The sequence below is a fragment of the Megalodesulfovibrio gigas DSM 1382 = ATCC 19364 genome (genome assembly GCF_000468495.1).
GTDB classification, from domain to species: domain Bacteria; phylum Desulfobacterota; class Desulfovibrionia; order Desulfovibrionales; family Desulfovibrionaceae; genus Megalodesulfovibrio; species Megalodesulfovibrio gigas.
This window is the reverse complement of sequence record NC_022444.1, coordinates 844,238-959,580: the sequence shown is the minus strand read 5'-3', so window position 1 is coordinate 959,580 and position 115,343 is coordinate 844,238. Positions and strand designations below refer to the sequence as shown.

At 65.9% G+C, this 115,343-nt stretch carries 101 protein-coding genes (2 of these 101 running past the window's edge); 45 read left to right on the top strand and 56 right to left on the bottom strand.

The window, feature by feature from the left end:
* The 3 genes from DGI_RS04210 to sfsA form a co-directional block, all read right to left on the bottom strand.
* A protein-coding gene (locus DGI_RS04210) for a YggS family pyridoxal phosphate-dependent enzyme (RefSeq protein WP_021759470.1) crosses the window boundary here: on the bottom strand, positions 1-698 show its 5' portion. It extends 25 nt beyond the left edge of the window; only the first 698 of its 723 coding nucleotides appear in the window; its start codon is at positions 696-698; its stop codon lies beyond the left edge, outside the window.
* Between the two features lie 79 nt (positions 699-777).
* Positions 778-1,704 (bottom strand): GTPase Era, encoded by a 927-nt coding sequence (era, locus tag DGI_RS04205; protein ID WP_021759469.1) that lies wholly within the window; start codon positions 1,702-1,704, stop codon positions 778-780.
* 3 nt (positions 1,705-1,707) lie between these two features.
* On the bottom strand, positions 1,708-2,481 hold the full coding sequence (sfsA, locus tag DGI_RS04200; RefSeq protein WP_021759468.1) for a DNA/RNA nuclease SfsA: 774 nt from the start codon (positions 2,479-2,481) through the stop codon (positions 1,708-1,710).
* 78 nt (positions 2,482-2,559) lie between these two features.
* Here sfsA and DGI_RS04195 point away from each other — a divergent pair, with 78 nt between their 5' ends.
* Genes DGI_RS04195 through DGI_RS04180 form a run of 4 tightly spaced genes read left to right on the top strand, consistent with a single transcriptional unit; the run spans position 2,560 to position 9,663 of the window.
* Positions 2,560-3,735, top strand: coding sequence for a pyridoxal phosphate-dependent aminotransferase (locus tag DGI_RS04195; RefSeq protein WP_021759467.1), 1,176 nt, complete (start codon positions 2,560-2,562; stop codon positions 3,733-3,735).
* A gap of 6 nt (positions 3,736-3,741) precedes the next feature.
* Positions 3,742-5,304 (top strand): sensor histidine kinase, encoded by a 1,563-nt coding sequence (locus DGI_RS04190; protein WP_081696664.1) that lies wholly within the window; start codon positions 3,742-3,744, stop codon positions 5,302-5,304.
* Between the two features lie 27 nt (positions 5,305-5,331).
* Positions 5,332-6,708 (top strand): sigma-54-dependent transcriptional regulator, encoded by a 1,377-nt coding sequence (locus DGI_RS04185; protein ID WP_021759465.1) that lies wholly within the window; start codon positions 5,332-5,334, stop codon positions 6,706-6,708.
* A 9-nt stretch (positions 6,709-6,717) separates the two neighbouring features.
* Positions 6,718-9,663 (top strand): DEAD/DEAH box helicase, encoded by a 2,946-nt coding sequence (locus DGI_RS04180; protein ID WP_407656288.1) that lies wholly within the window; start codon positions 6,718-6,720, stop codon positions 9,661-9,663.
* A gap of 133 nt (positions 9,664-9,796) precedes the next feature.
* Here DGI_RS04180 and aroE read toward each other — a convergent pair whose 3' ends face one another.
* The 6 genes from aroE to queA form a co-directional block, all read right to left on the bottom strand.
* Complete coding sequence (gene aroE / locus DGI_RS04175) at positions 9,797-10,648, bottom strand: shikimate dehydrogenase (protein WP_021759463.1); 852 nt, start codon at positions 10,646-10,648, stop codon at positions 9,797-9,799.
* 195 nt (positions 10,649-10,843) lie between these two features.
* Positions 10,844-11,407 carry a 2-oxoacid:acceptor oxidoreductase family protein gene (locus DGI_RS04170; RefSeq protein ID WP_021759462.1) on the bottom strand — a complete coding sequence of 188 codons (564 nt, stop codon included), beginning with the start codon at positions 11,405-11,407 and terminating at the stop codon, positions 10,844-10,846.
* A complete protein-coding gene (locus tag DGI_RS04165) occupies positions 11,407-12,219 on the bottom strand; it encodes a thiamine pyrophosphate-dependent enzyme (protein WP_021759460.1) in 813 nt (270 codons plus the stop codon). Before DGI_RS04165 ends, DGI_RS04170 begins: the two co-directional genes overlap by 1 nt.
* Positions 12,220-12,242: 23 nt before the next feature.
* On the bottom strand, positions 12,243-13,304 hold the full coding sequence (locus tag DGI_RS04160) for a 3-methyl-2-oxobutanoate dehydrogenase subunit VorB (protein ID WP_021759458.1): 1,062 nt from the start codon (positions 13,302-13,304) through the stop codon (positions 12,243-12,245).
* The gene (locus DGI_RS04155) at positions 13,301-13,546 is read right to left on the bottom strand and encodes a 4Fe-4S dicluster domain-containing protein (protein WP_021759457.1); all 246 of its coding nucleotides are present in this window, start codon (positions 13,544-13,546) and stop codon (positions 13,301-13,303) included. Before DGI_RS04155 ends, DGI_RS04160 begins: the two co-directional genes overlap by 4 nt.
* Positions 13,547-13,648: 102 nt before the next feature.
* Positions 13,649-14,791 (bottom strand): tRNA preQ1(34) S-adenosylmethionine ribosyltransferase-isomerase QueA, encoded by a 1,143-nt coding sequence (gene queA / locus DGI_RS04150; protein WP_021759456.1) that lies wholly within the window; start codon positions 14,789-14,791, stop codon positions 13,649-13,651.
* Between the two features lie 240 nt (positions 14,792-15,031).
* Here queA and DGI_RS04145 point away from each other — a divergent pair, with 240 nt between their 5' ends.
* The 6 genes from DGI_RS04145 to DGI_RS04120 all read left to right on the top strand — a co-directional run bounded on the left by DGI_RS04145 (position 15,032) and on the right by DGI_RS04120 (position 19,882).
* On the top strand, positions 15,032-15,520 hold the full coding sequence (locus DGI_RS04145; protein ID WP_021759455.1) for a hypothetical protein: 489 nt from the start codon (positions 15,032-15,034) through the stop codon (positions 15,518-15,520).
* Positions 15,521-15,526: 6 nt separating this feature from the next.
* Entirely contained in the window at positions 15,527-16,762 is a 1,236-nt protein-coding gene (coaBC, locus tag DGI_RS04140; RefSeq protein ID WP_021759454.1) for a bifunctional phosphopantothenoylcysteine decarboxylase/phosphopantothenate--cysteine ligase CoaBC, read from the top strand.
* An 8-nt stretch (positions 16,763-16,770) separates the two neighbouring features.
* Positions 16,771-17,556 (top strand): hypothetical protein, encoded by a 786-nt coding sequence (locus DGI_RS18265; protein ID WP_021759453.1) that lies wholly within the window; start codon positions 16,771-16,773, stop codon positions 17,554-17,556.
* Between the two features lie 106 nt (positions 17,557-17,662).
* Positions 17,663-18,670, top strand: a complete 1,008-nt coding sequence (locus DGI_RS04130) for an NAD-dependent epimerase (RefSeq protein ID WP_021759452.1) — start codon at positions 17,663-17,665, stop codon at positions 18,668-18,670.
* 85 nt (positions 18,671-18,755) lie between these two features.
* Positions 18,756-19,046, top strand: a complete 291-nt coding sequence (locus tag DGI_RS04125; RefSeq protein WP_021759451.1) for a GAK system XXXCH domain-containing protein — start codon at positions 18,756-18,758, stop codon at positions 19,044-19,046.
* Positions 19,047-19,114: 68 nt separating this feature from the next.
* Positions 19,115-19,882 (top strand): ParA family protein, encoded by a 768-nt coding sequence (locus DGI_RS04120; protein WP_021759450.1) that lies wholly within the window; start codon positions 19,115-19,117, stop codon positions 19,880-19,882.
* 60 nt (positions 19,883-19,942) lie between these two features.
* On the opposite strand, the gene DGI_RS04115 is transcribed toward DGI_RS04120, so the two are convergent.
* Positions 19,943-20,356: a hypothetical protein gene (locus tag DGI_RS04115; protein ID WP_144284109.1), complete on the bottom strand. Its 414-nt coding sequence runs from the start codon at positions 20,354-20,356 to the stop codon at positions 19,943-19,945.
* Between the two features lie 75 nt (positions 20,357-20,431).
* On the opposite strand from DGI_RS04115, the gene DGI_RS04110 reads away from it, so the two are divergent.
* From DGI_RS04110 to DGI_RS04080, 7 genes are all read left to right on the top strand, one after another.
* Positions 20,432-21,373, top strand: coding sequence for a ParB/RepB/Spo0J family partition protein (locus tag DGI_RS04110; protein WP_021759448.1), 942 nt, complete (start codon positions 20,432-20,434; stop codon positions 21,371-21,373).
* On the top strand, positions 21,370-22,413 hold the full coding sequence (gene rfaE1 / locus DGI_RS04105; protein WP_021759447.1) for a D-glycero-beta-D-manno-heptose-7-phosphate kinase: 1,044 nt from the start codon (positions 21,370-21,372) through the stop codon (positions 22,411-22,413). Before DGI_RS04110 ends, rfaE1 begins: the two co-directional genes overlap by 4 nt.
* A 126-nt stretch (positions 22,414-22,539) precedes the next feature.
* A complete protein-coding gene (locus tag DGI_RS04100; protein WP_021759446.1) occupies positions 22,540-23,292 on the top strand; it encodes an MlaE family ABC transporter permease in 753 nt (250 codons plus the stop codon).
* Positions 23,293-23,296: 4 nt separating this feature from the next.
* Positions 23,297-24,076, top strand: a complete 780-nt coding sequence (locus tag DGI_RS04095; RefSeq protein WP_021759445.1) for an ABC transporter ATP-binding protein — start codon at positions 23,297-23,299, stop codon at positions 24,074-24,076.
* 53 nt (positions 24,077-24,129) lie between these two features.
* Positions 24,130-25,062, top strand: a complete 933-nt coding sequence (locus DGI_RS04090) for an MlaD family protein (protein ID WP_021759444.1) — start codon at positions 24,130-24,132, stop codon at positions 25,060-25,062.
* Positions 25,059-25,694: an ABC-type transport auxiliary lipoprotein family protein gene (locus tag DGI_RS04085; RefSeq protein WP_021759443.1), complete on the top strand. Its 636-nt coding sequence runs from the start codon at positions 25,059-25,061 to the stop codon at positions 25,692-25,694. The genes DGI_RS04090 and DGI_RS04085 overlap by 4 nt, the downstream gene beginning before the upstream one ends.
* Positions 25,687-26,097: a DnaJ family domain-containing protein gene (locus DGI_RS04080; RefSeq protein WP_034606749.1), complete on the top strand. Its 411-nt coding sequence runs from the start codon at positions 25,687-25,689 to the stop codon at positions 26,095-26,097. The genes DGI_RS04085 and DGI_RS04080 overlap by 8 nt, the downstream gene beginning before the upstream one ends.
* Before the next feature lie 24 nt (positions 26,098-26,121).
* Here the strand turns inward: DGI_RS04080 and DGI_RS04075 are convergent, their stop codons facing one another.
* From DGI_RS04075 to DGI_RS03985, 19 genes are all read right to left on the bottom strand, one after another.
* Positions 26,122-27,450 (bottom strand): transcription antitermination factor NusB, encoded by a 1,329-nt coding sequence (locus DGI_RS04075; RefSeq protein WP_021759441.1) that lies wholly within the window; start codon positions 27,448-27,450, stop codon positions 26,122-26,124.
* A complete protein-coding gene (locus DGI_RS04070) occupies positions 27,450-28,265 on the bottom strand; it encodes a DUF116 domain-containing protein (protein ID WP_021759440.1) in 816 nt (271 codons plus the stop codon). Before DGI_RS04070 ends, DGI_RS04075 begins: the two co-directional genes overlap by 1 nt.
* A gap of 74 nt (positions 28,266-28,339) precedes the next feature.
* On the bottom strand, positions 28,340-29,335 hold the full coding sequence (gene fmt / locus DGI_RS04065; RefSeq protein WP_021759439.1) for a methionyl-tRNA formyltransferase: 996 nt from the start codon (positions 29,333-29,335) through the stop codon (positions 28,340-28,342).
* A gap of 18 nt (positions 29,336-29,353) precedes the next feature.
* The gene (gene def / locus DGI_RS04060) at positions 29,354-29,896 is read right to left on the bottom strand and encodes a peptide deformylase (protein WP_021759438.1); all 543 of its coding nucleotides are present in this window, start codon (positions 29,894-29,896) and stop codon (positions 29,354-29,356) included.
* A gap of 193 nt (positions 29,897-30,089) precedes the next feature.
* Entirely contained in the window at positions 30,090-31,931 is a 1,842-nt protein-coding gene (aspS, locus tag DGI_RS04055; protein ID WP_021759437.1) for an aspartate--tRNA ligase, read from the bottom strand.
* Positions 31,932-31,945: 14 nt separating this feature from the next.
* Positions 31,946-33,199, bottom strand: a complete 1,254-nt coding sequence (gene hisS / locus DGI_RS04050) for a histidine--tRNA ligase (protein WP_021759436.1) — start codon at positions 33,197-33,199, stop codon at positions 31,946-31,948.
* 63 nt (positions 33,200-33,262) lie between these two features.
* Entirely contained in the window at positions 33,263-34,072 is an 810-nt protein-coding gene (locus tag DGI_RS04045; RefSeq protein WP_021759435.1) for a class I SAM-dependent methyltransferase, read from the bottom strand.
* A gap of 141 nt (positions 34,073-34,213) precedes the next feature.
* Positions 34,214-35,881, bottom strand: a complete 1,668-nt coding sequence (gene ilvD, locus DGI_RS04040) for a dihydroxy-acid dehydratase (protein WP_021759434.1) — start codon at positions 35,879-35,881, stop codon at positions 34,214-34,216.
* Between the two features lie 22 nt (positions 35,882-35,903).
* Complete coding sequence (locus DGI_RS04035) at positions 35,904-36,806, bottom strand: cell division protein FtsX (RefSeq protein ID WP_021759433.1); 903 nt, start codon at positions 36,804-36,806, stop codon at positions 35,904-35,906.
* A 24-nt stretch (positions 36,807-36,830) separates the two neighbouring features.
* Entirely contained in the window at positions 36,831-37,517 is a 687-nt protein-coding gene (locus DGI_RS04030) for a cell division ATP-binding protein FtsE (RefSeq protein ID WP_027192765.1), read from the bottom strand.
* A gap of 306 nt (positions 37,518-37,823) precedes the next feature.
* Positions 37,824-40,097 (bottom strand): vitamin B12-dependent ribonucleotide reductase, encoded by a 2,274-nt coding sequence (locus tag DGI_RS04025; RefSeq protein WP_021759431.1) that lies wholly within the window; start codon positions 40,095-40,097, stop codon positions 37,824-37,826.
* Positions 40,098-40,251: 154 nt separating this feature from the next.
* Positions 40,252-41,496: an MFS transporter gene (locus DGI_RS04020; RefSeq protein ID WP_021759430.1), complete on the bottom strand. Its 1,245-nt coding sequence runs from the start codon at positions 41,494-41,496 to the stop codon at positions 40,252-40,254.
* 109 nt (positions 41,497-41,605) lie between these two features.
* Positions 41,606-42,433 carry a pseudouridine synthase family protein gene (locus tag DGI_RS04015; RefSeq protein ID WP_021759429.1) on the bottom strand — a complete coding sequence of 276 codons (828 nt, stop codon included), beginning with the start codon at positions 42,431-42,433 and terminating at the stop codon, positions 41,606-41,608.
* A gap of 82 nt (positions 42,434-42,515) precedes the next feature.
* Positions 42,516-42,902, bottom strand: coding sequence for a hypothetical protein (locus DGI_RS04010; protein WP_021759428.1), 387 nt, complete (start codon positions 42,900-42,902; stop codon positions 42,516-42,518).
* A 41-nt stretch (positions 42,903-42,943) separates the two neighbouring features.
* The gene (locus DGI_RS04005) at positions 42,944-43,546 is read right to left on the bottom strand and encodes a hypothetical protein (RefSeq protein WP_021759426.1); all 603 of its coding nucleotides are present in this window, start codon (positions 43,544-43,546) and stop codon (positions 42,944-42,946) included.
* An 86-nt stretch (positions 43,547-43,632) separates the two neighbouring features.
* Positions 43,633-45,240: a glycosyltransferase family 9 protein gene (locus tag DGI_RS04000; protein WP_021759424.1), complete on the bottom strand. Its 1,608-nt coding sequence runs from the start codon at positions 45,238-45,240 to the stop codon at positions 43,633-43,635.
* A 19-nt stretch (positions 45,241-45,259) separates the two neighbouring features.
* Positions 45,260-45,898, bottom strand: coding sequence for an ABC transporter ATP-binding protein (locus DGI_RS03995; protein ID WP_235619896.1), 639 nt, complete (start codon positions 45,896-45,898; stop codon positions 45,260-45,262).
* Positions 45,899-45,917: 19 nt separating this feature from the next.
* Positions 45,918-46,727, bottom strand: coding sequence for an ABC transporter permease (locus tag DGI_RS03990; protein WP_021759420.1), 810 nt, complete (start codon positions 46,725-46,727; stop codon positions 45,918-45,920).
* Complete coding sequence (locus DGI_RS03985) at positions 46,724-47,983, bottom strand: hypothetical protein (RefSeq protein ID WP_144284107.1); 1,260 nt, start codon at positions 47,981-47,983, stop codon at positions 46,724-46,726. Before DGI_RS03985 ends, DGI_RS03990 begins: the two co-directional genes overlap by 4 nt.
* A 356-nt stretch (positions 47,984-48,339) precedes the next feature.
* Between DGI_RS03985 and DGI_RS03980 the strand changes: the two genes are divergently transcribed.
* From DGI_RS03980 to DGI_RS03965, 4 genes are read left to right on the top strand one after another with little or no spacing between them, the layout of a single operon-like run.
* Positions 48,340-49,848 (top strand): TolC family protein, encoded by a 1,509-nt coding sequence (locus DGI_RS03980; protein ID WP_158407285.1) that lies wholly within the window; start codon positions 48,340-48,342, stop codon positions 49,846-49,848.
* A complete protein-coding gene (locus DGI_RS03975; protein WP_081696667.1) occupies positions 49,845-52,091 on the top strand; it encodes an efflux RND transporter periplasmic adaptor subunit in 2,247 nt (748 codons plus the stop codon). Before DGI_RS03980 ends, DGI_RS03975 begins: the two co-directional genes overlap by 4 nt.
* Positions 52,092-52,102: 11 nt before the next feature.
* The gene (locus tag DGI_RS03970; RefSeq protein WP_027192769.1) at positions 52,103-55,987 is read left to right on the top strand and encodes an efflux RND transporter permease subunit; all 3,885 of its coding nucleotides are present in this window, start codon (positions 52,103-52,105) and stop codon (positions 55,985-55,987) included.
* Between the two features lie 26 nt (positions 55,988-56,013).
* A complete protein-coding gene (locus tag DGI_RS03965; RefSeq protein ID WP_034606754.1) occupies positions 56,014-56,298 on the top strand; it encodes an EF-hand domain-containing protein in 285 nt (94 codons plus the stop codon).
* A 101-nt stretch (positions 56,299-56,399) separates the two neighbouring features.
* Here the strand turns inward: DGI_RS03965 and DGI_RS03960 are convergent, their stop codons facing one another.
* The 4 genes from DGI_RS03960 to DGI_RS03945 all read right to left on the bottom strand — a co-directional run bounded on the left by DGI_RS03960 (position 56,400) and on the right by DGI_RS03945 (position 62,074).
* Positions 56,400-57,167 (bottom strand): fumarate reductase iron-sulfur subunit, encoded by a 768-nt coding sequence (locus tag DGI_RS03960; RefSeq protein WP_021759414.1) that lies wholly within the window; start codon positions 57,165-57,167, stop codon positions 56,400-56,402.
* A 12-nt stretch (positions 57,168-57,179) separates the two neighbouring features.
* The gene (locus DGI_RS03955) at positions 57,180-59,027 is read right to left on the bottom strand and encodes a fumarate reductase flavoprotein subunit (protein ID WP_021759413.1); all 1,848 of its coding nucleotides are present in this window, start codon (positions 59,025-59,027) and stop codon (positions 57,180-57,182) included.
* A gap of 10 nt (positions 59,028-59,037) precedes the next feature.
* Positions 59,038-59,736: a succinate dehydrogenase/fumarate reductase cytochrome b subunit gene (locus DGI_RS03950; protein WP_081696668.1), complete on the bottom strand. Its 699-nt coding sequence runs from the start codon at positions 59,734-59,736 to the stop codon at positions 59,038-59,040.
* Between the two features lie 130 nt (positions 59,737-59,866).
* Positions 59,867-62,074 carry a C13 family peptidase gene (locus DGI_RS03945; RefSeq protein WP_021759411.1) on the bottom strand — a complete coding sequence of 736 codons (2,208 nt, stop codon included), beginning with the start codon at positions 62,072-62,074 and terminating at the stop codon, positions 59,867-59,869.
* Positions 62,075-62,300: 226 nt separating this feature from the next.
* Between DGI_RS03945 and DGI_RS03940 the strand changes: the two genes are divergently transcribed.
* Positions 62,301-62,774: a hypothetical protein gene (locus DGI_RS03940; protein ID WP_144284106.1), complete on the top strand. Its 474-nt coding sequence runs from the start codon at positions 62,301-62,303 to the stop codon at positions 62,772-62,774.
* A 107-nt stretch (positions 62,775-62,881) separates the two neighbouring features.
* Here DGI_RS03940 and DGI_RS16880 read toward each other — a convergent pair whose 3' ends face one another.
* The 6 genes from DGI_RS16880 to DGI_RS03910 all read right to left on the bottom strand — a co-directional run bounded on the left by DGI_RS16880 (position 62,882) and on the right by DGI_RS03910 (position 68,642).
* Entirely contained in the window at positions 62,882-63,907 is a 1,026-nt protein-coding gene (locus DGI_RS16880; protein WP_021759409.1) for a sensor domain-containing diguanylate cyclase, read from the bottom strand.
* A complete protein-coding gene (locus DGI_RS03930; RefSeq protein ID WP_021759408.1) occupies positions 63,904-64,209 on the bottom strand; it encodes an Hpt domain-containing protein in 306 nt (101 codons plus the stop codon). Before DGI_RS03930 ends, DGI_RS16880 begins: the two co-directional genes overlap by 4 nt.
* A gap of 10 nt (positions 64,210-64,219) precedes the next feature.
* Complete coding sequence (locus DGI_RS03925; protein ID WP_021759407.1) at positions 64,220-64,876, bottom strand: putative CheC, inhibitor of MCP methylation; 657 nt, start codon at positions 64,874-64,876, stop codon at positions 64,220-64,222.
* Entirely contained in the window at positions 64,863-65,255 is a 393-nt protein-coding gene (locus tag DGI_RS03920) for a response regulator (RefSeq protein WP_021759406.1), read from the bottom strand. The genes DGI_RS03925 and DGI_RS03920 overlap by 14 nt, the downstream gene beginning before the upstream one ends.
* 88 nt (positions 65,256-65,343) lie before the next feature.
* Positions 65,344-66,165, bottom strand: a complete 822-nt coding sequence (locus DGI_RS03915; protein WP_021759405.1) for an HAD-IIA family hydrolase — start codon at positions 66,163-66,165, stop codon at positions 65,344-65,346.
* Between the two features lie 26 nt (positions 66,166-66,191).
* On the bottom strand, positions 66,192-68,642 hold the full coding sequence (locus tag DGI_RS03910) for an Orn/Lys/Arg family decarboxylase (RefSeq protein WP_202961832.1): 2,451 nt from the start codon (positions 68,640-68,642) through the stop codon (positions 66,192-66,194).
* A gap of 378 nt (positions 68,643-69,020) precedes the next feature.
* Here DGI_RS03910 and DGI_RS03905 point away from each other — a divergent pair, with 378 nt between their 5' ends.
* The 11 genes from DGI_RS03905 (at position 69,021) to DGI_RS03855 (ending at position 82,693) form a co-directional block, all read left to right on the top strand.
* Positions 69,021-73,997, top strand: coding sequence for a response regulator (locus DGI_RS03905; protein WP_021759403.1), 4,977 nt, complete (start codon positions 69,021-69,023; stop codon positions 73,995-73,997).
* Positions 73,994-75,133, top strand: a complete 1,140-nt coding sequence (locus DGI_RS03900) for a response regulator (protein WP_021759402.1) — start codon at positions 73,994-73,996, stop codon at positions 75,131-75,133. Before DGI_RS03905 ends, DGI_RS03900 begins: the two co-directional genes overlap by 4 nt.
* A 13-nt stretch (positions 75,134-75,146) precedes the next feature.
* Positions 75,147-76,265, top strand: coding sequence for a hybrid sensor histidine kinase/response regulator (locus tag DGI_RS03895; protein WP_021759401.1), 1,119 nt, complete (start codon positions 75,147-75,149; stop codon positions 76,263-76,265).
* A gap of 43 nt (positions 76,266-76,308) precedes the next feature.
* Positions 76,309-77,160 (top strand): ribonuclease H-like domain-containing protein, encoded by an 852-nt coding sequence (locus DGI_RS03890; RefSeq protein WP_021759400.1) that lies wholly within the window; start codon positions 76,309-76,311, stop codon positions 77,158-77,160.
* A gap of 96 nt (positions 77,161-77,256) precedes the next feature.
* The gene (locus DGI_RS03885; RefSeq protein WP_021759399.1) at positions 77,257-77,781 is read left to right on the top strand and encodes a nitroreductase family protein; all 525 of its coding nucleotides are present in this window, start codon (positions 77,257-77,259) and stop codon (positions 77,779-77,781) included.
* Positions 77,782-77,827: 46 nt separating this feature from the next.
* Positions 77,828-78,472 (top strand): MBL fold metallo-hydrolase, encoded by a 645-nt coding sequence (locus DGI_RS03880; protein ID WP_021759398.1) that lies wholly within the window; start codon positions 77,828-77,830, stop codon positions 78,470-78,472.
* A 54-nt stretch (positions 78,473-78,526) separates the two neighbouring features.
* On the top strand, positions 78,527-78,718 hold the full coding sequence (locus DGI_RS03875; protein WP_021759397.1) for a hypothetical protein: 192 nt from the start codon (positions 78,527-78,529) through the stop codon (positions 78,716-78,718).
* A 9-nt stretch (positions 78,719-78,727) separates the two neighbouring features.
* Positions 78,728-79,324: a flavodoxin family protein gene (locus tag DGI_RS03870; protein ID WP_021759396.1), complete on the top strand. Its 597-nt coding sequence runs from the start codon at positions 78,728-78,730 to the stop codon at positions 79,322-79,324.
* 5 nt (positions 79,325-79,329) lie between these two features.
* Entirely contained in the window at positions 79,330-80,088 is a 759-nt protein-coding gene (locus tag DGI_RS03865; RefSeq protein WP_027192774.1) for a ComF family protein, read from the top strand.
* 46 nt (positions 80,089-80,134) lie between these two features.
* Positions 80,135-81,076, top strand: a complete 942-nt coding sequence (locus tag DGI_RS03860) for a lytic murein transglycosylase (RefSeq protein WP_051286175.1) — start codon at positions 80,135-80,137, stop codon at positions 81,074-81,076.
* A gap of 15 nt (positions 81,077-81,091) precedes the next feature.
* Entirely contained in the window at positions 81,092-82,693 is a 1,602-nt protein-coding gene (locus DGI_RS03855; RefSeq protein WP_021759393.1) for a hypothetical protein, read from the top strand.
* A 10-nt stretch (positions 82,694-82,703) separates the two neighbouring features.
* On the opposite strand, the gene DGI_RS03850 is transcribed toward DGI_RS03855, so the two are convergent.
* From DGI_RS03850 to DGI_RS03825, 6 genes are all read right to left on the bottom strand, one after another.
* A complete protein-coding gene (locus tag DGI_RS03850) occupies positions 82,704-84,482 on the bottom strand; it encodes a DUF4153 domain-containing protein (RefSeq protein WP_021759392.1) in 1,779 nt (592 codons plus the stop codon).
* A 5-nt stretch (positions 84,483-84,487) separates the two neighbouring features.
* Complete coding sequence (locus tag DGI_RS16875) at positions 84,488-86,053, bottom strand: DUF4139 domain-containing protein (protein ID WP_051286177.1); 1,566 nt, start codon at positions 86,051-86,053, stop codon at positions 84,488-84,490.
* A 97-nt stretch (positions 86,054-86,150) separates the two neighbouring features.
* Positions 86,151-86,516 (bottom strand): cupin domain-containing protein, encoded by a 366-nt coding sequence (locus DGI_RS03840; protein WP_021759389.1) that lies wholly within the window; start codon positions 86,514-86,516, stop codon positions 86,151-86,153.
* A gap of 159 nt (positions 86,517-86,675) precedes the next feature.
* Positions 86,676-87,965: a PAS domain-containing protein gene (locus DGI_RS03835; RefSeq protein WP_021759387.1), complete on the bottom strand. Its 1,290-nt coding sequence runs from the start codon at positions 87,963-87,965 to the stop codon at positions 86,676-86,678.
* A gap of 11 nt (positions 87,966-87,976) precedes the next feature.
* On the bottom strand, positions 87,977-89,233 hold the full coding sequence (locus DGI_RS03830) for an HDOD domain-containing protein (RefSeq protein ID WP_021759385.1): 1,257 nt from the start codon (positions 89,231-89,233) through the stop codon (positions 87,977-87,979).
* Positions 89,234-89,536: 303 nt separating this feature from the next.
* Positions 89,537-89,923 (bottom strand): hypothetical protein, encoded by a 387-nt coding sequence (locus DGI_RS03825; protein ID WP_027192776.1) that lies wholly within the window; start codon positions 89,921-89,923, stop codon positions 89,537-89,539.
* A gap of 176 nt (positions 89,924-90,099) precedes the next feature.
* On the opposite strand from DGI_RS03825, the gene DGI_RS03820 reads away from it, so the two are divergent.
* From DGI_RS03820 to DGI_RS03800, 5 genes are all read left to right on the top strand, one after another.
* Entirely contained in the window at positions 90,100-91,944 is a 1,845-nt protein-coding gene (locus DGI_RS03820; protein WP_027192777.1) for an ATP-binding protein, read from the top strand.
* A 180-nt stretch (positions 91,945-92,124) separates the two neighbouring features.
* On the top strand, positions 92,125-92,547 hold the full coding sequence (locus DGI_RS03815; protein ID WP_034606758.1) for a YbjN domain-containing protein: 423 nt from the start codon (positions 92,125-92,127) through the stop codon (positions 92,545-92,547).
* Positions 92,548-92,582: 35 nt separating this feature from the next.
* A complete protein-coding gene (locus DGI_RS03810) occupies positions 92,583-93,317 on the top strand; it encodes a PspA/IM30 family protein (protein ID WP_021759379.1) in 735 nt (244 codons plus the stop codon).
* A gap of 93 nt (positions 93,318-93,410) precedes the next feature.
* Entirely contained in the window at positions 93,411-93,983 is a 573-nt protein-coding gene (locus DGI_RS03805) for a DUF4178 domain-containing protein (RefSeq protein ID WP_021759378.1), read from the top strand.
* A gap of 226 nt (positions 93,984-94,209) precedes the next feature.
* Entirely contained in the window at positions 94,210-94,890 is a 681-nt protein-coding gene (locus tag DGI_RS03800) for a queuosine precursor transporter (RefSeq protein ID WP_021759377.1), read from the top strand.
* Positions 94,891-95,022: 132 nt separating this feature from the next.
* On the opposite strand, the gene DGI_RS03795 is transcribed toward DGI_RS03800, so the two are convergent.
* The 3 genes from DGI_RS03795 to DGI_RS16870 are packed head-to-tail and all read right to left on the bottom strand — an operon-like array spanning position 95,023 to position 98,204.
* Entirely contained in the window at positions 95,023-96,630 is a 1,608-nt protein-coding gene (locus DGI_RS03795; protein WP_158407284.1) for a polyamine aminopropyltransferase, read from the bottom strand.
* On the bottom strand, positions 96,621-97,472 hold the full coding sequence (locus tag DGI_RS03790) for a DUF350 domain-containing protein (RefSeq protein WP_027192779.1): 852 nt from the start codon (positions 97,470-97,472) through the stop codon (positions 96,621-96,623). Before DGI_RS03790 ends, DGI_RS03795 begins: the two co-directional genes overlap by 10 nt.
* A gap of 9 nt (positions 97,473-97,481) precedes the next feature.
* Complete coding sequence (locus DGI_RS16870; RefSeq protein ID WP_027192780.1) at positions 97,482-98,204, bottom strand: hypothetical protein; 723 nt, start codon at positions 98,202-98,204, stop codon at positions 97,482-97,484.
* Positions 98,205-98,516: 312 nt separating this feature from the next.
* Here DGI_RS16870 and DGI_RS03780 point away from each other — a divergent pair, with 312 nt between their 5' ends.
* The 5 genes from DGI_RS03780 (at position 98,517) to DGI_RS03760 (ending at position 105,148) form a co-directional block, all read left to right on the top strand.
* Positions 98,517-100,700 carry a glutamine synthetase III family protein gene (locus DGI_RS03780; RefSeq protein ID WP_021759373.1) on the top strand — a complete coding sequence of 728 codons (2,184 nt, stop codon included), beginning with the start codon at positions 98,517-98,519 and terminating at the stop codon, positions 100,698-100,700.
* Between the two features lie 153 nt (positions 100,701-100,853).
* Positions 100,854-102,038 (top strand): glycosyltransferase family 4 protein, encoded by a 1,185-nt coding sequence (locus tag DGI_RS03775; RefSeq protein WP_456152270.1) that lies wholly within the window; start codon positions 100,854-100,856, stop codon positions 102,036-102,038.
* A complete protein-coding gene (locus DGI_RS03770) occupies positions 102,035-103,186 on the top strand; it encodes a glycosyltransferase family 4 protein (RefSeq protein ID WP_021759371.1) in 1,152 nt (383 codons plus the stop codon). The genes DGI_RS03775 and DGI_RS03770 overlap by 4 nt, the downstream gene beginning before the upstream one ends.
* A gap of 37 nt (positions 103,187-103,223) precedes the next feature.
* Positions 103,224-104,168: an AraC family transcriptional regulator gene (locus DGI_RS03765; RefSeq protein ID WP_021759370.1), complete on the top strand. Its 945-nt coding sequence runs from the start codon at positions 103,224-103,226 to the stop codon at positions 104,166-104,168.
* A gap of 29 nt (positions 104,169-104,197) precedes the next feature.
* Positions 104,198-105,148 carry a DMT family transporter gene (locus DGI_RS03760; RefSeq protein ID WP_021759369.1) on the top strand — a complete coding sequence of 317 codons (951 nt, stop codon included), beginning with the start codon at positions 104,198-104,200 and terminating at the stop codon, positions 105,146-105,148.
* Between the two features lie 41 nt (positions 105,149-105,189).
* On the opposite strand, the gene DGI_RS03755 is transcribed toward DGI_RS03760, so the two are convergent.
* Positions 105,190-105,798: a DNA-3-methyladenine glycosylase I gene (locus DGI_RS03755; RefSeq protein WP_407656287.1), complete on the bottom strand. Its 609-nt coding sequence runs from the start codon at positions 105,796-105,798 to the stop codon at positions 105,190-105,192.
* 106 nt (positions 105,799-105,904) lie between these two features.
* Here DGI_RS03755 and DGI_RS03750 point away from each other — a divergent pair, with 106 nt between their 5' ends.
* Positions 105,905-106,150 (top strand): Nif11-like leader peptide family natural product precursor, encoded by a 246-nt coding sequence (locus DGI_RS03750; protein WP_021759367.1) that lies wholly within the window; start codon positions 105,905-105,907, stop codon positions 106,148-106,150.
* A 180-nt stretch (positions 106,151-106,330) separates the two neighbouring features.
* Here DGI_RS03750 and DGI_RS03745 read toward each other — a convergent pair whose 3' ends face one another.
* From DGI_RS03745 to DGI_RS03735, 3 genes are all read right to left on the bottom strand, one after another.
* Positions 106,331-108,715, bottom strand: coding sequence for a GGDEF domain-containing protein (locus DGI_RS03745; protein WP_021759366.1), 2,385 nt, complete (start codon positions 108,713-108,715; stop codon positions 106,331-106,333).
* A gap of 78 nt (positions 108,716-108,793) precedes the next feature.
* Complete coding sequence (locus DGI_RS03740) at positions 108,794-111,052, bottom strand: putative bifunctional diguanylate cyclase/phosphodiesterase (protein ID WP_021759365.1); 2,259 nt, start codon at positions 111,050-111,052, stop codon at positions 108,794-108,796.
* 117 nt (positions 111,053-111,169) lie between these two features.
* Positions 111,170-111,754 (bottom strand): LOG family protein, encoded by a 585-nt coding sequence (locus DGI_RS03735; RefSeq protein WP_027192781.1) that lies wholly within the window; start codon positions 111,752-111,754, stop codon positions 111,170-111,172.
* A 93-nt stretch (positions 111,755-111,847) separates the two neighbouring features.
* On the opposite strand from DGI_RS03735, the gene DGI_RS03730 reads away from it, so the two are divergent.
* Positions 111,848-112,555 (top strand): M48 family metallopeptidase, encoded by a 708-nt coding sequence (locus DGI_RS03730; protein ID WP_021759363.1) that lies wholly within the window; start codon positions 111,848-111,850, stop codon positions 112,553-112,555.
* Here the strand turns inward: DGI_RS03730 and DGI_RS19390 are convergent.
* The 4 genes in view from DGI_RS19390 to DGI_RS18670 are tightly spaced (at most 35 nt apart) and all read right to left on the bottom strand, a layout consistent with a single transcriptional unit that may run on beyond the window.
* Positions 112,512-112,859 (bottom strand): DUF4911 domain-containing protein, encoded by a 348-nt coding sequence (locus DGI_RS19390; protein ID WP_021759362.1) that lies wholly within the window; start codon positions 112,857-112,859, stop codon positions 112,512-112,514. The two genes, DGI_RS03730 and DGI_RS19390, sit on opposite strands and share 44 nt — an antisense overlap.
* 35 nt (positions 112,860-112,894) lie before the next feature.
* On the bottom strand, positions 112,895-113,971 hold the full coding sequence (locus tag DGI_RS03720; protein ID WP_021759361.1) for a M24 family metallopeptidase: 1,077 nt from the start codon (positions 113,969-113,971) through the stop codon (positions 112,895-112,897).
* Position 113,972: 1 nt separating this feature from the next.
* Positions 113,973-115,322, bottom strand: coding sequence for a protoporphyrinogen/coproporphyrinogen oxidase (locus DGI_RS03715; protein ID WP_021759360.1), 1,350 nt, complete (start codon positions 115,320-115,322; stop codon positions 113,973-113,975).
* Positions 115,313-115,343 carry the end of a glycosyl transferase gene (locus DGI_RS18670; RefSeq protein ID WP_021759359.1) on the bottom strand. Its footprint extends 863 nt past the window's final position, so the window shows 31 of its 894 coding nt (coding positions 864-894); its start codon lies off the right edge, out of view — the gene reads right to left on this strand; its stop codon occupies positions 115,313-115,315. Before DGI_RS18670 ends, DGI_RS03715 begins: the two co-directional genes overlap by 10 nt.

The following is a 115,343-nucleotide window of genomic DNA, read 5'->3' as shown; positions in this document are numbered from 1 at the left end:
TCCCCGAAAATTGCCGTGCCAATGCGCACCAGGGTGGCCCCCTCGGCCACTGCCTGCATGAAATCGTGGCTCATGCCCATGGAAAGATGCGGCAGGTGCCGGCCCAGCGTCTGCTGCAGCCGGTCCCGCAAGGTGGCCAGTTGGGCGAAAAACGGCCGCACCGCCTCGGGATCCTCCAGCCATGGCGGCAGGCACATCAGGCCATCCAGCCGGATGCCGCCATGGGAGGGGGCCTCCAGCTGCACCACCTGCCGGGCCAGGGCTTCCAGATTCTCCGGGGGGACGCCGTGTTTTTGCGCCTCGCATCCCACGTTTACCTGCAGCAGAATGGGTTGCACCGTGCATTGTTCCTGCGCGTGTTTATGCAATAAGGTTGCCACCTTCAGCGAATCCACGGCATGGATGAGCGCGGCCCTGCCGGCCAGCTCCCTGGCCTTGCGGCTCTGGATGTGGCCGATGAAGTGCCACTGGACGGGCAAGTGCGCCAGGGCGGCCTGCTTTTCCAGGCATTCCTGCACGTAACTTTCGCCAAACACCGTGCACCCTGCCGCGGCCGCGGCGGCCACGGCGGCGGCAGGGTGGAATTTGGACACCGCCACCAAGGCAACCCCGGCCGGATCTCTTCCGGCAGCATGGCAGGCGGCGTCAAGTTCCTGGCGAATACGCGCAACATTGTCAGCAATATAGTCGTATGACATGACTGTCCCAGGTGCGGCAGCGAACAGTCGGATCGGCGAGCGCTTCTGGCCACAGTCCGACAGCATGCGCCGTGCAGCGCTACAGTTGATACCCGAGCTCCCGCAGCATGGCCGGGTTTTCGGTCCAGTCTTCCTTCACCTTCACAAACAGTTCCAGATGCACCTTGGCTTCCAGCAACTCCTGGATCTCTTCGCGCGCCAGCACGCCAATCTGTTTGAGCGTCTGCCCCTGCTTGCCGATGACCATGCCCTTGTGCGCCTCGCGGGTCAGGTAGATCACGGCGCTGATGCGGGTGAAGCCGGTTTCGGGATCCTCTTCCCATTGTTCAATATCCACGGCCACGCCGTAGGGCACCTCCTGGCGCAGCTGCAGGAAGAGCTTTTCCCGGACAATCTCCGCCGCCAGAAACCGCACCTGGGCCGTGGAAATCTGATCGTCCGGGAACAGGGGCTCGGATTCCGGCAACGCCGCCGCGATGCGCGCCACCAGGCGGTCCAGATTGTCCTTGCGCAGGGCAGACACCGGGATGATTTCGGCCTCCGGGAACAGCTCCGCGGCCTCCTGCAGCAGCGGCAGCAGCAGGCCCTTGTCCTTCACCTGGTCCACCTTGTTCAGCACCACCAACAGCGGCAGCCCCGAGGCGAGGAGCGGTCCCTTGATGTTGGCCACCTGCGCGGCCACGCTGCCGGCCTTCTGGGCCTTGGCGGCGTCCAGGCAGGCCACGGCCACGTCGGCTTCGTGCAGGCTCTGCCAGGCGGCCTGCAGCAGGGCTTTGTTCAGCCGGCCTCTGCGCTGGTGGATGCCCGGCGTATCAAAAAAAACAATCTGCAACCCAGGCACGGTGTGGATGCCGGTGATCTGCGTGCGCGTGGTCTGGGGTTTGGGGGTGACGATGGCCAGCTTTTCGCCGATGATGGCATTAAGCAGGGTGGACTTGCCCACATTGGGCGGCCCGATGAGGGCGGCCATGCCGGCGCGATGGGGGGTTGCTGCTGCGTGTTCCATCCCCTATTTCTGCCCCGAAGCCGGCCGTTGCGCAAGGGGGAGACGGCCTGCCAGGCCCATGCCGGCCGGAGAAACCGACACCCGCAGGGGCCAGACCTCCACCCCGGCCTCCAGGGCGCGCCAGAAGGTTGCGGCAAAAGCAGGGTCAATATAGTCCGCCGGACCAAAACAGCGCCCGTCCGGCCGCTGGATGCAGCAGCACACGGCGGCGCGTTCGCCCCGGGCCACACGCTCCATGAGCACCTCCAGATGCCCCCGGCCGCGCACGGTCACGGCGTCGGGAAAGGCGGCCACCTCGTCTTCCACCAGGGTCACATTTTTGGCCTCCACCCACAAGGGCGGCGCCTGCGGCCCCATGAGCAGGGCGTCGATGCGGCTTTCACCGCAGGGAGCCTCGGGCCGCAGCAGGGTATAGCCGTGCAGCCCGACCAGGGCCTGCAGCACGCCGGCGTGAAAGGCCTTGGCGAGCAGGCGGTTGGGGGTCAGGGTGTTCACGCCCACCCAGTCCTCCCGGCCGGGAGTCAGCTCGATCATTTCCAGGGTCCACGGCAGCTTGCGCTTGGGCGAAGGCGCAGGGGAGATCACCGCCCGCCGCCCCTCGCGGACCAGTCCGACCATGCTGCCGGAGTTGTTGGTGTGCACCCAGAAGGCGTCGTCGCCATCCTGCACGAGCACCAGGAACCGCTTTTCCCGACGCAGCAGGGAGACAATGCGCGAGCCGGACGGCAGGGGAAGGAGCGGAATCGCGTGAACCGGGCGAACCGTGCGGTTGGACATTTACGATGCCTTGCTTTTTGATTATTGTTGTCCGGGCCATTGGATTTTCACCCCACCTTCCACACAAGGATCGATCCCATGCGTCTCGCAGAGCGTCTTCAGGTCGTCAAGCCGTCCGCCACGTTGGCAGTCAGCGCCAAGGCCATGGAGCTCAAGGCCCAGGGCAAGAAGATCATCAGCCTCTCCGTGGGCGAGCCGGACTTCAACACCCCGGCCCATGTGCGCGAGGCCGCCAAGGCCGCCATCGACCAGAACTTCACCCGCTACACCCAGGTGGCCGGCATCCCCGAACTGCGCGCCGCCGTGGGCGCCTACTACAAGAAATTTTATGATGTGGATGTGGCCGGCAAGCAGGTGGTGGTCACCAACGGCGGCAAGCAGGCGTTGTACAACTATTTTCAGTGTGTGCTCAATCCGGGCGACGAAGTGCTCATCCCTGCGCCGTACTGGGTGAGCTATCCGGACATGGTGGCCCTGGCCGGCGGCGTGCCGGTGATTGTGGACACCCTGGCCGAGCACGGTTACAAGATCAACCCTGCGGACATCATGCGCGCCGCCACGGCCAAAACGCGCTGCCTGGTGCTCAATTCGCCCTCCAACCCCACCGGCGCCACCTACACCCAGGCGGAATTGGACTTGCTGGTGGAAACGTGCCTCGACAAGGGCATTCTGGTCATTTCCGATGAAATTTACGACCAGCTTGTCTATGCGCCCAACACGCCGGCCTCCTGCGCCAAGTGGTTTGCCAGCCATCCGGAACACATCGCCATCACCAACGGTCTGGCCAAGAGCTTTGCCATGACCGGCTGGCGCATGGGCTGGCTGGTGGCCCACACCCCGCTCATCGATGCCATGGACATGGTGCAGAGCCAGTCCACTTCCAACGTCTGCTCCATCGTGCAGAAGGCCGCCCTGGCCGCCCTCACCGGCCCCTGGGACGAGGTGGAAGCCATGCGCGCCGCCTTTGAACAGCGCCGCAACATGGTCATGGACATCATCGGCGGCTGGAAGGGCGTGGTCTGCCCCAGCCCGGCCGGCGCATTCTATGCCTTCCCGGACGTGTCCCGCTATTACGATCACCGCTCGCCGGATTCCGTCTCCCTGTGCAACCGGTTGATGGAAGAAGCCGGCGTGGCCCTGGTGCCGGGCGAGGCCTTTGGCGCACCGCGCTGCGTGCGGCTTTCCTTTGCCCTGGACGAAGCCACCCTGCGCACGGCCCTGGCGGCCATGGCCCAGGGGCTGGGCGTGGCGTAACACCGCATGTCCGACCGCGATCTCTCCTCCGAGCGTGCACACGGCGCGGCTTCCGGCTCCGGGAGCCGCGCCACTGCTTCGGCGTCCGGCGCATCTGGCGCATCCGCCACATCCGGCGTATCCGGTGTATCCGGGCAGCCGGCGGGCCATTCGGATTTGCCGTCCAGCTCCTACAGCACGGCCAAGTATCTTTCCTGGGGGTCCCTGGCGCTGACCTTTCTGGCCGGGCTGGCGTTGTCCATCGTCATCGCCAACCAGGCCCGGCAGACCCTGCTGGCCAAGCAGCAGGAATTCGGCCTGCTGCTGGCCCAGAATCTCAACCATCAGATTTACCGTCGCTTTATCCTGCCCACCCTGGTGGGCTTTGGCCGCGTGGAACTGCGCGACGCCACCCAGTACGAGCGGCTGGAAAGCGTCATCAATTCCACCATCCACGGGCTGAACATGCTGGAGCTGCGCATCTATGATCTGGATGGCGTCATCTCCTACAGCACCGAGGCCGAGCATGTGGGCCGCCAGGATCTCATGACCCAGGACGTGCGCCGCGTGGCCGATCGCGGGGAGCCCATCTTCGCCGTGGGCAAGCGCGAGGACGTGCCCATCTGGTCCGAATGGATCATGCCGCCGAAGCCGGGGCAGGTGGTGATGAAAATGACCTACCCCCTGCGCGTGGCCACGGACCTGGGCGACGACGTGCACAACGGCACCCTGGTGGGCGTGCTGGAAATCTACCAGGACATTGCCGGCGTCTACAAGACGGTCATCCGGTTTCAGTGGATCATCATCCTCAATTCCTTGGGTATTTCCCTGCTGCTGTTCCTGGTCCTGCTCATGCTCATTCGCCGGGTGGACAAGATCAGCGCCCAGCGCCTGCAGGAAACGCAGCGCCTGGAGCGCCAGTTGCACCAGAACGAGAAGCTGGCCAGCATGGGCCGCATGGTGGCTTCCATTGCTCACGAGATTCGCAATCCCCTGGGCATCATCCGCAGTTCCGCGGAACTGCTCCTCAAGAAGCAGGGGGACGAGAACAGCCTGCACGGCCGCATCCTCAAGGCCATTTTTGACGAATCCCGCCGCCTGTCGCAGATTGTCAGCGATTTTCTGGATTACGCCCGGCCCAAGGCCCCCCGCCAGGAGCCCGTGGAGCTGGCCACCGTGCTTGACCAGGTGCTTGTTTTTCTGGAACATGAATGCCGCAAGTGCGAGGTGCAGGTGGAACGCCAGGTGGAGCGGGGCCTGATGCTTTCCGGCGACAAGGATTTGCTGTACCGTGCGTTCTACAATATCGTGTCCAACGGCCTGCAGGCCATGGCCGGGCCGGGAACCCTCTTTGTGCAGGCCTCCCGGCGCGGCGAGACCCTGGAAACCGTGATCCGCGACACCGGCCCCGGCATTGATGCCGCCATCGCGGACAAGCTGCTGGACCCGTTCTTCACCACCAAGGACCATGGCACCGGGCTGGGCCTGGCCATCACCAACGGCATCATTCAAAGCCACGGCGGCGAGCTGCGGCTGGAGAACGCGCCCGAAGGCGGCGCTCGCGCCGTGGTGCTTTTGCCGGCCGCGTAATCCGCGCCGCGCCATCAGGGACGTTGCATGTCTACGAATATTCTCTGCCTGGACGACGAGCCGAACTACCTGCTCATCCTGGAAGCCATGCTTTCGGACGCCGGCTATTCCGTCACGGCCCTCTCGGACCCGGAAACCGCCCTGGCCTACCTGGATGAAAGCGATGTGGACGTGATCATCACGGACATGAAAATGCCCCGGATGACCGGCCAGGACGTGCTGGAACACGTCAAAAAAAACCATCCGCACATCCCGGTGATGATCATGACCGCCTTCGGCTCCATCGAAGGCGCGGTGGAGGCCATGAAGATCGGGGCCTTCGACTACATCACCAAGCCCTTTTCCAACGAGGAGCTGCTGCTTTCCGCCTCCAAAGCCATGAAGATGAGCGCCACGCAGCGCCAGTTCCGCATCCTGCAGGAATCCATGGAGGAGCGCTACGGCCTGCACCAGATTATCGGCCGCTCCAAACCCATGCGCGATGTGCTGGCCATGGTGGACCGCGCCGCGCCCTCGCGCTCCACGGTGCTCATTACCGGCGAGTCGGGCACGGGCAAGGAACTGGTGGCCAAGGCCATCCATTTCGCATCCCCCAGGCAAAAAAATCCTTTTATTTCTGTCAACTGCATGGCGCTGAACCCCGGCGTGCTGGAAAGCGAGCTCTTTGGCCACGAGAAGGGCTCCTTCACCGGGGCCGTGGCCCGCAAGCGCGGCCGCTTTGAGCTGGCCGATTCGGGCACGTTGTTTCTGGACGAGATCGGCGAGCTGTCGCCGGAAACGCAGGTCAAGCTGTTGCGGGTGCTCCAGGAGCGGATCTTCGAACGCGTGGGCGGCGCCGAGTCCATCGAGGTGGACATCCGCATCGTGACCGCCACCAATCGCGATCTGCTGGAATGCGTCAAGGAAGGCACCTTTCGGGAAGACTTGTACTACCGGCTCAACGTGGTGCACATCCAGCTGCCGCCCCTGCGGGAACGGCGGGAGGACATCCCCCTGCTGGTGGCGCACTTCATCAACAAGTATGCAGAACTGAACAAGATGCCCGTCAAGGCCATTGCGCCGGAGGCCATGGATTACCTCTGCGCCTACGAGTGGCCCGGCAACATCCGCCAGTTGGAGAACGTGGTGGAGCGCTGCATGGTGCTGGCGCCGGGGGAGGCCATCGGCGTGGAGGATCTGCCCCCCGAAATCAAGGACGAGGAAAGCCAGTTCAAGAGCGCCGTGGATCTGCTGCCCGCCCGACTGGATCTGGCCGATACCCTGGAGAAAATCGAGGCCGCCCTGGTCCGCCGGGCGCTCATCCGCAACGACTTTGTGCAGACCAAGGCCTCCGAGGCCCTGGGCATCTCCAAGAGCCTGATGCAGTACAAGTTGAAGAAATACAAGATATCCACGGGGATGTAGCCGTACTCCATGCCTGAGGACGTTTCATCGGCGCACATGCATTCCCCGGAAGGCGGGCAGTTCCCGGATTCATCCGCCGGCGTGCGGGACTATGTGGAAAAGCTCAAGGCCTCGCCGCGGCTGGGGCCGCAGGTGGTCTGCCACAAGGTGTTTCCCGAGCAGGACGCCCGCACCGCCCCCACGGTGCGGCCCTGGCCCCGGGCCGTGCAGGGTGTGCTGGACCGCGCCGGCGTGGAGGCCCTGTACAGTCATCAGGCCCTGGCCACGGATCTGCTGCGCATGGGCCGGCATGTGGTGGTGGCCACGCCCACGGCCTCGGGCAAGACGTACACCTACAACCTGCCCGTGCTCGAAGCCTGCCTGACCGATCCCGACGCCCGCGCCCTGTACCTGTTCCCCCTCAAGGCCCTGGCCCAGGATCAGCTCAAGACCTTCCACAGCCTGACCGGGCACTGGCCCGGCGATGCCCGGCCCTCGGCAGCCATCTACGACGGCGATACCTCTGCCCATTTCCGCAAGAAAATCCGCGACGATCCGCCCCAGGTGCTGCTCTCCAATCCGGAGATGCTGCACCTTTCCCTGCTGCCATACCACGAAAAATGGGCCGCCTTCCTGGCCTCCCTCAAGTATGTGGTGGTGGACGAGGTGCACACCTACCGCGGGGTGATGGGCTCGCACATGGCCCAGGTGTTCCGCCGCCTGCGCCGGGTGTGCAGCCGGTTCGGGGCAGACCCGGCCTTCTGCTTCTGCTCGGCCACGGTGGCGAATCCCGTGGAGCTGGCCACACAGCTGACCGGCATTGCGCCGGCGGCCGTGCTGGAATCCGGCGCGCCCCAGGGCCGGCGGCATGTGCTGTTCCTGAACCCGCTGGAAGGCGCGTCCCAGGCGGTCATCCAGCTGCTGCAGGCGGCCCTGCACCGCGGCCTGCGGACCATCGTCTATTCCCAGTCCCGCAAGATGACGGAACTGTTGAGCCTCTGGGTGCAGCAACGCGCCGGCCGCTTCAAGGGCCGCATCAGCGCGTACCGGGCCGGTTTTCTGGCGGAAGAGCGGCGGGATATCGAAGCCCGCATGGCCTCGGGCGAACTGCTGGCGGTCATCTCCACCTCGGCCCTGGAACTGGGCATCGACATCGGCGGGCTGGATTGCTGCATCCTGGCCGGCTATCCCGGCACGGTGATGCAGACCTTGCAGCGCGGCGGCCGCGTGGGCCGGGCGCAGCAGGAAAGCGTGGTGGTGCTGGTGGCCCAGGAAGACGCCCTGGATCAGTATTTCATGCGCCATCCCGAAGCTTTTTTCTCCCGACCGCCGGAAGCCGCGGTGCTGAACCCGTACAACCCGGTCATTCTGGCCCGACATCTGGAGTGCGCAGCCACGGAACTGCCCCTGGCCGACGACGAGTCCTGGCTGGCCGATGCCGAGGTCCGGCAGGAAGTGCGACGCATGGAGCAGGCCGGCACGCTGCTGCGCTCCAAGGACGGCTCCAGGCTGCATTCCCCGCGCAAGAACCCCCACCGCGAGATCGATCTGCGCGGCTCCGGCGGCACGTACACCATCGAACTGGCCGAGGCCGGCACGGTCATCGGGCATGTGGACGAGCACCGCGCCTTCAAGGAGACGCACCAGGGCGCGATCTATCTGCATCGCGGCCAGAGCTTCGTGGTCACGCGCCTGGACGTCGCCGCCCGACAGATTGTGGTCGTCCCCCAGAAGACGGACTACTTCACCCGGGCCCGCGGCAACAAGACCACGGAGATTCTGCAGGTGCACGGCCAAGCCGCCGTCTTTGGCACGCGCGTGTTCCTGGGCCGGCTCAAGGTGACGGAGACCATCACCGGCTACGAAAAACGCAGCGTGCACGGCCAGAAGCTGCTGACCATCGTGCCCCTGGAGCTGCCGCCCCTGCTGTTTGAGACGGAAGGCTTGTGGATCGAAATCCCCCTGACCTTGCAGGAGGATGCGGAAAAGCATTTTCTGCACTTCATGGGCGGCATCCATGCCCTGGAGCATGCGGCCATCGGCATGCTGCCGCTGCTGGTGATGACCGACCGCAACGACCTTGGCGGCATCTCCACGCCCATGCATCCCCAGGTGGGCCTGCCGGCGGTGTTCATCTACGATGCCGCGCCCGGCGGGGTGGGGCTCTCGCGTCAGGCCTTCGCCCAGGCCGAGGCCCTGTTCACCCGCACCCTGGAGGCCATGGCCGGCTGTCCCTGCGAGACGGGCTGCCCCTCCTGCGTGCATTCGCCCAAGTGCGGCTCCGGCAACCGGCCCATCGACAAAGCCGCCGCCGTCTTCCTGCTGCAACGGCTCATCCAGGGGCCGCCGCCGGCCGAGTCCCCCGGGCCGAGCCTGCCCGCCGCGTCCGCCGTCCCCGAACCGAACAAGGAGTCTCCCATGCCCACCGTTGCATCCGCCCCGGGCCGCTACGGCGTGCTGGACGTGGAAACCCGCCGCGCCGCAGACGAGGTGGGCGGCTGGAAGCACATCGCCAAAATGGGCGTGTCCGTGGCCGTGCTGTATGACAGCCTGGACGAGCAGTTTCACAGCTACACCCAGGACGACCTGCCCGAACTCTTTGAGCGGCTGCAGGCGCTGGATCTGGTGATCGGCTACAATCTCAAGCGGTTCGATTACACGGTGCTGCAGCCCTTCGCCTCCTACAGCCTGCAGACCCTGCCCACCCTGGATATGCTGGAGGCCGTGCAGCAGCGCCTGGGCTACCGCCTGAAGCTGGACACCCTGGCCCAGGCCACCCTGGGCACGGAAAAGGCCGCCGACGGCCTGCAGGCCCTGGCGTGGTGGAAGGAAGACCGGCTGGATCTCATCGAGGAATACTGCATCAAGGACGTGGCCATCACCCGCGACTTGTACCTTCACGGCCGCGAACACGGCTATCTGCTGTTCACCAACAAGGCCGGGCAGGTGGTGCGGGTGCCCGTACGCTGGGCGTGAACGCAGGGCAATGTACTTTTGAAAAGAACTCTCGGGGGAAGAACCTTTCTAAAGANAGGGAAGAACCTTTTGCAAAAGGTTTCCCTTCTCGCAATATCCTTTTTCAAGCGTAAAATGCGCGCTTCTTTGCGCGTCATCCCCGTTCGCGCAGGGCTTCCAGGAGCAGCAGGCGGGCAGGATCCCAGGGGAAGGTTGCGCCGGTCCAGCGGGTGAACTGGCACTGGCCTTGCCCGAGGAACATGCCCAGCCCTTCCAGAGCCTGGGCGCCGGCAGCCCGGGCGTCGATGAGAAAGCGTGTGCGCAGGGGATTGTAGACCAGATCATACGCTGCGGTCACGCGGGTCCAGGCGTCCTCGGGCCAGGGGGACTGGTCCTTGCGCGCGCCGTGCATGCCCAGGGGCGTGGCATTGACCACCAGCGCCGCGCCGAAGTCCGTGCGCGCTTCCCAGGGGATTTGTTGCACGTGAAACACCTCGGCCAGGGCCTGGGCACGGTCTGCGCTGCGATTGGCGATGCCGATGCGAGTCACGCCCAGGGCCTTCAGCCCGGCCAGCGCGGCCCGGGCTGCGCCGCCGGCGCCCAGCACCAGGGCGGAATCGAACACCGGCAGCCCGCGCAGGGGGGTGAGGAAGCCTTCCACGTCGGTATTGTCGCCGCAGAGGCGGTCGTCCTGCCAGTAGATGGTATTCACCGCACCCACCTGGCGGGCAAAGGGCGTGATTTCGTCCAGCAGGTCTATGACCGCCTCCTTGTGGGGGATGGTCACGGACAGGCCATGGATGGGCAGGGTGCGCACGGCGTCCAGCATCCGGCCCAGCTGCTCGGGCGGCAGCTCCCAGCGGCAATACACGCCGGAGACGCCGGCTTCCTGCAGTGCCCAGTTGTGCAGCACCGGGCTCAGGGTGTGGCCCAGGGGCTGCCCGATGATGCCCAGCAATAGCGCCGGCGAATCCGGCAAGGGCTTGGGGAAGCGCTGCAGTTCCATGGCGGCGAGTGTTGCGTCCTTGCACTAACGGGTTATGAACCATGCACCTGCGCTGTGGCTCCGTGAGTCCGCCTGCATGCGTGGCAATGCGAAATCACCGTCACAAGTCTTTGGAAAGGGGGTTCGGGGGAAGAACNAAGAACCTTTCTTCAGAAAGGGTTTCCCCCGAGAACTCCTTTCAAAGATACCGTCACACTAGACGGCGGCCATGGCCGCGTCTGCGGTTTCCCAGCCCTTGGCCAGGGCGTTGGCGTTGGCCGGGATGAGCTTGGCGTAATGCGCGGCAATGACGCTGGGCAGCGCATTCTGAACGGTTTCCAGGGGGATGGCGTCCGTGGCGCGCAGCCATGCGCCCAGGGCCACCATGTTGGCCATGCGCACGTTGCCCAGTGCATCGGCGATTTCGTTGGCCGCCACAGGCACGATCTTCAGCCGGGGGGCGTCGCCCAGGGCGGGATCCACCAGGGAGGAGTTCACCACCACCACGCCGCCGTCCTGCACCGTGGGCTGGAACTTGTGCAGCGAGGGCAGGTTCATGATGATGCAGCTCAGGGGCCGCTTGATGATGGGCGAGCCGATGGGCTCATCGGAAATGACCACGGTGCAGTTGGCTGTGCCGCCGCGCATTTCCGGGCCGTACACGGGAATGTACGTGACGTTGTAGCCGGCTTCCATGCCGGCGTAGGCCAGCAGGTTGCCGATGAGCATCACGCCCTGGCCGCCGAAGCCGGCAATGACGGCGTCGAGATACAGAGCCATTAGGATTCACCTCCCGGCACGCTGCAGGCGGGATCGTTGGCGTCGTCCTTGAAGACCCCCAGGGGGAAATAAGGGATGAGTTCCTTTTCCACGCGTTCGTTGGCCTGCAGGGGCGTCATGCGCCAGTTGGTGGGACAGGCGGACAACAATTCCACAAAGCCGAAGCCGCGGCCGTCGAGCTGGCATTGGAAGGCGGCCTTGATGGCCTTTTTGGCCTCCACGATGCGCTTGAGGGAGGTGGTGGCCGCGCGGGCGCTGTAGGCCACGCCGCCCAGGCCAGCCATGATTTCCGCCATCTTGAGCGGCAGGCCTTCGGTGGAGGCGCAGCGGCCGCCGGGGCTGGTGGTGGTCTTCTGGCCGGGCAGGGTGGTGGGGGCCATCTGGCCGCCGGTCATGCCGTAGACCGTGTTGTTGATGAAGACGATGGCCAGCTTTTCGCCGCGGTTGGCGCAGTGCATGGACTCGGCCAGACCGATGGAGGCAAGGTCGCCATCACCCTGGTAGGTGAAGACGAAGGCATCCGGCCGGGCGCGCTTGACGCCTGTGGCCACGGCGGCAGCGCGGCCGTGGGGGGCCTCCACCGTATCCAAATGCATGTAATTGTAGATGAAGACGGAACACCCGATGGACGAGACGCAGATGGTGCGTTCCACCTGGCCCAGCTCTTCCAGGACTTCGGCCACCAGCCGATGGGCGATGCCGTGGTGGCAGCCAGGGCAGTAGTGCATGGGCCTGTCCGCGAGCACCTGGGGCAGGCCGGCCACTTCGGTGTAGCCCTCTTGCTGGAGGGCGGCGAGATCGATGGTCGTCATGGTCGCTCCCTGTGGAATGCGCCTCAGGCCTTGGCCGCAAGGGCGTCCAGGATGGGCTGGATGAAGTCGTCCGGGTTGGGCAGATTGCCGGGCAAATGGCCGTGGAAGGCCACCTCGGCCTTGCCGGCCAGGGCCAGGCGCACATCTTCCACCATCTGGCCGCAGTTCTGCTCGATGGTCAGGAAGCGACGGCCGGGTACGGCCAGGGCCTGCAACTGGGGCGTGGGGAAGGGGAAGAGCGTCACCGGGCGGGCCACGCCCACCTTGTACCCCTGCTTGCGCAGTTGGCTGGCGGCGCTGCGGGCGATGCGGCCGATGGTGCCGAAGGCCACGATGACCAGATCGGCATCGTCCACGTCCACGGTTTCCAGCCGGGCCAGGGCCTGCATGTCGCGGTAGCGGGCCTGGAGCTTGGCGTTGTGGCCGGCCAGGGCGCCATCTTCCAGGAACAGGGACTTCAGCAGCCGCTCGGGGCGGCCCTTGGCGCCTTCCAGCCGCCAGTCCTTGCCGGCGTCGGCATTGACCTCGGGCGTCCAGGTGGTCACGGGTTCTTTCATCTGACCAAGGATGGCGTCGCCCAGGATCATGACCGGCACGCGCCAGGCGTAGGCCACGTCAAAGGCTTCGATCATGTGATCATAGGCTTCCTGGCAGGTGGCCGGGCCGAGGACATAGCAGCGATAGTCGCCATGCCCGCCGCCCTTGACGGCCTGAAAATAGTCGCCCTGGGAGGAGCCGATGTCCCCCAGGCCGGGACCGCCGCGGACCATGTTCACAATGACGCCCGGCAGCTCCGAGCCGGCCATGTACGAGATGGCCTCCTGCATGAGCGACACGCCCGGGCTGGAGGAGGACGTGAACGCCCGCACGCCGCAGGCCGCCGCGCCCAGCAGCATGTTGGCTGCGCCCACCTCGCTTTCCGCCTGCACAAACTGCCCGCCCGCCTTGACCATTTCCGAGGACATCAGCTCGGGAATGTCGTTCTGCGGCGTGATGGGATACCCGAAATAGCAGCGGCAGCCGGCGGCCAAAGCACCGTACACCACGGCCTCGTTGCCTTTGAGAAACTTGCGAGGCGCACTCATGCCTGTTCTCCCTTCGCGCCCTTGGGCTTGGAGGATTTCTTGCGGAAGACCCGGATGGCAAAGTCCGGACAAATGCGCGCACAGGCGGCGCAGGCGGTGCAGTCGTCCTGGTGCACCACTTCCACCACCTTGTACCCCTGTTGGTTGAACCGCCCGGACTGCGCCAACACCTCCTTGGGGCAGGCGACGGTGCACAACAGGCAGCCCTTGCAGCGCTCCTCGTTGATCAGCACGTGATGCATGGATTTTTCCTGTTGGGGTTACCGGAGATACGAACGGCCGGTGCGGCCGCGGACAATCCCTGTACACCAAAACGCCACAAAGGCAAAGCCGGGCGCCGATTGTTACAAAATACACATGGCATCGCCATAGGAGTAGAACCGGTATCCTTCCTGCAATGCCTGCCCGTAGGCATGATGCATGAATGTCGTGCCTGCCACGGCGCACACCAGCATGAACAGGGTGGACTTGGGCAGGTGGAAGTTGGTGACCAGATGATCCACCACATGCAGCGACTCACCGGGATACAGGAAAATGTCTGTCCAGCCGGCATGGGCCTGCACCCGGCCGCAGGCGCGGTGCACGCCTTCCAGGATGCGGCAGCTGGTGGTGCCGATGGCCACCACCGGCCGGCCGGCCTGTTTGGCGGTGGCAATCGTTGTGGCGGCGTCTTCGGACAGTTCCACATACTCCGAGTGCATCACGTGTTCCAGGATATTGGCCGTGCGCACGGGGCTGAAGGTGCCGTATCCCACGTGCAGGGTGGCCTCCACCCAGTCCATGCCCCGGGCCAGGCAGGCGGCCCTGATGGCCGGCGTCAGATGCAGGCCGGCCGTGGGCGCGGCCACGCTGCCGGTCTTGTCGGCCCGGGCGTAGATGGTCTGGTAGCGTTCGGCATCCTCGGCCTCGGGCTCGCGCTCCAGGTAGGGGGGCAGGGGCAACTGCCCGATACGGTTGAGGATGCCGTGCAAATCTCCCTGCCAGCGCAGGACGATGTCGGCCATGCCGAAATCCTGTTCCTGCTGCATGACGGCGTGCAGATCCTCGGCAAAGAGGATGCGCTGTCCCGGTCTGGGCCGCTTGGCCGCCCGCAGCAGGGCCGAGGCCGGCGCTTCCTGCCAGTTTCCGGGAGTTGCCCGGGACGCGGGTTGGGCAGCGCGTTCCAGGAGGGGGAGGGGAGTAAGCAGCAGGCATTCCACGCGGCCGCCGGTTTCCTTGTGGCCGAAGAGCCGGGCCGGCGCCACTCGGCTGTTGTTCACCACCAGCACGGCGTCTGCCGGCAGCAGGGCCGGCAGGTCGGCCACGGTGCGGTGCTCCAGGCGGCCTGCATTGCGGTGGCACACCAGCAGGCGGGCCTGCTCGCGCTGCTGGGCCGGCCGGCGGGCAATGGCGGACTCCGGCAGGGTGAAGTCGTATGTCTCCAGCCGATGCGCTTCAGTTGCTGCAGTGGCGGCGTGTGTGGGAAAAAGCTCAACGGTGCTGCGCATTGTGTCTCGGGGTTTTCTCTGTGTGTTGGCGGCAGATTCCTAACCGAATTGTTATCCAAAATACAGCTTGGATTTTCTTTGAATTTTGTTTAGAGAATTTGCCTGTAATATGTATCATACAGCAGTGCGCCAGCGTTCTGCGAAGGGATTTTTCGCATTAGGTTGCCCACATGCCTGCCGCTGGCAGGTGTGCTGCGGTTCGCCGCGCTGCTGGGAGACACTGCAGTAGAAGGGAGCACCATGAAGACTTGCCTGATGGGACTTGTGTTGAGCGTGGCCATTATTGCGGGGGGCTGTTCGCTCCTGGAGAAGTCGGAATCCACGAGCCCTGCCGGAAGCTCGGCCCCGCCGCCGCCACCCATGGACAACTACTATGATTTCAATGATGTGGCCGTGCCGCAGGAAATGAATCTGCAGCTTTCGGACAGCTTTATCCTCGAAACGCCTTCTGCGCGCACCGGTGTGATGACCTTCACCGGCAAGGTGGACGCCAATTCCCTGCGCAACTATTATGCCCACACCATGACCAAAGATGGATGGACCTTGAAAAGCGCCATCAAGAGCAACAAATCCATACTGCTCTTCGAAAAGCCAGGCAAGTACGCCGTGGTCATCATCACTGACGGCACCTTGAGGACACGCCTGGAAATCTGGGTCACGCCCGAGGCCGGCGCCATCGGGGAAACCGGGTTCACGCCCACCGGCCAGGGTTCGGCCCTGACCTACTGAGGCGCCATGTTTTCCCACTTCATGCCCCCCGTGTTTCTCGGCAAGCGACTGCATCTTGGCATGAGCGGCAGCATTGCCGCGTACAAGCTGCTGGACACGTTGCGCGCCTGGAGACGGTGCGACGTGGCCGTCACCGTCACGCTGACCCAGGCGGCGACGCGGTTCGTCACGCCGCTGTCCCTGCAGGCGCTGGGCGCAGGTGCGGTGTTCACTTCCTTGTTCGACGATCCCGCCGCGCCGGACGATTTCGGGCACCTGCACCCGTTGCATCATGCACACGCCATGGTCGTGGCTCCGGCCAGCGCCACCACCCTGGCGCGTCTGGCGCACGGGCTGGCGGATGAGATCCTTTCCTGCCAGGCCCTGGCGTTTCAGGGGCCGCTGGTGCTGGCGCCGGCTATGAATCCCGCCATGTGGAGCGCGCCCGCCACCCAGGCCAACTGGCAGCTCCTCAAGGATCGCGGGCATATTTGCATTGAACCCGACGATGGCGGCACGGCCTGCGGCGATGACGGGCGCGGCCGGCTGTGCCGGGTGGAGCACGTGTTTCTGCATGGACTCAAGGCCCTGGCTCCGCAGGATCTGGCCGGCGTCACCGTGCTGGTGACGCTGGGGCCGACGCGGGAGTTTTTTGATCCGGCCCGTTTCTGGAGCAATCCCTCCACAGGCCTGATGGGCGCGAGCCTTGTCACGGCGGCGTGGTTGCGCGGGGCCACGGTGCATGCCGTCTGCGGGCCGGGCGTGCCGGATCTGCCGCCAGGGGTGCAGCGGCACGACGTGGTTTCCGCCGTGGAAATGCATGCGGCGGCCATGGCTCTGTTCGAACAGGCGCAGCTGACCATCTGCTCGGCGGCGGTGGCCGATTTTGCGCCCGAGCCGTACGGGGCCAGCAAGTTCAAGAAGGACGCGTCCGACGAGCCGTTCACCGTCTCCTTTGTCCGCAATCCGGACATCCTGGCCACCATGGGTCAGGAAAAAGCCCTGGGTCAGTTGCTGGTGGGATTTGCCGCGGAAACCGACAACCTGGAGCTGCATGCCCAGGCCAAGCTTGCCCGCAAGAATGCCGACATGCTGGTGGCCAACCGCATCGGGGCGCCAGGGTCCGGATTTGCATCCGCCACCAATGCCGTCTATGTAGTGGATCGGCAGGGCAGGGCAGAGCAGTGGCCCGGACTGCCCAAACCTGAGGTGGCCTGGAGGCTGTTGGATTGGTTGCTCCCGGAGTTGCAGCGCAGCGCATAGCAGACGGCGTGTTGGGCCACCTGTGGCTTGAGGCCGGACTGCGGCATATTTTGCTGGATGCACCGGCGGCTGTGGCCGAAGCGGGGGCGTCGGTGCCGTCGCGCCCAGACCAGTCGCGCCCAGACCAGTCGCGCCCAGACCAGCCGCCGGTGCCGGAACGTGCGCGCCCGCAGGCCTCGGCTCCTTCTTTGCCTTCTCCTTCGGCGTCTCCCGCCGCCGCACCACCTCGCCAGCCAGCCACGCCACCAGTCGCGCCACCAGCCACGCCGCCAGTCGCCGCCGCATCGCAACCGCCTGCTGCCGCCGCCGGGGGGCTGTTCCCGCCGCCCTGGGACACCTGCTGGCGCACGGTGATGGCTCGACGCACCGAGGCGTCGTCGCCGCCGTTCATGATCTGGACCTATTTCCACCTCGGGCAGGACATGCTCCAGCCGCCACACCCTGGCCGCCGTCAGACGCTGCGGCAGCTCCTGCAGGCCCTGCAATGGCCTGCGGGGTCGGTGGCGTTCTGGCCCATGGCGGTGCCCGTGGCCGGCCGCTACAGTGTGGATATCCGGTTTTTCTGGCGCGGCATGCGCGCCCTGGGCACCAAGACCGTCTGCTGTTTTGGCAGTGCCTGCCGGGCCGTGCTGACGCAGGAACTGGGCGTGCTTCTGCCGGCAGACCAGCATGTGCTGCATTACCGCACGGGCAAGCTCCTGTTTTTGCCTGAATTAGAGGACGCGGAGCACGGCCGCGAGGCCGCCGTGTCCACCATGTGCGCCATGCTGCGCGAGCATGGCCCGGCCTGGTAAGGCCTGCGTACCGGGGAGCGCTGCCGAAACCGCTCACTTGACGCCGCGGCACGCCTTGCATAGTGCTGATTGACTTCAGCAACGCGCAATGTTCGAGGGCGGCACCATGCGGATTTGCATCACCGGGGCGGCGGGCTTCATCGGCTATCACCTGAGCGAGTATTACGCATCTCGCGGCATCGCGGTTGTCGGCGTGGATAATCTCAACGATTATTACGATGTCCGTCTCAAGCAGGCCCGGCTCGACCAGCTGGCCCGGCATGCGTCGTTCACGTTTTGCAAGCTGGATCTTGCGGACAAGGCGGCCGTGCAGGCGTTGTTCGCGGAGCATCGCTTCACACATGTGATGAATCTGGCTGCCCAGGCCGGGGTGCGGTACAGTCTGATCAACCCGGATGCATACATCGCGTCCAACATTGTCGGGTTTCATCATCTGCTGGAATGCTGCCGGACGTTTCCCGTGGAACATCTGGTGTACGCCTCGTCCAGTTCCGTATACGGCCTGAACACGCGCATGCCCTTCAGCGTGCATGACAATGTGGACCACCCCGTCAGTCTGTATGCGGCGTCCAAGAAATCCAACGAGCTGATGGCCCATGCGTACAGCCATCTGTACGCCATCCCCACCACGGGGCTGCGTTTTTTCACGGTGTACGGTCCCTGGGGCCGGCCGGACATGGCCCTGTTCCTGTTCACCAAAGCCATGCTTGCCGGCGAGCCCATCAAGGTGTTCAACCAGGGAAACATGCAGCGTGATTTTACGTATATTGATGACATCATCGAAGGCGTGGTCCGGGTGCTGGCTGCGCCGCCTGCAGCGAATCCCCAGTGGAACGGCGAGGATCCGGATCCCGGATCCAGCCCTGCGCCGTATCGCATCTTCAACATCGGCAACAACAACAGCGTGCGGCTGATGGATTTCATCCAGGTGCTGGAACAGGCCCTGGGTCTGGAGGCACGCAAAGAATTCCTGCCCATGCAGCCCGGGGATGTGCCCGCCACGTTTGCCGACATCGACGCGCTGCAAACCGCCGTGGGATTCAGGCCCTGCACCCCGCTTGAGGTGGGCATCCCCCGGTTCGTGGCGTGGTACACCGGCCATTACGGCCGGTAGCGCCGATCTTCCCCTTTACAGCATCCAGACCCTTGCAGTAGAGGGAAACAACCCAGCACACACTCTCTCATATGGAGATGGATCGATGCAGTTCAAGGCATTGAAGCAGGAAATGGAGGCCTGTTTTGCCCGGATCAAGGCGACCACTGCAGGTGGTGAGTTGCCTTCCAAGGACGACATACACATCTTTGTGCGGTACACGCAAAAGATGCAGGCCTTGGCCGAGGACGACTGGATGGAAGAATGCCTGGATTTCGTGCACATGGTGGAGGAGCTTGCCCACGCCGTGAAAAAGAACCAGGTCTCGGATGCCATCATGCTGGTGGAATCCCTGGATGAAACCCGCAGCAATTGCCACATGACATTTTCCAAATAGCGCCAGCAATGCGTTGCGTTTCCCGTGAAACGCGCGTCGATTCATTTCTCCACGAAGGCAGGTAGTCCGTGGCCAGAGTTATTGTTGTCGCAAATCAGAAGGGTGGGGTCGGCAAGACGACAACATCCGTCAATTTGGCCGCCTCCCTGGCTGTCATGGAACGCAAGGTGCTCGTGGTGGATTGTGACCCGCAAGCCAATGCCACCAGCGGCCTGGGGGTGACGGTACTGCCGGACGCCCACACCCTGTACTCCGTGTTTTTTGAACCCGACCGCGCCACCCTCGCCATCCACGAAACCAGTTCGCCCTTTGTATGGTGCGTGCCGTCCAGCAAGGATCTTGTGGGGGCGGAAATCGAGCTCATCGACAAGATGGGCCGGGAATACTACCTCAAAGACCTGGTGAAGCGGTATGAGGAGGCCTTCGATTTCATCATCATCGATTGTCCTCCCTCCCTGGGATTGCTCACCCTCAACGCCTTGTGCGCCGCCCGCGAACTGCTGATCCCCCTGCAGTGCGAGTATTTTGCGCTGGAAGGCATCGTCAATCTGCTGCAGACATATGAACAGGTGAAGGCCCGGCTCAACCCGGCCCTGGAAATCGTCGGCGTGCTGCTGACCATGTATGATTCTCGCAATCGCCTGTCGCGTCAGGTGAAAAACGAGGTGCGCAAGTGCTTTCCGGACAAGCTGTTCCAGACCATTGTGCCGCGCAATGTCCGGCTGTCCGAGGCGCCCAGCTACGGCAAGACCATCCTGTCCTATGACATCAAGTCCAAGGGGGCGGAAGCGTACCTGGGCCTGGCCAAGGAAGTGGCGCGCCGTCGTCCGGAATAACTCCATTTCCACTTCAGTCGTCCAGCATGAGTGAAGTGGAAATGGAACGCGGGCCTTGGCTCAGGTGGAGGAGCGCCGCACGGTGAAGGGCTTGCACTCGAACTTGTATTTGTCTTTGAAATGACGCTTCAAAACGCGCGCCTGGCACTGCTGGCATTCAAAATTCACCAGTCCGGAAAACGCGGCCGCCTTGAGCGTGAATTTGCGCGGCTCGTCCGTCAGCCAGTCCTCGCTGCGTGCCCCGCAGTGGTCGCATACGACCACACGGTCCGGCGGGTAGGCAAAATCCCAGTATTGCAGCAAGGCTTCCCAGTCTGCCATCGGCTCGGGCGCTTCCTCGGCGGCAGGGGTGGTCAGGGCGTCGATCATCGGCAGCACATCGCGCATGATGCGCTCCCAGATGTCCTGCCGAATCACGGTGCCGTAGGCATCGTGTTTGGCATCGCGCAGGGTCAGAACGGGCGGCATTTCCATGGGGGTCTCCTGTCGGTGTGTCGTTGAATTTTTATGAAATACGTGGTGAAGTCACTCTGTCAAGGAGAAGTGAATATGGCAGCCATGCAACGAGGACTTGGCAAGGGCCTGGATGCGTTGCTTCGCGGCGCGGCGGACGCCTCCGGCGATGTGGAGGTGCGTCAGCTTCCCCTGGACTCCATCGCCCCAAATCCCAATCAACCCCGCCGGGAATTTCCTGAGGCGTCGTTGCAGGAACTGGCCGAATCCATCGCCGCCCAGGGCGTCATCCAGCCCGTGCTGGTGCGCCGGGCGCCGGGCGGATCCGAAAAGTCCTATGAACTGGTGGCCGGGGAGCGCCGGCTGCGCGCCTCCCTGCTGGCCGGCAAGACGCACATCCCCGCCCAGGTGCGCCAGATTGACGACACCACCAGCCTCGTCATCGCCATCATCGAGAACCTGCAGCGCGAGGATTTGAATCCCCTGGACGAAGCCCAGGGCCTGCAGCAACTGCAGACGCGTCTGGCCCTGAGTCAGGAAGCCCTGGCCCGGCAGGTGGGCAAGAGCCGGCCCGCCGTGGCCAATGCCCTGCGCCTGCTGCAGTTGCCCCAGGCCATTCAGGAGCAGGTGCGCAGCGGCGGCGTTTCTGCCGGGCATGCCCGCGCCCTGCTGGGCATTGCCGATGTCCAGGCGCAGCAGACGCTGCTGGAGCGCATCCTGCACGAAGAACTCTCGGTGCGCGAGGTGGAGGCGCTGGCAGCCTGGTGGAAGGAGCACGGCGCTTGGCCGGACGCGATGGAAGCCGCCGCCCCCCTGCGGCCTGCCCGGCGCACGCCCTCCAAGACCACCGGGCAGCGCGATGTCCTGCTGACGGCGTTGCAATCCCGGCTTAAGCAGACCTTTCCCTGCAAGGTAGCCGTTCGGGGCAGCGCCGACAAGGGGCAGATCGTGTTGAGCTATGCCTCGATGGATGAATTGCAGGCCCTGACGCACAAGCTCGGCTTGTCCGAGGCCCCCAGCCAGGAGGAAGCCCTATGACCGGTGCGCTGCAGCGGCGATTGTCCGCCATGGTGGGAAAGATGGCCGGCACCCGGGTGCTGGTGGTGGGCGACAGCATGCTGGATCATTATCTGGTGGGCTCCGTGAACCGCATCTCGCCGGAAGCGCCCGTGCCGGTGATGCGCGTGGCCTCCGAGCATCTGATGCTGGGCGGCGCGGGCAACGTGGCCACCAACATCCTGCGCATGGGCGGGCGGCCGTATCTCATCAGCGTGAGCGGCGAAGACGACAACGCCCAGAACCTGGACATGCTGATTCGTCATGAGCAGGTGGAGGCCACCATCATCCGCAGTGAGGACCGGCCCACCACCATCAAGACGCGGGTGATCGCCCAGAATCAGCAGATGTTGCGCATCGACAAGGAGCACGACGCCGCGGTGGATGCCACGGTGGTGGATCTGCTCATGGAAAGCCTGGAGGAGATGCTGCCACAGCACGAGGTGGTGGTGCTTTCCGATTACGGCAAGGGCGTCATCAACGCCCGGTTTCTGGAGCGGTTCCGGGCGCTGTGCAAGGCCCAGCCCACCCCGCCCAAGGTGCTGGTGGACCCAAAAATCAAGAATTTCCCGCTCTATCAGCATGCCTACTGCATCACCCCCAACACCAGCGAGGCGCGCCAGGCCTCGGGCATGCTGGAATTCTCCTCCCGGCACGATATCCTCATGGGCGGGTTGGCCATCTTTAAGAAGTGCAAGTGCGAACACCTGCTCATCACCCTGGGACCCAACGGCATGGCCTTGTTTGAGGCTCCCGGTCAGGTGGTGCATATTCCCACCGTGGCCAAACGGGTGTACGACGTTACCGGAGCCGGCGACACGGTGATTGCCGTGCTGGCCCTGGCCCTGGCTGGCGGGGTTGGCTTGCGGGACGCCGCCGTGCTGGCCAATTATGCGGCCGGTGTGGTGGTGGGCGAGGTGGGCGCGGCGGCGTGTTCGCCCGACGAACTGCGCAAGGCCATCGCGCTGCTGCCGGAGCCCGAGGTGCAGCCCTGGCTCTCGGAAGAACCACTCCGTACCTGAGGCGATCCGACGGCGTGTTTCACGGGAAACAAGACGTGGTCAAACAAACAGAGGGGGATGCGATGGGGCTGCACGGGTGGGACCACGCCGGTGTGCCGCTGGCATCGAGTGTTGGAGAAGCGCGCCATGCCTGGTGAGTTCGCCACGCTCGTCTGGCTCATCAACTCCCTGTACGCCTGCGCCCTGGGGCGGCAGCGAAAACCCAAGCCTTTCTATCGCTGGCAGACCTGGCGGCACATGGTGGCCGTGGGGACGGGATCGGTGCCCATTGTCTCGGTCATTGCCGCGTGTGTGGGCATCATCCTGGCGTTGCAGTCCGCCGCGCAGTTGGAGAAGTTCGGGGCCATCAGCTATGTGGCCAATCTGGTGGGCGTCATCATCGTCACCGAACTCGGGCCACTGCTGACGGCCGTCATCGCCACGGGCCGTTCTGGGGCCTCCTTTACCGCAGAAATCGCCACCATGAAGATCTCCGAGGAAATCGACGCCCTGCACGTCATGGGCATCGATCCGGTGCGGTTTCTGGTCTGGCCCAAGCTGCTGGCCATGATGGTCATGATGCCGCTGCTCACCATCTGGGCGGACTTCGTGGGCATTCTGTGCGCCGGCATTTTTTCGGATCTCGCCCTGGGCCTGCGCGCGGCGGACTACTTCAACCAGACGGCCAACTTTCTCACGCTGCAGGATTTCTTTTCCGGCGTGGTCAAGAGCATGGGCTTTGGCCTCACCATCACCATTGTCTGCTGCTGGCAGGGGTTCATGGCCTTTGCCGGTGCGGCGGATGTGGGCATGCGCACCACCCGGTCCGTGGTCCAGTCCATCTTTATCATCATCCTGCTGGACCTCTACTTCACCGCCCTCAACTACCTGTACCGCTGACGCCATGCGCACCACCCAGCACGCCCCGGAAATCATCATCAAGGATCTGACCATCGGCTGGCCCGGGCACGAGGTGCTGCGCAACGCCAATCTTGTGCTGCCGGCGGGCAAGATCTCGGTCATCCTCGGCGGCTCAGGGGACGGCAAGTCCACCCTGCTGCGGCATATCCTGGGTCTCAACAAGCCCATCGCCGGCTCCATCCACATCGACGGGCACAACATCTCCAGCATGGATGCCGAGGCCGGCCACGTCCTGCGCTCGCACATGGGCGTGCTCTTCCAGAACGGCGCCATGCTCGGCTCCATGACCCTGGGCGAAAACGTGGCCATGCCCCTGCGCGAGCATACAGACCTGGACGAAGAAACCATAGAAACAGTGGTACGCCTGAAGCTGAGCCTGGTTGGCTTGGAACGATTTATGGAGTATTACCCCAGCCAGTTGTCCGGCGGCATGCGCAAGCGGGCCGGCCTGGCCAGGGCGCTGGTGCTCGACCCGCGGATCCTGCTGTGCGACGAACCCTCCGCCGGGCTCGACCCCATCACCGCCGCGGCGCTGGATCAGCTCATCCTGGATCTGCACGACACCTTCACCATGACCATCGTGGTGGTGACGCACGATCTGGACAGCATGTTCACCATCGCCCAGCATGTGGTGGCCCTGCATGCCGGCGAGCTGGTGTTCCAGGGCGGTGTGGAGGACCTGAAGGCCTCGCAAAATGCCTTTCTGCAGCAATTTCTCGCCAGACAGCCAGGAGAGCGCGCCCGCCCCACCCTTGATTTTTAATGCCGACACGCACGGAGCACCCCCATGCCGGGCAGAGACAGCGAGGAGAACCAATGAAGCCGAAGGAGCGCAGCGCGGCAGACATGCTCCGCGCCATGGCCACCATTGTCCTGGGGCTGGTCGTGTTGGGCCTGTTCGTTGTGGCCCTGGGGGGATTCCGCTTCTGGGAGCGGCTCACCCAGTATACCATTCTGTTCGACACCGTGAAGGATCTCAATGTCGGCCAGCCGGTCAAGCTCGATGGCATGAACATCGGGCGCGTGGTGACCATCAGCCCGTATGCGCCGGATCCCTCGCAGGTGCAGGTGACCATCGGCGTGCGCGACAACATGCCCCTCTATGCCAATTGCGTGGCCAGCATCAGTCAGCGTGGTCTGGTGGGCGACTATTACGTGCTGCTGACCCTGCAGGGCCAGACCGGCCCCGTGCTGCCGCCGGAATCGGTCATCATCTCCAAACAGACGCCAGGGCTGGCGGAAATCGGCGCCCTGGTGGGCGATCTCGTCGCCACCCTCAAGCCCAGGCTGGAGCGCATCGCCACGGGCCTGGAGCAACTCTTCACGCCGGAGAACATCCACCAGATTTCCACCGTGCTGGCAGATTTGGAAATCCTGGTCAACAGCGCGCAGGCCACCGTGCGCACCCTGCAGACGGAACTGGACGGCGTGGGCGCGCAGGCCAAGGACACCCTGGCCCACGGCACCGCCACCCTGGATCAGGCGCGCGACACCTTTGTTATGGTGCAGACGGATTTCACGGCCTTGTCCACGGAATTGCGGGCCCAGGTGCATGAGGTCGGCACCCGGTATGCGGACCTTGCCTCCCAGGTGCAAACCGATCTGGGGTATAATCAGGAACAGCTGACCCAGGTGCTGGATCAGGTGCAGCGGCTTTCGGAGGAACTTACCGTGCTCACGCAGGATGTGAAGGAACGGCCATGGCAATTGTTGCGCGCCCCGCGGGCGTTTCCCGAGGTGCGGCAATGAACCGGCTGCGCCGTGGCGCACTCCTGGGGCTGATGCTGGCGGCACTGGCAGGCGCAGGCTGCATGGGGCCAGGGCCGGTGGAACGCTCCCTGCTGGTGCGCAGTCCCTGCAGTCAGACGGGTGCGCCCATGGTGACGCACGCGCCGGTGCTGGCGGTGCTGCCCTTCGAGGCCTCCGCCGCCCTGGACCGCCGCGCCGTGGCCGTCCAGGAAGGTCAGGTGCTGCGCAGCGCCACCACCTGGATGTGGGAGGATTCCCCCCGCCGGCTGGTGACGCAGGCGGTCATGGATCAGCTCGCCTGCAGCGGCGCCTGGCGGGTGCTGTGGCCGTACCGGCCCAGGGCCGAGCACGCAGCCGTGCTGGGCGGTCGGGTGGAAGAATTCAGCGTGACCCTGGGAGCCGGTGCAGACGGCGCAGGCGGCGTGGTACGCATTGCCCTGGTGGCCGAGGTCTGGAGCCGCAACAAAGGGCCGTTGCTGGGCCGGCTGCCCCTGGAAGCCACGGTGGCGTGCGCCGACAATTCCCCCCAGGCCGCGGCCGTGGCCGCAAGCGAGGCCATGGGACACATCATGCTGCAGTTGGAACAGGGCCTGCGGTCCCTGCGCCCCCACATGGAGGCCGGCCATGAGTAATCGGTTGGAAATCTTCCAATGCATCGCCGAGGAGCGCATCCGCGCGGCCTACGAGGAAGGCCAGTTCACCAACCTGCCCGGCATGGGTCGCCCTCTGGAACTGGAGGACGACTCCATGATCCCGCCGGAAAACCGCATGGCCTGGAAGATTCTCAAGAATGCCGGCATGTGCCCGCCCGAGCTGGAGCTTGAAAAACAGGCCCACTCCCTGGCGGAAATGATCTCCCACTGCACCGACGAGCACGAGCGGCTGCAGCAGATCAAGAAGCTGCAATGCCTGGTGACGCGCATGAACATGGGGCGGACGCGGCCCGTCTGCCTGGAGGCGGATGCGGACTATTACCGCAAGATCGTGGAGCGCGTGCGCCTGGAATCGTCGTCGCGTACGTCGGACCCACGCTGAAGCAAACGGAATCTGCCCAGACGCTCACCGCTTTTCCAGCAGGCTGGCGAAGAAGAACTCCCGGGCCAGGGAGGCCGGCGGCGTGGCGTGGCGCGTCAGCTCCCGGGCATCGGCGTGGCCGGCGAGAAAGCGTTCCACCTGGCCGGCGTTCTCCGCATGGGTCAGGGTGCAGGTGATGTAGGCCAGCCGGCCGCCGGAAGGCAGCACGGACCAGCACCGCTCCAACAACTGCCGCTGCACCCGGGCCAGGGTCTGCACCTCTTCGGGACGGCGATGCCACTTGATGTCCGGCCGCCGGGCAATGACGCCCAGGCCGGTGCATGGCGCATCAAGCAGGATGGTCCGCGGCGCATGCCGCAAGGGCGGCGGCTGGGTGCCGGATGCCGCAAACACGGGCGGCACGGGCAGGCCCAGGCGGACGGCATCGGTCTTGAGACCAGCCAACCGGCCGCGGTGCACGTCCGAGGCCCAGACAGGCTGCACGCCGGCTTCCACCAGCCACAGCGTCTTGCCGCCATGGCCGGCGCAGGCGTCCCACACCGGGGTCGGCCAATCCGCCGGCTGCAGGGCCTGCAGGGCCGCCTGGCTGGCGGCGCTCTGCCGGCTGGCCATGCCCTTCTCCACCAAGCTGGCCACGTCCAGATCGTTGTCCGGATGCAGCATGATCCAGGGCAGCTCGGCCCCCAGACAGGCATGCATGGTGGCAATGGACGTGAACACCGCCTCGTGTCCCGGCCGGGTGCGATTGATGCGCAGGCCCAGGGGCGGCTCGCGCAAAAAGGCCTCCATGTACAGCAGGGCCTCTTCCCGTCCCTTTTCTTTGATCAGCAAATCAATCAGCCACGGCGGCAGGCTGTAGTAGGCCGCGGCCGCCTGCTTGAAGTCGTTGCCCCTGCGGTAGGTGGACAGGTCCTGGTGCGCCGGCCCGATGTCCGCCACCTTGCGCAGCACGGCGTTGGCCAGGCCGGCCAGCTGGGGGCCGACCTGCCGCTTCATGGCCTCCACGGCCCAATTCAGGGTGGCGTAGGCGGGAATGCGGTGCAGAAACAGCAGTTCATAGGCCGCGGCGAGGAGAATTCTCGACCCTGCCGGGGGTACATTGCCTGGTTTGCGCAGAAACCGGCCTAGGATCGATTCCAGCCGGCCCATGTGTCTGAGGGTGCCATAGACCAGATTCGTGGCCAGGGCGCGATCCTTGGGCGACGTTTTCAGCGCCGGGTCGCCGGACAACCGGGCGTCCAGGGCTTCCTGCAGGGGGCGCTGGGTGCCGAGCACGTCGGTCAGCACGTCCAGGGCGCAGCGTCGGGCAGCAGGCACGGCGTTGCCAGAGAGGGGCGGCGTGGGGGTAGCCATCAGGCGCTCCGGGCCAGCGGCAGCGCCGCGGCGGGTGCTTCCACCACCCGGGCCAGCACGGCGCGCACGGCGTCCAGGTCCACGCGGGTGTCCAGGCAGGGGCCGCAGGGCCGTTCGTTGAGGACGCCGAAGACGGGGATGGGATAGGCGTCCTGAATGCCGCTGGCCAGATCCCGTTCGCACGCCACGGCGATGATCAGCCGGGGGCGCGTCTGGACCACGATGCGCCGGGCGATGGTGCCGCCCGTGGCGATGGCCAGGCGCACGCCGTAGGCCTCGGCCAGGGCCAGCAATTCGCAGATCGGGCAGCGGCCGCAGCGCTTGCAGTTGTTCACATTGTAGGTCAGGCGGCGGGGGCAGTCGCTGGCCTGCAGGCAGTGTGGCAGCAGCAGCAGGATGCGATCTGCCGGATGCCGTCGCCAGTCCTGCATCACCAGCTCATTGTTCACCTTGATGAAGGAATTGCGGACTTTTTCCTTGGAGATCCCCAGCAGCATGCCCAGCAGCGTCATCAGGGGCAGCATGAACTTGACGGTCACGCCGCGCAGCTTTTGCGAGAGCAGCACCGGCCGCCTGAGCATGATGTGCAGCACCAGGGACAGCCAGGCCCAGAGCACGATGACTATCAACGCCACCGTGACCGTGCCGGCCACATACGGCAGTGCGAAATGGATGTTGGCCAGGCCGATGGACGGGACGATCCACAACAGGGCCAGCCCGCCGGTCATCAGCAGGCTGGTGGCGGTGATGAGCCCGAGAAACAGTCGCTTCCGGGCGGCGGTGTCGTCTGCCGCAAAGTGTTTCATGGGGTGCATGAGCCGTCTGCAAGGGGTTGGGACGCCGATGCTTCCCCGCATAGCGCAAAAAGAGAGGGAAGAAAACCGGGAAATCAGGAATCGACAGCTTCGCCTGACCCTTCGGCTTCGCCAAGCACCACGGCCTCGCCGGCGGCGCGGGAGAGGTAGCCATTGATAAAGGCGCGGGCGTCCATGGAGCAGCGGCCGGCCGGGCACAGGCTGGGCAGCAGGTAGGCCTTGTCTGCGCAGGCCACGGCCAGCTGGTCGTCGGTAAGGCCCAGCACCGTGCCGGGGGGCACAGGCTGCGTCAAGGGCTCGCCCACCAGACCGGGAGACAGGGACAGGCGGATGGATTCGGCAGCGCCGGCCGGCTTCCAGAATGTGTACGCCCCTGGCCAGGGATGCATGGCCCGGATGCGGTTATGCACGGCCATGGCCGGCTGGTTCCAGAAAATTTCGCCCTCTTCCTTGCGCAGCTTGGCGGCGTAGGTGGCGCGGTCGCTGTTCTGGGGGATGCGCGGCAGGGTGCCCGGCTCCAGGCGCTCCAGGGCTTTCACCAGCAGCGCGCCGCCCATGGCGGCCAGTTCGTCATGGATGATGGCCGCGGTGTCCTGATAGCCGATGATGAGCGTCTGCTGCAGGCAGATGTCGCCGGTGTCCAGCCCGGCATCCATCTGCATGATGGTGATGCCGGTGGCCAGTTCGCCGTCCAGGATGGCCCGCTGGATGGGTGCGGCGCCGCGGTATTTGGGCAGGAGCGAGGCGTGGACGTTCAGGCAGCCGTACCGCGGGGCATCCAGCACGGCCCGGGGCAGGATGAGCCCGTAGGCAGCCACCACGGCCACGTCCGGGGCCAGGTCCGTCACCAGACGCAGGTGTTCTTCGCCCTTGAGGGTCAGGGGCTGGAACACGGGCAGGCCGCGGGCCAGGGCCAGCTGCTTGACCTCGGGCGGGCGCATCTTGCCGCCGCGGCCGGCGGGGCGGTCCGGTTGGGTGAACACGCCCACCACCTCGCCCTGGGGCCAGGACAGGATGGACTCCAGCACCGTGGCCGCAAAGCCGGGCGTGCCCATGAAGATGATGCGCATCGGCGTTCCTTGCACTCGCTACGCGCGTTTGACGCGTTTGGCGATCTTGCGTTCATACATGCTGCGTTTGAGCCGGCCCACCTTGTCGATGAGCAGCACGCCCCGCAAATGATCGATTTCATGCTGCAGGCACACGGCCAGGAGCCCTTCCGCCTCGATGACCACCTCATTGCCTTCCAGATCCTGCCCGCGGACACGCACGACTTCGGCGCGTTCCACATTGGCCCGGAACTGCGGCAGGGAGAGGCAGCCTTCGTCGCTGTCGATGCAGCCCTCGGCGTGTTCGATGACCGGGTTGAGCAGGGTGATGAGCTGCTCGCGCTTGTCCGGCCCGGTCACGTCCACCACGATCATGCGCAGGGGCTGCCCGATCTGCGGCGCGGCCAATCCAATGCCCTGGCTGGCGTACATGGTGGCGGCCATGTTCCGCGCCAGATCCATGATTTCGTCGGTCACGGCCCGCACGGCAGTGCATTCCCCGCCCAGCACGGGATCCGGCCAAGTGCACAGGGGAAGGATCTTGCCGTCGAGGGGACGTTCCAGGGTCTGTTCAATGTCCATGTCGTTCACAGTAACCACGCTTCCAAAAGGAGGCAACCCGCAACAGAGACGAGGGCAAATTACGTTTGAAAGAGGATATTGCGAGAGCGGAACCCTTTTGGAAAAAGGTTCTCCCCCTCTCGCGCTCTCCCCCTCCAAAACNCTTTCTTTAGAAAGGTTTTCCCCCGAGAGTTCTTTTCAAAAACAACGAGCGCTAGGCCTTGGCGCTTTCGCGCAGTTTGAGCCCCAGATCCCGCAACTGGCGGGCAGAGACGGCGGAGGGGGCCTCGGTCATGGGGCAGGAGCCTTTCTGCGTCTTGGGGAAGGCGATGACGTCGCGGATGGACGTGGCCTTGCACAGGAGCATGACAATGCGGTCGAAGCCGAAGGCGATGCCGCCGTGCGGGGGCGCGCCGTGGTCCAGGGCCTCCAGCAGGAAGCCGAATTCCTCCTCGGCCTGCTCCTGGCTGAAGCCCAGGGCCGTGAACATGGCTTCCTGCATGGGCCGGGTGTGGTTGCGGATGGAGCCGCCGCCGATCTCGTAGCCGTTGAGCACCATGTCATAGGCGCGGGCCTTGGCCGTGCCAGGGTCCGCAGCCATGGTGGAGGCAAAGGCATCCTGCACCGAGGTGAAGGGATGGTGCCGGGCCACCCAGCGCTTTTCTTCGGGATCGAATTCAAACAGCGGGAAGTCCGTGACCCAGGTGAAGGCGAAGGCGTCCGGATCGATGAGTCCGAGCATCTCGCCCAGGCGATTGCGCAGCTGGCCCAGGGCGGTGTTGACCATGTCCGCATCCCCGGCCTGGAAGAACACCAGGTCGCCCACCTGCATGTTCAGGGCGGCCTGCAGGCCGGCGCGTTCCTCGTCGGACAGGAACTTGGCAAAGGGCGACTGCCATTCGTTTTCCCGCACCTTGATCCAGGCCAAGCCCTTGGCGCCGTAGATCTTGACGAATTCCGTCAGGTCGTCGATTTCCTTGCGGGTCATGGACTCGCCGCCGGGCACGCGCAGGCCCTTCACCAGGGCGGCCTGGGCAAAGACCTTGAATTGCGAGCCGCGCACCACGTGGGTCACGTCGGTCAGGGGCAGGTCGAAGCGCAGGTCCGGCTTGTCCAGCCCGTACTTGTCCATGGCTTCGTCGTAGGTCATGCGCGGCATGGGCAGGGGGATGTCGATGCCCAGGGTCTTCTTGAAGACGGAGGCCATCAGCCCTTCGGCCATGGCCATGACCATTTCCTCGGTGGTGAAGCTCATCTCAATGTCGATCTGCGTGAATTCGGGCTGGCGGTCGGCGCGCAGGTCTTCATCGCGGAAGCATTTGACGATCTGGAAATAGCGATCCATGCCGGACATCATCAACAGCTGCTTGAACAACTGGGGCGACTGCGGCAGGGCGAAGAACTGGCCCTGGTTCAGGCGCGAGGGCACCAGGAAGTCGCGTGCGCCTTCGGGGGTGGACTTGGTGAGCACCGGGGTTTCGACTTCCAGAAAGCCGTCGTCGCTCAGGTAGTCCCGCACGGCCTTGGCCGCGGCGGAGCGCAGCACCAGGTTTCTGCCCACGGAAGGCCGGCGCAGATCCAGGTAGCGATGCTGCAACCGCAGGGAATCGGCTGCCTCCACACGGTCTTCGATGAGGAAGGGCGGCGTGCGGGAGGTGTTCAGCAGCTTCCAGTCGCTGACCACCACCTCGATTTCGCCGGTCTCCAGGTTGGGATTGACCATGCCTTCGGGCCGCGGCCGCACCGTGCCCCGGATGGCCAGCACGTATTCCGTGCGCAGGATGTGGGCGCGCTCGTGGGCCTCGGGTGCGGTGTCCGGCTCGAAGACCACCTGGGTCAGGCCGAAGCGGTCGCGCAGGTCGATGAAGATCAGCCCGCCGTGGTCGCGCCGGAACTGCACCCAGCCCATGAGGGTGACGGTGGTGCCGGCGTCCGCCTTGCGCAGGCCGTTGTTCTTGTGGCTGCGCACCCAGTCCCCCAGGGGCTGGATGTGCTGGCGGTGCTGTTCCTGGATGGAAGCCGGGCCGCTGGAGGGAGAAAGCTGCTGTTCGTCCATGATGATATGCCGCCTCACGCGGTAAGGTGCCGGGCAAGCGCCGGGATGTCGTCCAGGGAAAGGGGGGTCTGCGTGCCGTCGCCGAGGTTTTTGCACTGCACCACGCGGCTGGTCCATTCGTCCGGGCCAAGGATGAGGGCAAACCGGGCCTGGATGCGGTTGGCTGCGCGCATCTGGCTTTTGAAGCTCTTGCCGGGCTCGCCCAGGTCGCCGGGCAGGCCCAGCTCGCGCAGCTGGCGCACCAGGGGGAAGGCTTGGGGCAGCAGGCCGGGGTCTGGCAGAATCATGCAGAAGGCCGGCCGCGGTTTGGCCGGGGCCTGGGCCAGCAGGGCCAGACGCTCCATGCCGCAGGCAAAGCCGATGCCCGGCAGATCCGGCCCGCCGAGCTGCCGGATGAGCCCATCGTACCGGCCACCGCCGGCCACGGCCGCCTGCGCGCCGATATCGCCGGACACGACTTCAAAAGTGGTGCGGGTGTAATAGTCCAGCCCGCGCACCAGCCGATGGTTGACCACCGGCTCAATGCCCACGCCCTGGAGCAGGGCCAGCACCTGGGCAAAGTGCTCCTGACAGGCCGGGCAGCCGCAGTCGGCAATCTTGGGCGCGTCCTGCATGATGGCGCGGCAGCCGGCGGCCTTGCAGTCCAGCAGGCGCAGGGGATTCTTGTGGCGGCGGCGGGCGCAGTCCTCGCACAGGTCGGCGTCGCTGGTGGTGGCCAGGAACGCGTGCAGGGTCTCCATGTACGCCGGCCGGCACTGGGGGCAGCCCAGGGAGTTGATTTCCAGCCGCAGGCCGGGCAGCTGCAAGGCCTGCAGGAAACTCCAGAGCATGGCGATGATTTCCGCATCCACCCATGGCGCATCCAGGCCCAGGCACTCCACGTTGACCTGATGGAACTGCCGCATGCGGCCCTTCTGCGGCCGCTCGTAGCGGAACATGGGGCCGGTGGTGAACAGCCGCGAAACCGGTTCGCGGGTGTGCAGGCCGGATTCGATGAAGGCGCGCATCACCCCGGCCGTGGCCTCGGGACGCAGGGTCAGGGAACGGTCCTTGCGATCCGGGAAGGTGTACATCTCCTTCTGGACCACGTCCGTTTCCTCGCCGATGGAGCGCTGGAACAGCTCCGTGCGCTCCAGGATGGGCGTGCGCAATTCCTGGTAGCCGTGGCGGCCGAACACGGCGCGGGCTGTCTCTTCCAGGTGGCGAAACACGAGGCTCTCGGGTTCGAAGAGGTCGGCGAACCCTTTGATCTTGGTCAATGACTGCATGATGGAAACCACAGTGAAAATTTCAATGGAAGGCGACTTGCATAGCCCAGCTTGTGACGCATGTCAAAAGCGGGGTGTCTTGTCGTTCAGGCAGGGGGCCTTGTCCGAAAAGGACGCGCAGGAGGAGGTGCGCAGGCTGGGCGCCAGCTTGCCCTTGGCCAGCTGCACCAGGGGCGTCATGCCCACGGTGGGAGCCAGATCCAGCCGGATGACGTGCCATGCCCCCACAGGCAGCAGGCACACCCAATCGTTGAGCAGGCTCCAGGGCATGTGGTCCACCCAGCTGAGCGGGGGACCCAGCAGGGTGGAGCGCTGGGCCAGACGACTGTTGCGGGCGTTGGGAAAGGCCTGCGCCCTGGCCAGGGCCCGCAGGCGGCGCTGCACCGGCCAGAAACAGGCCGTCTGCCGGGGCGGCGGAAAGCTGTTCGGCCGGCGCAGCAGCGACGCCGCGCCAGCCAGGGACAGCCGATTGCAAAAGGTGACGAGCACCCCGCGCGAGGCCAGCCGCACGGCCTCGGCCAGGTGCTCGCGCGTGGGCGGGCAGCCGGTCAGGGCCACATAATCGAACTCCCGATCGGCAAAGGGCAGGTGATCGTAGGCCGCCAGATGCAGATCCACCCGATGCCCCAGCCGTTCCCGGGCGGCGGCGAGCATGGCCGGGGAATGATCCGTCCCGGTGACGTCGAAGCCGGACTGCCAGAAGACGTCCAGCAGGTGGCCGGGACCGCAGCCGATTTCCAGCAGGCTGCGGCCGCGCCGGGGCCAGGCCGCCAGCATGCGCTCCAGCAGTCGGCGTTGCCGGGCATGAAAAAACTGCCCTCGGGGGGAGGCCAGCCACTGCTGGAGCGCAGAGACGGTGTCGGATCCAACCATGCTGTTGTGCAATTCCGGTTAGGGCATTTTAATTTTGAAAAAGGACGTTGCGAGAGAGGAAACCTTTNAAAGGGGGTTCGGGGGAAGAACCTTTCTTCAGAAAGGTTTTCCCCCGAGAACTCCTTTCAAAGATAACGCGCTCTAGTCCAACACCGCGCCGGTGGCCGCGGAAGACACCCGCGCCCGGTACCGCCGCAGGAAGGGGGAATCCAGGGGCTTTTCCACCGGCGTCCAGGCTGCCTTGCGGGCCGCCAGGGTGGCGTCGTCCACCAGCAGCTGGATGGAGCGGTTGGGCATGTCGATGCTGATCATGTCCCCTTCCTCCACCAGGGCGATGGGACCGCCCGAGGCCGCCTCGGGGGAGACGTGGCCGATGGCTGCGCCGCGGGTGCCGCCACTGAAGCGGCCGTCCGTCACCAGGGCCACCTGTCCATCCAGGCCCATGCCGGCGATGGTGGAGGTGGGGGTGAGCATCTCGCGCATGCCGGGGCCGCCGCGGGGGCCTTCGTAGCGGATGACCACCACGTCGCCGGGGGTGATCTTGCCGCCCAGGATGGCCTGCACGCTCTCGTCCTCACTGTCGAAGACACGGGCCGGGCCGGTGTGCACGCGCATGTTCTCGGCCACGGCGCTTTGCTTCACGGCGCAGCCGTCCGGGGCCAGGGAGCCGTACAGAATGGCGATGCCGCCTTCGGGGGCGTAGGGCCGTTCGATGGGGCGGATGACTTCGGGATCCTGATTGGCGACCTTGAGGGCCGTCAGGTTTTCACCCACGGTGCGGCCGGTGCTGGTCAGGGCGTCCAGGTCGATGAGATTCTTTCTGGACAGCTCCAGGATCACGGCCTGGATGCCGCCGGCGGCGTGCAGATCCTGGATGTAATGCGGCCCGGCCGGGGAGAGCTTGCACAGGTTGGGCGTCTTGCGGCTCACGGCATTGAAGACGTCCAGGGTCAGGGGCAGGCCGGCTTCGCGGAAGATGGCCGGCAGGTGCAGCACGGTGTTGGTGGAGCAGCCCAGGGCCATGTCGCAGGCCACGGCGTTGGCCACGGACTTTTCAGTCACGATATCCCGGGGGCGGATGTTTTTGGTGAACAGCTCCATCACCTGCATGCCGGCCTGCTTGGCCAGACGCACCCGTGCGGCCGTGGTGGCCGGGATGGTGCCGTTGCCGGGCAGGCCCAGGCCGATGGCCTCGGTGAGGCAGTTCATGGAATTGGCGGTGAACATGCCGGAGCAGGAGCCGCAGCCGGGGCAGGCGCAGGCCTCCAGATCCGCCAGCTCCTCCTCGTCCATCTGGCCGCGCTTGACCTTGCCCACGGCCTCGAACACGGTGATGAGGTCCGCGGATTTCTTGCCCCGCGTGGCGCCGGCCATCATGGGGCCGCCGCTGACCACAATGGACGGCAGGTTCAGCCGCAGCATGGCCATGAGCATGCCGGGCACGCTTTTGTCGCAGTTGGGGATGAAGACCAGGGCGTCAAAGGGATGCGCCGTGGCCATGATCTCGATGGAATCCGCCGTCAACTCGCGGCTGGCCAGGCTCATGCGCATGCCTTCGTGGTGCATGGCCAGACCGTCGCACACGGCGATGGTGGGGAACTCGATGGGCGTGCCGCCGGCCATGCGGACGCCGGCTTTCACCGCGTTGGCGATGATGTCCAGATGCAGATGGCCGGGAACGATCTCGTTGGCGGCGTTGACCACGCCCACCAGCGGGCGTTCCATTTCTTCCCGGGTCAGGCCCAGGGCGTGCAGCAGCGAACGGTGCGGCGCACGTTCCAGGCCGGTGGTCATGCGATGGCTGCGCATGGAAACTCCTTGCAAAGAGGGGTCATGAATGGGCACGCCGTACGGCCAGCCAGCTTCCCATCAGCCCCACACCGGAAAGGGTGAGCACCAGCAGGGCCATGTGCGAGGTTGGCAGATACCGGAACTGGAAGAACAGCGGCGGGAAATTGAACACGTTTTGCAGCAGCAGCTGCACGATCTTGAGCAGAAAAAGCGCGGTGATGCTGCCGGCAAAGCCCTGGGCCGTGCCGCCCGCCACGAAGGGCAGGCGGATGTACCATTCCCGCGCGCCCACGATGCGCATGATCTCGATTTCATTGGCGCGCGTCAGCAGGGACAGCTTGATGGTGTTGCCCACCACCAGCCCCAGCACCACCAGCAGAAAGGCGATGAGGGGCAGGATCACCCGGTCCGAAAGCGTGCCCCAGGCCCGCACCAGCTCGGTGCGCATGGGATTGTAGCGCACCATGGCCATGCCGGGCAGGCGTTCCAGGTAGACCTTGGTTTCGTCAATCCAGCCCTGATCCCCTTCAACGCCCCCGTCTCCCTCGCCGGTGCGGGCAAAGGAGAGCATGGCCGTGGCCGGCAGGGGGCTTTTGTCCTTGATGAACCGCAGGTCCACATCCTTGCCCAGCCGGCTGCTCAGGTCTTTCAGGGCCTGATCCGGGGTGAAGGTGACCATGTCCTGCACGCCGGGCAGGCCCCGCAGTTCTGTCCACTGCTCCTGCACAGCCTTGAGATCCGCATCGGGCTTCCAGTACAGTTGGAAGAGCACATCCCCGCGCACCCGCAAGAGTTCCTGATCCAGGTTGTGCAGCACCAGCAGGAACATGCCGCCCAGCAGCGCAATGAGCACCACCGCAGCAAAGGTCATGCCCTGGGCCCAGGGGTTGGTGCGCAGGTCCTTGACGCCTTTGACGACAAGCTGGAGAAACACGTCGAACATGACTCGCTCCCGGCGGGCTCCCGGCTAATCCGGATGCACCGTGCACCCCGGCCAGTTGGCGGCGACGATCTTGCCGAAGGACAGCTTGATGCGCTTGGCCCGAGGCTGGTAGCGCAGCAGCTCCGGACTGTGCGTGGCCAGGATGACAGTGGCGCCGAAGGAATTGAAGTGAGAAAAAATTTCCATGAGCCGCAAGGACAGTTCCGGATCCAGGTTGCCCGTGGGCTCGTCTGCCATGATGATCTGCGGATTCACCACAATGGCCCGCGCCACGGCCACCCGCTGCTGCTCCCCGCCGGAGAGGTCGCTGCAGGGCACGTCGGCCTTGGCTTCCAGCTGCAGGCTGCGCAGCACGGCCCGCACGCGACGTTCGATCTGCTCCCGCGGCATCATGCGCACCTGCAGGGCCAGGGCCACGTTCTGGGATACGGTGCGGTGCGGCAGGATGCGGAAATCCTGATACACAAAGCTTACTTGCCGGCGCAGCAGGGGCAGCAGGGAAGGCGAAAGATTGTTCAGCGTCACCCCGGCCACCTCGGCCCGGCCCCTGGCCACGGGCAGCGCGCCGAACAGCAGCCGCAGCAGTGAGGTCTTTCCCGCGCCGGAAGGACCGGTCACGTACAGAAAATCCCCTTTCTCCAGCGTCAACGAGACATCCTTCACGGCCCAGTACGAGCCGAAATTGAAGGAGAGGTGCTGCAGATCAATGATGGGCATGGCGACATCGGGGTTTGTGACGGTTCGTGCCGCTTCCGGGGGCAGTGTTCCATGCAGCGCACGGAATCGCGCACGGAACAGCGCGGGATTGACGACGCCGACTGTGCGCGACATTTGCGCCCAGGTCAAGAACCCTGGGAACGGTGTTCCCCACCTCCATCCCTCTCGCGCTCTCCTCCTCCAACACTTTGATAGTTCTTTGGAATTATACCAAAAAAAGTCTTTGGAAAGGGGGTTCGGGGGAAGAACCTTTCTTCAGAAAGGTTTTCCCCCGAGCTCTCCTTTCAAAGAGAGCTTGCTCTAGCCACACTTGGTATAGGCGCAGCCCTGGCAGCAGAAGCAGCCTTCCTGGTAGATGAGGTCGCCGCCGCAGTCCGGGCACACCGGGGAGGCCAGGCCGTTCTTTTCGGCAGGGGCAGACGTGTCTGTGCCGCCCATGTAATGCGTCTCGAACACCCAGGCCACGGCGTCGGGAATGGACTGGATCATCCCTTTCTTGCGGAACACCGGGTGCTCGCCGCCGATGCCTTTGAGCTGACCCACAATGGCGGCCGGCTCCACCCCCGAACGCAGCGCCAGGGACACCAGCCGGCCGATGGCCTCGGCCTTGGCGGTGATGGACCGGCCGGACTTGCCGATGGTGGCGAAGACCTCGAAGGGCCTGCCGTCGATCTCGTTCACCGTCAGGTACAAAATGCCCAGGCCGGTGTTGATCTTGTGGGTAAAGCCGTAGATCACCTCGGGCCGTTGCTTCACCTTGCTGGGCTTGCCGTCCGCGGGCTGGGCCTGGCCCTGCTCGCCGGTGCACAGCACCTGCACCTGCTTGCAGCCGTCGCGGTACACGGTCACGCCCTTGCAGCCCAGGGTGTAGGCCATGGTGTAGATCTGGCGCACGTCGTCCTTGCTGGCGGCGTTGGGCAGGTTCACGGTTTTGGAGACGGCATTGTCCGTGAACCGCTGGAAGGCGGCCTGCATCTTGAGGTGGTATTCCCCGGAAATGTCGTGCGACGTGACGAACACGCGGCGGATCCAATCCGGCAGATGGCGCATGTGGTGCACCGTGCCCTTGGTGGCCACATCCTCCATCAGGGCCGGGGAATGGTGGCCGCTTTCGCGCAGGGCATCCTCAAAGAACGGGTTGGATTCCATGAGCTTTGCGCCGTCCAGCACGTGGCGGGTGAAGGCCAGGGCAAAGAGCGGCTCAATGCCGGAAGAGCAGGCCGCCAGAATGGAAAGCGTGCCCGTGGGGGCGATGGTGGTGGTGGTGGCGTTGCGGTAGGGGCCTTCCTTGCGCGCGGCAAAGGCCGAGGTGGCATAGGCCGGAAACGGCCCGCGTTCCGCAGCCAGCAGCGCCGAGGCGGCCTTGGATTCGTCCTGGATGCATTCCATGATCCGCTCGCCCAGATCCAGGGCCTCGGCGGAGTTGTACGGGATGCGCAGCTGGAAGAGCAGGTCCGCAAAGCCCATCACGCCCAGGCCGATCTTGCGGTTGCGGCGCACGGTGTCGGTGATCTGCTCCAGGGGATAGCGGGACACATCGATGACGTTGTCCAGAAACCGCACCGCGAGCTGCACCGTCTCTTTCAGGCGGTCCCAGTCAATGCTGCCGTGCACGCCGCTGGGGGAGACGTCCCCGGGCAGGTGGAACTGGGAAAGGTTCAGGGAGCCCAGGTTGCAGGCCTCGTAAGGCAGCAGGGGCTGTTCGCCGCAGGGATTGGTGGATTCAATCTCGCCCTGGTCCGGCGTGGGGTTGTCCCGGTTGATGCGGTCCAGGAAGATGATGCCGGGATCGCCGCTGGCCCAGGCCTTGGTCACCAGCAATTCAAAGACGTCCTTGGCCTTGAGGCGCTGCACTTCCTGGCCGGTGTGCGGCTCCACCAGGGAGTATTCGGCGTCCTTTTCCACGGCCTGCATGAAGGCTTCGGTCAGGGCCACGGAGAGGTTGAAGTTGTTCAGCTCCCCTTCCTTTTCCTTGGCCGCGATGAACTCCAGGATGTCCGGATGGTCCACGCGCAGGATGCCCATGTTGGCCCCGCGCCGGGTGCCGCCCTGCTTGATCTGCTCCGTGGCGGTGTTGAAGATCCGCAAAAAGGAGAGCGGCCCCGAAGCCACGCCGCCGGTGGAGCCCACGCGGCTGTTCTTGGGACGCAGCCGGGAAAAGGAAAACCCTGTGCCGCCGCCAGACTTGTGGATCAGGGCGGCATGCTTCACGGCGTCGAAGATGTCGTCGATGGAATCGGCCACGGGCAGCACAAAGCAGGCCGCCAGCTGTCCCAGGCAGGCCCCGGCGTTCATGAGCGTGGGCGAGTTGGGCAGAAAATCAAACCGGGACATCATGAGGTAGAAGGCCTCGGCCAGGGTCTCCGCGCTCCAGGGCGAGTCGGGATAGGCCCGCTCGGCCTCGGCCACGGCGGTCGCCACGCGCCAGAAGAGCTCCTGCGGCGTTTCGGTGATCTCCCCTTGCAGGTTCTTGCGCAGGTAGCGCTTGGCCAGCACGGTCTCGGCGTTGGGGGAAAGCTGCGGGGCCGGCAGGGAGCTCGGCATGGCGGAAAGCACGGCGGAAGGCGTGGTCATGGGAAGCGATCCTCTTGCAAAAAAAGATTGGAATGGCGGAATGATACGAAACAGGCGCAGGCGAGACGCCGTGTCTGCCGGACATTACGCCAAAAAACGCGAGTTGGGAAGATGTGCGAAAAATCACAGCAGTCGTCGAGGCGCTCCGGCCGTCTCAGGCGGGCGTGCGCCGGAAACCGCGCAGGGCTACGGCAAACATGCCCAGGGCTACCACCACGCCGCCCAGAAACACGGCGTCCATTCCTCCCAGCGCAAAAAAGCCGCCGAAGAGCAGGGGGCCGATGGTCTGGCCCAGGCGCAGCAGGGTGCCGTTCATGGCCATGAATCCGCCGCGGTTGCCGGGGGGCGCGTATTCGGCCATCAGGGCCTGGGTGCTCGGGATGTTCAGCCCCTGGCCCATGCCGAACAGCATGATGGGCACCACGTGCCACCACAGGGCCGGAGACAGGAAAAACACCAGGTTGGCCACTGCATAAATGACAAAGGCCGCCTTGATGCAGGTGGTGACGCCAATGCGGGCGCTGATGCGGCCGATCTGCGTGGTGAACAGCACCGTGAGCAGTGCTGCGGAAGAAAGCAGCACCCCGATCTGCCAGGGTTCGGCATGCAGATCCTTGCCCAGGTGCACGGGCACGAAGCTCAGGAACGGACCATAGATAAGCACAAAGGTGCAGGCCGTGACGGCAAAGACCGTCAGCACCTCGCGGCCCTTCATGGCGTCCCAGGCGCTGCGGAAATAGGCCTTGGCGTCCATGCCGCCGGGCTGCACATGCAGTTTGAGCCTGCGCCAGACCCACCACGCCACGGGCAGGGCGGCCAGGGGGAGCAGGAAGGGCAGCCGCCAGTGCAGCTGGGCCAGGGCCCCGCCCAGAATGGGATAGCTGGCCACCCCGATGGACAGCACCGAGGCGTTGAGCCCCAGGGCGGTAATGCGCTCGCGGCCCTCGAAGGCGTCCCCGATGATGGTGATGTTCAGCGCACCCAGGGCCGCTGCGCCCATCCCCTGGAACAGCCGCAGCAGGCAGAGCGTCTCGAAGCTGTCGGCAAAGGTGCAAGCCACGCCAGCCACGCCGAACAGGGCCAGGGAGGGCGCCAGTACCTGACGGCGGCCGTACCGGTCGGCCAGGATGCCCATCACCGGGGTCAGGATCACACCGGGGACGGTGAACCAGGTCAGCAGCAGGCCGATGGAGGCGGCCGGTATGTCGAAGGCAGCGATGATGCGCGGAAAGGCCGGGGCAATGCTGGTGACGCCCATGACCATCATGCACGTCACCCCAAAGACGATGCGCAGGGTGGGATCCTTGAGCAGTTCGCGCAGGGATCGCGGCGCGGCGGCAAACGAGGGGCCCTGCGGGGTGCCCGAGGGGGCGGAAGCAGAAGAAGATTCGACGGGCATGCAATCTCCGAAAGCACGCCGTATCCGGCGCACGGCATCCAGGAGCGGATGCCTTCAGGATCGGCGAACGAGGGACAGTAGTGCAAAAGCCACAGGGGCACAAGGGAAGCTAAACAGTGTTGAATTTCGAGTCAAGTTCGATCTGGAACCCGGGAAACGTCAGCCGGGCATGATGCAGCATCAGCCGCCCGGCATCGGCATGGCCATACACGGCGTCGCCGACGATGGGATGCCCGGCCGCAGCCAGATGGGCGCGGATCTGGTGCCGTGCGCCCTTGTGGATGCGGCATTCCACCAGGGTTCTGGCGTCGGGCAGGGCGCGCAGGGGCAGCACGTGGGTGACGCGCAAGGGGTCGGCCGTGGCGAAGGGCTCCACGCGAGTCACGGCCCGGCGGCGCATGTCCAGGGCGCGATCCAGCAGCAGGGGCGCATCCACCAGTCCATGGACCACGGCATGATAGCGCTTGTCCACGGCGCCGGCATCCTCATGGGCGCGATAGGCCGCGGCGGCAGCGGAGGAAAAGGCAGCCAGGACGATGCCCGAGGTCTCCCGGTCCAGCCGGTTGCACAGTACGACGGTCTGCCCCGGAAACAGCGCCGGCAGCCGGCTTTCGAGGCTGTCCCGGGCCGGATCCCCGGCCAGGGCGGCGGTGTGCAGGCCGGCGGGCTTGGCCAGGGCGGCATGGTCCGCCGTGCGGCAGAGCACCTGCGCCGCGAGGGCGGCAGGGGGCGGCGGCAGCGTCTCGTGTCGTACTTCGAGGCGCTGCCCGGCATGCACAAGGATGCCCTTGCCCGCAGGGCGGCCATCCAAACGGACATCGCCGCGTGCCAGCAGCCGGTGCGCGCCGCGCCGGCCCAGGCCGGCCAGGGCCGCCAGGGCCACATCCAGGCGCGCGCCGTCGAACTCGGCGGGGATGATCCAATGGGGTGGCTGCATGGAGACTCACATAAAAAAGGGACGCATGGGGCGTCCCTTTTTGCCGCAGTCAGGCGCGGGAGTCCAGCCTGCCGGGGCAGCGTCAGCTGCGCTTGCTGCAGAACCGGCTGTTGGGGATGCCGGCAGTGGCGGGCCGCAGGGCCCTGCCATAGGCAGCGTGGCGGGCGCCTTCCTTGCGCGAGCGCAGAAGCTCCGCCTTGATGGACGCATGCAGCCGACGGGCTTCCGCGGTCAGGCGGTGTTGCATGGCCTGCAGCTGCAGCAGTTTTTCCTGCAGCATGGTCAGGCGCGCCGGGTCCGTGGGGTCAGCCGGTGCGGCCTGGGTGCGCAAGGTCCAGGCTTGTTCGGTCAGGGCGATGCGTTGTGCGGCGTGCAGGTGCGCGCCGTCAACATCACCGCCCTGCAGCAGGGTCATTTCTTCCTCGGCCAGTGCCAGCGCCTTGTCCAGCAAGGTGATGGGTGTGTTCACGCAGAACCCCCTCAAATCCTGTTTCACGTGAAAACGGGCGGCTAGGCCCCTTCCACCTTAATGTCTTCGCTCAGGCTGGTGAGAACGTGCTTCCACTTTTCCGTCGCCGGGTTGAATTCGTATTCCAGCAGGTCGGCGAGCAGGATCCAGTCCTCGTTTTCCATGACTTCGCTCATTTCGGAGAACAGGTCGCTGATTTCGCCGGCCAGGCGCTCGAAGTCGGGGTTATCGCGCATGGAAAACTCGTGGCGCAGCACGCCGACCATGCTGAGGAAGTCGCGGGTGACGTCCAGCAGATCCTGCAGCATTTCCAGGGCGCTGGCATCGTCGGCGCGCCGGAACAGGTCGGCCACGCTCTTGCTGCCGTGGTTCATCAGGCGCACCACCGTGTACAGCTCGTGGGTGATGTCCGCCGCCATTTGCTGCACGGAAACACTGACGATTTCCACGCTCTTGATGCCGCGGGTTTCGATGTCCTCGGCCTGATGGGGGTAGATTTCGCTGAAGGCTTCGCCGTCCACCAGCACGTCGGTGACAACGCGGTTTTCCAGGGCGCTGTCTTCGGAAAGATTCAGCAACAACTCTTCAAGATTGGCGAACGTGTCGAGGGAGCGGTCGATGGTGCGGCCGTCTATGGTGATCATGGCAATTCTCCGTTGCATGGTACGCGTGTACTGGGCAAACCCTGCCTGTGCAGGAGCCATGCAAGGAGTGTGCTACAAATGCGATGTCAGTCAGGAAGATGCAGTCGCCAGGCGGCCAGCAGGGTTTTGTATGCCGCGAGCATGCGGGCCACGGCGCGCAGGTCGTCGCCTTGCTCCTGGCCGGTGTTGGCGAACATGTATCCGAGGACATTGAAGTATGCGCTGCCCTCCCAGCTGGCTTGCAGCCGTTCCCAGGTGGCCAGGAACTTGCGTTTGATCGGGGGCAGGGAGGTTTGCACAAGGGCCTGGAGCTGGCCGTCCAGCAGGGTGAGCAGGGCCAGGGCGGTCTGGATTTCCGCCTGCACGGCTGCTGCGGCGGCTGGCGAAAGGCTGACGGGCGCTGCAGCCGGATCCAGCGGCAGGTTGTCAAGAAAACGACGATACATGCGGCGCTGCAGCCGGATCCAGCGGGTGCGGTCGGTTTCTTCGTGGCCGGAGAGGGATTCCAGGGTCATGAAGCCGCCTTCGGCCAGATCCACCCGGCTCAACCAGGCGCGTGCGCCGGCAAACTCCCTCCCGGTCTCGGCCCTGGTCCAGGTTCTGGCGGGCAGAAAACGGCCGATGGCCTCGGCCAGCATATCGCCGGCGATGACGTGGCGGCACTGATGCTCCCGCGGGCAGACGCTGCCATAGGCGCAGGGATGGCAGGGCAGGTCCGGCTCCAGGCTCAGACTGCCCGGGCGATACGGACCCGTATCCCATGGCTGGGCCGTGGCCAGAAAAATGGAGGCGATGTCCACCCCCAGGCCGGCGGCAAGGTGCATGGTGCCGGTGTCGTTGGTCACCAGAAGCACCAGACGCGTGAGCACGGCGGCCAGTTCCGTGAGGGAGGTCTTGCCTGCCGCCACGATGACCGGCCCCGCCGGGACCAGGGCGTGATAGGCCTCCACAAAGCGCTGGGCCAGGGGGACTTCCGCCGGGCTGCCCAGCACCACCGGCGTCAGACCATGGCGCTGCCAGAGCAGGGCAGCCATGGCGGCGAACTCCCGGATGGGCCAGCGCCGGCGCTCCTCGCTGGCGCCCAGCTGCAGGCCCACATACCCGCCAGGACTGGGGAACGCGTCAAACAGGGGCGCGATGGCCTGCATGGCTTCGGCCGAGGGGGGGAGAAGATGGTTGGGGCGCGGCATGTCTGGCAGGTCGGCTGCCTTCCAGAAGCTGTCCACCAGATTGAACGGGCTGCAGCCCCGGCGACGGGTGGAGGCCAGCAGAAACGACGCCCACGGATGGATGGTGCGCGAAAAACCCCAGGCATCCAGGCAGAAGCCGCGCTCCGGAGCTGGCGGCGTCCGGCTCAGACTCAGGAACCGCGACAGCAGCCGCGAGGGCACGGTGGCGGTGAGATTAAGCACATCGTCGGGCGGGAAGGCGGCGGAGATGTCCTGCCGGAAGGTCCAGGTGTCGGCCAGGGCCTTGGGCCAGCTGCGGTCCAGGGTTGCCAGAATTCTGGCGCCGGGCACGGCGGCCACAAAGGTCACATCCCGCAGCAGGCGTGCGGCATCCTGAAAGGTTTCCAGGCACAGAATGCCCACCTGGCGGCCCTGCATGGCCAGGCCGCTGGCCAGGGGCTGGGTTTGCAGCAGGTCGCCGAAGCGGGTGCAGTTGAGCACCAGCGTGCGGGGAGGGGGGGTCATGGGTGCCGCCGCTCCGGGATCAAAAGGTGATCTGCTGCCCTGCAAGCACGCGGTCGTACAGGGCGATGGCCTCTTTCGGGTCGTCGAACACGGCCAGGCGTCCCTGGTCGAGTACGGCGACCTTGTTGCAGTATTCCTGAATGACGCCGTAAAAATGGGAGACCATGATCAGGGACCGGTCGCCTTTTTCGTTGAACAGGGTGTCCTTGTACTTTTTGTTAAAGCGCTTGTCACCAACGGCAGAGATCTCGTCGATGAGATAGCAGTCAAAATCCACGGCCATGGAGATGGCAAAGGCCAGCCGGGCGCGCATGCCGGACGAATACGTATTCACCGGCTCGTACAGGTAGGTGCCGAGTTCGGAAAAATCCTTTACGTACTCAAGGGCCTGTTTGAACTCAACATTATAGATGCGGCTGATGAAGCGCAGATTGTCCGTCCCGGTCATGTGCCCCACGAACCCCCCCTGCAGGGCCAGCGGCCAGGAGACGGACATGGTCCGCTCGATTTCGCCGGAAGTGGGCAGTTCCGCACCGCTGATGACCCGGATCAGCGTTGATTTGCCGGCCCCGTTGCAGCCGAGGATGCCCAGCTTATCGCCCTTGTGAATGCAGAAGGAGATGTTCTTCAGGATGTCACGCGGGCCCTTCCGGGTCATATAGACTTTGCATATTTTTTTAGCTTCTACCATACACGGCCTCGGATTTCGTGTACTTGAGCATGGTGCAAAGGCACATGTATGACATGATGATATTTGAAGTAACTATATACACAGGGTCGTAGTAAGTGATCATGGATTCATTGAAGAATCCATCGCGCATCATTTCGGTGGCATGCACCATGGGGAACAACAGTGCAATCTCTCGGTATTCATGGGGAAGCCAGTCCACCATGAACAGCCCGCCAGTGCACAATACGTGCGCTACATTCAGTAATATGCATATCTTGGTGCCGAAACTGACGAGGGCAGACAGGGAGCCGGTAAGAATGCAAAGGTTGAATCCGTACCACTGCACCAATACCCATGAGTACATAATCAGTAGTGGGTCGTCCGGAAATGGAAGCATCGACAGCAGGTAGGCCAGCATAAACAACAGGATGAAGCTGGCCGTGGTGCAGGCCGCCTGGATGGTGGCTCGGGAAATCATCACGTCGAGCACTCGGACATTGCGGTGATAAAACAGCGGCAGATTGGAACTGATGACGTTGGTAGACTTCATGATCTGAAACCGGCACGACCACAGGATGCCATAGCCCGAGAGCGCGAACGCGGCCATGGAGAACTGCGCATTGCCCAGAGCGCGCCGGAAGATGAACAACGCGCTGAGCGCAAGCATGAAGATGCAGGGCTCCAGGATGACAAATAAGAAGCCCGCGCCCTTTCGGCCGGAAAGGTTCACGAACTCGCGCCGCAGCAGCGCACCCACCACGCGTTGCTGCACGGCCAGGGACTGCCGGATCGATGGCGGAGGCGCGCTGTTGCTCATTGCTCGCTGTGCTCCATGAGTCCGATCATGAGAATTTTGACGACGCCATACAACATTATCAACACCCCCACTGCCGTCAGGATGTTGCGGATGCGTTTGGGATAGATCGGCGTATCCGGCAGGTTGGGAGCAACAATGCGCTCCAGGTACAGCTGTTGGCGCTGCGCCTCGGAACGGGCCTGTTCCAGCGCGCCCAGCGCCGCACTCAGCCGCTTGTCGGAGAAGTCTCGGTCAAGCATCAACCGTTCGAATTCAATAACTTTTTGGGTGATGGAGTCCGAGCCGCCGGTCACCTTGGCCATCTCGTTGTCGATTTCTTTCTGCAACTCGTGGGCCCGCCGTTGCAACGCCTTCATCTGGGGGCTTTCGGAGGCAGATTCGCGAAACTGGGCGATGTGTCCTCGCACGGTGATCAGCTCTGCCTGCAGTTTGAACACCTGCTGCAGCTGCATGGTGGACTGTTGGGCCGGGTCGAAGAGGGTTTCCTGATCCCGGTACGCGGACAAAGCCAGCGCGCTGGCCTTGGCGTCCACCTCGGCCTCCTCCACCTGCTGGGCGGCGAAGGCAATCGTGTCGGTGCGGGCCCGTTCGTTGAGCTTGTTGATGAGCCCTTCGGCCAGCAACAGGAGTTCCGTGTTGATGCGCGTGGCGTCTTCCGGCGTGAACGCCTCCACCTTCAGGATGGCGATGGACGAGGTCAGGTCCACCTCCATCCTGACTCGCTTGCTGTAATACGCGAACAGTTCCTCGAAGCTGTCATCGAGGTTTAGGGGATTGAACCGGCTGAAGGGGTCGACGCCGTCCCGTGTGAAGGCGGCCCGCAGGTTGATGCTGTTGTCGATCAGCCGCAGCGCGTCGCGCGACAGCACGAAATCCTTGGCCGTAAAGGCTTCCTCGCGCGCGCTGGTGATCCCGACGCTTTGCAGCAACACCCCAAGGGAGGACGTGCTTTTGCGTTCCTGCTGGCGGACGACGAAGCGGGATTCCGAAAGGTATCTGTCGGTTTCAATGAAGCCGAAGTAGACGATGCACAGCAGCGAAGGAATGACTGTAATATAGAGAAAAAATTTGGCGTTCCTGCGTTTTGGGCGAGCCGGCTGCGCCTCTTGCGTCGCGCATTCAGTCGTGGGCTTGCCGAACATGGCTTTGAAAAATGGACGCTTGAGTCGAGAAACTCTCATATCCGTTCCTGTGTCGTGTGCGTGGAGAACCGTGAAGGGGGTCACATGGAATGAGCAACAAGGCGGGATGGCCATCGTGCGGCGGCATTGGCAGGCGTGAACGCCTGCACAACGACAGGGGGACAGCCGTACCGCAGGGGTGCTGTTGCAGATAGCAGCGCGGCAGCTACAACGGGGCGCATGAAAACACAACTGCCTGGAAATGTCCATATCTGGTCATGTCGCGGCAGTGTAAGCAATCTTTACAGGTGTTAACAATACGTACAGCCGGCGCATCGGTCGCGCGCGCCTTCGAGCCAACGTTTGCGTATTCGTGGCGGTGAGTCACGCTGGTGCAGGATTTGCTCCAGTACGTAAGTATGATATGTTGGTGTATCAAAATTGTATACCGCAAAAGTGGTGGAACAATGCGCGAGGTTGCAGGGGGGGCCATGGTCCAGGCATTGCCGAAGCGAGTCGCGGTTTCGTGGAAGGTGTGGACGGCATGGCTGGTCTGGGCCTGGGGCGTCTGCATCTGGCCTGCGCCGGGTGCCGCCATCGCCCTGGAAGCCCGGAGCGCCCAGAGCGCCCAGAGCTCCCAGGCATCCCAGGACTCCCAAGCCGCCCTGGAGTCCCTGGTGCAACACGCCATGGCGAACAATCCTCGCCTCAAGGCGGCCTGGAGCCGGGTGGAAGCCGCCCTGGAGAAGGTGCCCCAGGAACGCAGCCTGCAGGACCCTCGCCTCAGCCTGGGCTGGTTTGCCGTGCCGGCGGAAACCCGTGTCGGTCCGCAGGTGGCCCGGCTGGGGCTGACGCAGACCATCCCCTGGATCGGCAAGCTCATCGCCCGCGGCGACCGCGCCGCCCTGGAGGCCGAGGCCGAGAAGGCCCGCTTCGATGCCCTGCGGTTGACCATCACCTATGATGTCAAGCGGGTCTGGTACGAGCTGGCCGCCCTGGAAGAGGCCGTGCGCGTGGCCCGGGAGGCCGGGATCCTCCTGGAGCATCTGGAGGGGGTGATCCATGCCCGCTACGTGGCCGGCATGGCGCCCATGGCCGATCTGCTGGCCGTGCAGTCCGAGCGTGACCTGCTGGGAGATCGCGTCCGCACCCTGGAGGCCCGGCGCGGTCCGACGCTGGCCAGCCTCAATGCCGCCCTGCACCGACCCTTGGAGATGGCCCTGCCCGCCACGCCGGACATCCCCCTGTTCACCCTGGACCTGCAGGAAGCCGCCCTGGTGGAGCGCCTGGAAGCCATGAGCCCGCAGCTCAAGGTCTTTGAGCACCTGCTGGAGCGCGAGCGCAAGGGCGAGACCCTGGCCCGGCTGGACTACATCCCGGATTTCACCCTCGGCATCGAAACCACCATCACCAATCAGTGGGATGTCTATCGCGGCGTGGACAGCACAGGGCAGTGGATGTTCCCCGCCCCGCCGCCGGGAGACTCGGGCAAGGACCCGGTGGTGCTGTCCCTGTCCTTCACCCTGCCGATCTTCAACGAACGCCGCCAGGCCGCCACCCGCGAGGCCAGGGCCCGCCAGCTTGCCGCCATCAACGACCGCGACGGCCTGCGTGATCGCCTGGCTGCGGATCTGGTCATGGCCCGCTTCAACCTGGACGATGCCGCCCGCAAGACCGCCCTGTACCGGGAGGCCCTCCTTCCCCGGGCCGTGCAGGGCTTCGGCGCGGCCATCGGCGCCTATCAGGCCGGCACGGGCCGGTATGCGGAGCTGATCATGGCCCAGCGCAGCCTGCTGGAGCTGGAACTCAACGCCGTGCAGGCCCTGGCTGCCCAGGGGCAGCGGCTGGCGGAAATCGAGTCCCTGGTGGGCGAGGACCTGCCGGTGACGCCCGCGCCCGGCGGCTCCCTGCGCCAGGCCAGGGCCGGACTGGAGCGGCCGGATATCGCCAGGCCGGACACCACCACGTCAGGCATCAGCCACCAGGAGGGCATCCGATGACCCCGTTGCGAAAATCAGCGCCTCCGGCGCGCCGGATGGCCTGGGTATGGCTGTTGGCGGCGCTGCTGGCCTTTGGCGGCGGCTACTGGCTGGGCGGCGCGGGCGAATCCCACAAGGAACCAGCCATGGCCGGGCATGAGCACGAACACGCCGCGGCTGCCAACGGATCCGGGGCCAACGGATCCAGCACGGGCGAATCCGATGTCGCGTATTGGACCTGCTCCATGCATCCCTGGATCCGCCTGCCCGAGCCGGGGCTGTGCCCCATCTGCGCCATGGATCTCATCCCCGTCGCCAAGGGGCGACAGGAGGACGCGCCCACCAGCCTGCGCGCTGTGACCCTCAGTCCCGCGGCCCGGGCCCTGGCACAGGTGGCGCTGGCGCCGGTGGAGCGACGCACCGTGGACGTGGCCACCCGGCTGCTGGGACGCATCGAGGTGGACGAAACCAGCCAGGCCTACATCACCGCCCGCGTGGCCGGCCGGCTGGATCGGCTGCATGTGAACGTCACCGGCGGCATGGTCAAGGCCGGGCAGGTCATGGCCGAGATATATAGCCCCGAGCTGGTGGCCGCCCAGGCCGAGCTGCTGGAGGCCCGCAAGGCCGTGGCCCGTCTGGCGGCAGACGCACCGGCCCTGCTGCGCGACACCGCCGCCCGCACCGAACGCGCCGCCCTGGAAAAGCTGCGGCTGCTGGGCTTTTCCGCCGCCGAGACGGAGGCCGTGCTCAAGCGCGGCGCGCCGGCGGATCGCATGGCCCTGAGCGCCCCGGCGGGGGGCGTGGTGGTGCGCAAGGACGTGCAGGAAGGGGCCTATGTGGCCACGGGCACGCGACTGTACGCCATTGCGGACCTGTCCCGCGTCTGGGCCGTGTTCGAGGCCTACGAGGCGGACCTGCCCTGGCTGCGCATGGGCGCGGCGGTGCGTTTCGAAGCCACAGGCATTCCCGGCGAAACCTTCACCGGGGCGGTGGCGTTCATCGATCCGGTCATCGACACCATGACCCGTACCTTCCGCGTCCGCCTGGACGTGGCCAACCCCGGCGGCCGGCTCAAGCCGGGCATGCTGGTGCACGCCGTGCAGCAGACCGCTGCCGGCAACGGCAATGACGCCGCAGACGCAGGCCAGGTGCTGACCATCCCGGCTTCTGCGGCGCTGGTCACGGGCGCGCGGGCCATCGTCTATGTGGCCGATCCCGACACCCCCGGCAGCTATGCGGGCCGGGAAATCGTCCTGGGACCGCGCGCCGGAGATCGGTACGTGGTCCGCCAGGGCCTGGCCGAGGGCGAGATGGTGGTGGCCCGCGGCAATTTCCTGGTGGACAGCGCCGCCCAGCTCATGGCCGCACCGAGCATGATGCTGCCCGAGGGGGCCGGCGTCCCCGGGGCGTTGCCGGGCGTGCCCCCGCCCTTTTTGCGTCAGCTGCCGGGCCTGGATGCGCCGGCGGAGGCCGTGCGTGTCGCGGCCGGGGGTACGGATCTGGAAACCGGCCGGCAGGCCTTCGCCGCCCTGGGGCAGGCCCTGGCCGCCCTGGACGCCAGTACCCTGGTGGACGAGCCGGCCCTGCACTGGAAGGAGCTGGCCATGCTCCTGGGCAATGATGTCCGCCTGGGCCGCGACAGCCGCTCCATGACCGAACTGCGCGGGCACGCCCGGGATCTGGCCGCCCGCATGGACCGCCTGCGCCACACCTTCGACTATGCCGCCCTGGCCAGCGGATCGGGCGGACCGGGCGGACCGGGCGGACCGGGCGGGCCGGGCGCGCCGGCTCCCGAGGCCGTGCAGCAACAGCTGGGGGCCGTGCTGGCTGCCTACCTGCGGCTGCAGGAAGCCCTGGCCCGGGACGACGCCCCGGCCGCCCAGGCCGCGGTACAGGCCCTGGGAGACGTCTGGAGGACCGTGAAATCGGGCGCGGCCGGATTCGCCGGATTCTCGGACGAGGCCGCCGCCGCCTTTGCCGCCGTGCAGGCCGAGATGGATGCCGGGCTGGCCGTCATGCAGGATCAGGCGACCCTGGAGCAGGTGCGCGCCGGCTTCCAGCCCGTGTCCAACGCCCTCATCCAGGCCGCGCAGACTCTGGGAATCGTCAGCCAGGGCGAGCTGTTCCGGCTCCATTGCCCCATGGCCTTCGACTACCAGGGCGCAGACTGGCTGCAGCCTGATCCGGACATCCGCAACCCGTACTTCGGCCACCTCATGCCCGGTTGCGGCGACGTCACCGGCCAACTGCCCCTGGCGAAGTAGCGGAGTTGCCCATGCCGCCATCCCCGCTCAATCCCATTACGCTGACCATCCGATTTTTCCTGGAAAATCGTCTGGCCACGGTCCTGCTGGCCCTGCTTGTCCTGGGTTGGGGGCTCATGGTGGCCCCGTTCCATTGGGACACGGGCGGCCTGCCGCGCGACCCCGTGCACGTGGACGCCATCCCGGACATCGGCGAGAACCAGCAGATCGTCTTCACCGAGTGGCCGGGCCGTTCCCCCCAGGACATGGAAGATCAGGTGACGTATCCCCTCACCGTGTCCCTGCTGGGCGTGCCGGGCGTGAAGACGGTGCGCAGCTTCTCCATGTTCGGCTTCTCCAGCATTTATGTGATTTTCAACGAAGAGGTGGAGTTTTACTGGTCGCGTTCGCGGCTGCTGGAAAAGCTGGCCAGCCTGCCGCCGGGCACCCTGCCGGCCGGGGTGCGGCCCACCCTGGGGCCGGACGCCACGGCCCTGGGGCAGGTGTTCTGGTACACCCTGGAAGGCCGCGATGCCGACGGCACCCCCGCCGGCGGCTGGGATCTGGCCGAGCTGCGCACCATCCAGGATTATTACGTCCGCTATGCCCTGCTGGGGGTGGAAGGCATCAGCGAAGTGGCGTCCGCCGGCGGGTTCGTCAAGGAATACCAGGTCGATGTGGATCCAGAGGCCCTGCGCGCCGCCGGCATCAGCCTGGAGCAGGTGGTCAATGCCGTACGGCAGGCCAATCTGGACGTGGGCGCGCGGACCATCGAGGTCAACGGGCCGGAATATCTGGTCCGCGGCGTGGGCTTCATCAAGAGCGTGGAGGATTTGCAGGCCGCGGTGATTGTGGCGCGGGACGGCGTTCCCATCCGTGTGGGCGATGTGGCCCAGGTGGGCCTGGGGCCGGCCCTGCGTCGCGGTGTGCTGGACAAGGACGGCGCCGAGGCCGTGGGCGGCGTGGTGGTGGTGCGCCAGGGCGCCAATCCCCTGGAAGCCATCCAGCGGGTCAAGGAAAAGATCAAGGAAATCAGCCCAGGACTGCCGAGCAAGACCCTGCCCGATGGCCGCGTGAGCACTGTGCGCATCGTGCCCTTTTACGACCGCACCGGGCTTATCCAGGAGACCCTGGGCACCCTGGAGGAGGCCCTGACGCAACAGGTGCTCATCACCATCGTGGTGGTGGTGCTCTCGGTGCTGCACCTGTCCAGCTCGCTGCTCATTTCCTCGCTGCTGCCCCTGGCCATCGCCATGTGCTTCATCGCCATGAAAATCGCCGGGGTGGACGCCAACATCGTGGCCCTGTCGGGCATTGCCATCGCCATCGGGGTCATGGTGGATGTGGGCATCGTGCTGTGCGAGAACATCCTGCAGCACTTCGAACGCGCCCCGGCCGGGGCCTCGAAGATAGAGGTGATCTACGCCGCCGCCGCCGAGGTGGGCGGAGCCATCCTCACCAGCGTGGCCACCACGGCGGTGAGTTTTCTGCCGGTCTTCGCCATGGAAGGCCCCGAGGGCAAGCTGTTCAGGCCGCTGGCGTTCACCAAGACGTTCGCCATGGTGGCGGCCATTGTGGTGGGGCTGACCATGCTGCCGACCTTCGCCTCGTTGGTCATGGGGGACCGTGGCAAGGACGCCACGCTCCGGGCGCGCGGGCTGCGCTGGGGCAAAGGCGGGATCTATCTGGCCGCGGGCGTCGGCGCCTGGGCGTGGCTGGCCTGGTGGGCCGGGCTGCCCCTGCTGTACCTGGGCCTGCGGGCGCTGGTGACGCCGCGGCTCCCGGACCGGGTGGCCAGGGCCTGGGCCGTGCTGGACAACCTGGCCGCCGCCCTGGCCATCGTGGCCGTGCTGGCGGCGCACTGGATGCCCCTGGGCCACGGCGAGAGCCTGTGGCGGAACATCGGTTTTGCCGGCCTCGTCATCGCTGCGCTCATGGCTGGTTTTCTGGGAATGGTCCGCATCTACCCCTGGGTGCTGGGGCAGTTGCTGCGAATCAAGACGGCTTTTCTGCTGCTGCCGTTGCTGCTGCTGGGGCTGGGGGCGCTGGCCTGGCTGGGTGGCCCCCGGTGCTTTGCCTGGCTGCCGCAGGAGTGGCGGCAGTCCGGGGTCATGGTGGCCGTCAACCATGCGTTTCCGGGTCTGGGCAAGGAGTTCATGCCGCCCCTGGACGAGGGCGCGTTTCTGTTCATGCCCACCACCATGCCCCATGCCTCCCTGAGCGAGGTGCATGCGGTGCTGAAATATCAGGACATGGCCATCCAGGCCATTCCCGAGGTGGCCTTGGCCGTGGGCAAGCTGGGCCGGGCGGAAACGCCGTTGGACCCCGCGCCCGTGTCCATGATCGAAACCGTCATCAATTATCGAGACGAATATGCCCGGGACGAGCAGGGCCGGCTCCTGCGCTTCCGGTACGACGACACCCGCGAGGACTGGTACCGGTCCCTGGACGGCGCGCCACAGCCCGCGGCGGACGGCATGCCCTATGTGGTGCAAGGACGATTTGAACGGGACGAGACCGGGACGCTCATTGCCGATGACGCCGGCCAGCCGTTCCGGCAATGGCGGCCGCCTCTGGATCCGGCACGCAATCCCGGCCGCGAGGCCTGGGCCGGCATCCGCTCGCCCAATGACATCTGGGACGCCATTGTCGCGGCGGCAGAGGTGCCGGGCGTCACCGGCGCGCCCCGGCTGCAGCCCATTGCGGCGCGCATCGTCATGCTGCAGTCCGGCATGCGCGCGCCCATGGGGGTGAAGGTCAGGGGGCCGGACCTGCAGACCATCGAAGCCGTGGGCCTGCGGATCGAAGCCCTGCTCAAGGAAGTGCCCTCGGTGCAGGCGGCGGCGGTCATCGCGGATCGCATCGTGGGCAAGCCGTATCTGGAAATCGTCATTGATCGCGACGCCATCGCCCGTTACGGCGTGCGCATCGCCCAGGTGCAGGCGGTCATCGAGACGGCCGTGGGCGGCATGCCCGTCACCTATACCGTGGAAGGCCGCGAGCGGTACCCCGTGCGGGTGCGGTATCCGCGCGAGCTGCGGGACACGCCCGAGGCCCTGGAAAAGGTGGTGGTCACCGGGTCCATGGGCGAGGATGTGCCCCTGGCGCAGCTGGCGCACATCCGCTACGTGCGCGGGCCGCAGATGATCAAGAGCGAGGATACCTTCCTCACCGGGTATGTGCTCTTTGACCGCGTCCCCGAATACCCCGAAGTGGACGTGGTGGAGCACGCCAAGGCGTATCTGGAACAGCGTCAGGCCGCCGGGGATTTGGTGCTGCCGGCCGGCGTCAGCTACGCTTTTTCCGGCAGCTATGAGAACCAGATTCGCGCCCAGCAACGGCTGGCCGTGCTGCTGCCGCTGTGTCTGCTGCTCATCTTCCTGCTGCTGTATTTCCAGTTCAAGCGCATCTCGCTGACCATGCTGGTGTTTTCCGGCGTGCTCATGGCGTGGTCCGGCGGGTTTCTGATGCTGTGGTGCTACGGCCAGCCCTGGTTCCTGGACGCAACCATCCTGGGGGTGGATCTGCGGGCGCTGTTCCAGATCCATCCCGTGAACCTCAGTGTGGCGGTGTGGGTGGGCTTTCTGGCGCTCTTCGGCATTGCCACGGACGATGGCGTGCTCATGGCCACCTACCTGGGCCAGCAGATGGAGGGCCGACGGTTCGAGAGCAGGGAGGCCCTGCGCCGCGCCGTGGTGGAGGGCGCATCGCGCCGCATCCGGCCGGCCATGATGACCACGGCCACCACCATGCTGGCCCTGCTGCCGGTGCTCACGTCCACGGGGCGGGGGTCGGACATCATGGCGCCCATGGCCATCCCGTCCTTCGGCGGCATGGCCGTGGCCATGCTTACCTGGCTGACCACCCCGATCATCTATTGTTTGTACGAGGAACTGCGGCATACCCGCCGCGCATGAGAGCATTCCCTGAAGAGGAGGTACGCATGATTCGTGTGGCCATGTTGATGATGGCGGCAGCGTTGACGTTCGGTGCGATTGCGCCCGGTGTTGCCCTGGCCATGGACCAGGCCGGCCGGTCCAAGATGCATTTCGACATGATGGACAAGAACAAGGATGGCGGCGTGGACCTGGCGGAATACAAAAAGATGATGGGCCCGAACGCCGACGCCGCCTTTGCCGCCACGGACGCCGACGGCAACGGCGTCATCAGTCTGGAGGAGCTTACGGCCTACGAGGCGGCGCATGGCGGCCACGGCGGTCATCAATAGAACACGTTGTTTTTGAAAAGAACTCTCGGGGGAACACCTTTCTCAAGAAAGGTTTTCCCCCGAACCCCCTCTCGCACAGACCTGTGCACGCGTCAGTTGCGCTATTTTTTGCGGATTTTTTTCACGTCCCGGAAGAAGGGCAGCGTGCGCCTGAGGGCCGTGCCGGCCATCTTGCGGCGCAGGGCGGCCAGCTGGTCCTGCAGGGGCAGGTGCTTGGGGCAGACATCCTCGCAGGCCAGCAGGCCCATGCAGCCGAAAATGCCGGCATCGTCCCCGATGAGGTGGAAGTAGTCGGCATCCTTGCGCTCGTCCCGCGGATCCAGGCGGAAGCGGGCCACGCGGTTCAGGCCCGCCGCGCCCAGGAAGTCTTCCCGCATGCGGGCCGTGCCACAGGCGGCAATGCAGCAGCCGCACTCGATGCAGCGGTCCAGCTCGTAGATGGCCTCGGCGGTGGCGTTGGCCATGCGGGCTTCCTTTTTGGACGGGTCGAAGGCCTTGGCGGTGTGGATCCAGCTTTCCACGCGCTGGTACATCTCCCGGAACCAGACGCCGGTATCCACGCTCAAGTCCCCCACGAGCTTGAAGAAGGGCAGGGGCAGCAGGGTGACGGATTCGGGCAGGTCACGGGTTTTGGTGTGGCAGGCCAGGGCGGGCCGGCCGTTGACGACCATGGCGCAGGATCCGCACACGCCGGCGCGGCAGCAGAAGTCGAACTGCAGGCCGGGGTCGTGCTCCTCGCGGATCCGGTTCAGGGCGATGAACAGCGTCATGGCCGCGGTTTCGTTGAGGACAAAGGTATCCATGTGCGGCGTGGAGGCCGGGTCTGCAGGATTGTGCCGGAAGATGTGGAAGGTCAGGTTTCTGGCCATGGGGATGGTTCCTTACTCGCCTGCGGCAGGGGCAGTCGTGGGAGTGGCGGGGATGATGGTGCCGCCGCCGTAGCCGCGGTCGCCCGGGGGCAGGGGCCAGACTTTGGAGGCCGGCTCGTAGGTCAGGCGGGGCAGGTCTGCGCCGTCGGGCCAGGTGGCCAGGGTTCTGTTGAGCCAGTCGCGGTCGTTGCGTTCGGGGAAGTCCTCGCGGGTGTGGGAGCCGCGGGATTCCGTGCGGTTGAGCGCGCCATAGGCCACGCACAGGGCCAACCGGACCATGCCGGGCAGCTTGAGGGCCAGGGCCAGTTCCGGGTTGGCGCCCAGGCCGTTGGACCGCAGGGCGATGCGCCGGGCGCGGGCGTGGATTTCCTGCAGCCGGGCCACGCCGCGTTCCAGATCCGCGCCGTTGCGGTAGATGCCGGCGGCATCCTCCAGCACGTCGAACATGGCCTCGCGCACGTCATAGGCGTTTTCCATGCCGTTGCGGCCCTGCAGCAGGGCGTCGATGCGGGCCTGATCCCGCTGGACGGCATCGGCCACCGTCCGGGTGCTGATGGAGACCTCCGCGCCCTGGATGTATTCCACGATCGTCTGCCCCACGATGCCGCCGGCCACCACGGTTTCGGCCAGGGAGTTGCCGCCCAGGCGGTTGAAGCCGTGCATGTCCCAGCAGGCGGCCTCGCCGGCGCTGAACAGCCCCTTGAGGCCCTGGGCCGCACCGGTTTTGTCCGTGCGCACGCCGCCCATGGAGTAATGCTGCGTGGGCCGCACGGGGATGAGCTGGCGCACGGGATCGATGCCCAGGAAGGACTGGCAGATCTCGTCCACCTCCCTGAGCTTGGAGCGGATGTGCTTTTGGCCCAGGTGGCGGATGTCCAGCCACAGGTGGTCGCCGTAGGCGCTGGGCACGCCCTTGCCCTGGCGGATGTGGTGGACCATCCAGCGCGACACCACGTCCCGGGAGGCCAGCTCGGCCTTTTCCGGTTCGTAGATTTGCATGAAGCGCTCCTGGTTGACGTCCAGCAGCGTGCCGCCGTCGCCGCGGCAGCCTTCGGTCACCAGGATGTCCGTGGGGACGATGCCCGTGGGATGGAACTGCACGGCCTCCATGTTGCCCAGGGGGACCACGCCCGTATCCAGCACGGCGATGTGCCCGCCGCCGTCGTTGATGACGGCGTTGGTGGAGTGCCGGTAGATGCGGCCGAAGCCGCCCGTGGCCACCAGGGTGGCCTTGGCCATGTACGCCACGAGTTCGCCCGTGCGCAGGGAGCGGACCACCGCGCCCAGGCAGGTGTGGCCATCGTGGATGAGGGACAGGGCTTCCATGCGGTCATGGACGGCAACGCCGAGCTGGGCAGCGCGGTTGTCCATGGTGTAGAGCACGCTGTGGCCGGCGCCGTCGGAGGCGTAGCAGGTGCGCCACTTGGCGGTGCCGCCGAAGGCGCGGGCGTGGATGAGCCCTTCGTGTTCCTTCTTTTCCTGCTTCTTGAAGGGTTTTCCGCCCTTGTAATAGGTGTGCACCCCGGGCACCACGCGGTTCCAGGGCACGCCCCAATGGGCCAGGCGGCGCATTTCGATGGGGGCGGTATTGGCGAAGAGGCGGGCCACCTCCTGATCGCAGCCCCAGTCCGAGCCCTTGACCGTATCGGCAAAGTGCACATCCGGGCTGTCCCCCTCGCCCATGGCGCAGTTGCCCAGGGCCGCCTGCATGCCGCCCTGGGCGCAGACCGAGTGGGAGCGTCGCGCCGGCACCAGGGAGATGCAGATGACGCCAAGGCCGGCCTGGGCCGCCTCCACGGCGGCGCGCTCGCCGGCCAGCCCCGCGCCGATGCACAGCAAGTCGGTATAGATCGTCTGCATGGGGCGGTCCTTATTCCACGCTCAGGGTGAGGAAGCGGATGAGGGTGAGCAGGCCGATGCCCAGGAATACCAGCAGGAGGAGCTTTTCCGCCTGCAGGCCCAGGGGACGGCGGCGGCTGGAGATGAAGCCCCATTTGACCCCGAGGCGGTAAAACCCGATGGAGACGTGCAGCTCGACCATGGGCAGCAGCACGAGATACAGCAGCGTCCAGGGCCAGCGTTGCACCCGGGCCGCACTTTTGGCCGCGGTGATGGGCAGATCGGCCAGCACGGTCCACATGTGCGCGACCCCCAGCACCAGGATGACCAGGGCCGAGAGCACCTGCACCAGCCACAGCCAGGTGTCGCGGTGCCTAAGCAGCCGGGCGTGCTCCCAGAAGGTGCGCTGCGCCTGCGGCTGGAAGGGGATGCGTCGGGCGGCCAGGAGAAAATGCACCAGGAACAGCAGGCCGATGAGCGGCCCGCCCACCTGGGCCAGGCCCGTGGCCTCGAAGAAGCCGGCCAGGGTGTTCATGGTGGAGGGCCCCAGCAGCACGCTGGCTACCAGGAGCATGTGGGACCACATGAACAGGATGAGGGCTGCGCCAGTGCACAGTTGCAGCCAGTCTGCCCAGGCGGCCAGGACAGCGGTGGTGTGGGTTCGGGCGAGGCCGGGGCGTGCGCTGGCGGCGGCGGACGCCTGCACGGCGTAATGTGGGGGATTGGGCATGGAAACCTCCGTTCCGCAGGGCGCGTCTCGCCTGTCCCGGCACGGTTGCCGGCGGGACGGCCTGCAGTCGAGACATGCCCGCAGGATGCAGGGAATGTCAACAACGGCAGCCCGTCCCGCCGGCAGGACGTCATTGCAGGAGCAGCAGCCAGGGCGCGGGGGCCATCGGGCCTGCAGGGCTGAAGTGCAGGGCCGTGGCCTCGCCCAGGATGCTGGCGCCGTTGTGCAGGCCGAGGTGCATGCCTTTGTTCACGTGCTTCAGGGAGATGCCGATGGTCTTGTCCCGTCCGGACACCCTGCCGATGTGTGCGTTGCCGCTGCCGTAGTAGAACGAGATGCGCCCGTCCCGGTACAGCCGTGCCGCAACATTGACGGGGATGTTGTCCACATAGGTGGAAGCGACCCAGGAGAACGTCACCTGTTGCGCCGAGGCGGCGACGTAGATGTTCTGCCCTGTGCCGGCGGTGGTCAGATCGTCCCACAAGGGGGCCACGGCGGTGGCTGTGGCCAGTGTGTCCACGCGGTTGGTGCCGCTGCTGCCGGGAGAGGCGAAGTAGATGATGCCGTTGCTGGAGACGTAGGCCGTGGTGTGCTGCTGCCCGCCAAAGGGGAAGGCGAAGGGCAGGGTGTAGGCCCAGTATTGGTTGTCTGCCTTCCAGTTTGTGGCCGTGCCCAGGGAGGGATAGGGGTCGGCACTCTGGGTCTGGGTGTAGCCTGCGTAACGGGGGGCTGCGGTGCTGGGAGGGATGCCGTACAGGCTCAGGGTCCGGCCCAGGGTCCAGGGGCTGCTCCAGTAGGCGGAGCGCTCGCCCTCGTTGGACAGCTCCCCGTCCAGCAGCTCGGACTGGTATTGGTCGTTCGCCAGGGCGTACAGGTAGGCTTCCTCCATGGTCACGTGCCCGTCGTTGTTGGAGTCGCCCTTGGCGGCATTGGCCAGGGCCACGGTGACGTGGTAGGAGAACTCGTTGTAATTATAGTTGGGAGCCATGGCGTAGGAGTACTCCCACCAGCGCGAGGCGGACATGAGCACCCGGTTTGGTTTCTTGAGCGCTTCCACCATGCCGCCGGAGAAGCATTGTTCGAAGATGCCTGCCATGGCCTTGGCGTTCACCTTGTCCACCTCTGCGGCCAGTTCGCTGCCGGAGATGGATTCGCCCCAAAGGTCGAGCAGCACATCGGGCGTATTGTAGGGGTGTTCGTTGCCCTCCTGGGGTTCGCCATGGTCGGTGGTGAAGATGTACAGGATGTCGTCGGAGCCGAGGGCGCTGGCAAGCTGGTTGAACACCAGGGCGATGTTGGCCTTGGTGGCGCTGTATTTGATGTCTGCCACGCCGTCGTTGTTGAAGTCCAGGGGCGAGCTGACGCCGTCGCTGCGGTCCACGGCGGGGTCGGTGCCGTCGGCGAACAGCACATGGATGTTGGCGTCCAGAAAGCCGTACTGCTTGAGGGTCCTGAAGAAAAACGCGCAGTCGTTCCAGTAGCGGGGATAGTTGGACCAGCTGTTGTAGCCGCCGGAAATGATGACCGCATGCCGGTTGGCCGCCGGTGTGGCGGTGCTGGCCAGGTCGCGTGCATCGGCCGCGGCAGGTGCGGCGTCGGGCAGGAGCGCGGGGGACGGCAACGCTGCGCCATCGGGCCAGGTGGTCAGTTCCGTAAAGGGCTCCATGTTGGCTGGCGGCGTGCGCGAAGGTGTCACCACCAGTTCGCCGTTTTCGCGCACCAGGACAAAGCGGCAGGGGTGCGCCCAGTTGGCGGCAGGGACGTCATCCACAAAAAAGAGCCAGCCCGGGCCGCCGGCAAGACGCACCTCGCCCCGCCAGGTGGCGACGACGGCCTCTCCAGCCACCTGCTCCCGGGCCGCGTGGATGCGCCGGCCCTGGGCGCTGTGCCCCAGCAGGCGGGCCAGCAGCACGGCATAGGCCTCTTCCTGGGTGCGGACGCTGACGGCGGGGGCAGGGTCCGGCTCGGGGACGGGCGTCACGGCCAGGCCTGCGGGCATTGTCTTGACGGGGCGCACGTCCACCGTGGCATCCTCATGCACAACGGCGAGGAGATACGGCGGGCGGGATTCGGCCTGCAACCTGACGAGGAAGATCCACCCCGGCCCGCGGCCCAGGCGGAGGGTGTCCGAGTCTGCAGGCACCTCAACAGGTCCCGGGACCGGGGCCGCCTGCCCCAGGATTTCCTGCACGTCCGTGCGCGTGTGCAGGACATTCGCCACCAGACGATCGCGGGCCTGGGCATAGGTGGTGATGTCTGCCGCGGCTACAGTCTGTGGCCAGGCCGCGTTGGCCGCGAGGGCCAGGACCGCCAGGAGCCATCCCAGTCGAGCATGCATGTCGAGCCTCCGATGTTGCTGGGCGTGGGTGCGTTGGTGCAAGGGGCAGCGTCAATGGATGCCGGTATGTCAAGACGTAGCCCGCCACCACGAGGAAGGCAAGCCATTGCGCGTGGGGGTGTTGACTCCGCCGCGCGTTTTCAGCAGTCTTTTTTGGGCGGTACATCACATGCAACCGGTTGCGGAGTGGCCCATGGCGCAGCAGGGGGGAGGCCCTCGGTCCAGTTTGGACGGATTGGGGACGCAGCTTGGCTTGGCGGTGGCCACCTTGGCGTCCGTGCCCCCGCTGTTCCCGGTGCTTGGCCCGGTATTTTATCTGGCGCTCCTGCTGTACGACATGGGGTGGACAGAGCCGGCCCTCTTGGGCCTGTGCGTGCTGGAGCTGGTGATCGGCTGGCTGGTGGTAGGCTTTGTGGTCCGCCAGCTGCCTGTCGCAGCCTGGGGTGTCGTGATCGCAATCTATTACATGGCGGCATATGCCGTCATGGCGCTGATGCTGCTGACCGGCGAAGGCCTTGTCGCCATGCTGCGTCATCCGGAGCTGATCACGGCCAGGATCCTTCGGATGAACCTGCCCCAGTGGGTTGCCCCCCTGGTCGCAGGGGTGCTGCTGGGCCTTGGCTATATCGGATACAGGGTCGGCCGCCGCATGTCGCGATGGTTCAAACGCTCCCGGCTGTTGGCGCGCATCCTGTCATAGAGTATTTTGATTTTGAAAAAAACATTGCGAGAGGGGAAACCTNCCTTTCTGCAGAAAGGTTTTCCCCCGAGAGTTCTTTTCAAAAATAACGTGCTCCAAGCTCGGCGTCAGGGGATTTCGTCCTCAAGGGGGGTGCACTCCACGCGATTGCGGCCGGAGCGTTTGGCCAGATACAAGGCATTGTCCGCACGCTTCATCAGCACCTGGGCGCCTTCCTGCGAGCTGAGGTCGGAGCCGACGCCGGAGGCGGCCACGCCGGCGCTTATGGTCATGGAGATGGGGCAGGCGTCATGCACCAGGGGCGTGTCCTCCACGGCCTTGCGGACGCGTTCCGCCACCAGGCAGGCTTCTTCCAGGGCCGTTTCCGGCAGCACCACGGCAAACTCCTCCCCGCCCAGGCGGCCCACCAGATCCACTTCGCGCACCTGGCGTCGCAGGGTGTCGGCCAGATGACGCAGGGCCTCGTCGCCCACATCGTGCCCGTGGGTGTCGTTGATGCGTTTGAAGTGGTCCGCGTCCACGGCAATGAGGCTCACGGGGGCGAGGCTGCGGCGGGTGCGGTCCAGTTCGGCCTTGAGCACGGTCAGGATCTTGCGGCGATTGGCCACGCCGGTCAGGTCGTCGGTGGTGGCCAGCAGCCGCAGCCGTTCCTGACTTTCCAGCAGGGAGATTTCCACCTGCTTGCGCAGGGCCAGTTCATTCAGGGCCTGCTCGCGCAGGGCGGCGATTTCTGCAATGCGATGATGGACTTCGGTCATGTCCTGCAGGGTGAGCACGGCCAGGGGCGGGGTATTGGGCTCCAGGCGCAGGCTGCTGGCGATGCAGTGCTGCCGGCGGAAGGAGCCGTCGGGCAGGCGGGCGGGAATGAGGTGGCGGTGCAGATGATAGGAGAAGATGGCCGGCGGGCCGCCCTCGAACAGGGGCTCCAGGCGGGACCGGTACTTGCGGTCATCCAGGGCGGGGAAACGGGCCAGCAGGTTTTCGCCGCGCATGACTTCGGCAGAAATCCCCGTCCACTGCTCCATGCACTTGTTCCAGAGCAGGATGGTGTAGTTGCTATCGAACACCACCACGCCCAGGGGCATGAGATCCAGAATCGGGAAGCAGACTTGCACGCAGATCGGCGTGTTCATGCGGCGTGGATGGCGGCCCGGAGGTGGTCCAGCCGATTGAGCAGCTGCGAGGCGTGGGCCCTGGTGAAGGGCGGGCCGGCAGTCATGAGGACCTCCAGCTCGTCTTCCATGGCATGCGCCGTGGTCGCGGCGAGGGTATTGCCAACGGTGCTGGCATCGCCTTTGACGGTATGCAGGCAGCGATACACACGCTGCAGCAGGGGACGGAACTCGCCGCCCTGTTCAAGATCCAGAATGGCCTGTTCCGCGTGGTCGAGGTGCTCCATGCAGCTCTCCACGAACACGCTGTGGTCAAGGTTCATGTCTCTCGCCTCATGCGTCCGGCATGCCCGCGGCGCGCAGGGTGGCGTCCACCGCCTCCAGCAGCGCGGCGAAGGAGCCTTGCTTGAACACCACCAGCACCGTGCCCTCCACCTCGTGATTCTCCAGGATGAAGCTTGTCCGCGCAATGAGAATGACGGATTCTGCTGTGGACTCGTGCAACAGCAGATCGGCAAAGGGGGTTTCGAAATGGTCCGGGGGCAGATAGGTGAAAGAATCTCCAAGGATATTGGCAATGCTGCCCATCACGGCATTGAGCACCAGATTGCCCACCTCCTGCAAGGTGCCGGCCTGCATGAGGTGCTGTTCCTCGGGGGAGGGTTCGTCGCCAAGCAGGATCTGCACCAGACGGGAGGCTTCCTCGGGGCTGAAGATGAGCACGGCGCTGCCGGTGAACAGCCCGTCGAACCCCAGTTCCACCACCGACACCTGGGCCCGGGAAATGCCATCGGCCTGGGCCAGGGCCTCCGCCACCCGCAGCACATGCACGCGGGGCACGCTCAGCACCACATGGGACTGCGTGAGCTGGTTGATGGCGGCGGCAGCCCGGCCGATGCCCACGTTGATGAGCTCGCGCAGCAGGTCCAGCTGCAGCTCGCTGGCGTGGCAGCACGAGCCGGCGCAGGGGCCGGGATCAGAAAAGGGCATGGTGCAGGAAGTCCTTGAGAGTCTGTTCCGGAAGCGGTTTGTTGAACAGGGTGACAAAGGGATGCCGCTGCACCCGCTGACGGGTGGTGTCCTGGATGTCGGCGGTGATCACCGCCACGGGCGGCACGCGCACTGCGCCGGCCTGTTCAGAAAGTCCGGCCTGCTCAGAAAGTCCGGACAGGGCATCCAGCACTTCAAAGCCTGTCATGTCCGGCATGTTGAGGTCAAGGCATATGGCGTCCGGCGCATGGCGGCGGAACAGCTCCAGACATTCGACGCCAGTCTTGGCTTCCAGCACGTCAATGCCCATGCCCCGCGCCACCTTGGCCAGGGTGAAACGCTGGAACATGGAATCATCGGCAATGAGCAACAATGGCATGGTCCGGCCTCCTCTCGGCAGGCAGACAATCATGAACGCAGCAGCGCCCTCCGGCCCTCTCCGCGAAACACAGCGGGTTCTGCAGGTCCTAGTGGAATTGCCGGGGTCTGTCCAGGGCGGGAAACCCCTGGCGCAGAAAATCCGGCAGCGCCGCTACCGAAGGCAGCACCGTGACTCCCTGGGTCTGCGCCTGGGCCATGTGGGCGGGGGTGCATTTGCCGGTGCCCACCAGACAGCAGGCCAGGCCCGCGTTGGCTGCGCCGGCCACGTCCGTGGAGATGTCGTCGCCCACCATCAGCACCTCGTCTGGCGCAAGGGCCACGGAGTCCAGCGCCGCCTGAAAAAAGGGAATGGTCGGCTTGCCGCAGACGATGGCCGTGCAGCCTGCGGCAGCCTCCAGGGCCGCCACGAACGCGCCCACATCCAGCTGCCTGCGGCCATCGTTGAACCAGAACGGATTGCGGGAGAGCGCCCACAATTCCGCCCCGCGCTGCAGCATCTGAAAGGCCTGGTCCAGGGCGGCGAAGGTGAAGCGCGCGCCAATGTCCCCCAGCACCACAACATGGGGGGCGTGGTCGTCGCGGGGCAGCCCCTCGAAGAGCGGCTCCACGGCGTGGTCCACCAGCAGGTGCACACGGCAGCCCGGCCGCCGGCGCAGGCTCGCGGCGCAGGCGCTGGCGGCGGTGAGCACCTCGCCTGCGTGGGCCTCGATGCCGTGGTCCGTCAGGGCGCGGGCAATGGCAGCGGGCAGCCGGGCGGTGATGTTGGTCAAAAACCGCACGGCCAGCCCGGCCCCGCGCACGGCCGACACGGCCTCTGCGGCGCCTTCCAGGCAGGCGCCGTCATGCAGCAGCGTGCCTTCAATGTCGAAGAACACCGCCCTGGGCGGGACGGCGGCGGGGTCGGGCATGGTTGCCTCCATGGTGCGCGGCGGCCTCAGTTCTTGAGGCAGACCACCTTATACACCCCGTCCTCCACCTCCACGCCGTGAGTGTCGTGGGTGAAGCCGGGGAATTGCCTGTCGAATGCTTCCAGCGCCTTGAGATAGGCCAGGATGGGACCGTCGGCCGGGCCGGCCTGCTCGCCGGGCATGAGCAGGGGGATGCCGGGCGGGTAGGGCACCACCCCGGTGGCGGCCACGCGGCCGGCGAACCGGTCCAGCGTCACGGTCTCCACCTGATTGCGCACCAGACGTTCATAGGCCTGCACCGGGGAATACGTGGGCGTGGGCAGGGTGGAGAAGGCCTTGCCCATGGCCTCGGTGGTGCCCAGGGTGCGCATGGCGTTGCAGATGGCCGTGCCCAGATCCCGCAGGCCGCGCACGCCCATGCGGGCATAGTGTGCGCCGTGGGCCTCGGCCAGGGCCGGCAGCGCCTGACGCAGCGGGGTGTTGGCGTCGTAATGGCGTTTGAATTCGTACAAGGTGTTGATGAGCGTGCCCCATTTGCCCTTGGTCACGCCCATGGAAAAGAGGAACAGCAGGGTGAAGTCCTCGGTCTTCTCCACCACCACGCCCCGGGAATCCAGGAACGCGGCCACGATGCAGGCCGGGATGCCGGCCTGCTCCACGCCTTTGGCTGCGCCCATTGTCGCGCTGCCCCCGGGGCTGAGCAGGGTGACCTTGATGGGGTCCAGCATGCAGTAGTCGTCTTCCAGATCGGCAAAGCCATGCCAGGCCTCGCCGGGGCGCAGCACCCAGCAGGCCGGGTCTTCGGCCAGCAGCTCGGGCGGGGCGTCCTTGAAGGCCATGGCCTTGCCCGTGGCGGGATCGCGGACCTCGTCCGGCTGCCAGGGGGCGAAGAACCAGTCGCCTGCGGCAGCGTGTTTGGCATGCAGGCCGGCCACGGTCTGGCGGAAGTCCACGGCCTCGCGGATGGATTCCGAGGTCAGGGCCAGGCCGCCGGGACCATCCATCATGGCCGCGGAGACGTCCAGGGAGGCGATGAGCGGGTACAGCGGCGAGGTGGAGGCGTGCATCATGAACGATTCGTTGAACCGCGCGTGTTCGATGGGCGCGCGGCCGTCGCGGACATGGATCATGGACGCCTGGGACAACGCCGCCAGCAGCTTGTGCGTGGACTGGGTGGCGAAGACGGTGGGCCGGTCCGCGGTGTGGCCGGAGGGCTCGCCGTGCATGGCGAAGCGCTCCCGGTACATGGGATGGAACCGGGCGTAGCCGTACCAGGCTTCGTCAAAGTGCAATCGGTCCACGGTCTGGCCCAGCAGGGCTTCCACCCGGGACACGTTGTAGCACAGGCCATCGTAGGTGGAATTGGTGATGATGGCATGCACCGGCGCGGGGTCCACGCCTTTGCGGACCATGGGATTCGCGGCCACGGCGGCGCGCAGGGCGTCCTTGGTCAGCCGTTTTGGCGGGATGGGGCCGATGATGCCCAGCCCGTTGCGCGTGGGCACCAGGTACGTGGGGATTGCGCCAGACATGGTCATGGCGTGTTCCACGGACTTGTGGCAGTTGCGGTCGCACAGGGCCACCTGGTCCCGGGTGACGCTGGCCATGAGGATGACGCGGTTGGAGGTGGAGGAACCGTTGGTGACAAAGTACGTGCGGTGCGCGCCGAACACGCGGGCGGCGTTCTGCTCGCCCTCGCCGATGGGGCCGGAATGGTCCAGCAGGGAGCCCAATTCATCCACGGAGATGGACAGATCCGACCGCAGCAGGCTCTCGCCGAAAAATTCAAAATAGGCGCGGCCGGCCGGGGATTTGAGAAAGGCCGTGCCGCCGGTGTGGCCCGGCGTGTGCCAGGAGTATTCATGGGCCTGGGAGAATTCCACCAGCGCCTTGAACATGGGCGGCAGCACCCCGGCACGGTAGCGCAGGATGGCGGCCACCACCCGGCCGCCGATGAAGCCGGTGGTGTCCTCCAGCATGGCGATGAAGCCGTCGGTGCGGGCCAGGGCCTCGCCGGGAATGGTCCGGGCCGAGGCCTGGTCCGTCAGCAGAAAGATGGGCCGGTCCAGGTTTCTGGCGCGCACGGCGTCCAGCACGTCGGTGGCGTGGCCGGCATCGCCGGCGAGGTCCCAATCCACCAGCACGCAGTCAATGGCCGGGTTGGCGGCCAGTTCGGCAATGGCGTCCCGGGCGCGCAGGGCCTGCAGCACGCGCACGTCGCGGCGGGTGAGCTCCTGCACCAGCGCCCGGGTGGCGCGGCCCCAGGGGGTGTCCGCGCGCAGTTCGTCGTCCACCAGCAGGGCGCGCATGGGCAGCCGGCCCGTGGCGGCGGCATCGGGCAGGGCTTCTTCGCAGCATCGGTTGCGGCCCTGGGCATTGGCCTGGGCCGCGGGGCCGCCAAGGGTGGACAGGGCCGGTTCGGCGGCGATGGTCAGTGCTCCGGCACCGGCAACGCTGATGAACGTGCGACGTTTCATGAGACCCCCCTTTCGGGAGTTGAAGTGACGGGCGCGGCCGCATCGGGCCGAACATCATGTCGAACATCATGCCGACAGGCGGCGAATCGATCAGGCGTCATGGATTCCCCTTACCTTGACGGGGGCATCTGCTCAAGCGGGATTTGATTGTCGCCGACTGCGTGTTGCCGCGGCGCGCATCGGTTGTGGACCCGGCACCCGATGTGAATCTGGCGGGCGTGGCGTTGTGGTCGCAAAAAAATCATTTTCTGTTGCGCGCAGAAAGAACACCTGATACATTCTCGTAAAGTCATTAAATAGCAATGGGATGGCCGTTTGCAGGCCTTCCTGCCACGCCGTAATGCAACATGACGGCATGATGCCGCCCAGGAAGGCCATGTGAGCACCTCTCGAATGTTGCCTGCCGTGCGACTGGCGCTGTACCTTGCCCTCTGCCTCGCCATTGCCCTGGCTGCGGCGGCGGCCGGGCTGTTTTTCGTCAAACAACTGGACCACCAGCAGCGCCGGGATGCCCTGGCCAAGGACGCGGCCAAGCTCGGCGCGGATCTGGCTGCCGAGACTGTGGACAGCCAGATCATGGGCGCGACCATCCTGCTGGGGCTCATTCAGCCGACGCTCAAGCTGGCCGTGTCCGGCAGCCCCTTGACGGAAAGCGACATTGACGAAATCCACGCCCTGCTGCGGCCCTTCCGCAAGCAGTTCGGGGCCGTGGGAGCCTACCTCGCCGGCGCGGATGGCAGGCTGCTGTTCCACGATACGGAAGGCAAGAGTTCCGTCGGCGTCGATGTCCGCTTTCGCCCGTATTTTCAGCAGGCCATGGCCGGGCAGTACAACGTGTACGCCGCTGTGGGCAGCAATTCCGAGGAACGCGGCCTGTATTACGCCGCGCCCATCCATGCCGGGTCCTCGCGCGAGACGCGGGTGGTGGGCGTGGTGGTGGCCAAGACGCTGTGCGATCCCCTGGATGCCCTGCTGGTCAGGCCGGGGAGGGAGGCGGTGCTGCTGTCGCCCCAGGGGGTGGTGTTCGCCGCGAGCCGGCAGGACTGGCTGTTCCGGATGGCCCCCCCGGTCACGGGCGAGCGCGTGGCCGCGGTGCAGGCGACCCGCCAGTTCGGCAACCGGTTCAGCGTGACGCCGCCGGAGCCGCTGGCGTTTGATCCGGCGCTTCCCGATGCACTCCTGCAAGGGGTGGAGTACGGGGTGACGGCATTGCCCCTGGACTGGATCGAGGCCGAAGGCGCCTGGAGTCTGGCCGTGCTGGAAGACAAGGCCCTGTGGTTCCCCCAGGCGCGCCGGAACGCCGTGGGCTTTGGCGTCGGGGGCGTGGCCCTGCTGCTGAGCCTTATGGGCGTCATGCAACTGGAGAATCGTCGCCGGCTCCAGGCCTCGGCGGAGCACTTCCGCACCCTGGGCGTGGCGCTGGAGGTCAGCCCGTTGGCGGTGATCTTCACCGATGCGCAAGCCGCCATCCGATGGGTCAATCCGGAATTCGAACGCGCCACCCAGTATGCCAAAAGCGAGATCCGCGGGCGCAATCCCAAGGTGCTTTCCAGCGGGCACAATCCGCCGGAGGCGTACCAGTCCTTGTGGGCGGCGCTGTCGGCGGGCAGGGCCTGGAGCGGGGAATTCATCAATCGCCGCAAGGACGGGCAGGTGTACCATGTCCGGGCGTCCATCTCCCCGGTGCACGATGCCCGGGGCCGCCTGCTGGGCTATGTGGGCCTGCAGGAAGACATCACCGAATACAAGAAGCTCATGGCCCGGCTGGAATCGCAGCTGTGGCTGAACAAGGGACTCAACGCGTTTGCCGAGGCCATCAAGGACCAACTGGCTCCGGCGGAACTCGGACGCATTGCCCTGGGCGAGATCGCGCGGCTGCTCTCCCTGCCCTATGGGGCGGTGCATGCCCGGGGTGAGGACGGCGCGCCGGAGCTGCTGGCCCGTTTCGGCGGGCAGTGGACCGAGGATGCCGCCCCCCCAGGCAATCAGGGCCTGGTGCGCAGCGTGTTGCAGGACGGCAGGGCCTTTTCCCTGCGCGGCCTGTCCGGAGACGTGTTCACCGCCCTGGCCGGGGGCGTGGCGGCGCTGCGGGAAATCCGTCTGCTGCCCCTGGGGGAAGAGCAGGCCGCTGTCGGCGTGCTGGAAGCCGGGCTCTTGCGGGAGTTGACCGAGGAGGAGGAGCGCTTCCTGGAAAAGGTCTGCGCCGATCTGGCCATCGCCCTCAAAATGGCCCTGGACATGCGCGGACGTCAGCGCATGGAGCGGCGGTTGCAGCACGTCAATTTCATGTCCGACAAGGCCCTGGAGCTGACCCGCGCCGGCTACTGGCGGGTGCCCCTGGACGGCCAGGACTGGTATTACTCCTCGGAACGGGCCGCGGAAATCCTCGGCGATCCGCCCCGGCCGCCGCACTGGCGCTATCGCATTGAGGAAGAATGGCTGGCCAACATGCAGGCCGCCGACCCGGACGCCGCCGCAACCACCCGGGAGCGCTTCCGGCGCGTGCTTGCCGGCGAGGACGAACGCTTCGATACCGTCTATGCCTACAAACGCCCTGCGGACGGCCGGGTGGTCTGGATCCGCGCCCTGGCCGTGCCCGTGGCCACGGAAGACGGCGCCGGCCGGGAACTGTACGGCGTTACCCAGGACATCACGGCCCAGGTGTTGGCCGAACAGGCCCTGGCCGACCAGTCTGCCTTCCAGGGCGTCCTGCTGGACACCATCCCCAACCCCATCTTCTACAAAGGGCCGGACACGCGCTTCCTGGGCTTCAACCGCGCCTACGAAGAGACCTTTGCCGTGCGCCGCGAGGAGCTCATCGGCAAGCGCGTGCTGGACCTGGATTACCTGCCCCTGGAAGACCGCCTCGCCTACCAGCAGGAAGACGAGACGACCATTGCCGCCGGCGGCACCGTGCGCAAGGAGATGCGCATGCCCTTTGCCGACGGGCAGGAGCACGAAACCCTGTATTACATCACCGGCTTCCGCAAGGCAGACGGCTCCCCCGGCGGGCTCATCGGCACCTTTGTGGACATCACGGAGCAAAAGCTGGCCGCCAAGGAGCTGGCCGCGGCCAAGGAGGTGGCGGAAGCGGCCACCCTGCTCAAGTCCGAATTCCTGGCCAACATGAGCCACGAAATCCGCACGCCCATGAACGCCATCATCGGGCTGGCCCATCTGGCCCTCAAAACCCAGCTCAGCCCCCGCCAGCAGGACTACCTGCGCAAGATCCAGCAATCCGGCCAGCATCTGTTGGGCATCATCAACGACATCCTGGACTTCTCCAAAATCGAGGCCGGCCGCCTCTCGGTGGAGTTCACGGATTTTGAGCTCTCCTCGGTGCTGGAGAACGTGGCCAATCTCATCCGCGAGAAGGCCGACGCCAAGGGCCTGGAGCTGATTTTCGACATTGCCCCGGACATTCCGGACAACCTCGTGGGCGATCCGTTGCGCGTGGGGCAGGTGCTCATCAACTATGCCAACAACGCCGTGAAGTTCACGGAGCGCGGGGAAATCAGCATCCATGTGCGCAAGGAGGACGAGACCGCCGGGGACGTGCTGCTGCGCTTTGACGTGCGCGACACCGGCATCGGCCTGACGCCGGAACAGCAGGGCCGCCTGTTCCAGCATTTCACCCAGGCGGATGTGGCCACCAGCCGCAAATATGGCGGCACCGGCCTGGGGCTGGTCATCTCCCGGCGCATTGCCGAGCTCATGCAGGGGCAGGTGGGGGTGGAATCGACTCTGGGCAAGGGCTCCATGTTCTGGTTCACGGCCCGGCTGGGCAAGAGCACGCGCACCCCACGGGCCCTGGTGCCCCAGCCGGATCTGCGCGGCCGGCGCATGCTGGTGGTGGACGACAACGAGAACGCCCGCACCGTCATTGCAGACATGCTGGCGACCATGAGCTTTGTGGTGGATACGGCAGCCTCGGCCCGGGAGGGCATCCGCATGGTGCAGGCCGGCGATCAGGACGGCATGCCGTACGACATGGTCTTTCTCGACTGGCAGATGCCCGGCATGGACGGCTTGGAAGCTGCGTCCCGCATCCGGGCCCTGCGCCTTGCCCGGCCGCCACGGTTGCTCATGATCACCGCCTTCGGTCGCGAGGACGTGCTCAAGGTCGCCGGCGAGGCGCACTTTGAAGCCGTGCTCATCAAGCCCGTCACGTCGTCCCTGCTGTTCGACACGGTCATTCGGGCCTTGCAGCCGGAGCAGGACGAGGACGTCGGCGACAGCGCCCCCCTGCCTGCGGCCTTCCCGTTCCTGCAGGGGATCCAGGGCGCGCGTCTGCTGCTTGCGGAAGACAACGACCTCAACCAGCAGGTGGCCGTGGAGCTGCTGCAGGATGCCGGGTTTGTGGTGGAGGTGGCCGAAGACGGTCGTCAGGCCTTGGATCTGGTGCAGCAGCGCTCCTACGATGCCGTGCTCATGGATATGCAGATGCCGGTCATGGACGGCGTGGCCGCCACACGGGCCATCCGGGAACTGCCGCAGCATGCGGCCCTGCCCGTCATCGCCATGACTGCCAACGCCATGCAGCAGGACAAGGATGCCTGCCTCGCCGCCGGCATGAACGATCATGTGGCCAAACCCATCGACCCCGAAGCCCTGTTCAGGACCCTGGCCCGGTGGATTGTGCCGGGCGACAGGCCCCGTGCCGCATCGCCGATGGCGACGGCTCCTGCGCTCCAGGGCACTCCTGTCCAGGGAGGCGACAAGGCCGACCTGCCGCCGGAGATCCCCGGCCTGGACATGGCCGGCGGCCTTTCCCGCGTGGCCGGCAACCGGCGGCTGTACCGGTCCCTGCTCCTGAAGATGCGCCGCGAATACCCGCAGACGCCGGAGCAGCTCCGCACGCTGCTGGCCGCCGGAGAGCACAAACAGGCTGAAATTCTTGCCCATTCCGTCAAGGGCGCAGCAGGCAGCGTGGGTGCCCGGGAGCTGCAGGAAGCCGCCGGGCTGTTGGAGATGGCCCTGCGGACCGAAGACGTTGCCGCCGTGCCTGCCTGCCTGGACGCCTTCGAAAAGACCGTGGCCCTGTTTCTGAATGCGCTGGTGATCCTGGGCGAGGAGGATGTGCCAGAATCTGCCGCCGTGGCGGCCGCCGCGCCGGGAGGGGGCATTGCCGCAATGCCCGACGCATGGCGCGAGGTCCTGACCATCCTGCAGACCGAGCTGCACGGCCGCAAACCCAAATCGAGCAAGGAGGCCCTGCAGCAGGCCCTGGCCCTGGCCTGGCCGGAAACCGCGGGCCGCACCCTTGACGAGGTGGCCGCCCTGGTTGGAAAATACAAGTTCAAGGAAGCCCAGGAGCTCGTGGCCGGCATGCTCGCCACGTCGGGAGATGCATGAAAACCCTTGCCGAATGCCTTGTGCTCATCGTCGATGACACGGAAACCAATGTGGATATCCTCGTCGAAGCCCTCGGCGAGGAATACGGCGTGGCCGTGGCCATGGACGGCGACACCGCCCTGGAGTTCACCGCGGCCCAGCATCCGGACATCGTCCTGCTCGACATCATGATGCCCGGCATGGACGGCTACGAAGTCTGCCGCCGCCTGAAGGCAGACCCGGCCACGGCTGCCATCCCCGTGATCTTCCTCACGGCCATGGGCGAGGTGGAGCACAAGATCAAAGGCTTCGAGCTCGGCGCGGCGGATTACGTCACCAAGCCCTTCGAGGTGCGGGAGATCAAGGCCCGGGTCCGCACGCATCTGTCCCTGCTGCTGGCCCAGATGGAGCTTGCCCGGCAGCGCGAGGCCCTGGAAGCGGCGGTTCGGGAACGCAGCCGCAGCCTTGCCCAGGTGCAGGAAGTGATCCTCGACGCCATGGCCTGCCTGGCGGAGTTCCGGAACCCCGACGCCGGCGGCCACCTGCAGCGCATGCGGCGCTATGTGCTGCTGCTGGCCCGGCATCTTCAGACGCACCCACGGTTTGCCGCCACCCTCACGGACGCGTACATCGAGGCGCTGCATGCCGGCGCAGCCCTGCACGATCTGGGCGCGGCCGGCATCCCGGACACTATCCTGCTCAAGCCCGGCACACTCACGGTCGAGGAGTTCGAGGTCATGAAGCGGCATGCCGTCATGGGCCGCGAGGCCATTCGCTGCGCCTCCAGGCGTCTGGGCAGCAACGCCGTGCTGGATCTGGCCCAGGAAATCGCCGCTTCGCACCAGGAACGCTGGGATGGCAGCGGGTATCCCCAGGGGCTCAAGGCCGAGACCATTCCCGTTTGCGGCAGGATCGTGGCCGTTGCCGACGTCTATGATGCCCTTGTCAGCCGGCGGCCCCACAGGCCGCCCAACACCCATGCCGACGCCGTGGGCATCATCCTGAATGGGCGCGGCGTGCTGTTTGATCCGGATGTGGTAGATGCCTTCGCAGCATTGCAGGAGGCGTTCCGGCACATCGCCCTTCAGGGCGCGGAAGGCGCGGAAGACCAAGACGGGCGGGAGGCTCTGGCCGTCCCCCACGAACGCAAGGAATAAGGCGGAAATTCGCGTGCACGCACAGCCCAGGCAGACCATTCTCATTGTGGATGATGTGGAAACCAATCTTGACACCCTGGTGGAAACCCTGGGCGACGAGTACGATGTGTCCGTGGTCATGGACGGCCCCTCGGCCCTGCAGTTTGTCCAAAGCCAGCCGCCGGATCTGATCCTGCTGGACATCCTCATGCCGGACATGGACGGCTATGAGGTTTGCCGCCTGCTCAAGGCCGATCCCGCCACCGCAGACATTCCCATCATCTTCCTCACCGCGCTGACAGAGCTGGAAGACAAGATTTCCGGCTTCACCCTGGGCGCGGTGGACTACATCACCAAGCCCTTTGAATTTCTGGAAGTCAAGGCCCGGGTGGGCACGCATCTCAAGCTCAAGCAGGCCCTGGAGCGCCTGGAGCGGCAGAATCTGGAGCTGCAGGCCGCGGCCCGGCTGCACGAGGACATGGAGCGCATCACCCATCACGATCTCAAGGGGCCTCTCAATGCCATCCTGTCCTTTCCCGAGGTCATCCGGGAAAGCGGCTACCTCAACGAGGAGCAGCGGGATTTCCTGCGGGCCATTGAGCAGTCCGGCGTCCGCATGCTCGACATCATCAACCTCTCCCTGAGTCTGTACAAGATGGAGATGGGCACCTACGAGCTCAAGCCGGACGCCCTGGACCTGCTGCGCGCCTTGCGCAAGGTGGCCCGGGAACTCAACAGCCTGTGCGAGGCCAAGAATATCCATCTGGAGTGCCTGTTGGAAGGCCGGCTCGTGGGGCCCAGGGACGAGCTGTATGTCATGGGCGATTCCCTGCTCTGCAGCTCCATGCTTTCCAATCTGCTCAAAAACGCCATCGAGCATTCCCCCGTGGGCGCCACGGTGCAGGTGGCCCTGCATCGCAGCCGGGTGTGCGAGGTGCGCATCTGCAACCAGGGGGAGACCTCCCCGGAGATCCGCGAGCGGTTTTTCGAGAAATACGTCACCTACGGCAAGGCCGGCGGCACGGGCCTGGGCACCTATTCGGCCCGGCTCCTGGCCCGGGCCATGTGTGGCGACCTGGAGTTGGACGCCTCCGTGCCGGGAGAAACCACCGTCGTGGCCCGATTGCCCCTGCCGGCCGTCACCGCACCCTGAATCGCCGGTTGCCTGCATCCCCCGGGCCGGGTATGCTGGGGGGATGCTCCATCGTACCTTCTGTCATGCCCCCGGCGTGGGGCCGTCCCTGGAAGCCAGACTCTGGGCCGCCGGATTTCATGATTGGGATGCCGTGCTGGCCGTCTCCCCGGCCGATCTTCCCGTGCCCCCGGCCCGCCGCGGCCTGCTGCGCCAGACCGTGGAGGAATCGCGGGAACGCCTGGCCGCCGGCACCATGGAAGATGTCGCCTGGTTTGCCGCCCGGCTGCCGGCCCGGGAAGCCTGGCGATTGTGGTCCTCCTTCCGGGATCAGGCCGCCTACGTGGACATTGAAACCACGGGCCTGGGCATCGGGGAAGACCACATCACCACCATCGCCTGCCAGGACGCCACGGGCCTGCGCACCTTTGTGCACGGGCAGACCCTGGACGATTTCCGCTCCGCCCTGGACCACTGCCGCCTGCTGGTGACCTTCAATGGCAAGTGCTTCGATGCGCCGTGCATCGAGCGGCAGTTGGACATGCCCCTGCCCATGGCCCACCTGGATCTGCGCTATCCCCTCAAAAAGGCCGGCCTGCGCGGCGGGCTGAAGGTCATCGAAAAGACCCTGGGCCTGGACCGCGGCGAGCTGGACGGCGTGGACGGCTTCGCCGCCGTGCTCCTCTGGCAGGGCTACCGCGCCACCGGCGATGCCCGCTGGCTGGAGACGCTGCTTTCCTACAACGCCGCAGACGTGCTGTCCCTGGAACGGCTTTCGGCCCGCACCCACAACCTGCTGGTGGAGGGCACGCCCTTTGACCTGCTGGAACAGCTCCCCGAACCCATGCCCCCGGCCAACCCCATTCCCGCGCATCAGGACATCGTGCGCGAGGTGCTCCGCCGCATGGGCAAGTGAACAGCCCCGGCCTGCGTTGGGACGGATGATTGCCATGCGGCCGGGGTTGCGGTACCCGACACGGAACAGCAACCACGACGTGTCAGGGAGTCCGCCATGATCGACTTCACCGCCCATCCCGTGCTCGCGGCCCTCAAAGCCCGCCGCAGCATCCGCGCCTTCACCGACGAGCCCGTCAGCCGCGAGGAGATCGAAACCATCCTGGAAGCCGGTCGCTGGGCCCCAAGCGGGCGCAACAACCAGCCGTGGCGGTTCCTGGTGGTCCAGACCGGTGATCCGCGCAAGGTGGCCCTGGAATCCTGCACGCAGTACGATCACCTGATCCGCGATTGCCGGGCCTGCATCTGCGTCTTTCTGGAAAAGTCGAAAAAATACAGCGATATGAAAGACTATCAGGGCGCTGGCGCCTGCATTCAGAACATGCTGCTGGCCGTGCACGCCCTGGGATTGGGTGCGGTCTGGATCGGGCAGATCGTCAACGAGCCCGAGCCGGTGTTCAAGGCCCTGGGCCTGGACGGCGGCATCTATGAACTCATGGCCGTGGTGGCTGTGGGCCGGCCGGACGAAACGCCGTCATCCCGTCGGCTGCCCCTGGACACCCTGTGCATTGAGCCGTTCTAACAACACGCCCTGACAACCAGTTCTTCGCCGGACGAGAGAGGATCGAATGGATTTGCATGTGTTCCCCATGGGCCCGCTGGAGGTCAATTGTTATCTGCTCCTGGGCCAGGCCAGCACCGAGGCAGGGGGCGGCCTGGAGGCCGTGGCCGTGGACCCTGGCGGCAATCCGCGCAAGGCGCTGGACCTGCTGCAGAAGACTGGCGCCCGCCTCACGCATGTGCTGTGCACGCACCTGCATTTCGACCACATCGGCGGCGTGCGCGCCCTTGTGGAGGCCACTGGGGCTACGGCCTGCGCCAGCCCGCAGGACGCCTACCTGCTGGAATCCGAACTGGGCCGCGGCGGTTTCATGGGCCTGCCGGAGATCGAGCTGTTCGACGTCACGCCGCTGACGCCGGGGGAATACGTCTTCGCCGGGCAACCGTGTCGGGTGCTGGCCACGCCGGGGCATTCGCCGGGCAGCCTGTCCTTTTATTTCCCCGCCATCGGCCGCGTGTTCGTGGGCGATCTGCTCTTCAACCGCTCCGTGGGTCGCACGGACTTCCCCGGCGGGGACTTCGCCACGCTGGTGCGGTCCATCAAGGAGCAGATTTTCACCCTGCCGGGCGCAACCATCGTCCACAGCGGGCACGGCGAGTCCACCACGGTGGACAACGAGCGCACGCACAATCCGTATCTGAGTGAGTTTTAGGGGGATCGCATGGACTGCTTCCAGGTGGATCTGCTGGACAAATGTTGACGGCTGGTGCTGGAGATCGGGTGGTATCTCCGTCACACCAACGCATCGTGCGTGGACGTGCAGGTGCAGGCGCGGCACCGCGAGGAATGCTATGAGGTGCTGCATCTGGAGCCGGGCTGGCGGGTGGAGGCGGGGGACGCCGCCGACCTCCCGCCGGGGGCGGCGCGGTTCATCTACCGGCGTATTCGTGCCGGCTGAGGGGGGACTATGACCGAACGCGCCGTGGTGGGCTATGCATGCAGCCCGCGGCCCAAGGGCAACAGTGATGCTGCCCTGGCCTTGCTGCTGGCGGAACTGGCCGCGGCCGGCGTGGCCACGGAGCGCCTGGCCCTGCGCAACGCCTGCGTGTTGCCCTGCCTGGGCTGCCAGCGCTGCGCCCTGCCGCCGGGGGGCAACTGCGTGCAGGCTCCCAAGGATCAGACCACCCTGCTGTTCGCCCCGTTGCTCACGGCTCCGGCCGTCTGTTTCGCTGCGCCCATTTACTTTTATCATCTGCCGTCGGGCTTCAAGGCCTTCATCGACCGCGCCCAGAGCTACTACGCCCGCAGGGAGCGCCGGGACCCTGCCATGCTCGCCCTGCCGCCGCGCAAGGCGTATGTGGTCCTGGTGGCCGGCCGGGCCAGGGGAGAGCGGTTGTTCGAGGGGGCGCTGCGCACCCTCAAGTATTTTCTGGAGCCCTTCAACATCACCCTGGCCGACCCCTGCCTCCTGCGCGGGGTGGACCAGCCCGGCGACCTCGCCCGGCTGGCTGCGGACGACGTGACGACCTATGCGCGCGCCGCGGCCGCGGCCATGCGCCCGTAGCCGCCATGGCCGTGCTGCAGGCCGTTCGCGCCATCGCCTCGCAGTTGGGCATTGCGCCCGGCCGCTGTCGGCTGTGTCTGCAGCATCAGGCCGCGACGTCCCTGGGACTGTGCGCCGGCTGCGCCCAGACCCTTGCGCCGCGTCCGGGCGGCTATTGCAGCCGCTGCGGGGAACTGTTCGAACGGGAAGACGATCCCCCGCGTCTGTGCGGCACATGCCGGCTGCAGCCGCCGCCCTTTTCCGGCGTGTTTTTGTACGCCGCATATGAAGGCGCATTGCAAGAAGCGATCATCCAGTATAAATATCACGGCAGGCATGCTGTGGAGCGGGTGCTGCAAGGACTGCTGCTGCAGGCCTACGCCGGCGGGTGCGCGCGGACGACGCAAGCTGCGGCATCGGCGACACTGCCGGGGCATGACTGTGTGGTGCCCCTGCCCCTGCATCCTGCCCGGCTCAGGGAACGCGGCTTCAACCAGAGTCTCGAACTGGCCCGGCCCCTGGCGGCGATGCACCGCCTGCCCCTGCTGGCCCAGGGCCTTGCCCGATCCAGGCGCACGGCGCCCCAGGCCGGATTTTCCCGGGCCGAGCGGCGCGAGAACGTCCGGGATGCGTTCGTTGCCCCGCGTCCGGCGCTGCTGGCCGGCCGGCGCGTGCTGCTGGTGGATGATGTGATGACCACCGGCGCCACGGCCGGGGCTGCCGCCCTGGCCTGCCTGCAGGCCGGCGCTGTGCGGGTGGATTGCTGCGTGCTGGCCAGGGCGTGACGCTCGTCGCGCGTGTCGGGTGAACATCGTACAGGAGTGCAGACGGATGCCGACCTCGTTTTTCAGGAAGCTGGCGCTCGCCGTGCTGCTCGCCGTGCTGGCCTGCTCCCAGGTCCGGCCGGCCCTGGCCGCCACCGGCGGCGGCGCCGTGGGCATGGACCCCATCTGGAAGCCCCTCATCAGGCAGCTTGTGGACGACGGGTTCGATGCCCACGAGGTCCAGCGCATGTTCAGCACCCCGGGCCTGGTCTACGGTCCGGAATTCATGGGCAAGAAGATGCGGGCCCTGTACGCCTCCAGATATTCCCCGCCCCAGCCCGCCCCCAAGGCCCAGCTTGACCCCCGCCGCCGCAAGCGCAGCATCTACGATGCGCACATCCCGCCGGAACGCCTGGCCAAGGTGCGCTACCTGTACTGGGAGAACCAGGACGTGCTGGACCGCGTGGAGCGCGAATACGGCGTGCCGCGGCAGGTGGTCCTGGCGTTCATGGTCATCGAAACCCGCGTGGGCGACTACCTGGGCGAGCAGAAGGCCTTCCGCTCCCTGGCCAGCATGGCCGCCACCCGCACCTATGGCGCGGTGGCCTCGCATTTCAGGCAGTTCCAGATCACGGACCCGCAGCGGCAATGGGTGGAACAGCGCATGAACGAAAAGGCCAACTGGGCCTATACCCAGCTCAAGGCCCTCATTCAGTACGCTGCCGCCAACCGCATGGACCCCGTGCGCATCCCCGGCTCCATCTACGGCGCCTTCGGCCTGTGCCAGTTCATCCCCACCAGCGCCCTGGAGCGCGGCAAGGACGGCGACGGCGACGGCATGGTCAATCTCTTTGTCCCGGCGGACGCCATCATGAGCGTCGGGCATTTCCTGCGCGTGGTGGGCTGGAAGCCCGGACTGTCCAGGGCCGGAAAACTCGCCGTCATCAAGCGCTACAATCAGGACGATGCCTATGCCCGCATGGTTCTGGAGATTGCCGCCCGGCTCTGAGGCGTACTGCCCGGCATGAAGACGCTTCGTCAGGCGGTGCTGGTGCTTCTGCTGGTGTTCGGCGCGGCCGAGCTGGCGGCCTGGCTGTTCTCTCTCGTCAACGAAGACCGTTTTCTGCAAGCCGATATTGCGGCGTTTGTGCCGTCCCAGGAGCGCATCGACCTGGAGCGCGCGGTGTTCCACCCCGAGCTGGGCTGGAAGCGTCGCTTTCCCACCCGCCTTGGCCAGCGGCCCCAGGCCGTGCTGCCGGACCGCATCCTGCTGGCCACCTACGGCGATTCCTTCACCTACTGCGACGAGGTGCTGGGCTTCGAGACCTGGCAGACGCATCTGGCCGGCCTGCTGGGCGGCGGGGTGCTCAATTTCGGCAACGGCGCATACGGGCCGGATCAGGCGTACCTCCGGTTTCTGGAGGATCAGCCCGCCGCCGGCGCGCCCGTGGCCGTGCTCAGCCTCATCGGGGAGAACATCGCCCGGGTGGTCAATGTCTACCGCCGCTTCTACCTGCCGCAGGAAGGCAACGCCCTGACCAAGCCGCGGTTCCGGCTGGAGCAGGGCGCGCTGGTGCTGGAGCCCAATCCCACGCCCACTCAGGCATCGCGGCAACGGTTGCGTGAGGTGGAATTTCTTCGGGACATCGGCCAACGGGATTACTGGTTCCTGCGCCGTACCCGGCAGGCGGCGGCATTCCCGTATTCGTCCATCTTTTTCAACATCAATCAGCTGCAAGAAGTTCTGAACAACGTCCAATGGATGCGGGTGTGGGACGAGCCCGGCCCGCGCACGTTGCTGCTGACCCTGCTGGACGCCTTTGCCCGGGACGCCCGGGCCATGGGCGCGCAGCCGGTCATCGGCATCCTGCCCATGGAATTGGATATGTTGCACATGGTGCAGCGTGGCGCGCCGCCGGCCTACGTGGAGACGATTGCCGCGCATTGCCGGGCGGCAGGCATTCCGTGTTTCGACGCCGTCTCGGCCCTGGGCGCAACGTGCAAGGACGCGGCCGCCGTGCGGGATCTGTACCTGACCACGCACTGCTCCCCCCTGGGCAACGAGCGGCTGGCCCTGGCATGGTACGAGTTTTTGCGGACAACCGTGCCCGAGCGCTTTGGTCATCTGCCGGCCGGGGAGGCGGCGCTGCGATCTTCGGCGCTGGCCGGCCAGACCCAGGCCGTGCTGCCCCGCCTGCGCGGGGTGGAACCCTTGCGGCCACGGGAGACGGCATCCCCCGGAACGGCATCCCCCGGGGCGACACTGGCCAATGCCACGGCCCTGGCCGCCTGGTTTGTCACTTTGGGCGACGGCGAGGCGGCCCCGCCGGAGCCGTTGCAGTTTGCCGCGGCCTGGCTGCAGGAGGGCCGGCAGGCCGCGGCGGAGCTGGTGAAATCGTTATTGCTTGCGCCCGCATTGCAGGCCCGGTCGGACATGACCGACGCCCGCTTCATCGCCCTGGCTGCCCGCACTCTCTGGGGTGCGCCGCCGCCTGCGGCCGAGGCTGCCCGGCTGGAGGCCCTGCTGGCGGATCGTGTCGCCACCCGGGCCGATGTTGTCTACAGCCTCCTGTGGGATGCCCGGTTCCGGGACCACTGCGCCGCCTACGGCGTTCGCGCCTATTGACCGCCAAGGCTCAGTGCCGGGAGAGGGGCACGGGCCTGCCGTCCACGGTCAGGTCGTGATAGGGCGGCTGCTGCGTTTGCAGCGTGCCTGCCGAAATGGCCTGCAGCAGCGTTGCGCGGGGGATGCTCGTGGAATAGTCGCCCATATGCTCCCAGGTGCCATTGCTGTGGCGGTCGAACAGCAGCACCGGCCAGAAATCCCCCGACGGGATGAGCAGCCATTCCGTTTCGGCGTCGTTGTCGGCCTGCAGGGGGGTGATGGCCAGGGTGCCGCCCTCGTGGGCAGGCCGGAGCCGGGCAGTGTCTGCCACGGCCGCCAGCAGCTCGGGGGACGCGCCGGCGTCTGGCGGGATCACTTCGATGTCTGTGACGGCAATCTCTGGCAGGTGCTGCAGGGCGCCGCCCCGGGCGATGGTTTCCTCCAGCCGGCGCTGCAGGGCCGAGACCTGCCGTTCGGAATACACGCCCCGCGCCTGCAGTTCGGGCAGTTCGGCCTGGAGTTGCCGGGCCATGGCGCGGCCTTCTGTCCCCAGTTCCCACCACAGGGTATCGAACCGATAGGCGGCGGTGTCCACCTGGCCGGCGGTCAGGCGGGCGTATTGGCTGCGGGCGCTCAGGCCCAGGGGATCGAGAAGGGGAGTGTGGAACAAGATGGAGATGGCCACCACCGTGCCGGCCACGGCCCAGGCAACCACGGGCGCGCCTTCCAGCCAGGGACGCCGACGCAGCCGGGTGCGCAGGACCACGCCGGCCAGGCCCAGGGCGGCCAGGGTCGCCAGCAGACACAGGGCCGTGGCGTGCAGGCGCTCCGGCGTCAGGCCGTGCTGGGCGATGCGCAGCCACAGGGCATGGCCGGCCAATGCGGCCAGCACGGGCAGGGCCAGCAGCAGGGCATCGGTGCTGTGACGGACAACGGCCGGGACGGGGGATGCGCCGGCGGCGTCATCATCCTGGATCGTGGAGGCGGCCAGCATGGCGGCGGCCACCACCAGCCCCTGCATGCCCAGCAGGATGGCCGTTGCCGCGCGGGTGTTCCACAACGGTTCCAGGCCCTGGATCAGCAGGCCCACGAGGAAGATGCCCACCAGCCCGGCCATGACCGGCAGGAGCGCCCGGGCGAGCCGGGCATCCAGCTGCCCGGCAGCGTTGGCCAGTTGGGCCGGGCCTGCGTGCGCTGCGGCGCGACGACGCAGGCCGTGCATGCCAAGGCCCCAGGCCACGGGAATCAGGAAGGCCGTGCCCTCCTCGGAATAGATCAGGTCCTCCAGGTCCAGGCCCACCAGATTCAGCAGGGCCACGCCCGCGGCAATGACAAGATACACCACCCCCACCACGGCCAGTGCGGCCAGGGACTGATGCATGACGCCCCGCAACCACTGCAGGCGGTCGGTTGGCGTGGGCGTCGTCTCCGCGGCGGCGCCAGCCAGGGAGATGCCGCACCAGATCCCGCCCGTGCCCCAGAGCAGCAGGCTGACCAGCCGGTTGGTGCGGCCCAGCTCTGGCGCGTCGCCGAATGGTTGATCCCAGCAGACCCACGCCGCGCAGCCGGCCAGGATGGCCGTCAGCAGGCCCAGCCAGAGCAGCAGCCGTGTCGGGCGTTGCGCGGGCCAGGCATGCTGCAACCCCAGGCCCGGGACGATCACCAGGGTGAAGAGCGCCGCCATCGTGGCCGCCATCGCCGGTGTGGCGGGGTCCATGTTCACCAGGACGGCCGCCAGCACGCCCTGGGTCAGTCCGATGCTCAGGGACAGATGCGTCACATGCGCGGCCTCGTGCGTGGGGGGCTGCATGGCTGTTACCGCCAGCCCGCGTCCAGCTTCATGTCGCCGGGCGCGGTGAGGGTGATGTCATGATTGATGACGAATTTTTCTCCGGGCTTGAGGTCCTTTTCCCAGTACAGAATCTGCTCGTCGGTGCGGCTGGTCTGAGGCGTGGAGGCGATCTTGAGCTCCATGCGCTCGTCGCGGCGCTGGGGGTTGGGTTCTTCCACGCGCACGGGGGCCACGGCCTTGCCCAGGTTCTGGACGGTGAACTTCCAGTTCCAGCGGTGGGTTTGTTTGCTGCTGATGAAGCCCGTCTCGCCGGATTCCCGGGCCACCAGCTCGGTGGTGGTCTTGATGAAGGGCGCTTCGCCGAAGAACAGGTCCGTCTGGTTGCCGGCCAGGGCGAAGTGCCGGCGGCCGGCCAGGGCGCCATCCACCAGGAACAGGGCCTCGCCAGGGGGCAGATCCTGCACCGTGGGCAGGGTGGCATTGGCCGTGAGCCAGGCCGTGGGGCCCTGGGAGGGGCGGATGGTGTAGCGGAAGGCGGCGGGCCAGGTCTCGGCGACCACTTCCAGGCGCGGGGCCTCGCCGGCGGGGATGGTGCGCACGCCCATGTCCCAGGCGGTGTAGGTGGCGCGTTCCTCCTGCATCGGGGCGGGGGCCGCGGCGAGCATTTCCGCAGGGGCCGTGTTCATGGCGTCCATGGCCATGCCCGCACCGCCCGGCGCTTCCATGCGCATGGCCTTGGCCATGGGCCGGGGTTCGGGCCGCTGCTGGATGATCCAGGGTGGGATGTCTGGCGGCGTGAGGCCGGACAAGGGCAGGGCGGTGGCCAGCGTCAGGCGGACGTCGGTCCAGTCCGCGCCCGTGCGCTGCCAGACGCGGGCGTCGTAGGCAAAGGCCACAGTCTTGGCGGCGGGCCGGGCGTCCAGGCGGTAGGAGGGTTCCCAGCCGCAGTCGGCCAGGGGATAGGTGGCGTTGGCCTGAAAGGCGCGGCCGGCATTGCCGGCATCAAAGCGCGCCGTCACTTCCCAGGCCTGGCGGGCATCGCCGGTGAGCTGGCCGAGCTGCTCTTCAAGGCGGGCGACTTCGCGGTCCAGGCGCTGCTTTTCTTCCTGCAGCGGGAGTTGCTGCATCCCCAGCTCGGCCAGACGCCGGCCCATGCTCTCCGCGGCCTCAATCACTTCCTTGGCCTGATCCGGCCTGAATCCGGGCATGGTCTTGAGGAATTGGCCTTGCGTTTTCAGGGCTTTCAGCTGCGCGGCCACGGTGTTGCGGGCCAGGCGGACGGTGTCCAGCTCCTTGCGCAGGGCAGCCACCTGCTCGGCATCGGTCAGGGGCACGCGCTTCCAGGAGAGGGAGGCCAGACGTGCAGCCGGGGCGGCCAGGGCGAGGGCTTCAGGCTCCGCAGCCAGGGGGAGCAGGAACTGCACCGTGCCGGCAGCAGGCACGGGCACGGCTTCTGTCACCAGACAGCGCTGCGGCGAGACCGTGACGGCCACAGGCCGCGAAGCGGCCGGCGAGGTTTTGGCATGGCCCGATGTTGCAGCAGGAAACACGCACAGCGCGCCGATCAGAAACGCAGTCCACCATCGCATGGCAGCCCCCTTGGGTGCGGAACAGGTGAAAACAGGTGTCAATTGCCTGCACCGTACACCAGAGCGGCCGGCTGCGTCGAGTCGCGGCATGCAAAAGTTACGTTTCCTGCAGGAGGGTGTCCTCGTGGGCATAGGCCGGGCTGCAGCAGCACAGCAGCACCAGCGGGGCGTCGCCGGTGTTTTCGATGCAGTGCACCGTGCCCGGGGGGATGCAGACGGTATCGCCCGGGATCACGGTCTGCCATTCGTCCCCCACCTGCATCAGGCCCTGCCCGGCGAGGATGTGATACAGTTCCTCGGTGCGCACGTGCACATGGGCCAGGGTGCGCGCGCCGGGGGGCACCCGGGCTTCGGCCAGACTTTGCTGGAGATTGCCGTGTACGGCGGGGTGCATCAACTCGCGGATCTCTGATCCATCCTTGGTGATGTATGCCGGAACCTGCGCCCAGCTGGTGCGTTGCATGACAGCCTCCCAGAATATGGTGTCTTTGCAAGGCGTTCCCCCAGGCCCCGCCATTCCAAAGACGTCGATTGGCAAAAACAAACAGCGACAACGTATGGCACGCGAGGGGATGCGCCGGGGGAGGTTTTCACCCGGATTCTTTGCCGTCGCAGGGCTGCCCTATTCGTCCTGCACGCCGGCCAGATCCAGCAGATAGCGCAGCATGGCGCGCTGGGAATCGTCCAACGGGGTGGCCATGAGATGTTCGGCCATGGCGGCCATGGCCTGACGCCGGGTGCGGGCGGTCTGGTCTTCGTTCAGGTGGCGCAGGAAGGGGTGCTGGTTCGGATCCACGCAGACGAGCAGCCGGCAGACCGCCTTGGAGCCGGTGGCCGGGTCTTCCACCAGGAACACGGTTTTCATGTGTGCGCCGTGGGCTGTGGTGTCGAGGTGTTCCTCCAGGCCCAGGAGGCTTTCCCTGGAGGCAAAAAGCGTCTCGTGCTCCGCGCGCAGGGCGGCGGCCAGGGCCGGGGCGGCCACCTCGTCCAGGGGCATGCCGGGTCCTGCGCCGGGCGCGAAGCGGTACAGCCGGGCAATGCGTGCGTTGCAGTGCAGGATGACGCCTTCTCGGTCCAGCACCAGCACGCCCACGGCGCCATGTTCCAGCACGGCCCGCATGAAGGCCTCGTGCCGCCGGCTTTCTTCCTGGGCCTGCTGCAGGGCCAGCATGTGCCGGGCCAGTTCCTGGTGCATGCGTTCCAGATCCTGACTGTGCCGGACGGCCACGGCTTCCAGGGCCTGGCCCCGCTCCTGCAGGGCCAGTTCCGAAAGCTCCAGGGTGGCCACGTGTTCGCTGAGCTGGCGGTTCATGTCCCGGATGCGGGCGTAGAGGGTGAAGCTCTCCAGCGTATGGGCGCAGCCGTGAAAAATGATGGACAAGAGGCTGTAGGATGGATCGAGAATCTCGTCGCGGTCCTGCCCCAGCACCCCCATGAACACCCCGCGGGTGCGGGAGATGGTGGCCAGGGAGTGCAGCAGCAGGGTTTGCGACCCGTCTGCAGAGGCGAGCAGCACCGGCTTGGCGCGCTGCAGCACCCAGGCCAGGGTGTGATCCTGGATGAGCCGCTCCAGCTCTGCCTCGAACCAGCGGCGCTGGGAGACGGGCTCGTGGAAGCCGAGTTGCAGGTCGCCGTCTGCTTCGTCCACCAGAAAGAAGCCGAAGGCGGAAAAACGCACCAGGGTGCGCAGCTTCATGGCGGTTTCCAGCAGGATGGGCAGGGGCGAATCCAGCCGGTTGAGGCTCAGGGTGAAGCTGCCCAGGGAGGCGGCCATTTCCAGGGCGTGCAGGGCGGCGCGTTTTTCGACGATGAGCCGCCGGATGAGCTCTGCCTGTTCCTCCTGGCCTGACCAATCTGGCCCGTCAGAGGGGGCTGGCGATGCGGGTGGGGGCGGTTTCTGGCGGTCATCCATTAGTAGTCACACTATTTACCGAAAAACATGCGAACAATATCGTCAAGTTGCCGTTCCACGTGCCGGGCTGCGCCGGTGACCACGCCCGGGGTGGTCTCCAGGGCGTCCCAGGCCCTGGTTTCCAGGCTGGGGACAAAGGGCGAGCCGCTGGAGCCGATATTGAGCGCCAGGGCAATGCAGTCCGCCACATTGACGAAGGACGCCTCCAGCAGGTTGCCTGCCTTCAAGGGCGCGTGGTGGAAGGTGATCATCCGTTCAAGATCCGCCGGAAAATGCCAGGACCTGAGCAGCCGGCTGGCCACCTGGGTGTGATCGAACCCGAACACGCGCAGCTCGGCCCGGCAGAGGGTCAGGCCCTCCACGCGGGCCAGCGCCATGGCATAGTGCATGTGCTCGGGGTGTTCCTTGAGCAGCACCAGACGGCCGATGTCGTGCAGCAGGCCGGCCACGAAGAATCGCTCCTCGGACAGGCCGGGCTTGCGGCCGGCCAGGGCCCGGGCAAACAGTCCGCAGGCCACGCTGTGTTCCCAGAAGCGCCGCATGTTCAGCCCCTGGGCGCGCATGTTCTCGAATTCCCGCACCACGGTGATGCCATGGGCCAGGGTGGTGAGTTCGTTGGAGCCCAGCAGGGTCACCGCCCGCTGGACGGTGTCGATGCGCCCGGGAAAGCCATAAAAGGGACTGTTGACCAGCCGGAGCAGCCGGGCCGAGAGGCTGACATCCTTGCTCACCACATCGGCAATGTGCATGGCCGAGCTGCGGGGGTTCTGGAGCACCTCCACAATGCGGTGGTAGATGTCCGGCAGGGTGCAGAGCTTCAGATGCCGGGCCACCAGGGATTCCAGGGAGACATTGGCCCTGGCCAGCCCTGCGTGTTCCTGCAGGAATTGCTCGTCTTCCTGCGGATCGTACAAGGCGGGAGGCTTGCAGGCGCCTTCGAGCACCCGGCGCGACAGGGAGAGCAAGGCCAGCTGGAAGAGTTCCTGGATGACGGGATGGCCCCTGTTGCTCAGGCGGAACCGCCAGGCAAGCCATTCCTCACATTCCTGCAGGACCAGCGGGTTGATTTGCGAGATGGCCTCGCCCATGACGACATCGCGTTGCACGCCGGCGATGTCGGCCTCCGGGACACCCCAGATGGTCATGATGCGGATGTGTTTGGGCTCCAGTACGGTCCCTTTGCCCAGCAAAAATCTGCCGTTCGGGGCGTACAAATCGCTCCCGAGCACCATGTCCGGTTGCAGGTCGCATGTGTTTATCAATCCCACGCCCCGGGGCCTCCTTCACAAGGCACGGCAACCGCATGTTGCGATACATCGTCACTGCTGGGTACTGTCCCGCCAAAGTGCGCCGCCGTTGCGCCAGTACAAAACATATCCCACCGGGTAATCTTACGCAACCTCTTCATGCGGCATGGAAGCAGTGTACGCCCTGGCCAGGGCCGCAGCACCTGCGGGGCAATATCCAGACGTCTCATGCGCAGCGTTCGATGGGCGAGGCGTCCCGCACTGCACAGACAGTGCATTTGCCATGTGCTGCGCCCCAATGTAGCGGGTGTGCTATATGTGCGGTTATTTTTGTGGTTGCGGCATCGGCCTGCAGGCCACACTGCACAGCGTGCCCCCCAGGCGCTCCCGGGTGGTGAAGACCACGCGCACTTCCCGGCCCGGGGGGCCGTCCACGTGCTGCACGGCGCAGTCCATCAGCAGTTTGCCGGCCTCCGCCTTTTCCAGGCATTCCCAGAACTGGGACTCCCCGGTGCGCGTGCAGCGCGTGGTCAGGTACAGGGCCACTCCCTTGGTGGTGCGGATAATGGGAGCAGGGCGCTCGTACACGGGCGAGGCCTCGCACGGCGTGGTGAACGCATCCGCCAATTGCGCCGAGGCAAGCGCCGGCAGCATGGCCCAGGCAAGGCATGTCCAGCCTGTAAAACACAGCACGCGCATGATGCACAGCATGGCGGTTCCCCTTTGCGCCAGTGTAGGCGGCCCTGGCGCTGGAGGCAAGGGCGCAGGCGTATCGTACCGCAGGCCTTGACGCACGCTTGCATCCGGCGTGCTGACGCGGTATGGTTTAGGATGCATTCTTGATAGTGTCGAGCCGCGGCGCATCATGTCGAGCCAAGGAATTCACCATGCCCCCCTGTATTGAGGGTTCTGGGTCGTTTGTCCTTTCCTTCCTGGATGAAGCACTGCTCGCGCAGCTGCTTGATTCCTTGCGCGCCACGACGGGCCATGTCTGGCACGTGGAAGAGGCTGAATCGTCGGAAACCGAGGGCGCCCTTTGCGGCGTGGCTGTGGATGTGCGCGTGGACGGCGACGTGCCCTGCCGCCTGCGCTGCGCCGCAGACCGGCTGCCACCGGAGCATCTGGCCCTGGTCCAGAGCATTGCCGGCCTGCTTGCCGTCTGCATCGCCCAGCGTCTGGCCTGCGCCCGGGAGCAGCTGCATCGCATCGCCACCGAGGCCGCCCTGGCCGACCACGGCAAGCGCATGATGCTCCTGGCGGATTCCCTGCCCGTGCTCATCCATGCCCACGACAAGGACGGCCGCTACGTCTTCTGGAATAAGGAGTGCGAGCGCGTCATCGGCTTCACTGCCGAACAGGTCCTCAGCGGAGACTTCCCCGGCGTTTCCTGGATGTACGCCGCCTATGCGGATCCCATGGCCAAGTACCATGACATCCATGACTCCGGCCGCGACTACCGGGACATGGAACTGACACTGCGCTGCGCCGACGGCGAATTCAGAACCTTTGCCTGGACCAACATTTCCCGGCAGTGTCCCATCCCGGGCTGGAGCGGCTGGGAAGTGGGCATGGACATCACCGCCCGCCTGCAGACGGACCGCGCCCTGCAGGAACAGTTGCGGTTCATGGAGTCCCTGATCCAGGCCGTGCCGTATCCCTTGTACATCAAGGACACCTCCCTGCGCTACGTCGGCTGCAACCAGGCCTTTGCCGAGTTCGCTGGTCGTTCCATGGAGGCGATGCGCGGGTTGACGGCGTTCGATCTGCTGAAGGAAGAGGATGCCAGGCAGGTGGAGGCGTTCGACCTGGAGGTGCTGGCCTCCGGCGACCGACGGCAGTGCGAGGTGCTCTTTCCGCATGCCGACGGCAGCGTGCGCAATGTGTTGCTGGAAAAGAAGGCCTTTTACGGGAACAGCGCCTCGCCCCGGGGGCTCATCTGCGTATTCACGGACATCACCGAGCAGCGGCGGCACGAGCAGCAGTTGCTGCGCGCCAAGCAGCAGGCCGAACAGGCCAGCCAGGCCAAGACCCGCTTCCTGGCCAATATCAGCCACGAACTGCGTACCCCCCTGAACGGCATCATGGGCGCCACGGAACTGCTGCTGGCCGAAGAACTGACCCAGGACCAGCGCGAATACCTGGGCATGGTGCGCAGCTCCACTACCAATCTGTTGCGCATCCTCAACGATATTTTGGATTTGTCCAGTCTGGACGAAGGCCGTCTGGCCATCACCGCCCTGCCGTGCAACCTGCCTCGCGCCCTGGAGGGCCTCTTCAAGCTCTTTGCCGTGCAGGCGCAGTGGAAACGGCTGCAGTTCTCCTGGACCATCGAGGAGGACGTGCCCCGCAATGTGGTGCTGGACATGGAGCGTCTGCGTCAGGCGCTGTCCAACATCTTCTGGAACGCCCTCAAGTTCACGGAGCAGGGCGAGATCGCCATCCGCGTGTGCCTGGAGCCTGCGGATTTTCCGGAATTGGACCCCGCCGTCGCAGTGCCCCTGCGTATCGAGATCCAGGACACGGGCATCGGCATTGCCCCGGACCAGCAGGCGCGCATCTTCGAGGCCTTTTCCCTGGCCGAAAACGTGATGACCAAGAAATACGGCGGCGCGGGCCTGGGGCTGGCTATCTCCCACAAACTGGCGGCCCTCATGGGGGGACGGCTGTGGGTGGAAAGCGAGGAAGGCGCAGGGTCCACTTTTTTCATGGCGTTGCCCGTTGCCCTTCCGTAGAGCATGTTACCCTTGAAAAAGGACATGACGAGCGGGGAAACCTTTTGCAAAAGGNAAGAACCTTTCTTCAGAAAGGCTTTCCCCCGAGAACTCCTTTTAAAGAGAACTTGCCCTAATGCGCGCCGATGCGGTAGTGTGGCCGCATCGTCGTGTTCAATCGCAAGCAATCAGGAGCAGCGCATGCCCCATACGCAGCCAGTGCAGCCTTCGGTAAACGCATTCCGCATGGTCAAGGAGTATCTCCTGGACATGGGGATGGTGATTGCGGAGGAAGACTCCGCCGAACAACTCGTTGTCGTGGACAAGGAAGAAGATGGCATCAAGCAGATGATTGTGGATTGCGAGGATGACATTCTGGTCATCGAGCAGGTCATCATGCCGTTGCAACGCTGCGATGCCGCCTGCTGCATCCGCCTGCTGCAGATGAATCGCGAGCTGCTGCACGGCGCCTTCTGCCTGACGGCAGACGCCAAGACCCTGCTGTTCCGCGACACGTTGCAGCTGGCCACCCTGGACCGCAACGAGCTGGAAGCCAGCGTGCACGCCCTGTCCCTGGCCCTGGCGGAATTTTCCACGGAACTCCTGGCGTTTGCCAAGGCCTGACCGCGACTCGATTGCGTTTGCAAGGAGCGTTTTTCATGTCCATTTTCCGTCGTCTCTTCAAGGTCGGCCAGTCTGAAGCCCACGCCGTGCTGGACTCGCTGGAAGACCCCATCAAAATGACCGAACAAGGCATCCGCGACCTCCGGCAGGACCTGCAGCAGGCCATGCAGAGCCTGGCCGAGGTCAAGGCCCTGGCCCTGCGCACCCGCCGCGATGCAGACAACGCCGCCCTGCGTGCTGCGGATTACGAGAAAAAGGCCATCCTGCTGCTGCAGCGCATGCAGGCCGGGACGCTTTCCCAGGCAGAGGCCGAACGGCTGGCCGCCCAGGCCCTGCAGGAAAAGGAAAGCAGCGCCGCAGATGCCCTGCGTCTGGCCCAGGAAGCCTCCCGCCATGAGCAGATGGCCGCCCAGTTGCAGGCCAACGTCAACAAGATCAAAGCCTCGGTGCAGACCTACGAAAACGACCTGCGCACCCTCAAGGCCCGGGCCACCACCGCCCAGGCCACCAAAAAAATCAACCAGCAGCTCTCCCGCATCGATACCTCCGGCACCATCGCCATGCTGGAAAAGATGAAAAACAAGGTGGAGCAGGACGAAGCCCTGGCCCAGGCCTATGGCGACATGGCCCAGGTGGATAAAAGCGTGGACGACGAGATCAATGCCGCCCTGGCCGGCACCAACCCCACCGTGGTGCAGAGCCTGGACGACCTGAAGCGCAAGATGGGCATCCTCACGGCGGCGTCCGTCAAGGAACTGCCCCCGGCGTAGGCTGTCTTCAAGGGTTCCCGGGGGAACGCCCTTCTTCGGAACGGTGCTCCCCCGCGCCCATCCCAACGGCATCCTTCAACAACGCGGATCGCCATGAGCCTGTTTTCACGCCTCCTCAAGACCGTCGGCATGGGTGGAGACGCCTCCTCGGCCCCGACGCGCACGGATCTGACCCTCGCGGATCTCATGCCCGGCGACATGCTGGATCATGACCTCGCCACCTGGCAGGTCGTGGCCGTCAACCGGTACGACTTCAAGGACTTCCAGACCCGCGAATGGCAGCTGGATTCCACCGCCGGCACCCGCTGGCTGGAGCTGGAAGAGGACGACGAGCCATACTGGTCCCTCTCCCAGACCATTCCCTTTGCCTCCCTGGGCAAGCCCCAGTGCGACCGCATCCGCGCCAGCATCCGCGACACGGGCGACCCGCCAGACAGCCTGGAGCGCGAGGGCCGGCGCTTTCATCTGGAAGACATGGCCGGCGGCCACTTCTACAAAGACGGCATCGCCTCGCCCAAGCCCTTCCTGCAGTGGCACTACGTACGCGAGGACGGCGAACAGTTTCTGACCATCGAACAGTGGGCCGAAGATGAGTTCGAAGCCTCCGTGGGGCATCAGGTCCAGCCCTGGCAGTTCACCAACCTGCTCCCCGGCGCGACGCGGTAGGGGAGTGTGTTTTTGAGAAGAGTTATCGGGGGAACCCCTTTCTGGAGAAAGGGGTTCCCCCGAATCCCCTCCCCAAAGACTTTTTATAGTGACGACAGGATATGATACTGTAAAAAAAGAAGCAGACGTGATGTGTTGCGACGATGTGCGGCGCTGGCGCTTGACGGGGCGGCGCGCGGCGTGGCATGCATTTCTTTTTCATTTTTTCCCGCAGAGAATCAATGCCATGACCGCTTCCAGGCAGTACCAGTACTTGGACATCATCACCGGGCTGTTTGTGGCCCTGCTGCTCATCTCCAACGTGGCCTCCACCAAGATCGTGGTCCTGGGGCCTTTTACGTTTGACGGCGGCACCCTGCTGTTTCCCCTGACCTACATCTTTGGCGACGTGCTCACCGAAGTGTACGGCTATGCCCGCAGCCGCCGTGTCATCTGGACCGGGTTCTTCTCCCTGTTCCTGCTGTCGGGCCTGCTCACCGTGGTGGGCATGCTGCCGGCCGCCTCGGACTGGGGCCATCAGGCCGCCTTCGAGACCATCCTGGGCCAGGCGCCGCGCATCGTCATCGCCAGCTTCATTGCCTATTTCGCCGGCGGGTTCATCAACGCCTACCTCATGGCTCGCATGAAGATCTGGTCCTCGGGCCGGCAACTGTGGGTGCGCACCATTGGCTCCACCGTGGCCGGGGAGGGCGTGGATACGGCGTTGTTCTGCGTCATCGCCTTCTGGGGCGTGCTGCCGGCGGAATTGCTGTGGGCCGTCATCATTTCCAATTATGTCTTCAAGGTGGCCGTGGAGGTGCTCTTCACCCCGCTGACCTACGCCTTCGTCGGCTTCCTCAAGCGGGCCGAGCGTGAAGATGTTTACGACCGCGACACCGACTTCAATCCCTTCGTGCTCAAGAGCTGAAGCCTTTCCCCACTGGAGGGGGCTCGGGGGAACGCAAGAGGGCAAGTTGTCTTTGAAAGAAGTTCTCGGGGGAAAACCTTTCTGAAGAAAGGTTTTCCCTCTCGCAACGTCCGTTTTCAAAAGTAAACTGCTTCAGTACATCATCCACGCACCGCGGCTGTAGTAGCGGTGCAGCACCGGCTTGAGGCGGTCGTTGACCTCGATGCCGGCCATGGCGTCCGGGGCGAGCATCTGCCTGTCCAGGTGGGTCATGGAGATGAAGGCGTCACGATTGAGGATTTCCGTGGGCAGGGCGTCATAGTCCTGGGAAAGCACGCGGCGTTTGAGGCTGGGTTCGTCAGTCTGGGCGGCGTCCATGGCCAGAACAAAGCCCCATTCGCCCAGGCTGGGCACCTGATTGCGGTAGGGCAGCACGGCCAGGCCGGCGGCGCGCATGGTCTTGACGATGCAGCGGAAGGCGTCCGGCGAAAAGATGGGGCTGGTGGCCTGGGTGGTCAGCACGCCCTGGGGAGCCAGCCGGGCCAGGGCCAGCCGGTAGAAGGAAACGTCGTAGCAGGACATCAGATCCATGGAGTCCGGGTCGGGCAGGTCCACGAGGATCACATCCCACAGCGCCTCGGTGTTTTTGAGGAAGCGGGCGGCGTCACCATGCTCCAGACGCACCCGCGGGTTGTGCAGGGCCTCCTGGTTCACGGCGCGCAACACGGGATGCTCCCGGGCCAGGCGGGTCATGGCCGGGTCCAGATCCACCAGCACAATTTCGGCAACCTGCGGATGCCGCAGCACCTCGCGCACGGCCAGACCGTCGCCGCCGCCCAGGATCAGCACGCGCAGGGAGTCGCGGGCTGCGGCGGCCGTGAGCAGGGCCGGGTGCACCAGGGGTTCGTGGTAGCGTTTTTCGTCAAATGTGGAAAACTGCAGCTGGCCATTGAGAAACAACCAGTAATGCTGCTGGTTCTGGGTAAGGACGATCTTCTGATACTGCGTCTGCTCGGCATGGACGATCGGATCCTTGTAGCGGGACTGCTCGCCGTAAAAGACCACCTGCTCCACGTGCGTGGCCATGAGCACCAGGGCCATGCCGGCAGCGAGAAAGGCCAGGCGGGCGCGGCCGGGATGGTCCAGCAGGTTCCCGAATTTCCACAGAAAAATGCCGGCCACCAGCCAGTTGACCGTGCCCAGGGCCATGGGCGTCCAGGCCAGCCCCAGGAACGGCAGGCCCAGAAAGGCAAAGAGCACCCCGCCCAGCAGCGCGCCGTAATAGTCGTTTTCCATGACCCCGGCGATGTTGGCGCGCAGGGCCTCGTAGGTTTCGTTGGCGCGGGTGGCCAGGGGGATTTCCAGGCCGATGAGCAGCCCCACACCCATGCCCAGGGCGTAGATGATCAGATCCAGATGCGCGGTCCAGGGGGCGAGGCCGTACGCCAGGACGGGCGCACCGGCGCACAGCACGGTCAGGCCGCATTCCACAAGGATAAAGGCATCCAGCACGCTGCGGTCAATGTGTCGGGATAGGCGGCTGCCCAGGCCCATGGCGAAGAGCATCAGGCTCATGACCATGGTCCATTGCAGGATGGCGTTGCCCAGCAGATAGGTGGCCAGGGTGGACAGGACATACTCGGCCACGATGCCGGCCAGCCCCGTGGCGAAGATGCACCACTTGAGCACCCGGCTGGCATCCGGTGGCGAGATGAGCGACGCGAGCTGCGGCCGGCGGAACAAACGACGGATCAGACGCACCAGCTGATGAAGGCCGCGGCGGCGATGTAGGCAAAGGCCTCGGTGTAGGCTGCGCCCATGTTGGGCGTCTCCTGGCCGGTGAGTTCATGGCTCAGGCAGTGCCCGGGCACCAGGACCTTGTCCGTCAGCCAGCGCACCGCCGGCAGCATGGCCAGCCCGATGATTGCATAGGCCAGATAATGCGGCAGGCTGACACCCCAGGAAACAAAATCCCCTTCTGCCGCCAAGCCCACCACCATGCCCATGCCCACGAGCGCCCCGGCTGCCGCCACCCCTACCGCGACATTGTCTTTTTCCATTTCCTGCCGCACGCTGTAGGGGGTGATCCATTCATAGACCCAGCTGGCCAGCACCAGCAGCGCCTGCCCCAGCCCCCAGAAGATGATGGCCGAGAACACCCCGCCGTCGCCCTGCAGGCTGCCGAACAGAATGAACCCCGAGGCCACCATGGAGGCCCCGGCCACGGCGCCTGCGCCCTGGTTGCGGTCGCGCAGGATCTCCACGCTGGCCCTGAAGCCGCGCAGAATGAACAAATCGCAGACATACCAGGAGATGTTCAGCAACACCACACCCAGGCCGCCAAAGAGCAGGATGTCGAGCAGGTCGCGCCACAGGCCGCGGCTCGGCCCGGTCAGCGCACCGCCGATGGCCAGGGTGAGCCCGGCGTAATAGCCCACCACGCTGAGGGCCATGGCCGGGTTGTCCTTGACGAACAGCTCCTCGGGCAGGCTGAATTCAGTGTGGATGAAATCATGCACCCACTTGCCGGCGTAAAACAGGGCAAAGGCGGCAAGAATGTAAATCAGGCCAGTCAACAAGCCGTCCAGCAGTTCCAAAACCATGGGCATCCCCTATTTGCCGGGCGAAGCGCCGCGGCTGCGCGTGCCCACGGTGCTGCGGCCCAGGCGCTGTTCGACCTTGTTGGAAAATTTCGTGTCCTTGGCCGCCTCCTGCTTCATGCGCCGGTTGAAGAAGTCGTCGCGCTGGGGGCTGGGCCGGGAGGTGGAAGGCGGCCGTGGCGGCAGCTTGCCGGTGCGGCGGGCGCCGTCCCAGTCGCCCTGGGACAACGTGCCGCCCATGACCAGACCCATGAGGTCCGACAGCAGGCGGTACTGGCCGTAAAACTGCCAGAAACTGTTGCCGGAGCTGTCTCGCTGCCAGGAACCGTAGCTCGGGTCCCCCACGTGCTGGAAGCCCGGCGGCGCAGCCGTGGCATTGCGCACGCCGTCGGCATAACTGAGCAGGGTCATGCCCTTGAGGGGCGCAAATTTGTCGTATTCGGCCTTGTCCACCTCGAACCAGTCCGTGAGGGACAGCGCGCCGCCGCGTTCAATGGCGTACTGCAAGGCGTAGGATGAAAAGAAGGTGCCGCTCTGCCGGGCGTCGGCCAGGATGATGGAATAGGCCGGTGTGCCGGCCAGGGCCTGCTCCACCGCAGCCAGGGAGGAGCCGCCCTCGGGCGGGCGGGAACTGTCGGCGCAGGCGGTCAGGCCGGCCAGCATGGTCAGGATGACCAGCAGCAGGGTCAGCCGTCGCACCGCGCGGGCGACAAAAAGGCGGGAAGTACACTGCATGGCTCCCCATATCACAGCCTGACGGCAAAAGCAAAAGGGCTTGGCCATGTGCAGGGCTGAAAAGCATGACAATTTTGTTGGCCAGATCAACAATATTGTCAATTTCCACCATGTATTCTGCTTGCCTTGTCGGCGCGCGCGTTGCTAACTGCCTGAAACCGGTGGCGGTCGCATCGCCGCGGGACCGTGCGCGCCGCTGGCGACCTTTTTGCAATAGCTCACGTCTCCGGCGGCTTTCCAAGCCTTCTTGAAACACAACTTCGGCAGCAGTCACGCCCTGCACACCGGATAACCAGAAGCAAAGAGGAACCTATGAGCGGCATCCAGGCTCGTTTGAACGCAATCTCGGCCATCATCAATTACAAGCCGGCAGGCGCTCCCCTGAACTTCAGCGAAACCAAGCCCACTGAACTTTATGGGTGCAACGTGTTCAGCGACAAGGTGATGCGCGAACGCCTGCCCAAGAACATTTACAAATCCCTGAAGAAGACCATTGAGCACGGCGAAAAGCTGGACGCCTCCATTGCCGATGCTGTGGCCAACTCCATGAAGGATTGGGCCATTGAGCGCGGCGCCACGCACTTCACCCACGTCTTCTATCCCCTGACCGGCATGACTGCTGAAAAGCACGACGCCTTCCTGGTGCCTGACGGCAAGGGCAGCGCCATTGCCGAATTCAGCGGCAAGCTGCTCATCCAGGGCGAGCCCGACGCCTCCAGCTTCCCTTCCGGCGGCCTGCGCACCACCTTCGAAGCCCGTGGCTACACCGCCTGGGACGTGACCAGCCCCGCCTTTATCCTGGAAAACCCCAACGGCGTGTTCCTGTGCATTCCCACGGCCTTCGTGTCCTGGACCGGCGAGGCCCTGGACAAGAAGACCCCGCTGCTGCGCTCCCTGCAGTCCCTGAACACCCAGTCGCAGCGCGTGCTCAAGCTCTTTGGCACCAACACCAAGGCGCCCGTCACCTGCTATGCCGGCCCTGAGCAGGAATACTTCCTCATCGACCGCAACTTCGTCTTCAACCGTCCGGACCTGCTCATCGCCGGCCGCTCCCTCTTTGGCGCGCCCCCGGCCAAGGGCCAGGAATTTGAAGACCAGTACTTCGGCGTCATCCCCCGCCGCGTGCTGGCCTTCATGATGGAAGTGGAACACGAGCTCTTCAAGCTGGGCATCCCGGTGAAGACCCGCCACAACGAAGTGGCTCCCGGCCAGTTCGAAATCGCCCCCATCTATGAGCAGGGCAACCTGGCCACGGACCACAACCAGATGGTCATGACCACCCTGCGCACCGTGGCCAAGCGCTATGGCATGGTCTGCCTGCTGCACGAAAAGCCTTTTGCCGGCATCAACGGTTCGGGCAAGCACCTGAACTACTCCATCGGCAACAACGAACTGGGCAGCCTCTTCGATCCAGGCGACACCCCCCACGAAAACGCGCAGTTCCTGGTGTTCTGCGCCGCCGCCATCCGCGCCGTGCACAAGTTCGGCGCCCTGTTGCGCGCCACCGTGGCCTCCGCTTCCAACGATCACCGCCTGGGTGCCAACGAAGCCCCGCCGGCCATCATGTCCGTGTACCTGGGCGAGCAGCTGGCCGACGTGTTCGACCAGATCAAGAAGGGCGACCTCAAGAGCTCCAAGAAGAAGGATGCCATGCACGTGGGCGTGGACACCCTGCCGCCCCTGCCCATGGATGCCGGCGACCGCAACCGCACCTCGCCCTTTGCCTTCACCGGCAACCGCTTCGAGTTCCGCGCCGTGGGTTCTTCCATGTCCATCGCCGGATCCCAGGTGGCCCTGAATGCCATGATGTCCGACTCCCTGGAATACATCGCCAATGAGCTGGAAGCTGCCACCGGCGGCGATTCCTCCAAGCTCAACGCCGCGGTGCAGGCTGTCATCCAGAAGATCATGGTCGATCACGATGCCATCGTCTTCAACGGCAACGGCTACTCCGAAGAATGGCACGCCGAGGCCGAAACACGCGGCCTGCCCAACCTGCGCACCACCCCGGACGCCCTGCCCGTGCTCACCACCCCTGAAGTGGTGGAGCTCTTCGGCAAGTACAACATCCTCTCCAAGGCTGAACTGGCCTCCCGCCAGGAAATCTACCTGGAGCAGTACTGCAAGACCATCGCCACCGAAGCCAACCTCATGGTGCGCATGGCCAAGACCGTGATCTACCCCGCTGCCATGCGGTACCAGGGCGAACTGGCGGCTGCCTGCGCCAACAACAAGGCCGCCGGCGCTGCCTGTGCCGCCAGCCCGGTGCTCAAGGAAGTCTCCGACCTGCTGGTGGTGCTGACCGAAAAGATCGCTGTCCTGGAAAAGGTCCTGGCGCACGAAAATGGCGATACCCTGGGTCACGCCACGTTCTTCTGCGAAAAGGCCCTGCCGGCCATGAGCGATGTGCGCGCCGCTGCCGATGCCTTGGAAACGCTGGTGGCCGACGACCTGTGGTCCCTGCCGTGCTACCAGGAAATGCTGTTCATCCGCTAATTGCCCCCGCTACTTGCCTGTGTCGGGCTGATTGCGCCTGACTGACACCTCCATACACGCCGCTCCCGAACGGGGGCGGCGTGTTGTGCGTTGGGGCGGTCGGTCGGATCCCCCGGCAGGCCGCGGCATAGTCTCGGCATTGCCTGCCGGGGCATGTACGGGATTGACAGGGACGGGCCTTGCCGTCATCCAGGAGGAGCACCATCCCTTGTTCCGCAACACGCGTCGCATGCACTGCCCATGAAATACTGCCTGCTCATCCATTCCCTGGCCTGCGGCGGCGCGGAGCGCTGCGTGGCCACCCTGGCCAGCCACTGGGCCGCGACAGGCCGAACGGTGACGGTGATCACCCAGGCGGCCGCAGCCCTGGATTTTTATGCCCTGCATCCGGCCGTGCGTCGGGTCGCCCTGGGATTGGATCAGCCCAGCGCGAACGCGGTGCAGGCCGTGCGCCACAACATCGGCAGGGTGCGGGCCCTGCGGCGGGTGCTGCGCCAGGAGGCTCCGGACGTGGCCGTGGGAGTGATGACGGCCAGCAACTGCCTGCTGGCCCTGGCGGCAAAAGGGTTGCCGTGCATTGCCGTCGGCGCCGAGGAGTATCCCCCCCAGATGTTCCGCCAGGGCCGCATCTGGGAGACCCTGCGCACCATGCTGTACCCGCGGCTGGATGCCGTCATCTCCCACGCCGCCCCCTGCGCGGCCTGGCTGCAGCGGCATGCCGGCGTCCGGCGCGCCCCGGTCATCGCCAATCCCATATCCTGGCCCTTGCCGGCGCAGCCTCCGCAGCTGGATCCCGCCCCTGCCACGCCGGGACAGCGCACCGTGCTGGCCGTGGGACGACTGGCGGTGGAGAAGGGCTTTGATCGCCTGCTGGACGCCTTCGCGCCCCTGGCCCGGCGGCATCCGGGCTGGCGGCTGGCCATCCTGGGCGAGGGACCGGAACGGGCCGCCCTGGAAACCCGGCGCGCGCGCCTGGGCCTGGCGGACCGGGTGCTCCTGCCGGGGGTGGCGGGCAACATCGGCGACTGGTACGCGGCGGCGGATCTTTTCGTCCTCACCTCGCGGTACGAAGGCTTCGGCAACACCCTGGCCGAGGCCCTGACCTACGGTGTGCCGGTCGTGAGTGTGGATTGCGAGGCCGGACCGCGGGAGATTCTGCGCCATGACGTGGACGGCCTGCTGGTGCCGCAGGACGATNCCCTGCGCCGTGCCTGCGCCGTCCGGGCCGTGGAGGCGCGGGATCGCTTTGCCCCGGCGCGCATCGCGGCCCAGTGGGAGGCCCTGTTTGTGGAGCTGGGCATGCCCGGGGCTGGAACGACGGAAGCCGGGCCGTCATGAAACTCTGTTTTCTTATCCATTCCCTGGCTGCGGGCGGGGCGGAGCGCTGGGTGGCCACCATGGCCAACCACTGGGCGGCACAGGCTGGGGGCGCGATCACGGCCGTGACGGTGCTGACCATGACGCCGCCCGCCCGGGATTTCTACGCCCTGCATCCCGCAATCCGGCGTGTGTGTCTGGGACAGGAGGCCGTCTCCGCCGGCGTGTTCCATGCCGTGGTCAAGAATCTGGCCCGGGTGCGCAGCCTGCGGCAGGCGCTGGCGCGCGAGGCGCCGGATGTGGTGCTGGCGGTCATGCCCGAGAGCAGCTGTCTGCTGGCCCTGGCCGGCGGGCGGGGGCGTTCCTGGACGGCCATCGGCGCGGAGCACAGTTATCCCCCCAGGAACCGGCTGGGCCGGGGCCTGCCGGGCCGTCTGCGCAGCCTGGCCCGGGCGGTCCTGTATGGCCGTCTGGATGCCGTGGTCTGCCTGACCACGACCACCGCGGACTGGATGCTGCGTCACACCCGGACCCGGCGCGCGCCGGTCATCCCCAATCCCGCGGTCTGGCCGCTGCCGGTGCAGCCGCCGTTGCTGGAGCCCGCCCGGGCCGGAGCCGCCGGGCGCATGCTGCTGGCTGTGGGCCGTCTGGTGCCGGAAAAGGGATTTGACCGGTTGCTGGAGGCCGTTGCCGTCCTGGCGTCCCGGCATCTGGCGTGGGAGCTGGTCATCCTGGGCGAGGGACCGCAACGGGCCGCACTGGAGGCGCAGTGCGAGCGGTTGGGCATGACGGCGCGGATTCGCCTGCCAGGACTGGCCGGCAATGTGGGGGAGTGGTATGCCGCAGCCGACGCTTTTGTGCTGACCTCGCACTACGAAGGCTTCCCCAGCACCCTGCTGGAGGCCCTGGCCGCCGGGGTGCCGGCCGTGAGTGTGGACTGCCTCACCGGGCCGCGGGATATCCTGCGTCACGAGGTGGACGGGCTGCTGGTGCCGCAGGACGATGCCCCGGCCCTCATCGCCGCCCTGGACCGCATGATGACCGACGATGCCCTGCGCCGTGCCTGCGCCGCCAGGGCCGTGGAGGCACGGGACCGCTTTGCCCTGCCGCGCCTTGCGGCCCGGTGGGAGGCGTTGTTCATGGAACTGCGTCGCGCCTATGGCGCGTGACGGCGCGTGACGCATGGATTCGGAAGGAGATTGCCGCATGGGACACTGCCGCAGGCGTATCGCCCCGCCTCCGAAGACGCGCGTGGAATTCTGGCGTGATCCGGCCCTGCCGTATCTGGTGGACGCCCGGACCACGCATCTGGCGGATGATGCCTTTCATCTGCATACCCACGACTGCCTGATGCTCTCCCTGGTGGAGGCCGGCAGCACCCGGCTGCGGCTGCGCAACGGCCTGCATCCCGTGCCCGCCGGGGCGGTGGTGGTGGTGCCGCCCGGGGAGCCCCATGCCTGCAATCCCGTGCCCGGGGAGGCCTTGCAATACAAGGCGCTGTTCTTGCGTGCGGAATGGATTGCCTCCCCCCAGGCGGAGCGCCTCGTGTCCGGTCCCGGCATGGTGCTTTGGCCGGCGGCAGGGGGGCAGGGCAATGTGGCCCAGGCCCAGACCCATACCCCGGCCCATACCCCGGCCCAAACCCTGGCCCGGGCCTATGCCGCGTTTCGCGGTCCCGGGGATCGGTTGGAAAAGGACGAGGCCTTCCACGAACTGCTGGCCGTGCTGTCCCGGGCATGCGGCGGCGTCGCGCCGCTCGCAACGCCAGCGCCGCTTCCTTCCGCGCACGTGGGCACGGTGCAGGCGCATCTCATGGCCCATCTGGGGCGGGTGGTGACGCTGGACGAACTGGCGGCGCTGACGGCCACGCAGGCACAGGCCGGCGTCAGCCCGTATCAGTTGCTGCGAGGTTTTCAGCGGCAGGTGGGACTTTCGCCCCACGCCTGGCAGATGCAGCGCCGTCTCGAACTGGCCAAGACGCTGCTGGCCCAGGGCCTGCCACCGGCGCAGGTGGCCCTGGAGACGGGGTTTTCGGATCAAAGCCACTTCCACCGCGTCTTCAAGCGCCACGTGGCGGCCACGCCCGGCCAGTACCAGGCCGGCGGCCGCTGCAAGATCGTCCAAGCCGGCGCATCGTCGTGTCTGGCATAGCCCCTGTCCATACGGAAGGAGGCGCTGTCATGATGCACGTCGTGCGATCAACCGCAACGGCCTGGGCTGCGTTGGCCCTGGCGGTGTTGTTTTGGGGACTCAGTTTTGTGGGCAGCAAGATTGCGCTGTCCGGGGGCGAGGCCGGCGGCCAGGGGCTGCCGCCCTTGACGCTGCTGGCTATTCGATTCTGTCTCGGGGCGCTGGTGTTCGGACCGCTGCTCCTGCGACGGCCGCGGCGACGCTGGACGCCCCGGCTGCTGCTTCGCATCCTGGCCATGGCCGCCTGCCTGCCCGGGGCGTATTTTGTCCTGGAAATCTATGCCGTCTCCATGACCTCGGCGGCCAAGGCAGCGCTCATCGCCGCCTGCATTCCGGTAACGGTGCTGTGCATCGGCTCCCTGCTGCGGGGCGAGCGGCCCGGCTGGCGGCTGCTGTGCGGCGCGGCCGCGGCCCTGGCCGGGGTGGCCATGCTGGTGGCCGGAGAAGGCGGGCTGGGCGGCGGGGTCAATCCCGGGGACGGGCTGATGCTCCTGGCCGTGCTGGCCGCAGCAGGCTACATGCTCCAGGCGGATATCCTGGGGCGGGAACTGGGCGTGCAGGCGGTGACGGCCTGGCAGATGCTCTGGGGCGCTGTCTTCTTTCTGCCCCTGGGCCTCTGGCAGGGGGCCGGCGTGGAGCTTGCGGCCGTCTCTGCCCAGGCTTGGCTGGCCACCCTGGGCCTGGCGCTGTTTCCCACCCTGGCGGCCTTCTGGGCGTACAACCATGCCCTGGCCCACCTGGGCGCGGGCCGGGCGTCCCTGGGCATCAACCTCGTGCCTCTGGTGGCCACCCTGGGGGCCTGGGCCATGCTGGGCGAGGCCATGACCCTGCGCCAGGGCCTGGGCGGGGCGGGTATTCTCCTGGGCGTGCTTCTGGCCACCCTGCCGCGGCAGGGGGCGGCTGATGACGCCGCGCCGGCAGAATCCTGTTGCCCGGAGTGATGCGATGCGAGGGGGGAACCTCGCTGCAAACACAACGCGCGTTATCCCGCAGCAGCCTGGACTTCGGCGAAGCGGAAGCAGGACACCAGGTGATCGTTGACCACGCCCGTGGCCTGCAGGTGCGCATAGATCGTGGTGGGGCCCAGAAAGGCGAAGCCGCGGGACTTCAGATCCTTGGCCACGGTCTGGGCCAGGGGCGTCACGGCCGGGATGTCTGCCAGGGTTTGCCGATGCCCGACGACGGGCCGGCCGTCCACAAAGTTCCAGAAGTAGCCGGCCGCGCTGCCTGTTTCCTCCTGCAGCCGCAGGAAGGCCCGGGCGTTCTGGATGGCGGCGGCGATCTTCTGCCGGTGCCGCACAATGCCGGCATCGGCCAGCAGACGCTGCTGGTCGGCGTCGTCGAAGCGGGCCACCTGCTGCGGGTCGAACCCGGCGAAGGCGCGGCGGAAGTGCTCGCGCTTGCGCAGGATGGTCCGCCAGGACAGGCCGGCCTGGAAACTCTCCAGGATCAGGAACTCAAACAGGGTGCCGTCGTCGTGGCAGGGCAGGCCCCATTCGGCGTCATGGTAGGCCAGCTCCTCGGCGCTGTTGAGGCACCAGCCGCAGCGGGGGCGGGGGTCTGGAAGGGTCTCGGTGGCAGGCATCGGCATGGCTCCTCCCGGGGCGGGTTGCATCCTCACGGCAATGCCGTATGGTGCACTGGCGCGGACACGACGTCAATCAGGCGGCCGCGAGACTGCAGCAAGGAGCACCCCCATGGCCATGGACAATGTCCGGCGACTGATGGTCGCCATTCGCACTGACGAGGCGCTCAAACTCGCCCTGGCCAAGGCCCCGGGCCAGGAGGCGCGGGAGGCGATCCTGCGCGAACACGACATGCACTTCACGCATGACGAATTTGACGCCATCATCGACCATCTTCACGTCCAGTGCCAGACGCACGAAGAGGCCGAGCGGTTCCACCAGTTCCGCCTGTGGTGGGACTTTTTGCGCCGGACCTGACCGGCCTTAGGGCATTTTAATTTTGAGAAAAAACATTGCGAGAGGGGAAACCTTTTTGCAAAAGGTTNTCTTTGGAAAGGGGGCCGGCTCTTGAAGGCCGGAAGAACCTTTCTTTAGGAAGGTTCTTCCTCTGAGAGTTCTTTTCAAAAACAACGTGCTGCAGCGAACCACAAGCACCCCTTACCTTGCGCCGGCTGCGCTCACTGCACCGACTGCGGCCCGGCGGTCCCGGACCACGGAGTTGCCAGGTTTTGACTTGGCGAACTTCTTGATTTCCGCTGCCCGCTGGCCCAGTTCCGCCATGGTGAAGGGTACGTCGAAGGCGATGTCCAGGATGCCGATGGAGGCCGAGACCATGGGGAAGCGGCCGGGCTGGCCGTCGCGTCCTTTGGCTTCGATGTAGCCCCTGGCCCGGTCTTCCTCGGTATAGTGTTCCAGCACGGCCTGACCGAAGGCGGCCGCGGCGGCGTTGGCGATGGCGTCGGCGCGATCCTGCCGGGCGATGATCAGAAAATCGTCCCCGCCGATGTGGCCGATGAAGTCTTCGGAGCGGCCGTGCTGCTGCACGGCGTCCTTGAGGGTCTTGGCCGTGGACATGATAATGCGGTCGCCATTGTTGAAGCCGTACACATCGTTGTAGACCTTGAAGTTGTCCAGGTCCACGTAGAGCAGGCTGGAGGGCGTCTGCTGGCGGATGCGGCGCTCGATTTCCTGCTCAATGGCCACGTTGCCCGGCAGGCCGGTGAGGGGATTGGATCCCTTGGCCAGCTCCACCTGCACCTGGGTCAGGGTGTCCAGCATGCGCTGCACCGAGACCACGCCGGCCAGCTGGCCGTTTTTGGTGACGATGATGTCGTCATAGATGTGTTCCTGCGGCCGGTCCATGGCGGCCTTGGCCACGTCTTCCAGGGGCAGGCTGCCGTCCACGATCAAGGGGTGGGGGTCCATGATGCGGTCCACGGACCGCTGGTAGTAGAGAGACACGCCGTAGCGGGTGCCGAGCTTGCGGTCCAGGCTGTAGCACATCACCAGCCCCAGGGGTGTGGCATGGGAAAGCACCACCAGGCTGGAGATGGCGCCTTTGTCTCCCGCTTCCTTGAGCAGTTGTTCCTTGACGTCCTTGACCAGGGCGTGGGGTGGCGCGGTGACGGCCTCCTGCACCAGTTCGGCAATGGGCGTGGAGCACTGCACATTGGCCCGGCCCACCTCCTGCAAGCTGGCCTTGGCCGGAATGGGCACCTGGGGCGATTCGAAGCCCGGGACGGGACGGCAGAACAGGTAGCCCTGGCCGGCCGTGACGCCCATGGACACCAGACTGGAGAATTCGGTATCGCTCTCCACGCCTTCGGCCAGCACCGCGCCGCCGAACTTGCCGGCCAGCAGCACCAGGGTTTCCACCATCACCCGCTTGAAGGGGTTGGTGTCGATGCCCGAGGTCAGGGAGATGTCCACCTTGATGAAGTCCGGCCGCGACATGGACAACAACTGCAGGCTGGTGTTGCCGGCGCCCACGTCGTCCAGGGCCACGCGGAAGCCGTATTCCCGGCAGGTTTCCAGCTTGCGCAGGAGCAGGTCCGGGTCTTTCTGGCATTGGCGCTCGCTGAGTTCCACCACCACATCGCGCGGGGAGAGGCCTTTTTGCCGGAGCAGGGTGCAGGCGTCCTCAAAGAGCTCGGCATGCTGCTGCAGGGAGGCGGCATGGACGTTCAGGAAGAGCTTGCGGTCTGCGAGCAGGGCCGGCATGGCGTGCCGGGCGGTGGCGAAGTGCTCGATGGCCTTGCGCCGGCACAGCCGGTCCAGGGCCACGACTTCGCCGGCGTCCAGGGCGAAGCGAAAGAGGGTGGCGGCGTCGAAGAGCGGTCCGGCCACGGGCCCGCGGGTCAGGGCCTCCCAGCCGAGGGTTTCGCCCGTGGCGAAATCGATGACCGGCTGAAACAGCACGGCCACGCCGCCGGTTTCCATCACGCGGACGAATTCGCGGTGCAGGCTGAACTGGTCGGAGTCCGGGCGGATGTGGGCCATGCGTTGGGCCTCGCAAAAGGCGCGGAACAGGCACTTGTCCAGGGGTTCGCCGTTCTGACGGCGCAGGAAGGATTGTCCCACCAGCAGCCGGAATTCCCGGCCCAGGGCCTGGGCGTGGCGCAGCTGCATGGCCTCCTGCAGGGTGAAGCGCAGGGTGGCGAAGGCGTTGACGGCCTTGAGCGGGTTTTCCTCTGCCTGATGAAAGAACAAGACAAACCCGGACACCCCCACCGGCTCCACGGCCAGGATGCGGCCGTCGGGATACTGCAGATGAAAGCGGTCCCGTGTTTCGCGCTGCAGGGATTCCAGCAGGGAATAGCCGGCGTCCTCTCCCAGGCCACCCACCAGCAGGAAGAAGTCCTCCACATCCACATACAGCAGCCCCACCGCGCCGGCATGGGCGGCATGCTCCAGCTGGTGCAAGGCCTGCAGGGAGATGAAGCCGCACGCCGAGGTCTGCGGCTCGGTCTTGCGGAAGACGGGCGAGGCGAGAGGCGCGGCGGAGTCTGCAGATGGCGGGCTGGGCTGATGTCTGTTGCGCATGGCGACTCCTTGTTTCATCGTGACGGCAGGCGGGCCGCCGGGCGGCGGCCGTCGGGCGGCGCATGGCGGAGTGGCTGGCTACTCATGGGCGCACGGCAGGGAGGGATGGGCGAGGATGGCCGGGAGCGCAGGGACGCACGGCGTCCTGGTCAGGAAGGCTTCCAGGGAGGGCGCATCCATGGGACTGGCGAAAAAGTACCCCTGCCCGGTGCGGCAGCCCAGGCGGGTGAGGGTCTGGATCTGGGCCGGCGTCTCGATGCCTTCGGCCACCACATGCATATCCAGGCTTTGGGCCATGTGCAGGATGGCCTGGACGATGCCTTCGTGCCGCAGGTTGGAATCCTCCAGCAGCGAGACGAAGCTGCGGTCGATCTTCAAGGTATCGAAGGGATACTGGCACAGGTGGCTGAGGGAGGAATAGCCGGTGCCGAAGTCGTCGATGGCCAGACGGCAGCCCAGGTCCTGCAGATCCTTGAGGATGGCCCGGGCCTGGGCCGGGTTTTCCATCACCAGACTTTCCGTCACCTCCAGCTTGAGCACGCCTGCCGGCAGCCGGGCCCGCTCCAGCGCCCGCTGCACCATGGTGGACAGTTCCTTGTGCACGAGCTGGCGCGGTGAGAGGTTGACGGACACATAAAACGGCTGCTCCCCCAGCAGCGCCCGCACCCGCACCGCCTGCGCCAGAGCCAGGGTGAGCACCCGTTCCCCCAGGGGGACGATGAGCCCGCTTTCCTCGGCCACGGGGATGAACTGCATGGGCGGGATGGCTCCGCGCAGGGGATGGTTCCAGCGCAAGAGCGCCTCCATGCCCACCACGCGGTTGGTCTCCAGGGAGACGATGGGCTGATAATGGAGGGAAAATTCGTTGCGATCCAGGCCCTTGCGGATGTCTGCCTCCATCTCCAGCTGGGCCATGGTCTGCTTGTGCATGGCGGCGTGGAAGACCTTGTAGCCATCGCAGCCATGGGTTTTGGCCCAGCGCAGGGCCGTTTCGGCATCCCGCAGCACCTGTTCCGGGCAGGTGCAGGTATAGTCGCCGTAGACGATGCCCACGCTGGAGCGCAGGGAAATCTCCACACCGTCCACCAGATGCGGCTGGGCCAGGGCGTCCCGGATGCGCACGGCCACGCGGATGACTTCCAGCTTGTCGCCGATTTCATCCAGCAGCACCACAAAGTCGTCCCCTTGCAGCCGGGCCAGGGTGTCCACCTTGCGCATGCATCCCTTGAGGATCTGCCCCACGCGCAGGAGGAGCTGGTCGCCATTGTCGTGGCCCAGGCTCTCGTTCACGCGCTTGAAGCGGTCCAGGTCGATGGCCAGCACGGCGTAGCTGTAGGTTTCCTTGCGGGCCATGCGGGCCATGGCATGTTCCAGGCGATCCATGAACAGGGGGCGGTTGGCCAGGCCGGTGAGGGGATCGCAGAAGGCCTGGCGGCGCAGCTCTTCCTGGTAGCGGCGCTGGCAGGTGATGTCGCGGCAGTTGAGCACCACGCCGGCCACGTCGGGTTCGTGCAGCAGGTTGGCGGCGTGAATTTCCAGGATGGCGTCATCGCCGCAGGCCTTCAGGATTTGTGTTTCAAAGCGGGCTGTCTTGCCGGGTTGCGGCAGCACCACGGCCATCTGGCGCAGGAAGGCGTCCTGATCGTCCCCGGCCAGCAGGGTTTCAAAGCCAACACCCTGCGGTGGCGGGGTCTGCAGGCCCAGGGCGGCATGCATGCCCGGCGACAGGTAGTTGATGGCGCCTTCGGCGTCCACCACGGCCACACCATCTGCCGCGTGCTGCACCAGGGCGGCATGCAGACGTTCCTGCCGGGCCATGGCGCGCCGGGCGTCGTGCAGGGGCGTCATGTCCCGGGCCACCAGCAGGTGGCGGCCGTCATCAATGCAGGAGACGGTGACGAAGAACCACCGGGATTCCTCGTGGAAGCATACCTCCAGCTCGGCCTGCTGCGGCGTGCCGGAGCGGTGGGCAGCTTCCAGCATGCGCGGCAGGGCCTGCGGGTCCGTCAGGGGGAAGAAACTCGACAGGGCCGCGCCGTTGGCGGGCGTGGCTGTCCGGTACGGGGAGGCTGTGGGGTGCACCCGCAGGGCTGTGCCGCGGTTGTCCACCTCCACCACCAGGCTGGTCATGGCTCCCAGCACCGTGCCCAACTGCTCGCGGTGGCGGATGATTTCCACATGCTGAATCATGAGATTGGAATGCGCCCGCCTGAGCCGGGCCGTCAGCCGGCGCGTGCGCCACAGCAACGCGCCGGAGATGGGCACCAGCAACAGGCAGCCGGCCATCACCCATGCGCTTGCCGCCAGCGCGTGCATGGAGGAAAGTATACTCGACATTGCGCTTGCCCTGATGCAGGTGGAAAACCCCTCTTGCTGTACGCCTGCATGATGACAAATGCATGACAATCCCCCGTCCGGGCCGGGCGTTGGGGATTTCCACCAGTGCGCCAGGATTCAGAGCTGCTCGGGCTTTTCGATCCACTTGCCCGTGCGCGGGGGAATCCAGCGGGCAAAGGCCTCCAGCAGGGCTTCGGGGTCGGCATCTGTCAGGGCAATGCGCCGGTGGGGTTCCTTGAGAAAACCCTGGGTCACGGCGTGGTCCAGGAAGGCGGCCAGGCCGTCGTAATAGCCGCCCACGTTCAACAGGCCGCAGGGCTTGTGGTGGAAGCCGAGCTGGGACCAGGTCATGACCTCGAAGAATTCCTCCAGCGTGCCCACGCCGCCGGGCAGGGCGATGAAGGCGTCGCTGTGGGCAGCCATGGCGGCCTTGCGCTCGTGCATGGAATCCACCACCAGCAGCTCGGTGAGGCCAGGATGGCCGATTTCCTTTTCCCACAAGGACCGGGGGATGATGCCCACCACCCGGCCCCCGGCGTCCAGGGCGGCGTCGGCCACGGCGCCCATGCAGCCCACGCTGGCCCCGCCGTATACCAGGGTGATGCCCCGCCGGGCCAGCAACCGGCCAAGGTGTTTGGAAGAATCAAGATAGGCTGGGGAATTGCCAGGATTGGCGCCGCAAAAGACGCAGACGGATGCAATGGTGTTCATGAAGGGGCTTGTGATCCTGCCGGGCCACGGCGTCAACCCCCTGCACCATCTTGTCACATGCCGTCGTTGCGATTAGGAGAGGGCATGCATGAGGAACTGCCAGCCTTTCACATCCGGGAAAGCACCCGCGCCCGGCGCATCCTGCTCAAGGTGGTGCCCGGCGCCGGGCTCACCGTGGTGCTGCCGCGCGGGGTGGACCCATCCTTTGCCCGGCTGGCCGTGCAGCAGCAGGCGGAGTGGGCCATCAACGCCCTGCGGGAATTGCGGGCTCGCGGCCAGCTCTTCGATACTCCCATCTTGCCGCATCGGGTGCACCTGGCCGCCGTGCAGCGCGAGTGCCCGGTGCAGTGCCAGCCTGGAGACCCCCGCCGCCTGACTCTCAGGGAGCGCGACGGCGTGCTGACCTTCCGCGGCCGGACCGAGGATGTGGAGACCTGCGTGCAGTTGTTGCGTCATTGGCTGCTGAAGGCCGGGCGCGTCCATCTGGTTCCCTGGTGCAAGGCCCTGGCCGAGGAACTGCGGCTGCCGGTGACGGCCGTGCGCGTGGGCCGGCAGAAGACACGCTGGGGCAGCCGCTCCAGCCGCGGCGCCGTCTCCCTCAACTGCTGCCTGCTGTTCCTGCCGCCGGAGTGCGTGCGCTACGTCATCATCCATGAGCTGTGCCACGCCCTGCACGGCAACCATTCACCGGCCTATTGGCGCGAGGTGGCCGCCCGCGAGCCCGACTACAAACGCCTGGACGACTCCCTCAAGGAGTCCTGGCGGCATGTGCCGGCCTGGGCGGCGTGGTGACCGGTTTGGCCGGCGGGCAGTAGAGCACCTCGAACGAGATCAGCTCGGCCAGCGCCTCCAGATAGCGCGCCAGCATGGCCTGCATGCCCGGGGCATAGGTGATCACCGCCACGCTCTCCCAGCGGTCCAGAACGCTCAACACGCCCAGATGCCCGAAGGCTTCCAGCTCAAACTTGGCCATGGCGACATCCCGCCCGGCCAGCCGCAGGTAGCAGCGGCCGGAGCGGCAGGGGAACCCCCGTTCTGTGGAACGTGGCTCCCCTGCGTCCTGTTCACACGTATTCCTGGTGGGAGATGTGGGCATGATGGAATGGGGGTTTGCGGAACATGATTCCGGCATTACAGAATATCGATGCCGTCTTCGGTTACCACCACCATGTATTCCCAGCGGATGCCGCCCCATCCCGGGTAATAGAGGCCCGGTTCCACGGTGACGACCATGCCCGGTTCCAGCACGCCTTTGGAGCGCGAGTTCAGGGACGGCGCTTCGTGCGTCTCCAGGCCGATGCCATGGCCCAGGCCATGGGTGAAGCGGTCGGCCACGCCCAGGGATTCAAAGTGGTTGCGCGCGGCGAGGTACACATCCAGCAGGGCCACGCCGGGCCGCATGATGTCCAGGGCCTTTTGCTGGGCCGTGCGCACCTGATCCAGGACTTCCAGAAAGCGCGGCGAGGGCGTGTCGCCCACCCAGAAGGCGCGGGTCTGGTCCGAGCAGTAATGGTTCAGGCGGCAGCCGGTATCCACCAGCACCAGACAGTTTTCCTCAATGCGCGTCTCGTCGGGCCGGGCATGGGGCAGGGCGGCGTTGCCGTTCACGCCCACGATGGTGGAGAAGGACAGGCCCGACGCGCCCATGCCGCGGAACAGCTGTTCGATGTCCCAGGCCAGCTCGCGTTCGGTCTTGCCGGGAATGAGCAGATCCGGCAGCCGGACCATGACGGCGTGGTTCAATGCGCAGGCCTGGCGCATGGCCTCGATTTCCTCGGGGCTCTTGTGCAGCCGCAGGCGTTCCACCAGGCCTTCGGCCGGGCGCAGGGTCATGGCGTTGCCCAGCGCGGTGGCCTGGCGCAGGCTGAGGGTGCCATCCTCCACGCCCACCACCGCGCCGGGAGCCAGGCGGGAGGCCACCAGCTCGGGCAGGCGGTCCAGCTCGTTGCCTCTGTAGATCACCAGTCCCTCGGCCGGCCAGTGGCGCAGGGCTTCGTCCTCGTAGCGCGGATCGGTGAACAGCGCGTCCTGGCCGTCGGTCCGGACGAGCAGCCAGCCCGAGCTTTCGTTGCACTGACCGTCGAACAGTTCGAAGCCGGAGAGGTAGAAGCGGTTGGCGGCGTAGGTGATGAGCAGGGCATCCAGCCCCTTTTCGGCAAGCAGGGGACGCAGGCGGTCCCGGCGGGCGGCGAATACGGTGGAGTTCATGTCAACATTCCGGGATGGTATAGGTTTTTTCCGGGGTGGACTGGAGCATGCGGTCGGCCCATTCCACGCCCTGCATGAGGCTGTGGTCCATGTTGGCCACCTCGTAGCGCCAGCCGCCGAAGCGGCCGCGGGAGTAGATCTCCCGGGCTTCCAGCCAGGGCTGGATGGCGGCCAGGGCGCGATCCCGGCCCAGGGTCGGCACGGGATACCCATAGGGCAGCACGGCTTCCCAGCGGGTGCGCACGCCGGCGTCGGGGTCCAGCATCCGCACGTTGCGCAGGCCCTGCTCCGCGGCGGCGGTAACGGCCTCCAGCTGCTCCGGCTTGTGGGCGGAGAAGCTCGTCTCGCACATCAGCCCCCTGCAGCCCGGCGCAGGCACGTTGTTTGGGGAATAGTTGTGGAAATTCGTGAGCCGATAGAACGGGCAGTTGGCCTCGGGGAAGTACATCCAGCAGGTGGGATCCACGCGGGGGGAATCCGTGCCGATGCCCGAGACCACCACGCCGTTGTGCTCCAGCAGGGTGGCGGCCTCCACCAGGGCCGGCGGGGCCTCGGCCAGCCACTGCCGCACCAGCAGATCCAGGGGCGCGGTGCTCAGCAGGTGGTCGTAGGTGATCTGCTGCCCGTCGGCGGTGCGCACGGTGCGGGTGGTCGCATCCAGGGCGACAACCGGCGTCTGGTAGCGGATGCGGTCCTCGATGCGCCGGGCCAGGCGGCGGTAGATCTCGCCGGTGCCGCCATGCAGGGGAAAGCGGAACTTGTTGTTGGGGCCCCAGCTCACGTCATTCTGTTGCAGGACGATGTTTTTGACCACGCGTTCCAGATCCACCACGCTCACGCGCTCGCCGATCCACTGCCAGGACATGCGCGCCGCCGGCGTGGCCCAGACCTTGAAATTGTACGGCAGCATGAACAGATCGGCCACGCCCTGGCCAAAGACAGCCAGCATCCAGTCCTGGAAACTCTCCGGCCGGCCCTCGGGCCGCCTGCCCGGCAACAGGCCTTCCACGCAGCGCCAGGCCAGATCCGGCGGCAGGTGGCGGATGTTGTTCTGGAACGGGTAGGGCACCCAGCCGTCGGCCATGCGCACGCGGGCGATGCGTTCGTGCCAGAGCTGGTCCTCGCCGAGCAGGGAATCCAGGAGGCGGTCGAAATAGTCGTAATGGGAAAAGACCACATGCCCGCCCAGATCCCAGGTGAAGCCGGCGTCGTCGGTGAAGCTGGCCGAGAGCCCGCCGGCGTGGGCTTCGCGCTCCAGCAGCAAAAAGTCGCGCGCGCCCAGCTCGTGGAGCCGCCAGCCCGCGCCCAGGCCCGTGGGACCGGCGCCGATGATGAGGTGTGTTACGTGCATGGGGGTGTCGCTCCGGGAAAA

Coding starts and splice junctions, on each gene's coding strand:
- era (WP_021759469.1), bottom strand. CDS start 1,704: ATGGAACACGCAGCAGCAACCCCCCATCGCGCCGGCATGGCCGCCCTC.
- sfsA (WP_021759468.1), bottom strand. CDS start 2,481: ATGTCCAACCGCACGGTTCGCCCGGTTCACGCGATTCCGCTCCTTCCC.
- DGI_RS04195 (WP_021759467.1), top strand. CDS start 2,560: ATGCGTCTCGCAGAGCGTCTTCAGGTCGTCAAGCCGTCCGCCACGTTG.
- DGI_RS04190 (WP_081696664.1), top strand. CDS start 3,742: ATGTCCGACCGCGATCTCTCCTCCGAGCGTGCACACGGCGCGGCTTCC.
- DGI_RS04185 (WP_021759465.1), top strand. CDS start 5,332: ATGTCTACGAATATTCTCTGCCTGGACGACGAGCCGAACTACCTGCTC.
- DGI_RS04180 (WP_407656288.1), top strand. CDS start 6,718: ATGCCTGAGGACGTTTCATCGGCGCACATGCATTCCCCGGAAGGCGGG.
- aroE (WP_021759463.1), bottom strand. CDS start 10,648: ATGGAACTGCAGCGCTTCCCCAAGCCCTTGCCGGATTCGCCGGCGCTA.
- DGI_RS04170 (WP_021759462.1), bottom strand. CDS start 11,407: ATGGCTCTGTATCTCGACGCCGTCATTGCCGGCTTCGGCGGCCAGGGC.
- DGI_RS04165 (WP_021759460.1), bottom strand. CDS start 12,219: ATGACGACCATCGATCTCGCCGCCCTCCAGCAAGAGGGCTACACCGAA.
- DGI_RS04160 (WP_021759458.1), bottom strand. CDS start 13,304: ATGAGTGCGCCTCGCAAGTTTCTCAAAGGCAACGAGGCCGTGGTGTAC.
- DGI_RS04155 (WP_021759457.1), bottom strand. CDS start 13,546: ATGCATCACGTGCTGATCAACGAGGAGCGCTGCAAGGGCTGCCTGTTG.
- queA (WP_021759456.1), bottom strand. CDS start 14,791: ATGCGCAGCACCGTTGAGCTTTTTCCCACACACGCCGCCACTGCAGCA.
- DGI_RS04145 (WP_021759455.1), top strand. CDS start 15,032: ATGAAGACTTGCCTGATGGGACTTGTGTTGAGCGTGGCCATTATTGCG.
- coaBC (WP_021759454.1), top strand. CDS start 15,527: ATGTTTTCCCACTTCATGCCCCCCGTGTTTCTCGGCAAGCGACTGCAT.
- DGI_RS04130 (WP_021759452.1), top strand. CDS start 17,663: ATGCGGATTTGCATCACCGGGGCGGCGGGCTTCATCGGCTATCACCTG.
- DGI_RS04125 (WP_021759451.1), top strand. CDS start 18,756: ATGCAGTTCAAGGCATTGAAGCAGGAAATGGAGGCCTGTTTTGCCCGG.
- DGI_RS04115 (WP_144284109.1), bottom strand. CDS start 20,356: ATGGAAATGCCGCCCGTTCTGACCCTGCGCGATGCCAAACACGATGCC.
- DGI_RS04110 (WP_021759448.1), top strand. CDS start 20,432: ATGGCAGCCATGCAACGAGGACTTGGCAAGGGCCTGGATGCGTTGCTT.
- rfaE1 (WP_021759447.1), top strand. CDS start 21,370: ATGACCGGTGCGCTGCAGCGGCGATTGTCCGCCATGGTGGGAAAGATG.
- DGI_RS04100 (WP_021759446.1), top strand. CDS start 22,540: ATGCCTGGTGAGTTCGCCACGCTCGTCTGGCTCATCAACTCCCTGTAC.
- DGI_RS04095 (WP_021759445.1), top strand. CDS start 23,297: ATGCGCACCACCCAGCACGCCCCGGAAATCATCATCAAGGATCTGACC.
- DGI_RS04090 (WP_021759444.1), top strand. CDS start 24,130: ATGAAGCCGAAGGAGCGCAGCGCGGCAGACATGCTCCGCGCCATGGCC.
- DGI_RS04085 (WP_021759443.1), top strand. CDS start 25,059: ATGAACCGGCTGCGCCGTGGCGCACTCCTGGGGCTGATGCTGGCGGCA.
- DGI_RS04080 (WP_034606749.1), top strand. CDS start 25,687: ATGAGTAATCGGTTGGAAATCTTCCAATGCATCGCCGAGGAGCGCATC.
- DGI_RS04075 (WP_021759441.1), bottom strand. CDS start 27,450: ATGGCTACCCCCACGCCGCCCCTCTCTGGCAACGCCGTGCCTGCTGCC.
- DGI_RS04070 (WP_021759440.1), bottom strand. CDS start 28,265: ATGCACCCCATGAAACACTTTGCGGCAGACGACACCGCCGCCCGGAAG.
- fmt (WP_021759439.1), bottom strand. CDS start 29,335: ATGCGCATCATCTTCATGGGCACGCCCGGCTTTGCGGCCACGGTGCTG.
- def (WP_021759438.1), bottom strand. CDS start 29,896: ATGGACATTGAACAGACCCTGGAACGTCCCCTCGACGGCAAGATCCTT.
- aspS (WP_021759437.1), bottom strand. CDS start 31,931: ATGGACGAACAGCAGCTTTCTCCCTCCAGCGGCCCGGCTTCCATCCAG.
- hisS (WP_021759436.1), bottom strand. CDS start 33,199: ATGCAGTCATTGACCAAGATCAAAGGGTTCGCCGACCTCTTCGAACCC.
- DGI_RS04045 (WP_021759435.1), bottom strand. CDS start 34,072: ATGGTTGGATCCGACACCGTCTCTGCGCTCCAGCAGTGGCTGGCCTCC.
- ilvD (WP_021759434.1), bottom strand. CDS start 35,881: ATGCGCAGCCATCGCATGACCACCGGCCTGGAACGTGCGCCGCACCGT.
- DGI_RS04035 (WP_021759433.1), bottom strand. CDS start 36,806: ATGTTCGACGTGTTTCTCCAGCTTGTCGTCAAAGGCGTCAAGGACCTG.
- DGI_RS04025 (WP_021759431.1), bottom strand. CDS start 40,097: ATGACCACGCCTTCCGCCGTGCTTTCCGCCATGCCGAGCTCCCTGCCG.
- DGI_RS04020 (WP_021759430.1), bottom strand. CDS start 41,496: ATGCCCGTCGAATCTTCTTCTGCTTCCGCCCCCTCGGGCACCCCGCAG.
- DGI_RS04015 (WP_021759429.1), bottom strand. CDS start 42,433: ATGCAGCCACCCCATTGGATCATCCCCGCCGAGTTCGACGGCGCGCGC.
- DGI_RS04005 (WP_021759426.1), bottom strand. CDS start 43,546: ATGATCACCATAGACGGCCGCACCATCGACCGCTCCCTCGACACGTTC.
- DGI_RS04000 (WP_021759424.1), bottom strand. CDS start 45,240: ATGACCCCCCCTCCCCGCACGCTGGTGCTCAACTGCACCCGCTTCGGC.
- DGI_RS03995 (WP_235619896.1), bottom strand. CDS start 45,898: ATGACCCGGAAGGGCCCGCGTGACATCCTGAAGAACATCTCCTTCTGC.
- DGI_RS03990 (WP_021759420.1), bottom strand. CDS start 46,727: ATGAGCAACAGCGCGCCTCCGCCATCGATCCGGCAGTCCCTGGCCGTG.
- DGI_RS03985 (WP_144284107.1), bottom strand. CDS start 47,983: ATGGCCATCCCGCCTTGTTGCTCATTCCATGTGACCCCCTTCACGGTT.
- DGI_RS03980 (WP_158407285.1), top strand. CDS start 48,340: ATGGTCCAGGCATTGCCGAAGCGAGTCGCGGTTTCGTGGAAGGTGTGG.
- DGI_RS03975 (WP_081696667.1), top strand. CDS start 49,845: ATGACCCCGTTGCGAAAATCAGCGCCTCCGGCGCGCCGGATGGCCTGG.
- DGI_RS03970 (WP_027192769.1), top strand. CDS start 52,103: ATGCCGCCATCCCCGCTCAATCCCATTACGCTGACCATCCGATTTTTC.
- DGI_RS03965 (WP_034606754.1), top strand. CDS start 56,014: ATGATTCGTGTGGCCATGTTGATGATGGCGGCAGCGTTGACGTTCGGT.
- DGI_RS03960 (WP_021759414.1), bottom strand. CDS start 57,167: ATGGCCAGAAACCTGACCTTCCACATCTTCCGGCACAATCCTGCAGAC.
- DGI_RS03955 (WP_021759413.1), bottom strand. CDS start 59,027: ATGCAGACGATCTATACCGACTTGCTGTGCATCGGCGCGGGGCTGGCC.
- DGI_RS03950 (WP_081696668.1), bottom strand. CDS start 59,736: ATGCCCAATCCCCCACATTACGCCGTGCAGGCGTCCGCCGCCGCCAGC.
- DGI_RS03945 (WP_021759411.1), bottom strand. CDS start 62,074: ATGCATGCTCGACTGGGATGGCTCCTGGCGGTCCTGGCCCTCGCGGCC.
- DGI_RS16880 (WP_021759409.1), bottom strand. CDS start 63,907: ATGAACACGCCGATCTGCGTGCAAGTCTGCTTCCCGATTCTGGATCTC.
- DGI_RS03930 (WP_021759408.1), bottom strand. CDS start 64,209: ATGAACCTTGACCACAGCGTGTTCGTGGAGAGCTGCATGGAGCACCTC.
- DGI_RS03925 (WP_021759407.1), bottom strand. CDS start 64,876: ATGCCCTTTTCTGATCCCGGCCCCTGCGCCGGCTCGTGCTGCCACGCC.
- DGI_RS03920 (WP_021759406.1), bottom strand. CDS start 65,255: ATGCCATTGTTGCTCATTGCCGATGATTCCATGTTCCAGCGTTTCACC.
- DGI_RS03915 (WP_021759405.1), bottom strand. CDS start 66,165: ATGCCCGACCCCGCCGCCGTCCCGCCCAGGGCGGTGTTCTTCGACATT.
- DGI_RS03910 (WP_202961832.1), bottom strand. CDS start 68,642: ATGAAACGTCGCACGTTCATCAGCGTTGCCGGTGCCGGAGCACTGACC.
- DGI_RS03900 (WP_021759402.1), top strand. CDS start 73,994: ATGAAAACCCTTGCCGAATGCCTTGTGCTCATCGTCGATGACACGGAA.
- DGI_RS03890 (WP_021759400.1), top strand. CDS start 76,309: ATGCTCCATCGTACCTTCTGTCATGCCCCCGGCGTGGGGCCGTCCCTG.
- DGI_RS03885 (WP_021759399.1), top strand. CDS start 77,257: ATGATCGACTTCACCGCCCATCCCGTGCTCGCGGCCCTCAAAGCCCGC.
- DGI_RS03880 (WP_021759398.1), top strand. CDS start 77,828: ATGGATTTGCATGTGTTCCCCATGGGCCCGCTGGAGGTCAATTGTTAT.
- DGI_RS03870 (WP_021759396.1), top strand. CDS start 78,728: ATGACCGAACGCGCCGTGGTGGGCTATGCATGCAGCCCGCGGCCCAAG.
- DGI_RS03865 (WP_027192774.1), top strand. CDS start 79,330: ATGGCCGTGCTGCAGGCCGTTCGCGCCATCGCCTCGCAGTTGGGCATT.
- DGI_RS03860 (WP_051286175.1), top strand. CDS start 80,135: ATGCCGACCTCGTTTTTCAGGAAGCTGGCGCTCGCCGTGCTGCTCGCC.
- DGI_RS03855 (WP_021759393.1), top strand. CDS start 81,092: ATGAAGACGCTTCGTCAGGCGGTGCTGGTGCTTCTGCTGGTGTTCGGC.
- DGI_RS03850 (WP_021759392.1), bottom strand. CDS start 84,482: ATGCAGCCCCCCACGCACGAGGCCGCGCATGTGACGCATCTGTCCCTG.
- DGI_RS16875 (WP_051286177.1), bottom strand. CDS start 86,053: ATGCGATGGTGGACTGCGTTTCTGATCGGCGCGCTGTGCGTGTTTCCT.
- DGI_RS03840 (WP_021759389.1), bottom strand. CDS start 86,516: ATGCAACGCACCAGCTGGGCGCAGGTTCCGGCATACATCACCAAGGAT.
- DGI_RS03835 (WP_021759387.1), bottom strand. CDS start 87,965: ATGGATGACCGCCAGAAACCGCCCCCACCCGCATCGCCAGCCCCCTCT.
- DGI_RS03825 (WP_027192776.1), bottom strand. CDS start 89,923: ATGCTGTGCATCATGCGCGTGCTGTGTTTTACAGGCTGGACATGCCTT.
- DGI_RS03820 (WP_027192777.1), top strand. CDS start 90,100: ATGCCCCCCTGTATTGAGGGTTCTGGGTCGTTTGTCCTTTCCTTCCTG.
- DGI_RS03815 (WP_034606758.1), top strand. CDS start 92,125: ATGCCCCATACGCAGCCAGTGCAGCCTTCGGTAAACGCATTCCGCATG.
- DGI_RS03810 (WP_021759379.1), top strand. CDS start 92,583: ATGTCCATTTTCCGTCGTCTCTTCAAGGTCGGCCAGTCTGAAGCCCAC.
- DGI_RS03805 (WP_021759378.1), top strand. CDS start 93,411: ATGAGCCTGTTTTCACGCCTCCTCAAGACCGTCGGCATGGGTGGAGAC.
- DGI_RS03800 (WP_021759377.1), top strand. CDS start 94,210: ATGACCGCTTCCAGGCAGTACCAGTACTTGGACATCATCACCGGGCTG.
- DGI_RS03790 (WP_027192779.1), bottom strand. CDS start 97,472: ATGGTTTTGGAACTGCTGGACGGCTTGTTGACTGGCCTGATTTACATT.
- DGI_RS16870 (WP_027192780.1), bottom strand. CDS start 98,204: ATGCAGTGTACTTCCCGCCTTTTTGTCGCCCGCGCGGTGCGACGGCTG.
- DGI_RS03780 (WP_021759373.1), top strand. CDS start 98,517: ATGAGCGGCATCCAGGCTCGTTTGAACGCAATCTCGGCCATCATCAAT.
- DGI_RS03770 (WP_021759371.1), top strand. CDS start 102,035: ATGAAACTCTGTTTTCTTATCCATTCCCTGGCTGCGGGCGGGGCGGAG.
- DGI_RS03765 (WP_021759370.1), top strand. CDS start 103,224: ATGGGACACTGCCGCAGGCGTATCGCCCCGCCTCCGAAGACGCGCGTG.
- DGI_RS03760 (WP_021759369.1), top strand. CDS start 104,198: ATGATGCACGTCGTGCGATCAACCGCAACGGCCTGGGCTGCGTTGGCC.
- DGI_RS03755 (WP_407656287.1), bottom strand. CDS start 105,798: ATGCCGATGCCTGCCACCGAGACCCTTCCAGACCCCCGCCCCCGCTGC.
- DGI_RS03750 (WP_021759367.1), top strand. CDS start 105,905: ATGGCCATGGACAATGTCCGGCGACTGATGGTCGCCATTCGCACTGAC.
- DGI_RS03745 (WP_021759366.1), bottom strand. CDS start 108,715: ATGCGCAACAGACATCAGCCCAGCCCGCCATCTGCAGACTCCGCCGCG.
- DGI_RS03740 (WP_021759365.1), bottom strand. CDS start 111,052: ATGTCGAGTATACTTTCCTCCATGCACGCGCTGGCGGCAAGCGCATGG.
- DGI_RS03730 (WP_021759363.1), top strand. CDS start 111,848: ATGCATGAGGAACTGCCAGCCTTTCACATCCGGGAAAGCACCCGCGCC.
- DGI_RS19390 (WP_021759362.1), bottom strand. CDS start 112,859: ATGCCCACATCTCCCACCAGGAATACGTGTGAACAGGACGCAGGGGAG.
- DGI_RS03720 (WP_021759361.1), bottom strand. CDS start 113,971: ATGAACTCCACCGTATTCGCCGCCCGCCGGGACCGCCTGCGTCCCCTG.
- DGI_RS03715 (WP_021759360.1), bottom strand. CDS start 115,322: ATGCACGTAACACACCTCATCATCGGCGCCGGTCCCACGGGCCTGGGC.